General features: G+C 45.5%; 101 protein-coding genes, 2 tRNA genes, 1 rRNA gene and 4 riboswitches (1 of these 108 running past the window's edge). Of the genes, 85 read left to right on the top strand and 19 right to left on the bottom strand.

Annotated features, from left to right (window positions below):
- The 11 genes from ACFSUO_RS04880 to tsaD form a co-directional block, all read left to right on the top strand.
- A 23S ribosomal RNA gene (locus tag ACFSUO_RS04880) occupies positions 1-108 on the top strand; the annotation flags it as partial.
- A 176-nt stretch (positions 109-284) separates the two neighbouring features.
- Positions 285-361, top strand: a tRNA-Met gene (locus tag ACFSUO_RS04875).
- A gap of 144 nt (positions 362-505) precedes the next feature.
- A tRNA-Asp gene (locus tag ACFSUO_RS04870) sits at positions 506-582 on the top strand.
- Between the two features lie 903 nt (positions 583-1,485).
- A complete protein-coding gene (locus ACFSUO_RS04865; RefSeq protein WP_382391637.1) occupies positions 1,486-1,701 on the top strand; it encodes a hypothetical protein in 216 nt (71 codons plus the stop codon).
- 33 nt (positions 1,702-1,734) lie between these two features.
- Positions 1,735-1,950: a hypothetical protein gene (locus tag ACFSUO_RS04860; protein ID WP_382391635.1), complete on the top strand. Its 216-nt coding sequence runs from the start codon at positions 1,735-1,737 to the stop codon at positions 1,948-1,950.
- Between the two features lie 33 nt (positions 1,951-1,983).
- Positions 1,984-2,115 (top strand): hypothetical protein, encoded by a 132-nt coding sequence (locus tag ACFSUO_RS04855; protein WP_382391633.1) that lies wholly within the window; start codon positions 1,984-1,986, stop codon positions 2,113-2,115.
- Between the two features lie 381 nt (positions 2,116-2,496).
- Entirely contained in the window at positions 2,497-3,471 is a 975-nt protein-coding gene (gene thiL, locus ACFSUO_RS04850; protein ID WP_382391631.1) for a thiamine-phosphate kinase, read from the top strand.
- Between the two features lie 4 nt (positions 3,472-3,475).
- Positions 3,476-3,937 (top strand): tRNA (adenosine(37)-N6)-threonylcarbamoyltransferase complex ATPase subunit type 1 TsaE, encoded by a 462-nt coding sequence (tsaE, locus tag ACFSUO_RS04845; RefSeq protein WP_382391629.1) that lies wholly within the window; start codon positions 3,476-3,478, stop codon positions 3,935-3,937.
- A gap of 13 nt (positions 3,938-3,950) precedes the next feature.
- The gene (tsaB, locus tag ACFSUO_RS04840) at positions 3,951-4,661 is read left to right on the top strand and encodes a tRNA (adenosine(37)-N6)-threonylcarbamoyltransferase complex dimerization subunit type 1 TsaB (RefSeq protein ID WP_382391627.1); all 711 of its coding nucleotides are present in this window, start codon (positions 3,951-3,953) and stop codon (positions 4,659-4,661) included.
- The gene (gene rimI / locus ACFSUO_RS04835; protein WP_382391625.1) at positions 4,654-5,103 is read left to right on the top strand and encodes a ribosomal protein S18-alanine N-acetyltransferase; all 450 of its coding nucleotides are present in this window, start codon (positions 4,654-4,656) and stop codon (positions 5,101-5,103) included. The genes tsaB and rimI overlap by 8 nt, the downstream gene beginning before the upstream one ends.
- Positions 5,100-6,116 (top strand): tRNA (adenosine(37)-N6)-threonylcarbamoyltransferase complex transferase subunit TsaD, encoded by a 1,017-nt coding sequence (tsaD, locus tag ACFSUO_RS04830; RefSeq protein ID WP_382391623.1) that lies wholly within the window; start codon positions 5,100-5,102, stop codon positions 6,114-6,116. Before rimI ends, tsaD begins: the two co-directional genes overlap by 4 nt.
- A gap of 426 nt (positions 6,117-6,542) precedes the next feature.
- Here tsaD and ACFSUO_RS04825 read toward each other — a convergent pair whose 3' ends face one another.
- Positions 6,543-8,456 (bottom strand): ABC-F family ATP-binding cassette domain-containing protein, encoded by a 1,914-nt coding sequence (locus tag ACFSUO_RS04825; protein ID WP_382391621.1) that lies wholly within the window; start codon positions 8,454-8,456, stop codon positions 6,543-6,545.
- Positions 8,457-8,593: 137 nt separating this feature from the next.
- On the opposite strand from ACFSUO_RS04825, the gene moaC reads away from it, so the two are divergent.
- Genes moaC through ACFSUO_RS04810 form a run of 3 tightly spaced genes read left to right on the top strand, consistent with a single transcriptional unit; the run spans position 8,594 to position 11,158 of the window.
- The gene (gene moaC / locus ACFSUO_RS04820) at positions 8,594-9,088 is read left to right on the top strand and encodes a cyclic pyranopterin monophosphate synthase MoaC (RefSeq protein ID WP_382391619.1); all 495 of its coding nucleotides are present in this window, start codon (positions 8,594-8,596) and stop codon (positions 9,086-9,088) included.
- A 2-nt stretch (positions 9,089-9,090) separates the two neighbouring features.
- The gene (locus ACFSUO_RS04815; protein ID WP_382391617.1) at positions 9,091-9,723 is read left to right on the top strand and encodes a redox-sensing transcriptional repressor Rex; all 633 of its coding nucleotides are present in this window, start codon (positions 9,091-9,093) and stop codon (positions 9,721-9,723) included.
- A 22-nt stretch (positions 9,724-9,745) separates the two neighbouring features.
- Positions 9,746-11,158: an MDR family MFS transporter gene (locus ACFSUO_RS04810; RefSeq protein WP_382391615.1), complete on the top strand. Its 1,413-nt coding sequence runs from the start codon at positions 9,746-9,748 to the stop codon at positions 11,156-11,158.
- A 2-nt stretch (positions 11,159-11,160) separates the two neighbouring features.
- Here ACFSUO_RS04810 and ACFSUO_RS04805 read toward each other — a convergent pair whose 3' ends face one another.
- Both ACFSUO_RS04805 and ACFSUO_RS04800 read right to left on the bottom strand, forming a co-directional pair.
- Positions 11,161-11,367 (bottom strand): DUF4305 domain-containing protein, encoded by a 207-nt coding sequence (locus ACFSUO_RS04805; protein WP_382391613.1) that lies wholly within the window; start codon positions 11,365-11,367, stop codon positions 11,161-11,163.
- 79 nt (positions 11,368-11,446) lie between these two features.
- The gene (locus ACFSUO_RS04800) at positions 11,447-12,154 is read right to left on the bottom strand and encodes a CPBP family intramembrane glutamic endopeptidase (protein WP_382391611.1); all 708 of its coding nucleotides are present in this window, start codon (positions 12,152-12,154) and stop codon (positions 11,447-11,449) included.
- A gap of 279 nt (positions 12,155-12,433) precedes the next feature.
- Here ACFSUO_RS04800 and groES point away from each other — a divergent pair, with 279 nt between their 5' ends.
- The 12 genes from groES (at position 12,434) to ACFSUO_RS04740 (ending at position 25,929) form a co-directional block, all read left to right on the top strand.
- Positions 12,434-12,718, top strand: coding sequence for a co-chaperone GroES (gene groES, locus ACFSUO_RS04795; RefSeq protein ID WP_382391609.1), 285 nt, complete (start codon positions 12,434-12,436; stop codon positions 12,716-12,718).
- Positions 12,719-12,769: 51 nt separating this feature from the next.
- Positions 12,770-14,404, top strand: coding sequence for a chaperonin GroEL (gene groL / locus ACFSUO_RS04790; protein ID WP_382391607.1), 1,635 nt, complete (start codon positions 12,770-12,772; stop codon positions 14,402-14,404).
- Between the two features lie 561 nt (positions 14,405-14,965).
- The gene (locus tag ACFSUO_RS04785) at positions 14,966-15,856 is read left to right on the top strand and encodes a glycine betaine ABC transporter substrate-binding protein (protein WP_382391605.1); all 891 of its coding nucleotides are present in this window, start codon (positions 14,966-14,968) and stop codon (positions 15,854-15,856) included.
- Positions 15,857-16,297: 441 nt separating this feature from the next.
- Positions 16,298-16,873 (top strand): class I SAM-dependent methyltransferase, encoded by a 576-nt coding sequence (locus ACFSUO_RS04780; RefSeq protein WP_382391603.1) that lies wholly within the window; start codon positions 16,298-16,300, stop codon positions 16,871-16,873.
- Between the two features lie 2 nt (positions 16,874-16,875).
- Positions 16,876-17,259 carry a DUF302 domain-containing protein gene (locus tag ACFSUO_RS04775; protein ID WP_382391601.1) on the top strand — a complete coding sequence of 128 codons (384 nt, stop codon included), beginning with the start codon at positions 16,876-16,878 and terminating at the stop codon, positions 17,257-17,259.
- Between the two features lie 39 nt (positions 17,260-17,298).
- A complete protein-coding gene (locus tag ACFSUO_RS04770) occupies positions 17,299-17,949 on the top strand; it encodes a DsbA family oxidoreductase (protein WP_382391599.1) in 651 nt (216 codons plus the stop codon).
- 266 nt (positions 17,950-18,215) lie between these two features.
- Positions 18,216-19,634, top strand: coding sequence for a peptide MFS transporter (locus ACFSUO_RS04765; protein WP_382391597.1), 1,419 nt, complete (start codon positions 18,216-18,218; stop codon positions 19,632-19,634).
- A gap of 505 nt (positions 19,635-20,139) precedes the next feature.
- Positions 20,140-21,771, top strand: a complete 1,632-nt coding sequence (locus ACFSUO_RS04760) for an ABC transporter substrate-binding protein (protein ID WP_382391595.1) — start codon at positions 20,140-20,142, stop codon at positions 21,769-21,771.
- Between the two features lie 246 nt (positions 21,772-22,017).
- Positions 22,018-22,962: an ABC transporter permease gene (locus ACFSUO_RS04755; protein ID WP_382391593.1), complete on the top strand. Its 945-nt coding sequence runs from the start codon at positions 22,018-22,020 to the stop codon at positions 22,960-22,962.
- Between the two features lie 37 nt (positions 22,963-22,999).
- On the top strand, positions 23,000-23,857 hold the full coding sequence (locus ACFSUO_RS04750) for an ABC transporter permease (RefSeq protein ID WP_382391591.1): 858 nt from the start codon (positions 23,000-23,002) through the stop codon (positions 23,855-23,857).
- Between the two features lie 27 nt (positions 23,858-23,884).
- Entirely contained in the window at positions 23,885-24,904 is a 1,020-nt protein-coding gene (locus ACFSUO_RS04745) for an ABC transporter ATP-binding protein (RefSeq protein ID WP_382391589.1), read from the top strand.
- Positions 24,904-25,929 (top strand): ABC transporter ATP-binding protein, encoded by a 1,026-nt coding sequence (locus ACFSUO_RS04740; protein ID WP_382391587.1) that lies wholly within the window; start codon positions 24,904-24,906, stop codon positions 25,927-25,929. The genes ACFSUO_RS04745 and ACFSUO_RS04740 overlap by 1 nt, the downstream gene beginning before the upstream one ends.
- A 42-nt stretch (positions 25,930-25,971) precedes the next feature.
- Here ACFSUO_RS04740 and ACFSUO_RS04735 read toward each other — a convergent pair whose 3' ends face one another.
- Entirely contained in the window at positions 25,972-26,412 is a 441-nt protein-coding gene (locus ACFSUO_RS04735; RefSeq protein ID WP_382391585.1) for a hypothetical protein, read from the bottom strand.
- Positions 26,413-26,585: 173 nt separating this feature from the next.
- Positions 26,586-26,692: riboswitch (SAM riboswitch) on the top strand.
- Between the two features lie 209 nt (positions 26,693-26,901).
- Here ACFSUO_RS04735 and ACFSUO_RS04730 point away from each other — a divergent pair.
- The 5 genes from ACFSUO_RS04730 (at position 26,902) to ACFSUO_RS04710 (ending at position 32,839) form a co-directional block, all read left to right on the top strand.
- Positions 26,902-27,570 carry a carboxymuconolactone decarboxylase family protein gene (locus ACFSUO_RS04730; protein WP_382391655.1) on the top strand — a complete coding sequence of 223 codons (669 nt, stop codon included), beginning with the start codon at positions 26,902-26,904 and terminating at the stop codon, positions 27,568-27,570.
- A gap of 48 nt (positions 27,571-27,618) precedes the next feature.
- Positions 27,619-28,992, top strand: coding sequence for an LLM class flavin-dependent oxidoreductase (locus ACFSUO_RS04725; protein ID WP_382391583.1), 1,374 nt, complete (start codon positions 27,619-27,621; stop codon positions 28,990-28,992).
- A gap of 60 nt (positions 28,993-29,052) precedes the next feature.
- Positions 29,053-30,564: a sodium:solute symporter family protein gene (locus tag ACFSUO_RS04720; protein ID WP_382391581.1), complete on the top strand. Its 1,512-nt coding sequence runs from the start codon at positions 29,053-29,055 to the stop codon at positions 30,562-30,564.
- A 185-nt stretch (positions 30,565-30,749) separates the two neighbouring features.
- Positions 30,750-32,210 (top strand): CoA-acylating methylmalonate-semialdehyde dehydrogenase, encoded by a 1,461-nt coding sequence (locus ACFSUO_RS04715; RefSeq protein ID WP_382391579.1) that lies wholly within the window; start codon positions 30,750-30,752, stop codon positions 32,208-32,210.
- A gap of 62 nt (positions 32,211-32,272) precedes the next feature.
- On the top strand, positions 32,273-32,839 hold the full coding sequence (locus ACFSUO_RS04710) for an NADPH-dependent FMN reductase (protein ID WP_382391577.1): 567 nt from the start codon (positions 32,273-32,275) through the stop codon (positions 32,837-32,839).
- 489 nt (positions 32,840-33,328) lie between these two features.
- On the opposite strand, the gene tnpB is transcribed toward ACFSUO_RS04710, so the two are convergent.
- The gene (gene tnpB, locus ACFSUO_RS04705; protein WP_382391575.1) at positions 33,329-34,444 is read right to left on the bottom strand and encodes an IS200/IS605 family element RNA-guided endonuclease TnpB; all 1,116 of its coding nucleotides are present in this window, start codon (positions 34,442-34,444) and stop codon (positions 33,329-33,331) included.
- A 258-nt stretch (positions 34,445-34,702) separates the two neighbouring features.
- Here tnpB and ACFSUO_RS04700 point away from each other — a divergent pair, with 258 nt between their 5' ends.
- On the top strand, positions 34,703-35,851 hold the full coding sequence (locus tag ACFSUO_RS04700; RefSeq protein WP_382391573.1) for an Rpn family recombination-promoting nuclease/putative transposase: 1,149 nt from the start codon (positions 34,703-34,705) through the stop codon (positions 35,849-35,851).
- 190 nt (positions 35,852-36,041) lie between these two features.
- Here the strand turns inward: ACFSUO_RS04700 and ACFSUO_RS04695 are convergent, their stop codons facing one another.
- The 5 genes from ACFSUO_RS04695 to ACFSUO_RS04675 form a co-directional block, all read right to left on the bottom strand.
- Entirely contained in the window at positions 36,042-36,992 is a 951-nt protein-coding gene (locus ACFSUO_RS04695; protein ID WP_382391571.1) for a sensor histidine kinase, read from the bottom strand.
- A 130-nt stretch (positions 36,993-37,122) separates the two neighbouring features.
- Complete coding sequence (locus tag ACFSUO_RS04690) at positions 37,123-37,806, bottom strand: response regulator transcription factor (RefSeq protein ID WP_382391569.1); 684 nt, start codon at positions 37,804-37,806, stop codon at positions 37,123-37,125.
- A 41-nt stretch (positions 37,807-37,847) separates the two neighbouring features.
- On the bottom strand, positions 37,848-38,438 hold the full coding sequence (locus ACFSUO_RS04685; RefSeq protein ID WP_382391567.1) for a redoxin domain-containing protein: 591 nt from the start codon (positions 38,436-38,438) through the stop codon (positions 37,848-37,850).
- A 16-nt stretch (positions 38,439-38,454) separates the two neighbouring features.
- Positions 38,455-39,198 carry a cytochrome c biogenesis CcdA family protein gene (locus tag ACFSUO_RS04680; protein ID WP_382391565.1) on the bottom strand — a complete coding sequence of 248 codons (744 nt, stop codon included), beginning with the start codon at positions 39,196-39,198 and terminating at the stop codon, positions 38,455-38,457.
- Positions 39,198-39,836, bottom strand: a complete 639-nt coding sequence (locus tag ACFSUO_RS04675) for a hypothetical protein (protein ID WP_382391563.1) — start codon at positions 39,834-39,836, stop codon at positions 39,198-39,200. The genes ACFSUO_RS04680 and ACFSUO_RS04675 overlap by 1 nt, the downstream gene beginning before the upstream one ends.
- Before the next feature lie 282 nt (positions 39,837-40,118).
- Here ACFSUO_RS04675 and ACFSUO_RS04670 point away from each other — a divergent pair, with 282 nt between their 5' ends.
- From ACFSUO_RS04670 to ACFSUO_RS04615, 12 genes are all read left to right on the top strand, one after another.
- Entirely contained in the window at positions 40,119-40,796 is a 678-nt protein-coding gene (locus tag ACFSUO_RS04670) for a response regulator (protein WP_382391561.1), read from the top strand.
- The gene (locus ACFSUO_RS04665; protein ID WP_382391559.1) at positions 40,793-42,166 is read left to right on the top strand and encodes a sensor histidine kinase; all 1,374 of its coding nucleotides are present in this window, start codon (positions 40,793-40,795) and stop codon (positions 42,164-42,166) included. The genes ACFSUO_RS04670 and ACFSUO_RS04665 overlap by 4 nt, the downstream gene beginning before the upstream one ends.
- Positions 42,167-42,243: 77 nt before the next feature.
- The gene (locus tag ACFSUO_RS04660) at positions 42,244-44,391 is read left to right on the top strand and encodes an MMPL family transporter (RefSeq protein ID WP_382391557.1); all 2,148 of its coding nucleotides are present in this window, start codon (positions 42,244-42,246) and stop codon (positions 44,389-44,391) included.
- 270 nt (positions 44,392-44,661) lie between these two features.
- Positions 44,662-45,816 (top strand): betaine/proline/choline family ABC transporter ATP-binding protein, encoded by a 1,155-nt coding sequence (locus ACFSUO_RS04655; RefSeq protein WP_382391555.1) that lies wholly within the window; start codon positions 44,662-44,664, stop codon positions 45,814-45,816.
- Positions 45,817-45,829: 13 nt separating this feature from the next.
- Positions 45,830-46,474, top strand: coding sequence for an ABC transporter permease (locus ACFSUO_RS04650; protein ID WP_382391553.1), 645 nt, complete (start codon positions 45,830-45,832; stop codon positions 46,472-46,474).
- Between the two features lie 30 nt (positions 46,475-46,504).
- Positions 46,505-47,422 carry an osmoprotectant ABC transporter substrate-binding protein gene (locus tag ACFSUO_RS04645; protein ID WP_382391653.1) on the top strand — a complete coding sequence of 306 codons (918 nt, stop codon included), beginning with the start codon at positions 46,505-46,507 and terminating at the stop codon, positions 47,420-47,422.
- Between the two features lies 1 nt (position 47,423).
- Positions 47,424-48,068 (top strand): ABC transporter permease, encoded by a 645-nt coding sequence (locus tag ACFSUO_RS04640; protein ID WP_382391551.1) that lies wholly within the window; start codon positions 47,424-47,426, stop codon positions 48,066-48,068.
- An 82-nt stretch (positions 48,069-48,150) separates the two neighbouring features.
- Positions 48,151-49,824, top strand: a complete 1,674-nt coding sequence (locus ACFSUO_RS04635; protein WP_382391549.1) for a CocE/NonD family hydrolase — start codon at positions 48,151-48,153, stop codon at positions 49,822-49,824.
- A 159-nt stretch (positions 49,825-49,983) separates the two neighbouring features.
- Positions 49,984-50,541 (top strand): GbsR/MarR family transcriptional regulator, encoded by a 558-nt coding sequence (locus ACFSUO_RS04630; protein WP_382391651.1) that lies wholly within the window; start codon positions 49,984-49,986, stop codon positions 50,539-50,541.
- Positions 50,534-51,427, top strand: a complete 894-nt coding sequence (locus tag ACFSUO_RS04625) for a BKACE family enzyme (protein ID WP_382391547.1) — start codon at positions 50,534-50,536, stop codon at positions 51,425-51,427. The genes ACFSUO_RS04630 and ACFSUO_RS04625 overlap by 8 nt, the downstream gene beginning before the upstream one ends.
- Before the next feature lies 1 nt (position 51,428).
- Positions 51,429-52,397, top strand: coding sequence for a 3-hydroxyacyl-CoA dehydrogenase NAD-binding domain-containing protein (locus ACFSUO_RS04620; RefSeq protein ID WP_382391545.1), 969 nt, complete (start codon positions 51,429-51,431; stop codon positions 52,395-52,397).
- 35 nt (positions 52,398-52,432) lie between these two features.
- Complete coding sequence (locus ACFSUO_RS04615) at positions 52,433-52,909, top strand: thioesterase family protein (protein WP_382391543.1); 477 nt, start codon at positions 52,433-52,435, stop codon at positions 52,907-52,909.
- A 439-nt stretch (positions 52,910-53,348) separates the two neighbouring features.
- Here the strand turns inward: ACFSUO_RS04615 and ACFSUO_RS04610 are convergent, their stop codons facing one another.
- Together ACFSUO_RS04610 and ACFSUO_RS04605 are read right to left on the bottom strand one after the other, a co-directional pair.
- Positions 53,349-54,095, bottom strand: coding sequence for an ABC transporter permease (locus ACFSUO_RS04610; protein ID WP_382391541.1), 747 nt, complete (start codon positions 54,093-54,095; stop codon positions 53,349-53,351).
- Positions 54,092-54,820, bottom strand: coding sequence for an ABC transporter ATP-binding protein (locus ACFSUO_RS04605; RefSeq protein ID WP_382391539.1), 729 nt, complete (start codon positions 54,818-54,820; stop codon positions 54,092-54,094). The genes ACFSUO_RS04610 and ACFSUO_RS04605 overlap by 4 nt, the downstream gene beginning before the upstream one ends.
- A 209-nt stretch (positions 54,821-55,029) precedes the next feature.
- On the opposite strand from ACFSUO_RS04605, the gene ACFSUO_RS04600 reads away from it, so the two are divergent.
- Positions 55,030-56,214 (top strand): D-alanyl-D-alanine carboxypeptidase family protein, encoded by a 1,185-nt coding sequence (locus tag ACFSUO_RS04600; protein ID WP_382391537.1) that lies wholly within the window; start codon positions 55,030-55,032, stop codon positions 56,212-56,214.
- A 20-nt stretch (positions 56,215-56,234) separates the two neighbouring features.
- On the opposite strand, the gene ACFSUO_RS04595 is transcribed toward ACFSUO_RS04600, so the two are convergent.
- A complete protein-coding gene (locus ACFSUO_RS04595) occupies positions 56,235-56,726 on the bottom strand; it encodes a hypothetical protein (RefSeq protein ID WP_382391535.1) in 492 nt (163 codons plus the stop codon).
- An 8-nt stretch (positions 56,727-56,734) separates the two neighbouring features.
- Complete coding sequence (locus tag ACFSUO_RS04590; RefSeq protein WP_382391533.1) at positions 56,735-56,926, bottom strand: hypothetical protein; 192 nt, start codon at positions 56,924-56,926, stop codon at positions 56,735-56,737.
- Between the two features lie 123 nt (positions 56,927-57,049).
- On the opposite strand from ACFSUO_RS04590, the gene ACFSUO_RS04585 reads away from it, so the two are divergent.
- The 10 genes from ACFSUO_RS04585 (at position 57,050) to ACFSUO_RS04540 (ending at position 70,897) form a co-directional block, all read left to right on the top strand.
- Positions 57,050-58,603 carry a spore germination protein gene (locus ACFSUO_RS04585; protein WP_382391531.1) on the top strand — a complete coding sequence of 518 codons (1,554 nt, stop codon included), beginning with the start codon at positions 57,050-57,052 and terminating at the stop codon, positions 58,601-58,603.
- 3 nt (positions 58,604-58,606) lie between these two features.
- The gene (locus ACFSUO_RS04580) at positions 58,607-59,719 is read left to right on the top strand and encodes a GerAB/ArcD/ProY family transporter (RefSeq protein WP_382391529.1); all 1,113 of its coding nucleotides are present in this window, start codon (positions 58,607-58,609) and stop codon (positions 59,717-59,719) included.
- Entirely contained in the window at positions 59,706-60,872 is a 1,167-nt protein-coding gene (locus ACFSUO_RS04575; protein WP_382391527.1) for a Ger(x)C family spore germination protein, read from the top strand. The genes ACFSUO_RS04580 and ACFSUO_RS04575 overlap by 14 nt, the downstream gene beginning before the upstream one ends.
- A 12-nt stretch (positions 60,873-60,884) precedes the next feature.
- Complete coding sequence (locus ACFSUO_RS04570) at positions 60,885-61,034, top strand: hypothetical protein (protein WP_382391525.1); 150 nt, start codon at positions 60,885-60,887, stop codon at positions 61,032-61,034.
- A gap of 90 nt (positions 61,035-61,124) precedes the next feature.
- Positions 61,125-62,621 carry an amidase gene (locus tag ACFSUO_RS04565; RefSeq protein ID WP_382391523.1) on the top strand — a complete coding sequence of 499 codons (1,497 nt, stop codon included), beginning with the start codon at positions 61,125-61,127 and terminating at the stop codon, positions 62,619-62,621.
- 218 nt (positions 62,622-62,839) lie between these two features.
- Positions 62,840-63,802, top strand: a complete 963-nt coding sequence (locus ACFSUO_RS04560) for an AAA family ATPase (protein ID WP_382391521.1) — start codon at positions 62,840-62,842, stop codon at positions 63,800-63,802.
- The gene (locus tag ACFSUO_RS04555; RefSeq protein ID WP_382391519.1) at positions 63,799-65,067 is read left to right on the top strand and encodes a DUF58 domain-containing protein; all 1,269 of its coding nucleotides are present in this window, start codon (positions 63,799-63,801) and stop codon (positions 65,065-65,067) included. The genes ACFSUO_RS04560 and ACFSUO_RS04555 overlap by 4 nt, the downstream gene beginning before the upstream one ends.
- Entirely contained in the window at positions 65,064-67,262 is a 2,199-nt protein-coding gene (locus tag ACFSUO_RS04550) for a DUF4129 domain-containing transglutaminase family protein (RefSeq protein ID WP_382391517.1), read from the top strand. Before ACFSUO_RS04555 ends, ACFSUO_RS04550 begins: the two co-directional genes overlap by 4 nt.
- 42 nt (positions 67,263-67,304) lie before the next feature.
- Positions 67,305-67,406, top strand: a riboswitch (purine riboswitch).
- Positions 67,407-67,533: 127 nt separating this feature from the next.
- Positions 67,534-69,069 carry a glutamine-hydrolyzing GMP synthase gene (gene guaA, locus ACFSUO_RS04545; protein ID WP_382391515.1) on the top strand — a complete coding sequence of 512 codons (1,536 nt, stop codon included), beginning with the start codon at positions 67,534-67,536 and terminating at the stop codon, positions 69,067-69,069.
- Positions 69,070-69,306: 237 nt separating this feature from the next.
- Positions 69,307-69,408: riboswitch (purine riboswitch) on the top strand.
- A 154-nt stretch (positions 69,409-69,562) separates the two neighbouring features.
- On the top strand, positions 69,563-70,897 hold the full coding sequence (locus ACFSUO_RS04540; protein WP_382391513.1) for an NCS2 family permease: 1,335 nt from the start codon (positions 69,563-69,565) through the stop codon (positions 70,895-70,897).
- 81 nt (positions 70,898-70,978) lie between these two features.
- On the opposite strand, the gene ACFSUO_RS04535 is transcribed toward ACFSUO_RS04540, so the two are convergent.
- Complete coding sequence (locus ACFSUO_RS04535) at positions 70,979-72,142, bottom strand: MFS transporter (RefSeq protein WP_382391511.1); 1,164 nt, start codon at positions 72,140-72,142, stop codon at positions 70,979-70,981.
- Between the two features lie 82 nt (positions 72,143-72,224).
- Between ACFSUO_RS04535 and ACFSUO_RS04530 the strand changes: the two genes are divergently transcribed.
- A complete protein-coding gene (locus tag ACFSUO_RS04530; RefSeq protein WP_382391509.1) occupies positions 72,225-72,392 on the top strand; it encodes a hypothetical protein in 168 nt (55 codons plus the stop codon).
- Positions 72,393-72,617: 225 nt separating this feature from the next.
- On the opposite strand, the gene msrA is transcribed toward ACFSUO_RS04530, so the two are convergent.
- Both msrA and ACFSUO_RS04520 read right to left on the bottom strand, forming a co-directional pair.
- Positions 72,618-73,154 carry a peptide-methionine (S)-S-oxide reductase MsrA gene (gene msrA / locus ACFSUO_RS04525; protein WP_382391507.1) on the bottom strand — a complete coding sequence of 179 codons (537 nt, stop codon included), beginning with the start codon at positions 73,152-73,154 and terminating at the stop codon, positions 72,618-72,620.
- A gap of 317 nt (positions 73,155-73,471) precedes the next feature.
- Positions 73,472-73,906, bottom strand: a complete 435-nt coding sequence (locus ACFSUO_RS04520; RefSeq protein ID WP_382391504.1) for an Hsp20/alpha crystallin family protein — start codon at positions 73,904-73,906, stop codon at positions 73,472-73,474.
- 120 nt (positions 73,907-74,026) lie between these two features.
- Here ACFSUO_RS04520 and ACFSUO_RS04515 point away from each other — a divergent pair, with 120 nt between their 5' ends.
- The 13 genes from ACFSUO_RS04515 (at position 74,027) to purD (ending at position 88,033) form a co-directional block, all read left to right on the top strand.
- A complete protein-coding gene (locus tag ACFSUO_RS04515) occupies positions 74,027-74,653 on the top strand; it encodes a DUF2179 domain-containing protein (protein ID WP_382391502.1) in 627 nt (208 codons plus the stop codon).
- A 166-nt stretch (positions 74,654-74,819) separates the two neighbouring features.
- Positions 74,820-74,919, top strand: a riboswitch (purine riboswitch).
- Between the two features lie 118 nt (positions 74,920-75,037).
- Entirely contained in the window at positions 75,038-75,529 is a 492-nt protein-coding gene (gene purE, locus ACFSUO_RS04510; protein ID WP_382391500.1) for a 5-(carboxyamino)imidazole ribonucleotide mutase, read from the top strand.
- On the top strand, positions 75,516-76,646 hold the full coding sequence (gene purK / locus ACFSUO_RS04505; RefSeq protein WP_382391498.1) for a 5-(carboxyamino)imidazole ribonucleotide synthase: 1,131 nt from the start codon (positions 75,516-75,518) through the stop codon (positions 76,644-76,646). Before purE ends, purK begins: the two co-directional genes overlap by 14 nt.
- Positions 76,643-77,941: an adenylosuccinate lyase gene (gene purB, locus ACFSUO_RS04500; protein WP_382391496.1), complete on the top strand. Its 1,299-nt coding sequence runs from the start codon at positions 76,643-76,645 to the stop codon at positions 77,939-77,941. Before purK ends, purB begins: the two co-directional genes overlap by 4 nt.
- 3 nt (positions 77,942-77,944) lie before the next feature.
- Positions 77,945-78,658 carry a phosphoribosylaminoimidazolesuccinocarboxamide synthase gene (gene purC / locus ACFSUO_RS04495; protein WP_382391494.1) on the top strand — a complete coding sequence of 238 codons (714 nt, stop codon included), beginning with the start codon at positions 77,945-77,947 and terminating at the stop codon, positions 78,656-78,658.
- Entirely contained in the window at positions 78,655-78,906 is a 252-nt protein-coding gene (gene purS, locus ACFSUO_RS04490; protein WP_382391492.1) for a phosphoribosylformylglycinamidine synthase subunit PurS, read from the top strand. The genes purC and purS overlap by 4 nt, the downstream gene beginning before the upstream one ends.
- Positions 78,903-79,586 (top strand): phosphoribosylformylglycinamidine synthase subunit PurQ, encoded by a 684-nt coding sequence (gene purQ / locus ACFSUO_RS04485; protein WP_382391490.1) that lies wholly within the window; start codon positions 78,903-78,905, stop codon positions 79,584-79,586. The genes purS and purQ overlap by 4 nt, the downstream gene beginning before the upstream one ends.
- A complete protein-coding gene (purL, locus tag ACFSUO_RS04480) occupies positions 79,570-81,795 on the top strand; it encodes a phosphoribosylformylglycinamidine synthase subunit PurL (RefSeq protein WP_382391488.1) in 2,226 nt (741 codons plus the stop codon). The genes purQ and purL overlap by 17 nt, the downstream gene beginning before the upstream one ends.
- Positions 81,771-83,180 carry an amidophosphoribosyltransferase gene (gene purF / locus ACFSUO_RS04475; RefSeq protein WP_382391486.1) on the top strand — a complete coding sequence of 470 codons (1,410 nt, stop codon included), beginning with the start codon at positions 81,771-81,773 and terminating at the stop codon, positions 83,178-83,180. The genes purL and purF overlap by 25 nt, the downstream gene beginning before the upstream one ends.
- A gap of 15 nt (positions 83,181-83,195) precedes the next feature.
- The gene (gene purM / locus ACFSUO_RS04470) at positions 83,196-84,215 is read left to right on the top strand and encodes a phosphoribosylformylglycinamidine cyclo-ligase (protein WP_382391484.1); all 1,020 of its coding nucleotides are present in this window, start codon (positions 83,196-83,198) and stop codon (positions 84,213-84,215) included.
- Entirely contained in the window at positions 84,212-84,829 is a 618-nt protein-coding gene (gene purN, locus ACFSUO_RS04465; protein ID WP_382391482.1) for a phosphoribosylglycinamide formyltransferase, read from the top strand. Before purM ends, purN begins: the two co-directional genes overlap by 4 nt.
- A 112-nt stretch (positions 84,830-84,941) precedes the next feature.
- A complete protein-coding gene (gene purH / locus ACFSUO_RS04460; RefSeq protein ID WP_382391649.1) occupies positions 84,942-86,465 on the top strand; it encodes a bifunctional phosphoribosylaminoimidazolecarboxamide formyltransferase/IMP cyclohydrolase in 1,524 nt (507 codons plus the stop codon).
- Between the two features lie 296 nt (positions 86,466-86,761).
- The gene (gene purD / locus ACFSUO_RS04455; protein ID WP_382391647.1) at positions 86,762-88,033 is read left to right on the top strand and encodes a phosphoribosylamine--glycine ligase; all 1,272 of its coding nucleotides are present in this window, start codon (positions 86,762-86,764) and stop codon (positions 88,031-88,033) included.
- 73 nt (positions 88,034-88,106) lie between these two features.
- Here purD and ACFSUO_RS04450 read toward each other — a convergent pair whose 3' ends face one another.
- Entirely contained in the window at positions 88,107-89,156 is a 1,050-nt protein-coding gene (locus tag ACFSUO_RS04450) for an NAD(P)/FAD-dependent oxidoreductase (protein ID WP_382391480.1), read from the bottom strand.
- A gap of 312 nt (positions 89,157-89,468) precedes the next feature.
- Between ACFSUO_RS04450 and ACFSUO_RS04445 the strand changes: the two genes are divergently transcribed.
- From ACFSUO_RS04445 to putP, 10 genes are all read left to right on the top strand, one after another.
- Positions 89,469-91,214 carry an adenine deaminase C-terminal domain-containing protein gene (locus ACFSUO_RS04445; protein ID WP_382391478.1) on the top strand — a complete coding sequence of 582 codons (1,746 nt, stop codon included), beginning with the start codon at positions 89,469-89,471 and terminating at the stop codon, positions 91,212-91,214.
- Between the two features lie 147 nt (positions 91,215-91,361).
- Positions 91,362-92,423, top strand: a complete 1,062-nt coding sequence (locus ACFSUO_RS04440) for a DUF3048 domain-containing protein (protein WP_382391476.1) — start codon at positions 91,362-91,364, stop codon at positions 92,421-92,423.
- An 18-nt stretch (positions 92,424-92,441) separates the two neighbouring features.
- Positions 92,442-92,741, top strand: a complete 300-nt coding sequence (locus ACFSUO_RS04435; RefSeq protein ID WP_382391474.1) for a YerC/YecD family TrpR-related protein — start codon at positions 92,442-92,444, stop codon at positions 92,739-92,741.
- Positions 92,742-92,992: 251 nt separating this feature from the next.
- Entirely contained in the window at positions 92,993-93,688 is a 696-nt protein-coding gene (locus ACFSUO_RS04430; RefSeq protein WP_382391472.1) for a heptaprenylglyceryl phosphate synthase, read from the top strand.
- Between the two features lie 40 nt (positions 93,689-93,728).
- Complete coding sequence (gene pcrA / locus ACFSUO_RS04425; RefSeq protein ID WP_382391645.1) at positions 93,729-95,930, top strand: DNA helicase PcrA; 2,202 nt, start codon at positions 93,729-93,731, stop codon at positions 95,928-95,930.
- A 15-nt stretch (positions 95,931-95,945) separates the two neighbouring features.
- Entirely contained in the window at positions 95,946-97,949 is a 2,004-nt protein-coding gene (gene ligA / locus ACFSUO_RS04420; protein WP_382391470.1) for an NAD-dependent DNA ligase LigA, read from the top strand.
- Between the two features lie 13 nt (positions 97,950-97,962).
- Positions 97,963-99,204 carry a CamS family sex pheromone protein gene (locus ACFSUO_RS04415; RefSeq protein ID WP_382391468.1) on the top strand — a complete coding sequence of 414 codons (1,242 nt, stop codon included), beginning with the start codon at positions 97,963-97,965 and terminating at the stop codon, positions 99,202-99,204.
- Between the two features lie 217 nt (positions 99,205-99,421).
- A complete protein-coding gene (locus ACFSUO_RS04410; protein WP_382391466.1) occupies positions 99,422-100,690 on the top strand; it encodes a helix-turn-helix domain-containing protein in 1,269 nt (422 codons plus the stop codon).
- Positions 100,691-100,702: 12 nt separating this feature from the next.
- On the top strand, positions 100,703-100,843 hold the full coding sequence (locus ACFSUO_RS04405; protein WP_382391464.1) for a hypothetical protein: 141 nt from the start codon (positions 100,703-100,705) through the stop codon (positions 100,841-100,843).
- Between the two features lie 340 nt (positions 100,844-101,183).
- The gene (putP, locus tag ACFSUO_RS04400; protein ID WP_382391462.1) at positions 101,184-102,704 is read left to right on the top strand and encodes a sodium/proline symporter PutP; all 1,521 of its coding nucleotides are present in this window, start codon (positions 101,184-101,186) and stop codon (positions 102,702-102,704) included.
- 306 nt (positions 102,705-103,010) lie between these two features.
- On the opposite strand, the gene ACFSUO_RS04395 is transcribed toward putP, so the two are convergent.
- Positions 103,011-103,259 carry a hypothetical protein gene (locus tag ACFSUO_RS04395; RefSeq protein WP_382391460.1) on the bottom strand — a complete coding sequence of 83 codons (249 nt, stop codon included), beginning with the start codon at positions 103,257-103,259 and terminating at the stop codon, positions 103,011-103,013.
- Positions 103,260-103,579: 320 nt separating this feature from the next.
- Between ACFSUO_RS04395 and gatC the strand changes: the two genes are divergently transcribed.
- From gatC to ACFSUO_RS04365, 6 genes are all read left to right on the top strand, one after another.
- Positions 103,580-103,870: an Asp-tRNA(Asn)/Glu-tRNA(Gln) amidotransferase subunit GatC gene (gene gatC, locus ACFSUO_RS04390; protein ID WP_382391458.1), complete on the top strand. Its 291-nt coding sequence runs from the start codon at positions 103,580-103,582 to the stop codon at positions 103,868-103,870.
- 12 nt (positions 103,871-103,882) lie between these two features.
- Positions 103,883-105,352: an Asp-tRNA(Asn)/Glu-tRNA(Gln) amidotransferase subunit GatA gene (gene gatA / locus ACFSUO_RS04385; protein ID WP_382391456.1), complete on the top strand. Its 1,470-nt coding sequence runs from the start codon at positions 103,883-103,885 to the stop codon at positions 105,350-105,352.
- The gene (gene gatB, locus ACFSUO_RS04380; protein WP_382391454.1) at positions 105,349-106,779 is read left to right on the top strand and encodes an Asp-tRNA(Asn)/Glu-tRNA(Gln) amidotransferase subunit GatB; all 1,431 of its coding nucleotides are present in this window, start codon (positions 105,349-105,351) and stop codon (positions 106,777-106,779) included. Before gatA ends, gatB begins: the two co-directional genes overlap by 4 nt.
- A 138-nt stretch (positions 106,780-106,917) precedes the next feature.
- Positions 106,918-107,823, top strand: coding sequence for a diacylglycerol kinase (locus ACFSUO_RS04375; protein WP_382391452.1), 906 nt, complete (start codon positions 106,918-106,920; stop codon positions 107,821-107,823).
- 188 nt (positions 107,824-108,011) lie between these two features.
- Positions 108,012-109,403, top strand: a complete 1,392-nt coding sequence (rlmD, locus tag ACFSUO_RS04370) for a 23S rRNA (uracil(1939)-C(5))-methyltransferase RlmD (protein ID WP_382391450.1) — start codon at positions 108,012-108,014, stop codon at positions 109,401-109,403.
- Positions 109,364-110,323, top strand: the 5' portion of a protein-coding gene (locus ACFSUO_RS04365) for a flavin monoamine oxidase family protein (RefSeq protein ID WP_382391448.1). It continues 18 nt past the right edge of the window; only the first 960 of its 978 coding nucleotides appear in the window; it begins with the start codon at positions 109,364-109,366; its stop codon lies beyond the right edge, outside the window. Before rlmD ends, ACFSUO_RS04365 begins: the two co-directional genes overlap by 40 nt.

Raw genomic sequence — 110,323 nt, 5'->3', positions numbered from 1 at the left:
ACTTCGAGTGAGTAAGATCCCTCATAGACGATGAGGTTGATAGGTCCGGGGTGGAAGCGTGGTGACACGTGTAGCTGACGGATACTAATCGATCGAGGACTTAACTAATCATTATGTCGTTTGAACAACGCTCTTATTTAGTTTTTAGGGTGCAAATAAAAAATTTGCATTTTAGGATACAAAGGTGTATCATAGAATATGTGTCTTGTTTTGTACCTTCTATAAATAATCAGCAATAGATTGAAGTACAGTATAGGAAAAAGTTAGATTAATTTTCTTTATACCGCGGGGTGGAGCAGTCTGGTAGCTCGTCGGGCTCATAACCCGAAGGTCGCAAGTTCAAATCTTGCCCCCGCAACCAAAATCATTTAACTAACAGCGTTAGAAAACAGCTGTGTTAATTAAATATAAGTCACGTTTTGGAGCGCAACTAAAATAATTTAATGAACAATATTGAATAACATCCACACCGGCTGATGGCAGCTGGGAATTAAACCCAATATTGGGTCCGGTAGTTCAGTTGGTTAGAATGCCTGCCTGTCACGCAGGAGGTCGCGGGTTCGAGTCCCGTCCGGACCGCCATGCTAAATGCTAACATGCTTTCCAGGTTATGGGAAACATGTTTTTTTAATGTGAAAACGTATGTCAATGATGTTTAAACAGATTAAAAAGGCCATGTACTATATTATAAAAAGAATACATAATGCAGGAGACCGTTTCGAATGATAAAGAAACGGTTTTGTTATAATGTCACAAATTAAAAACGACCTTATAATTATGTGTTCTCATGTCTTGTCATACACCGCGATAAATGAAAACCAGCACTAAAGTCTATAGTTTTCGTACAAAAGTTTTTATCACGTATTAATGGGCTGTAAAACCCATCTCTAAATGTGGGAAGGCCAGAAATGTGAAGGTGGGGGGAACAGATAGCTTGGCCCGATAATAACGTGACGTCCTCGAAAAGGCTAAATCACTTTTTCTTCGTGTGATGCATTGCTACCGAGGCTATGCGTCCGCATGCTAGGTTTGCGGCGTCCTGTCGCAACGCCTGTATTAAAACGACCTGTGCACTGATTGAAGTTTGTCTATATGTGCGTGTTTAAAAAGGAGGATAAAAAGGACTGGCAGGCTAGCTCGTCACGTCTTGTGACAACGCCTGCACTAGCACGTCCTGTGCGTCGAAAGTTCGAGGCAGCGTAGCTTTGAGTAGCGGACTTCCACAGGATGTGGTGAGTTCTGCGTTGCCCACAGGATTGGCATCGGAATCAACCGATTTCGGGTAAGGATCGACCAAAAAGGTATGAGAATCAACCGTTGTGTACGAAGAATCGACCGTTTGGCATCGGAATCAACCGTTTTCAGGTAAGAATCGACCAAAAAGGTATAAGAATCAACCGTTGTGTACGAAGAATCGGCCGTTCGGCGTAGGAACCAACCGATTTCAGGTAAGAATCGACCGAAAAGGTATGAGAATCAACCGTTGTGTACGAAGAATCGGCCGTTCGGCGTAGGAATCAACCGATTTCGGGTAAGAATCGACCGAAAAGGTATGAGAATCAACCGTTGTGTACGAAGAATCGGCCGTTCGGCATCGGAATCAACCGTTTTCAGGTAAGAATCGACCGAAAAGGTATGAGAATCAACCGTTGTGAGCGAAGAATCGACCGTTCGGCATCGGAATCAACCGACTTCGGGTAAGAATCGACCGAAAAGGTATGAGAATCAACCGTTGTGAGCGAAGAATCGACCGTTCGGCATCGGAATCAACCGATTTCGGGTAAGAATCGACCAAAAAGGTATGAGAATCAACCGTTGTGTACGAAGAATCGACCGTTCGGCGTAGGAATCAACCGAATTCGGGTAAGAATCGACCGAAAAGGTATGAGAATCAACCGTTGTGAGCGAAGAATCGACCGTTCGGCATCGGAATCAACCGATTTCGGGTAAGAATCGACCAAAAAGGTATGAGAATCAACCGTTGTGAGCGAAGAATCAACCGTTCGCATCGGAATCAACCGTTTTCAGGTAAGAATCGACCGAAAAGGTATGAGAATCAACCGTTGTGAGCGAAGAATCGACCGTTCGGCATCGGAATCAACCGTTTTCAGGTAAGAATCGACCAAAAAGGTATGAGAATCAACCGTTGTGTACGAAGAATCGACCGTTCGGATCGGAATCCAAGAATCGGCCGAAAAAGGGCGGTTTTAGCAGAAGGTCCTTATTTCAATTAATACATGAGTAACGGAAAGATGTGTCATTTTTACAGGATTTTTTGAACAACCTCTATATGTCTTGTTTTTTCTTTTTGCTCTCTTTTTGCTATTATTAAATTAATCAGCTTTAAAAATATAGAAGAGTTACTTATGTATTGTATTCTCTTGTATCAGTGGTTTCGGCTATTTTATTAGTGATTCTGGCCAATTTATCGATGATTTCCTCACTTTTACCATCGATATGGATGAGCTGACAGTAATTAAAGTATGGTGATGAATTATGGATGAGTTTGCATTTATTAATCAGGTTAAACAATCGGTGTACAGGCAGCCATCGCTCGTGAAAGGTGTGGGAGATGATGCGGCTGTTTTTCGTCAGCCGTCACAGGATATCGTTACAGCTGCTGATACATTAGTGGAAGGTGTCCATTTCTCCAGAGCAATTATGGATCCGTTTCATATTGGTTACCGATCACTTGCAGCTAATGTAAGTGATATTGCTGCAATGGGGGCGGCGCCTGCCTTCTATTTAGTGTCAATTGTGATTCCTGATTCCTGTTCTGATGAGGAATTGAATGGGATTTACCAAGGCTTATCTTCCGCAGCATCTGTTCATCACATGGATTTGATTGGCGGTGACACGGTTTCCGGCAGTGAATTGTCTATTGCTGTTACAGCAATCGGATTTGTGCAAAAGGAAAAGGCGCGGTTCCGGAGTCTAGCCCAGCCCGGTGACATTTTGTTTGTGACAGGAACGTTGGGGGGTGCTGCGGCCGGTTTTCATATGCTGAACAGCGATAAGTATTATATAGACAGGACGTATTATGAAAATAAACACCGTATGCCGTATATTAGATCGGACTTCGCCTGTCAGTTAGAATCGCTTAACCGAGTTACTTTGAATGATATCAGTGACGGAATAGCTAATGAAGCGAATGAGATTGCCGACGCCTCACACGTCACGCTGACAATTGAGGAAGAACGGATTCCGGTCCGTGCTTCATTTGCTCAGTTTACAGCTGAAGAACAGCATGACTGGAAATTATATGGCGGCGAAGATTTTGAATTGCTTGGATCTGTTTCGGAGGATGAGTGGGATGAACTGAAAACGATTGCTGAAAGAACGGAAACGCCGCTGACGAAAATTGGCTATGTTGATTCGGCCGTGAAAAAAGGTCACCAAGTTATTTTAATCGATCACACGAATAAACCAGTACAATTATTGAAAAAGGGGTACACCCATCGGAATAGGTGATTAAATGAGTGATTTTCAATTAACAACATACACGGATGGGGAAACGCAGCACGTTGCCGAAAAATTGGCTCCGCTTATGCGTCCGGGTGATGTTATTACGCTGGAGGGGGACCTTGGAGCAGGGAAAACAACGTTCGCAAAGGGAATAGCACGGGGTCTTGGCGTGAAGCGTAACGTAAACAGTCCGACGTTTACCATTATTAAAGAATACGAAGGTGAGCTTCCTTTTTATCATATGGATGTTTACCGCCTTGAGGACACGGATGAGGATATTGGTTTTGACGAGTATTTTAATGGTGATGGTGTTTGTGTCGTTGAATGGGCGCATTTTATCGAGGAATTTCTCCCTGAGTCTTACTTGGCCATATCCATTTCTTACGCGGATGAACATTCACGTGTGCTGACATTTTCTCCCGGGAATGAACATTATAAATCGATTGCAGCCGAATTGACCGGTGAATGGTAAGGAGTTACTGCTAATGAACATACTAGCGATGGATACATCAAATCAGGCGATGGGTGTTGCGGTTTCGAAAGACGGACAGCCGCTGGGGGAACTATCGACAAATATAAAGAAAAATCATTCGGTGCGGCTGATGCTGGCCATTGACCATTTGATGCGTGAAGTAAATATGGCGCCCACCGATCTGGATAAAATTGTGGCCGCCAAAGGCCCGGGCTCCTATACAGGGGTGCGTATCGGCCTCATGACAGCAAAATCAATGGCATGGTCCCTTGATATTCCCATTACAGGGGTTTCCAGTCTGGAAGTGCTTGCCTGGCAGGGACGTTTTTATCATTCCTATATATGTCCTTTTTTCGATGCGCGACGCGGTCTTGTTTACACAGGGTTGTACCGGTGGACGCAAGGGAAACTCGAAGCGGCTGCCACAGAGCGGAATACGGTAATGGAAGACTGGTTGCGTGAATTGGCAGCCATGAATCAAAGTGTATTGTTTCTAAGTCCTGACATCCAATTGCATCAGGAGAATATTCGGCAGCAGATGGGGCACAAGGCCATCATACCGGCAGCGGGCACCTCGCACTTGGCCAGCCCTGTTCATTTGGCACTAGCAGGCCAGCAGAAACCAGCTGATGACACACATACGCTGTCCCCCAATTATTTGCGTCTGGCAGAAGCAGAAGCAAAATGGCTGCAAAAACAGAAGGACGACAGAGAAAATGGCTGAGCTGATGATACGCAAAGTAGACAGGACGGATATTGATGGTGTGATGGAAGTGGAGCGGTTGTCGTTTTCCGTTCCGTGGCCAAAGGATATAATGGTGCAAGAGCTGGCCGAAAACACGCATGCACATTACTTTGGCATGTTTGTGGACGGGAAGATGGTCGGATATGCTGGCATGTGGCATGTTATTGATGACGCGCAAATTACAACCATTGCTGTCATTCCGGACTTCCGCGGACAGAAATTAGGAGAGAAATTATTTTTGTATGTGATGCAAGAAGCGGTCCGGATGGGGGCGAAACGTCTGTCACTGGAAGTACGTGTCTCGAATGTTGCTGCTCAGCGCATGTACAGGAAATTTGGGCTTGTTCCGGGTGGCGTCCGCAAAAATTATTATACGGATAACCAGGAAGATGCCATTGTAATGTGGGTGAATTTATCATGAATGGAAAAAACGATACATATATACTTGGAATCGAAACTAGCTGTGATGAAACGGCGGCTGCAATCGTTAAAAATGGCCAGGAGATTGTTTCCAATGTCGTTGCATCCCAGATTGACAGCCATAAACGATTTGGTGGTGTTGTCCCTGAAATTGCATCACGGCACCATGTGGAACAAATGACGGTGGTTCTTGAACAAACGTTTGAACAAGCTGGCATGGACTGGGATGATGTGGATGCTGTCGCCGTCACCGAAGGCCCTGGTCTCGTTGGTGCATTACTGGTTGGTGTCAACGCCGCTAAAGCACTGGCATTCGCTAGGCAAAAGCCGCTTGTCGGTGTGCATCATATAGCCGGCCACATTTATGCCAATCGATTTCAGTCTGAATTTGAGTTCCCGCTTTTGGCATTGATTGTTTCCGGCGGCCACACTGAATTGGTGCTTATGCATGAACATGGCTCATATGAACTGATTGGGGAAACGCGTGATGACGCAGCGGGTGAGGCGTATGACAAGGTTGCACGTGTGCTGGAGCTTCCATACCCCGGCGGACCACAAATTGACAAGCTTGCTGCAGAGGGGGAGGAATCAATTGCATTTCCGCGAGCATGGCTGGGTGAAGATAGTTATGACTTTAGCTTCAGCGGGCTGAAATCATCTGTTATAAACACTATCCACAATGCTGCCCAGCGCGGAGAATCCTTCCGCAAAGAAGATATTGCCGCCAGTTTTCAGGCAAGTGTGGTCGATGTCCTGACAGCGAAAACGTGGAAGGCAGCGCAGGCGTATCAGGCAAGGCAGGTTATTGTTGCCGGCGGTGTTGCAGCGAACGGCGGTTTAAGAAGTGCGCTTACTGCCAAATTTGATGGTTCCGGCATTCCGCTCTTGATCCCGCCGTTAAAGCTATGTACCGATAATGCCGCGATGATTGCTGCGGCAGGGTTTGTCAATTATGAACACGGTAAACGGTCCGGGTGGGATTTAAATGCAAATCCCTCCCTGCCGTTAAAATAAATCCACAGGGTCCAATACGGACCTGTGGATATTTTTTGCGAAAGCAGGTGTCGCGCAATGTGCATACGCGGACAAAAAATGTGGATAACCCGGGGTTTATCTGTGGATATTGTTAATAACTTTTATAATAGCTGAAATTAAGGGTGTTCATATGTGAATAGAACTGTGGATAAAATAATCCCGCATGACTGTAGCATCACACGGGATTGTTTTTTCTTAAAAGATTAGAAAGTATAAAATTTGCCGGGATATATTTTTATTACAAAATAAGTCACATCCGGCTCCAGCGCCCAGCGACTAGCGTGACTTCCTTCACCTCCGTACGATAAGTCAACAGCGATTCGCTTTCGCTCATCGTGTTTCCTTTATCTCCTGCGGTTCAGTCCAGTCCGTACGTCGCTAAACGGGCGCTTGCACCTTAGTACTTCATTCCTGCAGTTCTGTCCATTCTTCCATCAGCGTGTCGATTTTCTGTTTTAGCTGGTTCGTTTCTTCGGTCAGCTGCATTGCTTTTTCATGATCCTCATAGATATCCGGATCGGTCATTTTTTGTTCGAGGGCCGCGAGTTCCGTTTCGTGCTGTTCGATCATTTCTTCGAGTTCTTGAATGCGGCGCTCTATTTTCCGTCTTTCCCGCTGTTCTTGTTTATTTTCGTGGAACTGGGTTTTTCTCTGCTCCTGTGCCGGTCCAGTTTCTTCGGACTGCGTGAGTTTTTGTATTTCGGCCTCTTCCTGTTTCTTTTCCATGTAGTAGTCGTAATTACCTAAATAGATTGTTGCATCGGTATGCTGCATTTCCACAATTTTGTCGGCCAGTTTATTAATGAAATACCGATCATGGGAAACGAATAGAATCGTTCCCGGAAAGTCCATCAACGCAGCTTCAAGTACCTCTTTACTGTCAATGTCCAAATGGTTGGTCGGTTCGTCAAGAATAAGGAAGTTGGCGTTTTGCATCATCAGCCTTGCCATTGACAGCCGTGCCTTTTCACCACCACTAAGGGAATGGACAGGCTTTTTGACATCGTCACCCGAAAACAAAAAGTTTCCCAAAACGGTGCGGATGTCTTTCTCATCTATATCGGGATATTCATCCCACAATTGGTCCAGCACTGTTTTGGATGGCGTCAGCTGCTTTTGTTCCTGATCGTAGTAACCGATTTGAACATTAGTGCCTATTTGGATATTGCCTGCTGACGGGACCAGTGCTCCAGTAATCGTTTTTAACAGGGTTGTTTTTCCGACGCCGTTCGGACCGGTTAAGGCAATTCGTTCGCCGCGGCTGGCATGTACAGTGATATTTTGAAAGATGGCTTCATCGCCATATTGAAATGCCAGTTCGTCAATTTTCAGGACGTCGTTTCCGCTTGCACGGTTAATCCGGAATGAAAAGGAAGCTGATTTCTCGTCACCTTTTGGCTTTTCTATACGTTCCATTTTGGCCAGCTGTTTCCGCCGGCTTTGTGCGCGTTTTGTGGTGGACGCACGAACGATATTTTTTTGGATGAAATCTTCCATCTTCTTTATTTCTGATTGTTGCTTTTCATATTCTTTCATTTCCTGCTCATAATCGATAGCCCGCTGTTTCAAGTAATGACTGTAATTCCCGTTGTATTTCTTTGACCTGTTCCGTGAAATTTCATATACAATCGATGAGGTCTTATCCAGAAAGTACCGGTCGTGTGAAACGATGGCGATTGCACCTGGGTAGCTAGCTAAAAACTGTTCGAGCCAAGTCATTGTGGCAATGTCCAAATGGTTGGTCGGTTCGTCCAATATTAATAGATCAGGCTTTTTTAACAGCAGTTTTCCGAGTGCAAGGCGTGACTTCTGGCCACCGCTCAGTTTATTGACAAGGGTGTCAAATGGGATGTTATGGAAATTTAGACCTGTCAGAACGGATTTGATGCTTGCTTCGTATTCATATCCGCCATTTTCGGCGAATAGCTGCTGTTTTTTGTCGTAATCGTTCAGCAGCTGTTCATACGTTGCATCAGTTAGCGAGGCTGCCTGTTTCATTTTTTGTTCAAGTTCTCTCAATTCCTGTTGTTGCATTAGCAAATCATCAAAAACGTCCAGCATTTCATCCCATATGGTTTTGTCTGATTCCAGGCTGCTGTGCTGAGTCAGGTAGCCGATGGACGCATTTTTTGGTTTGAACAGATCTCCTTCATCATACGAAAGTTCTCCGGCCATAATCTTTAAGAGTGTTGATTTCCCGGCGCCATTTCTGCCGACAATGGCGATTCGGTCATTTGTTTGTATCTCCAGTTTTATATTCGCCAAAATTTCATCAGCTCCAAATGACTTGGATACGTCATTCAGCTGCATCACTATCATGTTAGTTCACCTCATCCTTCTTAAGTGTATCGTATCATGAATGAATAGGAAAATGATATTGTGAAACGCATCACGACTTCTTTATGCTTTTCTGATAGAATAGGTACTGAACCATAAACAAAAATGGAGTGGAGTATATGTCTGATTTCACGCACTTTAATGAGCAGGGAAGGGCAAGGATGGTGGATATTAGTGATAAAAAGGAAACTGAACGCACTGCCACTGCCGTTTCCAGCATTCAATTGACAGAAGAAATATATGAAAAGATAAATGCCGGTACGATGAAAAAGGGAGATGTACTGGCGGTCGCCCAGGTTGCGGGTATTATGGCTGCAAAGAACACATCTGACTGGATACCAATGTGTCATCCATTGCAGTTGAAGGGAACCGATATTACGTTTGACTGGAACATTGCTGATGGCAGTTATGAACTAATGATTACTGCCTCGGTCAAAACGAAAGGTTCAACTGGGGTGGAAATGGAAGCATTAACAGCGGCCTCCGCAACAGCACTGACGGTATATGATATGTGTAAAGCCCTTGATAAAGGAATGGTTATAGGCCAGACATACCTGGTGACCAAAACCGGCGGCAAATCAGGGGAGTACCACCGCGATGTCAAGGAGGACTGAGAGTGGATCAAAATAAAATACCACAGGCGACTGCCAAACGGCTGCCGCTTTACTACCGGTTTTTGAACAGCCTGAATCATCAGGGGAAAAAGCGTGTATCGTCCAAAGAGCTGAGTGATGCCGTGAAAGTCGACTCGGCAACCATCCGGAGGGATTTTTCCTATTTTGGCGCACTGGGAAAAAAAGGGTATGGCTACAATGTGGAATATTTGCTCGGTTTTTTCCGGAAAACATTGGACCAGGATGAACTGACGGAAGTAGCCCTGATTGGTGTCGGGAATCTTGGTACAGCCTTTTTGCATTACAACTTTTTGAAAAACAACAATACAAAAATTGTCATGGCGTTTGACGCGGATCCGGAAAAGCCGGGGACCGATATTGACGGTATTCCGATTTACCACATTGATGACCTTGAGGAGAAAATGGGGGATGTCCGGGTAGCCATTTTAACCGTGCCATCCGGCGAAGCGCAAGGCATCACGAATCGGCTGGCAGATTATGGCATAGAGGGTATACTGAACTTCACACCCGCACGAATAACTGTACCTTCGGGGGTTCGCGTGCACCATATAGACTTGGCGATTGAACTGCAGGCGCTCGTTTATTTTTTGAAACATTATCCGTTAGATGGCTAATACGTCCTCAGGAGGAAAAATGATGCGTAAAATTGATCCGAAATGGCTTGTCGTCATGTCCGTTTTATTCGGTACGTTTACCGTTATATTAAACAACAGCATGCTGAATCCAACATTGCCGACATTCATGGATTTGTTTGAGGCTGATGCTGTGCAGGTGAGCTGGCTTTTGACCATTTTCATGGTGTCGATGGGGATGACGATGCCGCTGACAGGATACTTGGGTGACCGGTTTGGCAAGAAGCGCATATACATAATCGGCTTGGTTATTTTTACGGCTGGGTCAGTGATGGGGGCTTTGTCCGTTAGTTTGCCGATGATTATTATGTCACGGTTCGTCCAAGGAACTGCCGGCGGTTTGATGATGCCGATAGCGATGGCGCTTATTTTTAATGCTTTTCCAAAAGGGGAACGAGGAACGGCTGTCGGTATATACGGTATTGCAGCGATGGTTGCACCGGCTATCGGTCCAACAGTCGGCGGGGTTGTCATTGAATACTTCGAATGGCCGTTTTTGTTTTTGTTTAATTTGCCATTTGCAATTACTGGCATCTTCTTCTGCATCCGGTACTTAAAACCAACAGAGAAAAATCCGGACTTAAAATTTGATCTGCCGGGATTCCTGCTTATCACAGCAGGAGTGGGTTCCATTCTTTATGCACTTGGACGCGGCTCCACACTGGAATTGATGCTGTCGCCAATAAGCCTCGGATGCATCGCTACCGGGGTTATTCTGATTATTATCTTTGTCCGGTATGAGCTGAAGCAGGAACAGCCTCTGCTTAATTTGTCGATATTCAAAATTCCTACTTATTCGGTCTCGATTGCGATGACAGCGACAGCGTCTATTGGTTTGTTCTCCGGTATATTTTTGCTGCCATTGCTTATCCAGGAAGTGTATGGTTTGAGCGAAGTGCAGACCGGGCTCTTGTTTTTGCCATCCGCATTAATGAGCGGCGTCTTTATGACAATGGGCGGCCGGCTGCTCGATAAAAAAGGCCCTAAATATGTTGTACCTGTTGGGCTCTTACTGCTTGGCGGATTCACACTGGCCCTTGGCTTCAACACGATGTCAACGTCATTCTGGTTCATATTAATTATGCATTGTTTACGGGGGGCAGGTCTCGGGATGTGCAACATGCCGGCAACAACAGCTGGCATGAATGCAATTCCGGATCAACAGGTGGCGCAGGGATCAGCCATGAATAACGTGATTCGGCAAATCTTTTCATCGTTTGGGATTGTTTTCTTCTCCATATATTATGAAGTGCGGCGGGCTCAGCTGTTTGCAACTGCTATGGAAACGGACCAGGCAACATTGCAGACGCTGAACGAAGCGTTTATGATTGCCGGCGTGTTTATTCTTCTAATGATACCGGTGTCGTTTGTTATGAAAGGAACAGAGGAATTAAAAAGAAGCAGTGCATCCGCTTAGCACTACTTCTTTTTCTTTTGGTTTTTTATTTTGAAGTGGATGATCAGCATCCGGATACCGACACCAACGTCTAGTGTTGCTACAAGCGCCAGTATGATCGTCGGGAAATTCCAGACGGATCCTTCTGTAATTTGTACGGCAATGCTGATAAACATTGCCCCTACAAGGAAATAGATGATTGCCATCGTTTTTGGTGTCATTTTCATCATTGTTTTTACCCCTTGCAATAGTGTGGTAACGCCATGCCGTTAATGGCAGATTTATAATGATAGTAACTGCCAGACCGCATTAAAACGGTAAGAGAGCGGTCTGCATCTGTTCCAATTGCTCCTGTATTTTTTCCGGTCCCAGTAATAGCACGAGAGCGGAAATGGAATTCAATGCCATATGAACGAGGATTGGCACAATAATGCGTTTGGTCTTCACATATAGAAAGGCAAACACAAATCCCATCGAGGCATATACGAGTGTATGCTCCGGTTCCCCATGAATGATGCTGAAAATAAGGGCAGACAGTGCCGCGGCAATGAAAAAGTTCATCCGCTTGTACAGTTCCCCAAAGATAATCTTCCGGAAAATAATTTCTTCCAGAACCGGTGCTATGACTGAGGTGATGACAATGAAAATGGGTGCTGAACGAGTAATATCCATGATCTTCTGGGTGTTCTCAGAAGTTGGGTTTATACCTAAAAGACCTGTTTCAATAGACGATGCGATTAAATTAGATATATAAGCCATAACCAGGCCTGCTACTGCCCATAGAATAACCTGTCCGAGTGTGGCTTGATTATTGCCCCGAAATACATTTTGCTGCATATCCGGCCGCATCAGCCATAATACAACAACAAGTCCGGCTATGAAACTGAACACCGACCAGTAAACAGATGCATCATACAATCCTAGTGGTGTCAGCACATATAAAAGTGGTGCAAACACATAACCGGAAAATTGCATGATAATGTACGTTATAATCACATACCAATACCTTCGCGCCAAGATAGAACGACTCCTTCATACGTTTGTTTCTATAGTCTATGCAACAGAAGAAACGTTTCAGCATAAAAACTTCATAAATATTTTATCATACTTTGTTCATACCTTATAATGGAACGGTCAACGATGATAATCATTAGAAAGACTGCAAAACGACTGTTAAAATTTAAAGGGACAAAGCTTGCATTTTTTAAATGAATTATATATTATAATAATTGGAATTAGCACTCACCATACAAGAGTGCTAATAAAAATTGAAAAGGAATTAAGGAGGTTGTCGGCATGATTAAACCACTAGGGGATCGAGTAGTGATCGAGCTTGTTGAACAGGAAGAAACAACCAAGAGCGGTATTGTCCTTCCTGATTCTGCCCAGGAAAAACCGCAGGAAGGCAATGTAGTAGCGGTAGGTTCCGGCCGCCCGGCAGACAACGGTGAAAAAATGGCACTGGAAGTGAAAGAAGGGGATCGCATCATTTTCTCTAAATTTGCCGGAACAGAAGTGAACTACGACGGCAAAGAATACTTAATTCTACGTGAAAGCGACATTCTGGCTGTAGTTGGCTAACCACGGAGTGTCAGCAAATAACATATAACAAATTGAGGAGGTCGATTAATAATGGCAAAAGAACTTAAATTCAGTGAAGATGCTCGTCGTGCGATGCTGCGCGGTGTTGATACACTGGCAGATGCTGTGAAAGTAACATTGGGACCTAAAGGCCGCAATGTGGTACTGGATAAAAAATTCGGCTCACCATTGATCACAAATGATGGTGTTACGATTGCAAAAGAAATTGAACTGGAAGACCACTTTGAGAACATGGGTGCACAGCTCGTATCCGAAGTGGCATCCAAAACAAATGATATTGCCGGTGACGGTACGACAACGGCTACTGTCCTTGCACAGGCCATGATTCGTGAAGGGCTAAAAAACGTAGCATCTGGCGCGAACCCGGTAGGCATCCGCCGCGGAATTGAACAAGCGGTAGAAGTTGCTGTTAATGAATTGAAAGGCATTTCCAATCCAATTGAAGGCAAAGACTCCATTTCCCAAGTTGCCGCCATCTCTTCCGATGACGATGAAGTCGGCAACCTGATTGCTGAAGCGATGGAACGCGTTGGCAATGATGGGGTCATCACCATTGAAGAGTCCAAAGGCTTCAATACCGAGCTGGAAGTTGTGGAAGGTATGCAGTTTGACCGCGGCTATGCTTCCCCTTACATGGTATCGGACCAGGATAAAATGGAAGCAGAGCTTGAGAATCCATACGTTCTTATAACAGACAAGAAAATCGGCAATATCCAGGAAGTCCTGCCTGTTCTTGAACAGGTTGTACAGCAAGGCAAGCCTATCTTGATTATTGCTGAAGACGTGGAAGGTGAAGCACTTGCTACACTTGTTGTGAATAAACTGCGCGGCACATTTAACGCAGTAGCAGTCAAAGCACCAGGCTTCGGTGATCGCCGTAAAGCAATGCTAGAAGACATTGCAACATTAACTGGCGCTGAAGTAATCACGGAAGATCTTGGACTCGATCTGAAGAATGCTACAATCGATCAGCTCGGCCGTGCCAATAAAATTGTTGTCACTAAAGACAACACAACAATTGTTGAAGGTGCAGGTGACCCAGAAGCTATTTCCCAGCGTGTTGCCCAAGTTCGTGCACAAGCAGAAGAAACAACTTCCGACTTTGATAAAGAGAAACTGCAGGAGCGTCTTGCAAAAATGGCAGGTGGCGTAGCAGTTATCAAAGTTGGTGCAGCTACAGAGACAGAATTGAAAGAACGCAAACTGCGCATTGAAGACGCGTTAAACTCCACACGTGCAGCCGTGGAAGAAGGTATTGTATCCGGTGGTGGAACAGCATTTATCAATGCACTCAGCAAGATTGATGAATTGCCACTTACAGATGATGAGGCAACAGGTGCTAACATTGTCCTTCGCGCACTTGAAGAGCCAATTCGCCAAATCGCGCACAACGCCGGCCTTGAAGGATCCATCGTTGTTGAGCGCCTCAAAGGAGAAGAAGTTGGCATTGGATTCAACGCAGCTAATGGCGAATGGGTAAACATGGTTGACGCCGGTATCGTTGACCCTACGAAAGTTACCCGTTCCGCACTGCAAAACGCAGCATCCGTCGCTGCTATGTTCCTGACCACTGAGGCTGTTGTTGCCGACCATCCTGAAGAAAGTGATGGCGGCGGTGCCGGTGGCGGCATGCCAGACATGGGCGGCATGGGTGGAATGATGTGATAAGGGTATGAAAACCTTGTTATATCAACGTTCATAACCGTTCTACCTAATTTTAGTGTTCGAAAAAGTGACCGATATTAGTTGTTGAGATTTTGAGAGGTTTCCATTAAGTTACTAAACTTTTTGGAAACCTCTTTGTTGTATATTATTTTTTAGAGCGAAACTTGAAAAGGGCGTTTTCGTATAAGTTACTAACTTTTGCGGAAGCGTCCTTTTAACGTTGTTTGGTTACATGCGCTATTCAAAAAATACTTTAACTTAAGTAGCTGAACTTCAAAAGAAGGACCAAGAAGGATGACTTTCATAGCTAGACTGTCAGCCTTTTAGCGGTGGGACAAGTAATAGGCTGTACAAAACTTCAAGATATTCTAAGAAAAAAAGAACAATTGGAAGGACGAATCTACTGAATGTAATACTTGTCAAACTATCTTCATTCACTTGGTTTGTTTTAAATTATTGGTTATTTTATGATAATAATGTTGAAACAAAATACATGGAGGGTCTATTTAAAACATTATGTGGAAAAAGTTTAGCTTAATAAGCGTTATTTTTGCATTATTGATGACTGCATTGACAGCGTGCGGCGATAACGAAAACAGTTCGGCCAACGACGAAAATGCCAATAAAGACCAGCAAAAGCTTGGTAAGAAACAAGTGACATTGGCAACAGATACATATGTTTCCAATATCGGAGCAACATATGTGGTAAAACAATTGCTTGAAGAAGTCGGATATAGCGTGACGGTTAACGAAACAGATGTCGGCATTGAATATGCCGGGCTTGCAGACGGTTCTTCCGATGCCTCTGTTGGAGCATGGCTGCCGACCACACATAAAAGTTATTGGGAAGAATATAAGGATAAGCTTGACAAGATGAGTATGGTTACGGAAAAAGTGGAACTCGCTCTGACCGTACCATCTTATATGGAAGATATTAATTCGATAGAAGACTTAGTTAATAATAAAAACAATATTGGTGAAAAATTGGAATGGGATATTACTGGGATTAGTCCTGGCGCAGGTATGATGGAAATGACAAAGGAAAAAGTGATTCCGTCTTATGGTTTGGATAAAGATTGGCAGCTTCAATCCAGTTCAGGCCCTGCAATGGCAGCTGAACTAAAGGCAGCCATCGATAAGAAAGAACCTATCGTTGTCACACTCTGGACACCGCACTGGACATTCAATGAATTCGATTTAAAGATGCTGGAGGACCCAAAGAATCAATACGGTGATCCGGATAACGTTTATGCCGTTTCCCGAAAAGGATTTAAAGAAGATTCACCACTAGCCTATCAGATAATCGATCAATTTAGCTGGACGAAAAAACAAAACCAGGATGTCATGTTCAGTATTCAGTCTGGTATGTCGAACGAAGAAGCAGCGAAGAAATTCCTGGAAAACAATCCGGACTTCAAAGAACAAATGTTGGAAAGTGCGAAGAGTGAATAGCAAGCAGTATTAGTCAATAACCATGCAGATATGCTAATAAACTATAATAAAGAGAGCACGATGGACAATAGGTGTTTTTTAAATAGCTGTTCTGATTACGATATGCTCCCCTTTTAGTAGACAGATGGAACAATAAAAATCTGTTTGTTTGAGGGGGAGTGTTTTTCATGTTGACGGTCAGGGGGAAGATTAAAGGACGTTTCGAAGGCGTCGTAACCTTATTTGTCTGAATTAACTTTAGTTTGAGTTCGGGATAAGCTTCAATCAGCCAAACCAGGAGCGTAAACGCCTTTCCATCGGGAGGGCGTTTTTTTGAATTGGATAGTCAATTTTTGCCCATGCCATCAAACAATGATACAATACCTATATGGGTATATTTCGAGGGTAATTGACATATGTCAGGGGAATATATAAAGTAAAGAAACCAAAGAGGTGGTATGGATGGAAAATAAACGTTTTGATCCAAAAAACGCGGATAAACTTATGAGTCAGGAACGAAAGGATCAATTACAGCCGGACAAAGTCATTGAACATTTACATGTAAGCACGGATGATGTTGTTGCAGATTTAGGTGCGGGACCTGGATTGTTCACTATCCCTATAGCAAAACAAACAAAACATGATGTCTATGCCGTCGATATTGAGCCTGAGATGCTTGAAAGACTGCAGACTCATGCGGAAAAGGAAAATATAGAAAACATTGAACCTATTGTTAGTGACCTTGAGGATATTAAGCTTCCTGATGATTCGGTAACCCGAGTATTCAATTCATTCGTCATTCATGAAGTGTCAGATTTAAACAAATCGATTCAAGAAATAAAACGCATACTAAAACCAGAGGGACAACTGTTATTGATTGATTGGGAAGCAGTTGAATCCGAATCTGGACCACCATTGGAAATAAGAATTCCTTCACAGAAGATGGCTGATGTATTAAAAGAAAATGGTTTTGACACGGAATTATTTCATTTGAACCCCAACCATTATGCCATTAAAGCAAGCAAAGGAGAGCATTAATCATGTTTCATTATACAGTTGAAACAGACAAATCAATGAAAGAAGCAATGGAATCACTCGAGACTAATCTGAAGGACGATAAGTTTGGCGTTTTGTGGCAGTTTGATATTAAAGATACATTGCAGAAAAAAGGGTTTGAGTTTGACCAGCCATTTAACGTGTTGGAAGTATGCAATCCAAAAGAAGCTCAGCGGGTATTATCTCAGAATAAGCTCGTGGGCTATTTTCTGCCTTGTAAAATTGTGATTTATGAAGATGAAGGAACAACGAAGATCGGATTGCCAAGGCCAAGCTCTCTCATTCAAATGATTGAGGATGACTCTTTAAAAGAATTTGCTTTAGATATTGAAAACAGACTGATTGCTTGTATTGATAAAACCAAGTAGTGTTTTGGATAATTTAAGTGTTCTTAGGAGGATGTAGCAATGCCAGTTAAGATAAACGTTTATTCAGATTATGTCTGCCCTTTCTGTTTTATTGCGGAGGCTCCGCTGGAAGAGGCAATCAAAGGGAAGGATGTTGAGGTGGAGTGGATGCCTTTTGAATTACGTCCTTATCCAGCTGAAACGTTAAAGCCAGAGGGAGATTATCTTCAATCAACATGGGAAAATTCTGTGTACCCAATGGCTGAACATTTTGGTGTGAAAATTGTTTTACCGCGGGTTTCACCTCAGCCATATACGCATTTGGCATTTGAAGGCTATCAGTATGCGAAAGAACTAGGAAAAGGAAATGTGTATAACCAACGTGTGCTTACTGCTTTTTTTCAGGAAGAACAAGATATTGGGGATATAGATGTACTCACGAAATTAGCTGGAGAGCTGGGACTTGATCAGCAGGAATATCGCGAGGCGCTCGAAACAAGAAAATATAAAGACAGCCATCAAAAGGCATTAGAGCACGCTTATCAGGAAGCAAGTATTCAGGCTGTACCAACCTTTATCATCGGGGAAACGGAGGTAAAGGGGATGCGTTCGAAAGCAGACTTGGAAGAAATCATTGACAATGAACTGTCCAAACAGAAAAAAGAATTCAATTTTGAAGGTATGGTATGCGGACCTGATGGGTGTTCTTAAAGGGGGAAGACGCTTCCGTTAAGATTTTTGACCCCTGCGGCGGCGTCTTTTATGATTTATTATCCGTTACTGGCCGTTAGTGTTTTAGCGCTAGCGGTCTATTTAATTTTATATGGTGTTTTCTTCAAGCGATATCGAAATTAACAAATATAGCAATCATTTTAAAATATAAACATTTCACTTTAATACACACATTCAGTCAACCTTATATTATAATGGATACCGTGCCAAAAAACATCATATTTCGACATCTGGAGGGGAACATCTTGGAAACAACAATAGACAAAGTGCCAAAACGGAACAAAAGAAAACATCCACCTGGCTTATTTCTGTTGTTTATCACAGAAATGTGGGAACGTTACAGTTACTTTGGCATGAGAGGTATTCTTGTTCTTTATTTGACAGAACAATTAGTCAGTGGCGGTCTTGGCATGGACAAAGCCTCTGCATTACAATTATATGGTATGTATACTGGTCTTGTTTATTTGACTCCAATGATTGGCGGCTGGCTGACCGACCGGTTTATGGGCTTAAGAACTGCTATAACCATTGGTGGTATAACGATGGCATGTGGTGACTTTGCATTATTTGCTGTTCAGCAAAAGTGGGGCCTTTATTTAGGACTGCTCCTGCTAATCGTTGGTAACGGGTTCTTTAAGCCAAACATTTCAACATTGCTTGGCGAACTATACAGCAAGAATGATCCGCGAAAAGACTCTGCCTTTACTATATTCTATATGGGCGTTAATCTTGGCGCATTCTTTTCACCGCTGATAGCAGGACTGATTTATGGACAATGGTTCCATACGACGCAAAATGGTATTGAACATTTTGGTTATAATTATGCTTTCTTGGCATCTTCTATTGGGATGATTATTGGTCAAATATTGTTTATGACACTATCCAACAGGTATCTTGGTGACGTCGGCAAAAAGCCATCACGGAATAAAGCCACCCCATCGAATGCCGACAAAGCAAAGCCTTTAACAAAGCATGAGAAGCACAGAACATCCGTTATCTTTATTTTGGCTGCATTTGTTATTTTGTTCTGGGTTGGTTTTGAACAGGCGGGTGCGTCTTTCACACTTTACACAAGGGATTTCATTGATCGGACAATCTTTGGCTGGGAGGTACCGGTTTCCTGGTTTCAATCGTTAAATCCATTGTTTATTTTACTGTTGGCACCAGTGATATCAGCAATCTGGGTGAAACTGTCCAAAACGAAACGCGGCGACTTTTCCGTACCGACAAAAATGTCATTCGGGCTCATTTTGCTTGGACTTGGCTTTATGATTATGATTCCAGCAGTATTAATGACTGGAAGTGATGAAGGCAATATTACGGTTAAGGCCCATATGTTATTCATGATATTTACTTACTTAATGCATACACTTGGTGAATTATGTTTGTCCCCTATTGGAATGTCGATGGTAACAAAAATGTCACCGCTGAAATTTGCGTCCATGCTTATGGGTGTCTGGTTCCTGAGTAATGCGACAGCCAACTATTTAGCTGGTCACGTGGCCTCATTAACAACAGCTTTTGGGTATCTCGAGATCTTTGCTTATCTCGGTATTGCGGCCATTGTAATCGGTCTGATTTTATTAGCATTAACAAAACCTATTCAAAAACTCATGCACTTGGATGAGCTGGATGGCATTGACGATGCGAAAGGTGTCAATTAAATTAAATAAAAATGTTTACGCGATGGAGCCATAGTGTTCCATCCTTTTATTTATCCGGGCGCGAAACTGGTAGAATAGCTATACTGTCAAACCAAAAAATAACCACCCTGAAGCCTAGCAGCAATTAGGGGGATTATTTTAATGAAAACCCAATTTGTTAACTGCCCCTTTGATGGGCTGTTGTATATGGCCGTTAGTGTACCAGCACTAACGGCTAGTTTTATGTGGTAATTCTTATTTTTATTATACCTAGGTGAAATGAAAATAGGTAGCGTTATGTAATGAAAAGGGTATGTAAATCCCACGAACTCCAAATTATTAGCTTTATGCATGCCTTAATTATCTTTAAAGATGCCAGGCGTATATTAGTGCAATGTTTATGTTGGGCTAAATAATACCTTAAAACCTAGTTTGATTGTAGGAATACTTGACATTATCTTAATTTATCTATATTCTCCAAGTAGCATTGCGTGTTTTTTACAAAAAAATGGGGGGGACAGTTCCGATGAAACTTGGGCAACTGAGGAATAAAAAAGTCCAGAGAATTAAATTTTTGACGATAGTTAGTCTGTTTTTAGCAGCGTTTTTGGTAGGCTGCAGCAGCAATAGCTCAACAACAGATGGAACACAGGATAATGAAGAAACTGCTGGGGAGCCAGTCAAGGGAGGAACGCTTGATGTTGCGTTTGCAGCTGATCCACAGACAATCGACTGGATGTACACGGGAGCTACGGCCACGCGTGATATTGGATGGCATATATTTGAAACCTTGTTTGCCTTGGATAAGGATTATAAACCAAGGCCAATGATTGCCAAGGATTATGAGGTGAGCGATGATCGGAAGGTTTACACAATCCAGATTCGTGAAGGCCTGACATTTCATGATGGTTCAGACGTCACAGCTGAAGATGCAGTGGCTTCCATCGAGCGTTGGAGGAAAGTATCATCAGTGGGAACAATTGCAAGTGAGTACATCGAACATGTTAAAGCGAAAAATGACTATACCGTAGAAATTAAATTGAAAGAAGTTTATAACGCCCTTCTTAATGATATGGCTGCACCAAAGTCGGCTCTCATGATTATTCCAGCAGAAATTGCTGAATCAGCGGGTGAACAACCGCTTAAATCAGAACAGCTGATTGGGACGGGTCCCTACAAATTTGAAAAATGGGACAGAGGCAATAAAATCGTTTTATCAAAATTTGAGGAATATAATGCTCGCGAAGAGACAGACTGGGGCGGGCTAACAGGAAAAAAAACAGCATACTTTGATGACATTAACTTTAATATTGTCAAAGACCCGCAAGTGATGATTAATGGCATCAAGACAGACCTTTATGACTATGCACAGTCAATACCACCGGATTTGTATGAAGTCGTGGAAAACAGTCCGAATATTGACCCGGTGACATATATAAACGGTTATTCTACGATTACGCCTGATAAAACGGAAGCGCCATTTGATGATTTAAAAGTGCGTCAGGCATTAAATCACGCACTGGATAAGAAAACGATTGCAGAAGCAACGTATGGGAATGAACAGTTTTACAGTTTTGATGGTGCACTTTTTGCTCCTGAACAAGCAGAGCTATATTCTGATCAAGGAACGGATAACTATTTAGTTCACGATAAGGAAAAAGCAAAAGAGCTTCTGGCAGAGTCAGACTATAATGGTGAGCCCATAACGATTATGTATTCCAACAATCATGAAGACTACGAGAAAATTTCCGAAGTTACTAAACAGCAATTGGAGGAAGTCGGTTTTACTGTGGAACTTGATCCATATGAATGGGCAACCTATCTTGAAAGATGGTCCGATCCGGCAAACTGGGATTTGGTTGTTGTAGGCTGGTCAACCCGCTTTTCACCTAATGAACTGGGCATGCTTTCCATGAATACATCAAGCAGTGGATGGTACAAAAGTGAACAATGGGGAGAACTATTGGACCGCTGGAGTATTGCAGAAAGCAGTGAAGAAAAACAAGATATTTTGGGCGAGATGAACAAAACTGTCTGGCAAGAACTTCCATTTATTAAAGTTAGTAACGAATCGACGCTAGATATTAAGAGTACTAACATAAAAGACTATAACAGCTGGATTGGTCAGCGATTTTGGAATACATGGAAAAGTGACTAATAGAGCCGGGTTCATGGAGTCTCGTCAGGAACTTTCCTGAAGAGCTTCTATTTTCTCGAAGTATCATTTTTATCCTGCCTTAACAGGCAGTAAGCCCCCCACTTCAAGGTTTTAAGGAAAACGAAAAAAGATAAGTGGGGGATCAACTGCCTGTAAAGGTCCGATTCGTTCAACTAACATTCAGTGGGGGTAGAAGAGAAACCCCCACTGAATGATGTTTCACTTTATCAGCGAGGAGGGGAAAGGTTGCTGCAATATACGATACGCAGGCTGCTATCGGCTATACCTGTTATGTTCATTGTTAGTATTATCGTATTTATGATTGTCCATCTGACACCTGGAAACCCGGCTTTTCTCATTTTAGGTGAGGACAGTTCACAGGAAAGCATTGAGCAGCTAGAGAAACAGCTAGGTCTTGATAAGCCAATGGTTATACAGTTTTTTGACTGGATTGGAAATATATTGACCGGAGATCTTGGGCAATCGGTTTATTCATCTGAACCAGTTACACAGATCATCATGGGCCATTTTGGACCAACGTTTAGTTTAATGTTGCTATCATTAACCCTGATTTTACTTATCGCCATCCCAACAGCCATTTTTGTCGTCTGGAAGCGACATACAGCGTTAGATCCACTGTTTATTTCCGTTTCGCTTCTCGGGGTGTCCATTCCTGAGTTCTGGTTTGCTATGCTGCTTGTTTTAGGTTTTGGGGTAGCGATTCCTATTTTCCCGGTTGCAGGGTATATTCCAATCATGGAGGATGCGGCAGGTTGGTTTTATCATCTGCTTCTCCCCGCCTTTGTCCTGGCGGCCGTTGAAATTGGTCTAATTGCCCGCATGCTACGTGATGGGATGCTCGAAGCAGTCAATCAGGATTACATACGGACTGCCCGTTCCAAAGGTGTAAGGGAAAGTATTGTCCTTTTAAAGCACGTGTTTTCCAACGCCCTTATACCAACGACAACAGTCATCGGTACAACGGTAGCTGGTTTATTGGGGGGCACTGTCATCATTGAAACGATATTCACGATTCCCGGAATCGGACAACTGCTAATTGATTCGATTCATCGTCGGGATTATCCGGTTATCCAGGGCGTCGTGTTATTTATTGCTGGTATTTATGTTTTGGTGAATTTACTGGTCGATCTTCTATATGCATTTCTAGATCCACGAATTCGCTACGACTAGTCAGGATGCTTAATCAATTTAAAAAAGGAGCTTTCATATGCTAAGGAAAAAACGAAATCTGCTGGCATTGACAGTTCTGTTCCTGATAACAGCAGCAACGCTCACGGCTTCACTGTGGCTTCCGGTATCACCATCCGATATCGATACAGAAAAGCAGTTGCTCGGACCATCAGCGGAGCACTGGTTCGGTACGGATAATTTTGGAAGGGATATCTTCGCAAGGACGGTAGTAGCCGCACGAGTATCTTTGCTTGTCGGGGCAGTGACGGCTTTGCTGTCGACTGTATTGGGAACTGTAACAGGGTTGATTGCAGGTTATTATAAAAAAGCAGACTTTATTATTATGCGTATTATTGACGGTATGCTGGCATTTCCGGCACTGCTACTTGCGCTGGCACTCGTTGCTGCACTTGGAGGAAGTGTCGTGAATATTATCATTGCACTCACATTTGCATTCTGGCCTGTCATGACTAGGATTGTCCGTTCAGCTGTTTTACAGATCAATAATGTTCAGTATATTGAGGCAGCCAAAACAACAGGAGAAAGGGATCCGGTTATTTTATCTCGTTATATGCTGCCGAATGTGCTGTCACCCATTATTGTGCAGGGAACATTTATATTTGCAAAGGCCATCTTGGCAGAGGCAGCACTCAGCTTTTTAGGGGTAGGCGTTGATCCGTCAACACCTACATGGGGAAATATGCTTCAGGAGTCACAAGTATATATTACAATTGCACCCTGGTTTTCTATTTTCCCTGGTATCGCCATTGTCCTGACTGTATTGCCCTTGAACATTTTGGGTGATGGCTTGCGCGATGCATTCGACCCACACAGTAAAAGTCGGAAGAAAACAGGAAAAGCACTGTTCAGGGATAAAAAGCAGAAGCATGCGTGATTTATTAAGGTTAAGGGGGAAATACCAATGCTTGAGGTGAAAAATCTAAAAGTGAATCTAGATACTTCCGGCGGCATTGTTAAGGCAGTTGATGGTGTATCTTTTACAGTGGAGGCAGGGCAAACTGTAGGAATTGTAGGTGAGTCCGGGAGTGGCAAGAGTGTTCTTGCCCAATCTGTGATGCAGCTTAATCCGGAGCCACCTGTTTATTATCCGCAAGGTGACATTCAATTTGAAGGCAGGAGTTTGCTCAACATGAATAAGCGGGAAATCCGTAAGATTCGGGGAAAAGATATTGCGATGATTTTTCAGGATCCAATGTCAAGTTTAAATCCGGTATTTAAAATTGGTGCTCAGTTAATTGAGGCCATTCGGACGCATCAGGACTCCCTCCGAAAAGATGCTGAAAAAAAGGCAATTGAGCTGTTGTCAGACGTTGGGATTCCCGATCCAGAGCGCCGTATGCATGAGTACCCACATCAATTTTCAGGGGGGATGAGACAGCGTGTCCTGATTGCCATTGCGCTAGCCTGCAAACCGAAATTGCTTATTGCTGATGAGCCGACAACCGCTTTGGATGTCACGATTCAGGCACAAATATTGAGTTTAATGAAGCATATCCAAAACAAGTATGGAATGGCTATTATCATTATCACGCATGACTTAGGTGTTGTTGCCAATCTGGCGGATAAGTTGCTGGTTATGTACTCAGGTAGAATCGTCGAAGAAGGAAGTGTGAATGATATATTTTATCGGACGTCAATGCCGTATACATGGTCCCTTTTACGCTCCTTACCACGACTTGACTCACAAGCAAATGGACGTCTCTTAAGCATTCAGGGACAGCCACCAAATCTAATCAGTCCACCTGAAGGATGCAACTTCCATCCGCGCTGTCCGTTTGCTTCATCGAAATGCCTGGAAGCTGATCCTGTATTAACGGAACGTGGAGAGGAGCATTATGCGGCTTGTATCCTATCCAAAGCTGACATTGATGAAAAGAAGCAGCAGATTGATGTTGCCGAGCAGAAAGGAGTGACACCATAATGTCTGATGAATTACTAAATATACGTGATTTAAACGTTCATTTCCCTGTGAATAGAGGCCTGTTTAAAAAAAGTGACGATTACGTCAAGGCGGTTAATGGTGTCAGTTTATCCGTTAATAAAGGTGAAACCATTGGTATTGTCGGAGAATCTGGCTGCGGTAAAAGTACACTAGCCAGAACGATTGTCGGTCTTGAGAAGCCGACATCGGGCGATATCTTATTTGAAGGCGAAAGTATTACCAGTTATAACGCGAAACAAATGCATCAGCTCCGACGTGATATTCAAATGGTTTTCCAGGACCCATTCACAAGTCTTAACCCACGGATGAAAGTCGGCGATATTATTGCAGCACCATTAAGGGCTTATAATAAGACCAATCATTTAGAACGACGTGTGAAGGAATTGATGGAACTTGTTGGCCTTAATCCAGATGACCACTATAACCGGCTTCCGCATGAATTTTCCGGTGGTCAAAGACAGCGAATCGGAATTGCACGTGCCATTGCATTAGAGCCGAAATTGATTATTTGTGATGAGCCAGTGAGTGCACTGGACGTGTCCGTTCAGGCACAGGTTATTAATTTACTAGAGGATTTGCAGAAAGAGTTAAATATCACATATGTATTCATTGCACATGACTTGTCGTTAATAAAACATATCGCGGATAAGGTAGGGGTCATGTATTTAGGGGAAATGATGGAGATGTCTGATAGTGATTCGTTTTATAGAAACGCACGTCATCCTTACACCAATGCACTGTTGTCAGCAATTCCTTTGCCGGACCCTGACAGAGAAAAAAATCGTGAGCAAATTGTACTAAATGGAGAATTACCATCTCCTGCAAATCCGCCCTCGGGCTGCGTTTTTCATACCAGATGCCCGCTTGCACGGGATTATTGCAAAGAAAATACCCCTCTGATGGAAACGAAGGGGAGCAATGACCATTATGTATCTTGCTTTTTCCCTATTGAATCGGATACCCTGGATGAATTCGGCAAGAGCGTCGGAAAACAACCGGATTGAATGGCATTATTCCTCAAATTATAACGTTGAACATGCATACAATTAGATTAGTTCAACCTTAAGTTCCTTGCTTAGGTGATCGCTGTTTTCAGTGGATGTTTCATCAATCGACCAATTGCTGGACAGCATCTGCCTGAGCATGTTTAATTGTTCGTCGTTCATTGTCAGACCTGTCAGGCCTTTATCCGTAAGAGTATAATCTTTCTCTTGGATCATATTGAACTTAAGTTTTAATAGGTTCTGCAAGCCTTTAAAGGTAACAAATTTTATCTTATAGCCATCCATAATAATCGATTTAAATGCTTCTTCATCCTGCTCACTAAGTTTAATAAGCTCGCTGAAGTCAAATTGGGTGCTTAAATCCTTCCATGGGCTGATATCTTTTCTGTTAATTTGAGTGAGCAATTCGTCATCGGAAATACCATTGCTGCGCAGTGTTTCAATCATATACGCTTCCATCAGTGAAATCTTGTTTTGTTCCATAAAAAACCCTCCGTATTTTGATACTTTATTATAACAAATTGTATCGTATTCGGATAACATAGAGCATAATAGCCATATGATTTAACCATTTTCTGAAAAACAAACAATTTATGCTTGACAGTTAATTCAGTGTACGATATGATGCTAAGAAATCTTAAAATTTAATAAAATGATTCTTATCCAGAGTCGGGGGAGGAACTGGTCCTATAATCCCGCAGCAACCATTACTTGATAGTAATAAGGTGCTAATTCCAGCAAGCATTCGCTTGAAAGATGAGAAAGTGTGTAATGAAAAAAACCTCTTCCTCATCGGGAGAGGTTTTTTTCGTTCTAAATGAATTGGTAGGAACCGATTATTTGATAAAGATCGGCCAAAAACCAAGTAAATATATAGGGTAAATATGTTTAATCACGGGAGGTGAATAAAAGAGCAATGCCCTACTTTAATGACTGACCTACTAATTCATTACAAAAAAATTTATAGGAGAGATTACATTGACAAAAACGGACAGCTTATATAAAAAATCGTATTTTGGCCGGATTACTGAATTAAAGGAATATGCACCGGAGGCATTTCAATCCTTTTTTGCATTTAATGACAAGGCATTGACCGAGGGGGGTTTGTCGGTAAAAACGAAGGAATTGATTGCCGTTGCAGTGGCACACATTACTGGATGTCCGTACTGTATTGATTTACATGTGGGGAATGCGAAGAAAAATGATGCTGACAAAGAGGAAGTAGCGGAGGCTATTTTCGTGGCAACGGCATTGAAGGCAGGTTCGGCAGCCGCCCACGGTGTGAACGCCCTGAATGCATTTGATGGGGAAAGAGATGAGGAGCTATATAAAGCATCCTATTTCAAAAGGTTGAAGGAATTTGATCAACTCAATGGCGATACATTCAAGGCATTCGCTGCTTTTGATCAGAAGTCCATCACTGCAGGTAAGCTGACTGAAAAAGAAAAAGAATTAATTGCGGTGGCATCAGCACATACCACAGGCTGTGCTTATTGCATCGATTTGCATACGAAAAATGCCAAAAAATCGGGAGCAAGTTTAAAGGAAATATCTGAAGCTATTTTTGTGGCAGTGGCTTTAAAAGCGGGATCAGCCATTGCACATAGTGTGAATGCTTTAAATGCTTACGATGAGGCATAAGTCACCGGGAAGCACCAATTAAAAACAATAGAAAAGGAGTACTGATCAATGACAAAACAAATTCACTTAAATGGATTTATCCAAAATTCACCTTCCCCCCACTCAATGGGATTATGGAAACATGAAAAGGATCAGGGGGTAAATCATAACCACTTGTCATATTGGACAGAAACAGCAAAAATTTTGGAACGCGGGAAATTTGATGCAATGTTTATCGCTGATGTACTTGGAACGTACAGTGTATATGGAAATAGCCATGAAGCAGCTGCTCAGCATGCTGTCCAACTCCCAGCTCATGACCCGCTAAGTCCGATTTCTGCTATGGCTGCTGTAACGGAACATCTAGGCTTTGCGCCAACGATTTCTGCTACCTATGCACAGCCATATGCACTGGCACGACAATTATCAACGCTCGATCATTTAACGGAGGGAAGAGTCGCTTGGAATGTGGTGACATCTTACTTGGAAAGCGAAGCAGTCAATCTCGGACTTTCCGGCCGTCTTCCCAAGGAACTCCGCTATGATCGTGCAGATGAGTTTCTGGAAGTCGTCTATAAACTTTGGGAACATAGCTGGAAAGATGATGCTGTTGTTTATGATAGAGAAACTGATACATTTGCACACCCTGAAAAGGTTCGGCTGATTAAGCATGAAGGTGAATTCTTCAATGTACCGGGTCCGCATTTGGTCGAACCTTCGCCCCAGCGTACACCGGTTCTGTTCCAAGCAGGAGCTTCACCAAAAGGGCGAAATTTTGCAGCCAAACATGCTGAAGCTGTTTTTACCAAAAATCATTCACTGGATGCATTAAAGGCCTATGTTGCAGACATCCGAAAACGAACACAGGAACAGGGAAGATACCCGGAGGATGTTCTCATTTTTCCGATGATCCTGCCGATTATCGGGTCGACGGAAGAAGAAGCGTATACGAAATATGAAGATTTGACTAATCATGTCAGCTATGAAGGAACAGCTTCTCTGCTGTCCGGACATACGGGAATTGATTTTTCTCAATACGATCCAGATCAGTATATTGAAAATATCGAAACAGAAGCGGTTCAGGGAAATCTGGATATGTATACGAAAGATCCGAATAAGAAATGGACATTGCGGGAGGCCATCAAAAATCATGGGCTTGGGAATGGTACCGTGAAGTTTATTGGGACGCCTGAACAGATTGCAGATCGAATCGAGGAATGGGCTATTGAAAGCGATGTCGATGGTTTCAATATCGCACAGACCTACTCGCCGGAGACGTTTCGGGAGTTTGTGGATTTTGTTGTGCCTGAACTACAGAAACGCGGCATTTACCGGACGGAATATGAAGGAAAGACACTAAGGGAGAATATGTTTGGAAAAGGGCGAACCCATCTGCCTCGCAATCATCCAGCGAGAAATCTGGGCAGCTTGCAGTCGAATTAAAGAGGGGAGTGCCCCCTCTTTTACTGATAAATGAAATTGCACACGTGGAGGAGGTCAGAATTGAGTACAATTACGTTGTATACATGGATTGGGTTTGCCATATTTTTAGTTGTCATGTTCGTCCTTGGTTTTGTAAGTGCCAGAAAAACGAGAAGTGTCAGCGACTTTGCAACTGGTGGGGGAGGATTGGGACCGTACGTACTTGGTCTATCTTTTGCCGCAACTTATTTAAGTGCTGCTACTTTTCTTGGGTATCCAGGCTGGACCCATGATTGGGGATTGTCCACCCTTTGGCTGTTTCTGGCAATGATTGGCGGTGGGCCGATAGGGGTGATGATGGTCGCCAAAAAGGTGAGGAAACTGAATACGAAGCAAAAGTCACTCTCCCTTCCGGACTGGCTCGGTGATTTTTATAATAGTGATATTTTAAGAGTGGGAACAGGGCTGATTCTACTTTTCAACATTTTTTATATAGCCGGTCAGTTTGTGGCAGGTGCGCGGATTTTTGAACATCTTCTAGGAATGTCCTACACAAGTGGGTTGATATTCATTACAGCTATTGTTGTTCTTTATGTGTTTGTAGGTGGTGCCTTTGCCGATATCTACACAGATGCCGTCCAGGCAGTCATGATGGCGATTGCTGGTCTTGCTATATTTATTTCCGGTATTGTAATTTTCTGGGATGGGGGCATTACGGCAACATTTACCAGCATTGCGGGTAGTCTCAGTGCTCAGGATTGGAATTTAGTGAAGGTATTTAATCCTAGTTCGGCTCATTTTTATTCTGTAGGTGCGGTATCCGGTGCCATCATTATTCAGTGGGCCTTTGCCTCCGCGCCGCATTTGTTCAACAAAGTGCTTGGTCTGAAAAGTGAAAAGGATCTTGGAAAAATGATTGCTACCTATGTTATAACGGCTGCTTTCTGCTTACTTGTTCTTTTTGGGGGATTATATAGCAGAGTGGCACTTGGCGGTAATGTGGTGGAAGCTGACCTGGCATTAATGGAATATGCAGTTTGGGCTTTCCCCGCGATTATTGTAGCGGTTTTCGGCGTGGTGATTCTTGCTGCGGCTATGTCGACAACAGATGGAATATTCGTTTCCATTTCTACCGTATTTGCCAATGATATTTTCCTGAAATTCCTCGTCAAAAGGGGAATTATCAACATCAGTGATGAAAAGGCACAGAAAATTGCCCTGCAAATCAGCCGTCTGGCAGTTCCTTTGGTGGGCTTGGCTGCATTTTTAATTGTACTACAGCCCCCTGTTTATATGGGCGATGTCATGTGGATTGGGATTTCCGGTGTAGCTGCGGGAACGATGGGACCCATTTTATATGCTATCTATAGTAAGAAAAAAGCACCTGCTAGAGCGGCAGAACTGTCGATGATTGTCGGTTTGCTTTCCTATCTCATCATCTACTTTAGTGGCATTGTTCCAAGTACGATGTCGGCGGGAGCGCTGGCTACCTTTATTGGTATTGCAACGATAGTGATTCTGGCACGAGTACTGAAAAAAACTCATGTAACGGAAAGTAGAAAAGTAGAAAACATTCGTACACAGGCAAATTAGGGAAAGGATGATTTGGATGTTTGTTAATTCAATGCTTTCTATATGGCTGTATGGCGTTATCGTTAGTTTCATTATCACTGGTTTCTCACTTTGGAAATGGTATTTCGGAAAGTAGGGGGGCGAAGAAACGCGACGGACTGTACTAGGTACCATCAAAGAACGAAAGAGAATGGAGGGGGTTCACGATGACAAATACAAAACTTGAAACATTGAAGAATTATATAGGTGGGGAGTGGGTTGAAGTAAATTCGGAAAGCACAGAGGAAGTTGTCAACCCGGCAACCGGGGAATTACTTGCCCGTGTTCCGATCTCCTCGAAGGAAGATGTGGATCAGGCTGTGAGAGTAGCTACCGAAGCCTTTCACGAATGGAAAGAAGTTCCTGTTCCGAAACGGGCGCGTATTTTATTTAAGTATCAGCAATTGCTTGTTGACCACTGGGATGAGCTGGCGGAAATCGTAACAATTGAAAACGGAAAAAGTTTTAAAGAAGCAAAGGGAGAGGTACAGCGAGGAATTGAAAACGTTGAATTTGCCGCAGGAGCACCTTCCTTGATGATGGGAGAACAACTTCCGTCCATTGCAGAGGGGCTGGAATCAGGCGTTTATCGCTATCCAATTGGCGTCATTGGCGGAATTACCCCATTTAATTTTCCAATGATGGTCCCGGCTTGGATGTTTCCAATGGCCATTGTCACTGGTAATACATTTATCTTGAAACCATCGGAGCGCACGCCTTTATTGGCCAATCGATTAGCTGAATTTCTGGAGAAAGCAGGACTGCCAAAAGGGGTATTCAATATTGTACACGGGGCACATGATGTGGTAAATGGTTTATTGGATCATGAGAATGTTGCGGCTATCTCCTTTGTCGGTTCCCAGCCAGTTGCCGAATATGTTTATAAACGAGGAACAGACAATCTGAAGCGTGTGCAGGCACTTGCTGGGGCAAAAAATCACTCGATTGTACTGAAAGATGCGAATATGGAAAATGCAGTAACCCAAATTCTGAATGCTGCATTTGGTTCGGCAGGTGAACGTTGCATGGCCGCCTCGGTCGTTGCTGTGGAGGAAACGGTCGCGGATGAATTCATATTTTTGCTACATCAAAAAGCCGATGAAGTCAAAATCGGCAATGGTTTGGATGAAGGGGTCTTTCTCGGCCCCGTCATCCGTGAGAGCCATAAGGAGTGGACCCTTCAATATATTGAAACCGGGGAAAAAGAAGGCGCCAAGCTGGTACGCGATGGACGGAAAGATGAAAATGCCAAAGGGGAAGGCTATTTTGTCGGACCGACGATCTTTGATCATGTGAGCAGTAACATGAAAATTTGGCAGGATGAAATTTTTGCCCCTATTTTATCAATTGTTAGGGTGGAAGACCTGGATGGGGCGATTGCATTAACAAATAAATCTCCTTTCGCAAATGGTGCATGTATATTTACCAATGATGGCGGCAAAGTCCGGCAATTCCGTGAAACCATTGATGCCGGTATGCTTGGTGTGAATATTGGTGTACCGGCACCAATGGCTTTCTTTCCATTTTCCGGCTGGAAGGATTCCTTTTACGGTGATTTACATGCTAACGGGAAAGACGGCCTAAATTTCTATACACGTAAAAAAGTTATCACTACTCGATGGGTATAAGCAGTACAGAAGTTTTACCGGCTTTAGAGAAATATACAGCAAAAGATTAGGGGGAAGATAGCATGAAGATTGTTGGGTTATCCGGTTCAAGGGTTGGTTCGAAAACAAGAACAGCCATGGAGTATACTATTAAAGCAGCCGCTGAAAAATATCCCTATGCGCAAACGACATTAATTGATTTAGCGGACTATGATGTTCAGTTTAGTGATGGGCGTCACTACAAGGAATATCAGGGCGATACAAAATATGTAGCGCAAATAATTATGGAAGCGGATGCTTTAATTATTGGAACACCTATTTTTCAGGCGTCCATACCAGCTACATTGAAGAATATATTTGATTTACTTCCAGCAAACGCATTGCAAGGTAAAGTAGTCAGCATGCTTGTGACAGCAGGTTCATCAAAGCATTACTTAATTGTGGAACAGCAATTAAAACCAATCCTCAGTTACATGAAGGCACAAGTGGTTCAGACATATGTATTTATCGAAGGGAAGGATTTTGATCGAAAGGAAATAACAAATGAGGATGTGCTCTTCCGGATTGATCGCTTGGTTGAAGATACAATAGTTTTAATGGAAACATATACGAAAGTTTGTGAAAAGAAAGAAGCAGTCTATGACTTTTAGTATATAGTACAGATGAGTGGGTGTGCTATTCCACGGTTGTCTAAAAACAACAAAGTTCACGAAAACAGCTATGTTGGGAAAGGGGTCGATAAGGATTGCGTGTACAATAAAATTATGAATACGAATAGCTGACTGCACCTAGACAAACACAAATATGGTTTTCCTTTTCAACGTGACTATGGCGCGATGTGAATTTTAATGAAGGACTATAACAATAATGTTTACTTCAGAGAATGATTTAGAAATTTCCCGCGTAGATGGTGCCTTCGCGGGAAAGTATTTTGTATATAAGGACTGCAAACAAGCATTTCCAGCCATTGATTCTTTCTTTTTAAAAGTTTGTTCACTATTAGTCATTCTGCTATACTATCATTAGAAATGCCTCTTTGTAAGTCTTCACATACCTTGAACTACCCACCACTTATCAACCTTACGGTCTGATTGAAGTGGGGGATTCCTAAGAACACCAACCTATTGGTTAGTTATGGATTAGGCTATCCCCGCAGTTCCTGCGGTTAATCGTAAGACTTCATTACGAAGATTTTTACTTGCGTTAACATCTCGGTCATGATGGGTATGGCATTCGGGACAATCCCACTCACGCAGTGCGAGATTCTTAACGTCTTTGTTGCGATATCCACAGTTCGAACATAGCTGACTGCTGGGAAATGTTTTGGACACCGTGACCACTTTCTTGCCATACCATTTCGCTTTGTATTCAAGCATGGTCCGAAATTGTGACCAGCTTACCTCGCTAATGGATTTGGCTAGTTTAGCGTTTTTCAGCATGTTGGCCACTTGCAAGTCTTCTAGACCAATCACATCGTGGTTTTTGATGATGTTGGTTGAAATTTTATGCAAGTAGTCTTTGCGTGCGTTCGCGATTTTTTCATGTAATCGGGCAACCTTGATACGTTGCTTGTTCCAGTTGGAAGAACCCACTTTTCTTCTGGAAAGAATCTGTTGAGCTTTGGCCAATTTTTCTTCCAATGCACGAAAGAATTTGGGGTTCTTGTAGACTGTATGGTCGGAAAGGGTGGCAAAATCTTTTAATCCAACGTCAATTCCGACGGTTGATTCCGTTTTTGGCAATTCTTCTATTTCTGTTTCAGCGAGAATGGATACAAAATATTTGCCTGTTGGATGACGTCTGATGGTAGCGTTTAAGATGCGGCCTTCGACTTCACGGCTTTTTGCAAACGTGACGAGTCCAAGTTTGGGTAGCTTAATTTTATTTCCGGAAACAGTAATATTATCGTTTGTATATTTTGTTTTATAGGTTTGGATGTTATGATTTTTGCATTTAAATCGTGGTGCTTTGTTTTGTTTCTTGAAGAATCGGCTATAGGCGTCGGCAAGGTTCTTTAATGATGATTGGATGGCGATACTGTCCACTTCTTTTAACCAGACAAACGTTTCTTTTAGTTGAGGCAGTTGGGATGAGCAGGTTGTGTAGGTTAAACCTTTTCCCGTTTCGTTGTATGTATTGTTCCACTTGGAGAGGAAATGGTTGTATACAAAACGTGCGCACCCAATGGTTTTATTGATTAATATGGCTTGTTCTTTGGTTGGGTAGAGACGAAAGTTGAAGGATTTGTGGACCAATAGTTTATTCACCCCCTATAGTGTCTACTATTATATCATTTTATTCTAAGGTAGGCAAACATTTGTTCCTTATTTTGTAATAAGGTGAATGGGGTGTTTTGAAAGACACCTGTGATCCAATCGGTCGGACAATTGAGATGGCTAAAGCCATCCCTTGTCCGAAGGCGATTCATCCCCCACCTACTCACTGGGGTTCCCCCCTTCACATTTCTTGAGGTGGGGGTCTTCTCGCCTAAACAAGATAAAGGATGTGTTGAAATGCCACTAAATACAGTCGTTTGTGAACAATCCTCAAATTACTTTGCACGGAAGACCGTAATGGAAGACCCCACTGACTATCAGAAGGTACCTAAGAGAGAATCAGGAAAAATTTTAAAACGGGTATCACTTGAGCGATTAATGGATTTAAAGGTTGATTATGCTTTTAAGCAGCTTTTTGGAAATGAGAAGAACAAAAATATCACCATTGTATTTTTAAACGCTTTACTTCAGAAAACCGGCCGGAATCAAATTAAAGATATTTCATTCTTGAATATAGAATCGGGCGGTGAACATGCGGAGGATAAACAGTCGAGGCCAGATTTACTGGTCATTACGAATGCCGGCGAACGGATTAATGTGGAAATACAATTCACCAATCAATATGATATGGTAAAACGCTCGATATACTATTGGTCAGGGGCATACCGGGGGCCATTTAAAAAGAAGATGACGTATAGTGAGCTGAGACCGGTTATTGCGATTAATATCCTCAATTTTAATTTGTTTCACCAAACAGATCACTTTCATACAACCTATCATTTGTATGAAGATGAGGAAGAATTCATGTTGTCAGATGTGATGGAATTACACTTCGTCGAAATGCCCAAGTTAATAAAGGATTGGAAAGACGATAAATTGGATCCATGGAATGATGTGTTGGCCAGGTGGCTGATGCTGCTTGGTATGGTCGATCATAGAAAAGATGAGGTTTATGGTAAAATTTACCAAGAGCTGGAGGAGATAGCCATGAAGGATGAGTCATTGCGCAGTGCTTTCCAAAGCTGGGAAGAATTAAGTATGACGCAAGAACAATATTTGGCTTATGAATCTCGTTTAAAACGAATAATAGATGAGGAAGCTGCCCAGCGAGAGGCAGAACTTCGAATACAAGCAGCGGAAAAAGAAGGCCTGGAAAAAGGGAGAAAGGAAGGTAAAAAAGAAGGCAAAAAGGAAGGCAAAAAAGAAGGTATAAAGCAGGGTATAGAGCAAGGTATGGAGCAGGGGATAGAAAAGGGAGAGGAAAATGCCAAAGAAGCCATTGCCAGTAAGCTTATAGCAGCAGGCATGGAAGTGAGACTGATTGCAGAAACAACGGGATTTCCAGAAGAAAGAATCATTAAAATGCTTTGTGAAACGCAGGAGTAGTTTGTGTTCCATTCAGGCATCTTCTGAGCACTCATGAGTTTTTAGTTGGTGTCGGAAATATTCATTGCATTACACAGCAGCACCCAAAACATGAAATGGCAGGTTCGAAAAAGTGGTACATCACATCTTACTTATGTACCACTTTTTAACTCAATGTTCAGCTTACGAAGGTGATTATTAGTTGGACAGCCTAGGTTCGCCCAACAGGCAAGCTGAACCAGAAAACATTATCAAACGCATCAGTAGTCAGTCCAATTCTGCCGTTGTGCTGTTCGATAATTTCTTTGGCGATCGCCAGTCCAAGGCCGCCGCCTGTTTTATGGCTTCTTGCGGCATCGCCCCGATAAAAGCGTTCGAATATCCGGTCCTGGTCCTGGTCCTGTTCCGGAATTCGTTCGCCTGGTCCACTGACGGATACATGATAATAGCCATTTACCCACGTACCTTTTAAGCTGATGGTGCCTTCACCCTGGTAATAATAAATGGCATTTTCGATTAGGTTGCTAATGACTTGCCGAATGCCATCACGATGGATAGACATGTTGCAAGATTCCACCTCCACACGGATGTTCAGTTGTTCTTGTTCGAGTTTCCACTGAAACATCACTGCACACTGTTCGATTACTTCTGCCATATCAGCTTCATTGTATTCCGTGTACACCCGAGAGGACATATCGCCCCATTCCTTCAGCAGTTCAATTTGTTCGGTCATATCCGTCAGGTGTCTGGCTTCTTTGTGTAAGGCATCATACAATGCTTGGTTTCCTTCCATATCCCCGTCACGTAACGCTTTAAGATAACCGTTCAGGTTGGTCAGTGGCGTCCGCAGCTCGTGTGATAAATCGGCGATCATTTTTTGGCGGTTTTCATCACCGGCCTTCAGCTGCCGAACAAGTCCATTGAAGTGGGTGACAAGTTCACCAACTTCTCCCTGGGCTGTTTCTTCTGCAGGAGATGGATATTTTCCCTTTTTTAGCTGTTTCGTCGCATCAATCAGGTCCTTAATCGGTGTTATAAGTTTTTTCGTCAAATAATAATGAAGGAGGCTGCCCGATAAGAAGATAGTTATGGCAAAAATAAGCAGATACTGGAACAGCGTTGTATTAAAACGCTTCTGCTGCAGGCCCTCTAAACTCCCCATCGAATCAACCAAAAAGCACGCTGTTTGATAGATTGCCAGGCCGCTAAGCAGGATAGCTATAGCGATCATGATAATGTTAAGGGCAGACAGGCGCCACAGGAATCCTTTTGGGAGCAGAGACAGAAGACGTTTAAACACTTGCAAATTTATACCCCATTCCTCGGATGGTCAGAATGCGTTCCGGGCTGGAAGGTTTGGTCTCGATTTTTTCCCGGAGTTTTTTGATATGTGCATCAATCGTCCGGTCGAGCACCGTATCTTCAGCGTACGGATATAGTTGTTCGATTAGTTGCTCGCGGCTGTGCACAACATCTGGGTGCTGCATGAAGAAGTAGAGAAGGCTGAATTCATGTCTGGTCAGCCGGACCTGCTCGTTATAAAGCAGGACTTCCCCTTTTCTTGGTTTGATGCATAATCCATTGTGAACAATTTTTTGGCAGTATTGGCCTGTCCGCCGGAGGACCGCTTCAACATGGGCGATCAGTTCATCAGGCTCAAACGGTTTTGTAAGGTAATCGTCGGCCCCCATTTTGAGGCCGGCAATCTTATCATGAACCTGTGCTTTTGCTGACAGCATAATAATGGATGTTTCATTTGGTTCTTGTGTTTTTACCCATTCACAGAATTCCTCGCCACTCATTTTCGGCAGCATCAAGTCAAGAATGATTAAACACGGGTTATGCTGCATGTACATATTTTGAGCTTCTTCCCCGTCGGAAGCTTCCACGACTTCATAATCATGCTTTTCCAGATGCATCTGTATTAAAGAGCGGATCATCTCATCGTCTTCCACTACTAGAATGGTCTGTTTCATCATTTTGAACACCTCTGTCCCATTTTAAAGCAACGTGTTCATTATTTCATCTTTTCAAATTCCTGCACCATTCGTTCATAGTTCATGGCTCCCAGTGCCTTGTACTGAATGCGGCCCTCAGAGTCAATCATGTATGAACTAGGAATAGGCTGAATCTGATAGGTCGTTCCAGCATTATTATTTTCGTCCATCAGTATCGGAAATGTTAAATCAAACTCATCGACAAAATTCGGAACGTCACTTCGGCTGCTTTCTGAAGAGGTCAGATTCACAGCCAGAATCTCCACATCCTTATTTTCGTAAAACTTTTGCATGTCCGGCATTTCTGCACGGCAAGGGGGACACCATGTTGCCCAAAAGTTCAACATGACCCGCTGGCCACGATAGTCGGACAACGCAACTTGCTTTCCATCCAGCGTTTCCAATTCAAAGTCTGGTGCCTTTTTTCCGACTTGAAGTCCAAAGCTATTCGCGTTGCCGTTTTCTTCAGCGGAATTGCTGCCGCTTGTGTTTTCTTCAACAGTGAAATCAGTATCGTTAGCCATGTCTGTATCATCGGTACTGCTTACTAAATCGTAGACGGCCCACACGAACATACCAGTCAATACGACAATAATGATAGTTTTTTTCATTTTAGTACCCTCCAGTTCAGCCTAAATTTGCCAGCCAGGTATCCTGGACAAGCTTTAGCAGCAGATTGGAAATGCGTGTCATCTGTCCTGTGAACAGCAGAACCCCCATTAAAATCATAATGGCACCGCCTGCTTTCATGATTTTCTGGCTCTGCCGGACAATCCACCGTGTGGAACCAAGGAAAAATGTCAGGATGAGAAAAGGCAAGGCAAAACCAATCACATACATCACTGTATAAATAGCTCCTTGTCCAGGATTACTTGCTGCAATCACCAGAATTGAGGCAAAGATTGGACCAATGCACGGTGTCCAGCCGGCAGCAAATCCAATACCGATAAAGATCGTACCCAGGTAGCCAACAGGTTTTTTCGTAAATTGATAGCGTTTTTCTTTCATAAACGAGCCAATTTGGAGCCAGCCGGCAATGAACAGACCCATGATAATAATGAAGATGCCTGCCAGACGCTGTAGAAACAGGCCGGAACTTCCTGTAAGCAATCCCTGAATCCATTGCCCAAGAAACGATACACCGACACCGAGGCTGATGAAGACAAGTGAGACCCCGAATAGGAAGAATACCGAATGTAGAAGTAATTTGCTCCGGATCCTAACATCTTTGTTATTTTCCAATTCCTTTACACTCATGCCTGTGATATACGACAGATACGCCGGAAAAATCGGCAGTGTACACGGGGACAGAAATGAGAGGATTCCGGCCCCCAGCGCAAGCCAAATGGTTACATCTGAAGCTGCAGACATTATGTCACCTTCCTTCTGTTATAGATAAACACACTGATGCTGGTGATCAATAGTAAAGACAAAAACCACGCCGCCATCATATAGCCGAATAAGGATGTATAGGGCAGGATGAATGATAGAATCAATTGCCCCAGGCTCCATCCCGCAAACAGGATGCAGGTCATGGTGACAGGCGGCAGTTTTTCCTGAAACAATATGAATACAACCATTAAAAGAAGCAGCAGTCCCGCTTGTCCCAGCGCTATTGCATTATTACGCCAGACAAAGTCCAAGAATTCATAGGTGAATGCCGCCCCCAGAAAAATAGGCAGAAAGGCTGCCAAAAATTCTCTTATCTGTAAAGTTTGGCGCTTAATCCGGTGTGCGATAGTCACCACCGTTAGTAAAACTGCTGTATAAAAGGCTGGCGATGCACTCGGGTAAGCTAGAACAGCCAGCGGATCACTGATAAATAAGGGCAGATTCATCATGACTTTTCCCGCCCATACAAACAGAATAAAATTGATGAGCATGGATGTGACTGCTTCCAGTCCCTTCTTTTTAGCTTCTACAGAAGGGCCGGTTATGTAGTAGAATATAAAGCCTCCAGATAAACTGATCACGATAAAAAATACGTTTTCCAATACCCATGCATTCATTGTACTGCCTCCATCCATTCTATTATAAAACAGTAATGTGAAAGTTTGGTGAAAACAATTGATTTTTTTGTGACGTTAGAAAGTATAAATTATGGATGACCTTATAACAAGAACTTCGGCACTCGCTATAGGACGAGGCGAACGCCGAGTTTTTCTAATGTCACACCTGTATGGCAACTACTGTGATTGTTACATATTGTTAATCTTTTGTTTATCTTCAAGATGTAGCATAAGATTGTTATGAGAAATTACGATTGAATTCCGGAAGAAGGTGAAACAACGATGACAGCATTATTGGCCGTTGACGATGATGAGCGTGTATTGAATTTAATTGAAATTTATATGCAGCGCGAAGGCTTTACTGTCTACAAGGCAGCAGATGGCACGGAAGCACTGAGTATACTGGAGACGAAACCAGTAGACTTAGCGATTGTAGATGTGATGATGCCGGGAATGGATGGCATTGATGTCATGAAAGAGATGAAGGAGAACTACGAATTGCCGGTTATTTTGCTGACGGCGAAAGGAGAATTATCCGATAAGGAAGAAGGATTTCGGTCTGGTACTGATGATTATGTTGTGAAGCCTTTTGAGCCGAAAGAGCTTTTATTCCGTGTGCGGGCAATTTTAAGACGATATGATAAGCCAAGCGATACGGTGATCAGGATCGGGGATGTGATTATTGACCGGCGGAGCTATGAAGTCCAGATTGGCAGCCGCACCATGCTGCTTCCGCTAAAGGAATTTGAGCTGCTGGCGATGCTGGCGTCAAATCCGAACCAGGTATTCACACGTGATCAGCTGATTGAGTCGATTTGGGGATTGGATTTCGAAGGGGATGACCGGACTGTTAATGTTCATATTAAACGGATCCGGGAACGCGTGGCCCATCTTACGGACGCAATTGCGATTAAGACGGTCCGAGGAGTTGGCTACAGATTAGAGGTCTTGCAGGAATGAAAACATTATATTCCAAGTTTGTCCTTATTACGGTTGTCATTATGGTGTTTAGTACGGTAGTCGGATTCTTGTTTGCGAATACGTATTACCACCAGAAAGTGAAGGAAGAGAACGATTACAAAAATATGGAAATTGCCAAAGAGGTGGCTGCTTTTGCGGAAACGCAGGAGGACCCGGTTGCGTACATGGAGCAAACAGCCGACACCGGGTATCAGCTTTATGTCATTAGTGAGTCTGGTTCTGAACAGTTTTACGGCGGGGAATTTCGCGATAAAACGATCGCATCCAATGTGATTAAACAGGTTCTTGATGGCGATGTGTATCATGGCATGAGGGAATTTCCGCGGGAGACATTTGTGACTGGCTTTTTTGCAAATGAACTATCGAACACGGTTGGTGTTCCTTTTGAAAATGACGGCGAACAATATGCATTATTTATGCGCCCGAATATTAAGCTGTTGTTCAGTGAGGTGCACACGTTGCTTGGCTGGATGATAGCAGTCATGGTTGTCCTTAGCATTATTAGTGTTCTCATCGGCGCACGAATGCTCGTCAACCCTATTAAAGAATTGTCCGAAGCAACGGGAAAGGTAGGGGATGAACATTTTGATGTCACCCTGTCCATTAACCGGGAGGATGAGATAGGGAAGCTTGCCGACCGTTTTAATGAAATGACGCATCGGCTCGGTGAACTTGATATGATGCGAAAATCATTTATTTCGAATGTTTCCCACGACATTCAATCCCCGCTCTTGAATATTCAAGGGTATGCGCGGCTGCTGGAGAGCAATGAGCTGACAAATGAGGAAAAAGCCCATTATACCGGGATCATCCAGGATGAGACGCGTCGTCTGTCCTCATTGACCAATCAGCTGCTCGTGTTGAGTTCCCTTGACCGGGAAAATCATATATACAGGAAAGAGCCGGTTCATGTGGCAGAACAACTGAAAGAAATTGTTCAAAAATACCGCTGGCTATTGGATGATAAAGGGCTGACGGTCAGCTATTCGTTAGATGATGCAAAAGTTTATGGAAATGCATCGATGCTTTATACAGTTTGGGAGAACTTATTTACGAACGCGATAAAATATAACCGGACGGCTGGCACAATTGACTTAACGGTGCAGCATACGGGAGAGAAAGTAGCTGTTGCTGTTCATGATACCGGAATTGGCCTGACAGCAGAAGAGCGTGAACACATATTTGACCGATTTTACCGGGCGGATCAGGCACGGACACGCACAACAGAAGGGACGGGACTTGGTTTGTCAATTGTGCAGCAGGTGATTACGATGCATGATGGTAATATTGCCGTTGAAAGCCGGCCAGGCGAAGGAACCATATTCACCGTGACACTGCCGGCATTGTAAACTTATTGTTCATCCTCTGTTCACTTTTCAGGTTTAACTTGGGATTTGGTGAGTATATTTAAGCAGGAGGGTTCAACATGAGTCATATTTTTCGGTGGATTGCCAGTAAAAAAGGAATGACGATTACATTAACGGTCTGGTTGGCTATCGTACTGGTGCTAAGTTTCACTGCATCAAGTGCCAAAGACTTTGCTGCTAATTCCAGTGGTGCAGGTCTTCCGGACGATGCACCGTCAGTGATTGCCGATAAGGAACTTGAAGAACAATTTGAAAATAGTGATGTTATGCCTGCCATCCTTGTGTTTCATCAGGAGTCGGGCTTTGATGAAGAGTCCTTGTCGGCGGTAGGTTCGAGTGTCGAGTCTTTGCATGACTTGCCGGCGGAAGTGACAGATGGAATGAAGGCCGTGCTGCCGTTTAATCAAATGGATACGAAGGCGCAAAAGTCGTTTCTTTCCGATGATGAAACCACACTTGTATTTCCGGTTCATCTGAAAGAAGGACTGGAAATGGATACGGTTAATGATATGGTAGTTGATATGGAAGAGGCGATGCAGGAGAGTCTTCCGGAAACGATCGATGTCGCCGTGACAGGACCAGCAGGGATTGCTTCTGATGCCCTTGAATTGTTTTCCAACGGGGATATGGTTTTACTATTTTCAACAATTGGTCTGATTCTCGTATTGCTGGTTGTCATTTACCGTTCACCGCTGCTGGCACTGATTCCGCTTCTGGCTTCCGGTATTGTTTATGAAGTGGTCAACCGGACAATCGGGATCGCTGGGGAGAATAATTGGTTTTCCATTGATAGCCAATCATTGTCGATTATGATGATTCTTTTGTTTGCGGCAATTACGGACTATTCACTTTTTATATTTTCTCGATTCCGGGAAGAACTTTGGGAAGTGGAGAGTAAATATGAAGCAATGCAGCGGGCCATGAGCCAGGTGGGCAGACCCATCTTCTTCAGTGGGGGAACGGTGCTGGTGGCGGTACTGACGCTTGCAGCCGCGGTTTTTGAGCCATATCGGCATTTTGCACCAGTTTTCTCGGTAGCTATGGTCATTATTTTGCTGGCGGGTCTGACACTTGTCCCTGCCCTGTTTACATTATTCGGCAGAAGAGCGTTCTGGCCGTCCATCCCGCGCGCAGGAGAAGAAACGAAAGTAAAAACAAATACAATCTGGAACCGGATCAGTCAGGAAGTCACGAAAAAACCACTTGTTACGGGTGGAAGTGTGCTCGTGGTGCTGCTGGTTCTATCAGCTAATGCGGCCCAGATTGGTTACTCCTATAATCTGCTTCAGTCATTTCCGGAAGACATGACGTCACGGGAAGGCTTTGAGCTGATTGAGTCGAAATATAATCCAGGTGAAGTGGCACCAACAACCGTTCTGGTTACGTCAGAAAACACAATTGAGAAAGATAATGTGGATAAACTGGGATCTAAGCTGAAGGACGAGAAACTGGTCCATGCCGTTCGTGTTAATGAGCATAATTTCTTGTCCAGTGACGAGCAGGCAGCTCAATTGGAGCTGACCTTTTCCAAAAATCCGTATACGCATGAAGCATTTGACGCGATGCAGAATTTGCGGAAAGATAAAGAAACCCTACTGGAGGAAAGTGGGTTTGACACAGACAACAGTCAGCTATATTTTGCAGGAGAAACGGCTGTAAACCTTGATACGCGCGAGTGGAGCAACCGGGACACAGCGGTTGTCGTAACGCTGGTAGTCGTGCTTATTACCATTATGCTCGGTTTTCAGGCACGGTCGGTAATTGCACCAATCTATATGATGGTGACCATCCTGTTGTCCTATGGGGCGGCGCTAGGATTTTCTGATTTTATATTCCAGAATGTGTTCGGCTATGCTCAAATGAGCTATCGCATTCCACTCTATGCATTTGTCTTTCTAGTTGCACTTGGTGTTGATTACAATATTATGCTGGTGTCACGGATACAGGAAGCACATCGGACCCATCCTTTGAAGACGGCTGTCCAGCAGGGGATTGCAAAAACGGGTGGTGTTATCTCATCCGCGGGCTTGATTCTTGCCGCAACGTTTGCAGTACTGACGACACAGCCTATTATGGAACTGTTTATGTTCGGATTTGTTGTGGCAGTCGGTGTCCTGATTGATACATTCCTCGTCCGGACCGTTTTGACGCCGGCCATTATTATGAAACTCGGAAAATGGAGCTTCTGGCCAGCCCGGTTTAAATAGTCTTCTAAAAAGTTCCCGATTAAGCTGCGTAAAGCAAATCGGGAACTTTTTTTATTAAAACTTGATGAATCCGCTTTCATATGTCGGATAGGGTATGAATTTGTAGTATTTTGAAGGAATCTTGCGATATAAAGTTTATGAACTTTATACAATAAAAAATGTATGGATTTTTAAAAGTTTATGAACTGAAATGCTAGTTTTGTTTGTACGCCTATTTCTTTATACTTGAGAAAGCGATTGAGACGAAAGAACTTATGGAGGTGTCGGGCATTGTTAGAGTTTAATAATGTGACAAAACGGTATGCTGACGGAACACCCGCCGTCAAGAACCTTGATTTGAAAATAGAAAAGGGTGAATTTGTTTGTTTTATCGGTCCAAGTGGCTGCGGGAAAACAACAACAATGAAAATGGTGAACCGGCTGATTGATATAACGGACGGCGATATACGATTTGATGATAAAAGCATTAAAGATCAGAATCCGGTTGAACTTCGCCGTTCCATCGGTTATGTCATTCAGCAAATTGGGCTGATGCCGCATATGACAATTAAGGAAAATATCGTATTGGTTGGCACATTACTGAAATGGCCAAAAGAAAAGAAAGAACAGCGAGCTCGCGAATTGCTGAAATTGGTTGATATGCCAGAAGAATATCTTGATAAATATCCGCACGAGTTAAGTGGTGGCCAGCAGCAGCGGATTGGCGTGCTTCGTGCACTTGCATCAAATCCGCCTTTGATTCTGATGGATGAACCGTTTGGGGCGCTTGACCCAATTACAAGAGACTCCCTGCAGGAAGAGTTCAAAAAGCTGCAGAAGGAATTGGATAAAACAATTGTGTTCGTCACTCATGACATGGATGAAGCGCTGAAACTGGCTGACCGGGTTGTTATCATGCGCGATGGTGAAGTTGTTCAGGCAGATACGCCGGACGAAATACTGCGGAATCCGGCAAACGAATTCGTTGAGGAGTTTCTTGGTAAAGACCGGCTCATTCAAGGCCGTCCCGATGTAACAACGGTTGGACAGATCATGGGAGGCTGCCCAGTTACTGTGAAAACTGGCACAACGTTGAAAGAAGCGATATCTACGATGAAGGACAAGCACGTTGATTCCCTTCTGGTTGTTAATTCTGACCATACACTGAAAGGTTTTATAGATATCGAGTCTATTAATCTGAATTACAAAAAAGCGAATCATGTTGAGGAAGTAATGGAAGCAGATATTTTCTCTGTGGATGAGGGAAGTTTGCTGCGTGATACAGTTCATAAAATTCTTCGCCGTGGCATTAAATATGTCCCTGTCGTCAATGAAGCTCACCAGCTGACAGGAATTGTCACCCGTGCAACACTGGCAAACCTTGTTTATGACACAATCTGGGGCGATGGCATGGAGCTTGACGAAGTGGCAGCCACAGCAGAATAGGAGGTGACGGACGATGATGGAATTTTTATCTACACATGGAAATGAACTGATGGTTAAAACATGGGAACATCTTTATATTTCGGTTGCGGCTATGGTACTTGGGGTAATTGTTGCTGTACCTCTTGGCATCATGCTTTCAAGGGTTCCAAAATTTGCCGACCGCTTTATTTCGTTCATTGGTATTTTACAAACAATCCCAAGCTTGGCAATTCTTGCATTCTTCATCCCCATTATGGGAGTTGGGAAAGCGCCAGCAATTATTGCCTTGTTTGTTTATTCACTGCTGCCGATTTTGCGTAACACCTATATTGGCATACGTGATGTTGATAAAGGGGTGATTGAAGCAGGAAAAGGCATGGGAATGAGCAACTGGCAAACGATTATAAAAATGGAATTGCCACTGTCTATTCCCGTTATCATGGCCGGCATTCGGCTGTCAACCGTCTATTTGATTGGCTGGGCGGCACTGGCAGCATTTATCGGTGGCGGCGGTCTTGGTGATTTTATTTTTGATGGGCTGAATCTGTACAAGCCATCATTAATCTTGGCAGGAACCATCCCAGCGACTATTTTGGCTGTGATTGCGGACCGTTCGTTTGCGATACTGGAAAGAAGTCTTACGTCTGATGGAATGAAGGACTCGCAGGAGGCAGCATAATAATGGAGGTGACAACTCGTGAAAAAAATAATGAAAAAAGCAATCCTCATATTCGTCGTGATGATAATGCTTTCCGGTTGTTCCTTGCCCGGGCTGGCAAGTACAGGAAAGGAAACAATTAAAATTAGTGCACTTGCCACATCAGAATCTGAAATCTTGGCGGAAATGCTATCTATTATGATTGAGCGAGAGACAGATGCGGATACTGATCTCGTAACACATCTCGGATCATCCATTGTCCAGCATCAGGGTATGCAGCGTGGTGACATTGATATATCAAGTACACGCTATACCGGGACAGATATATCCGGCGCACTCGGCATGGATCCAATTACAGATCCAGAGAAAGCATTGAAAATCGTAAAACGAGAATTCCAAGAACGTTTTGATCAAACATGGGCGCCGACATATGGCTTTGAAAACAGTTATTCGGTGGCCGTTAGGCAAGAATTTGCGAAAAAAAATAATATTGAAACTATATCCGACTTGAAACCTTATGCTGATGAACTGCGTTTTGGCGTTGATAATGCCTGGATAAATCGCGAAGGAGACGGCTATGAAGGATTCAAAGAAGCCTATTTCAGTTTTGGGGAAGTTTTTCCGATGAACGTTGGCTTGGTATATCAAGCAGCTGCTAGCGGTCATATGGATGTTGTACTTGCTTACTCTTCTGATGGAAGAATTAAGGAGTTCGATTTAAAAGTGCTGGAAGATACAAAACAATTCTTCCCACCTTACGATGCTTCTCCTGTTATAGCGAATGATATTCTGAAAAAATACCCCGAAATAAAATCTATTACAGAACGGCTTGCGGGTCAGATATCCACAGAAAAAATGCAGGAGCTAAATTATAAGGCAGATGTTAAGCTAACGAACCCACGAAAAGTTGCCAAACAGTTCTTGGAAAAGAATGACTACTTTGAGGATGCAGGAAAGGGGGGACAATAACATGGAAGCAATGCAGGAATTCATTCACTATGTCAGTCAAAACGGCTTCTATATTTGGACACAGTTTTATAGGCATTTTCTGATGGCGGCATACGGAGTGCTGTTTGCGGCTATCATTTCCATCCCCCTTGGTATTTTAATTGCCAAATACAGTAAGTTGAGCAGTTGGATGTTGGCGTTTGGAAGCATTATTCAAACGATTCCGGCACTAGGAGCGATGGCGGCTATCATGATTGTTATGGGGCTCGGTACGAATACTGCTATTGTAACGCTTATGCTTTACTCAATACTGCCTATTATGCAAAATACCTATGTCGGTATGAAGGATGTGGATAACACTGTCATTGAAGCGGGCTATGCCTCGGGAATGACTAAATTCCAGTTATTGCGAATGGTCGAACTTCCGCTGGCAGTCAGTGTTATTATGGCTGGCTTAAGAACGGCATTAGTCATTGGAATCGGTATTGCCGCGATTGGTGCATTCGTTGGTGCAGGTGGTCTTGGTGCCATCATTTTAACGGGTACGAATGCAACGGATGGAACACCAATCATTCTGGCAGGTGCAATTCCAACAGCACTGATGGCTATCATTGCTGATTTGATTATGGGCTGGATTGAGCGCAGGTTACAGCCGGCTAAATCCTAGAAGTGGTATAACCCGGCAGCACCTTGACCTGGTTATGCCCCCAGGTCTATAGGGATGCTGGCCGGCAATGGGAGTGATGTAGATGCACGGAAACGGGATAATAAAAGAGAAGAATATTCCCTGCACACTTTCGGACGGAGTCGTTCTTCGTTCAGACGTATATCGTCCTGATGATGGACAAAGGTATCCAGTGTTGATGCTGCGTCTTCCGTATGACAAGGAAACCCCGCGCTATTACGACGAGTATTTGGACGTCCCGCGGATGGTAGAAGCGGGATACGTGGTGATACTGCAGGATGTACGGGGCCGATTTGCTTCTGACGGCGACTTTTACCCTTTTATACATGAGGGTAAGGATGGCTATGAAGCAGTTGAATGGGCAGCTGAACTACCATTTTCCGATGGGAATGTTGGGTTGTTCGGCATGTCCTATCACGGATATACGCAATTGGCTGCCGCGGCGGAAAAACCACCATCTCTGAAGGCCATTGCGCCTGTCATGACAATGGCCGATCCATGGGGAGATATTCTTGGTGGGGAAAACAGCCCACATGCAACAGGTGAATTTGAAACATGGGTGTTGGGTTCCATTGTTGAGGACCAGCTGAAGCGGAAGGGGAATTTGGATGAAACCGATAAATTTCATCGTTATTTAGAAGAGCTGAGTAAATGGCTATATCACGCCCCCGCTGATGAATGGTATCCAATGAAAGATCTTGATCCAGATTCGTTTTTCTTCGATGTAATGAAAGGGACATTGCCTGACTGGTGGATGGAAAAGACAAAATTACATCGGGCATTACACTCTATTTCGGTGCCGGCGCTGTTTATGGGCGGATGGTTTGATGCTCTACTGAAGCCAACACTGGAAGCCTTTCATGCATATAACGGTCCAAATATGCTCTGGATTGGCCCATGGACACATGAAGAGATGACCGGTCGTGCCGGGGAAGTGTTTTTTGATCATGCTAAAAAGAAAATAGGTGTTGATGAAATTGCGGATCCGACAGATTTACACATCCGTTGGTTCAATCATTGGCTGAAAGGAAAGCCACTTTCTATTGAAAAAAACGTTCATCTATATATGATGGGACAGGAAATGTGGAATGCCTTTAATGAATGGCCAGAACCGGCCGCAATGATGGATTTATTTCTACACAGCAGTGGAAATTCACAAACTATTCACGGTGATGGAAAACTGAGTACAGAGTTAACTCCAAATGAAACAAAAAGTGCGATGAAATTGGATCCAAAAAATCCTGTTCCTGCATATGGCGGGAATGTATTGATAGCCGGGAATGAATCAGGAATGTTTGATGTGAGTCATATACAGGACAGGTCAGATGTGCTCGTTTATACTAGTGAACCTATCAGTGAAGACTGTAAGCTGTTTGGTACTGTTAAAGCTGTTATATGGGGGAGTTCGTCATCTGAATTGCTCGATGTATCTATTCGTATATCGGATGTAGATGAATTTGGCCGGGCGTATAATATCGTGGATACATTCCATCGGGAAAAAGTGGATGCCGGTACACAAGTCTGTCTGGAATTGGATATTGGAACAACAGCATATCTCGTCCGAAAAGGTCATTGTATACGGTTGGATATAGCTGCAAGCAATGCCCCGCATTACGATATCAATCTGAACAATGGGACGACCACCAAAACACATAGTGAAGGAAAAACCGATGCTGAGTATGTTCATCAGGGCGGTGAAATGAACTCAAAAATTATACTTCCACTTGCAGAGCTCTGATTATACAACGTAAACTTTATCAACATTCGCATTTAATATACGCCTGTTTTCGCTAAATTATTTGATATATAAAGTGACAGGCAGTTTCATTCTGGAAAAATGGTGTGATACGGGTGCAGTCAAAATGGTTGGAAAAGGGTGTTGAAAAAGGTGGCTGAAATGGTTAACAATACTGAACGAATTGATGATGTCAGAACGCAATTCATTGAGAAAATAACAGATAATATGAGTGCCTTTGGGGCTGCGACAAGTGTCGGCCGTGTTCTCGGAATTATTTACATGAACCGGGAGGCGATGACGCTGGATGAATTGTCAGCCGAAACCGGAATGAGCAAAACACGGATGAGCCAGGTTGTCCGGGAAATGATTGATATGAATATCGCGGAACGTGTTTTCAAGAAAGGTGTCCGGAAAGATCTGTACCAGGTGGAAGAAGATTATTACCAGACTTTCATCTCACTTTTTACATCCACTTGGCAAAAGGCCATCAACCGGAGTCGTCACTTTGAACAGCGCCTGAAGAAGAAACTTGATGAGCTTCAGCAGCAGCCGGACATAACGGAGGAAAATGAACAGGCCATCAATGAACTGTTGGCCGAGCTTCATGAATGGACAGAATACTATGATTGGATACGCCGTGTAACGCACTTTTTTGAGAGCGGTGAAATATTTGAGCATGTACCAAAACAACGGACAGGAGGAGATTCAAATGAGTAAAAAGGTAATTCTTTCAGCAGCATTGACGGGAGCAGGAGATACGACGTCTAAAAACCCGGATGTTCCGGTAACACCGAAAGAGATAGCAGATTCGGCCATTAAAGCAGCTAAAGCAGGGGCTACGATTGCCCACATTCATGCGCGTGATCCGAAGACAGGTCAGCTGAGCCATGATGTAAACCTGTTTCGTGAGACAGTGGAGCGAATCCGTGAAGCTGACACAGATGTGATTATTAATATCACTTCAGGCGGCGGCGGTGACTGGGTTCCGAGTGATGAAGATCCAACTAGAGGCGGCGAAGGAACGGATATGCAGACACCGGAAGAGCGTCATGAGCCGGTTGGCGAGCTTCTCCCGGAAATGTGCACGCTGGACTGCGGTAGTACCAACTTTGGCAATATGCTGTATGTCAGCCCGACAGACTGGCTCCGGAGACAAGCAAAACTTGTTCAGGAAAGCGGCGTTAAGCCGGAACTGGAATGTTTTGACACGGGCCATGTGCGTTTTGCGAATCAGCTCGTGAAAGAAGGATTAATTGATGGCGATCCGCTGTTTCAATTCTGCCTGGGTATTCCTTGGGGCGCAGCAGCTGATGCAGAGACTTTGGCTTACTTGAAGAGCCGTATCCCAGAAAACGGTCGTTGGGCAGCGTTCGGAATCGGCCGGATGCAAATGCCAATTGTTGCCGAATCCATATTGCAAGGCGGTAATATCCGTGTCGGCCTTGAGGACAACCTGTACTTGAAGAAAGGTCAACTGGCAACAAACGAACAGCTCGTAGACAAGGCTGCTGGCATTGTTGAAACACTTGGATCGGACATCATGACACCGGCAGAAGCACGGGAAGAACTAAATTTACTAAACCCATACAGAAAGGAAGACTAACATGACAGCAGCATCATCGATTACCCAAGTGACCGTTGTAGGGACAGGCGTTATCGGCAACGGTTGGATTACACGATTTTTAGCAAACGGCTTCCGAGTAGTAGCGTCGGACCCTGATCCAGAAGCGGAGGCACGCACACGTGACGCGGTAGAACGTGCGTGGCCATCTATGGAAAAAATGGGATTAGCAGAAGGGGCTTCCCAGGATAATCTTTCGTTTGAACCTGACTTGGAAAAGGCATTGGCTGAAGCCGACTTCATTCAAGAAAATGTTCCTGAGCGCGAGCAATTAAAGCGTGGTGTGATTGCGTCAATTGATAAGCACGCACCGCAAGAAGCAGTCATTGCTTCCAGTACATCTGGTATTTTACCTAGCACACTGCAGGCAGATTGTGCGTATCATCCGGAACGTGTGATTGTTGCGCATCCGTTTAACCCTGTTTACCTTATGCCACTTGTTGAGCTCGTTGGCGGAGAAAAAACGGATGACCATTTTGTGGAAAAGGCAAGACAATTTTACGAACAAATGGAAATGAAACCACTCGTGGTTCGTCAGGAAATTGAAGGCCATATTGCCGACCGGCTGATGGAAGCAATCTGGCGCGAATCGCTGCACATCGTGAACGATGGAGCGGCAACAACCGAAGAAATCGATGCGTCTATCGTTTATGGACCGGGGCTGCGCTGGGCACTGATGGGACCGTTCATGACCTTGCATATGGGCGGTGGGAAACAGGGTATGCGCCATCTCCTGGAACAATTTGGCCCAGCCCTAAAACTGCCATGGACGAAACTAGAAGCACCGGAACTAACCGATGAACTATCGGAGAAAGTCGTGACCGGCTGTGAAGCGCAGACTGGTGATGTAGAGATGGAAAAACTGGAAGAGCGCCGGGACGCGTTTTTAATTGAACTCCAACAGCTATTGGAGAAATACTGGCCAGGCGCCAATCTGTCAGGAAAGCTGTAGGATTCCCCGGGTGGTGAGCGAAAGGAGGAACTGGAATGAGTAACGCTAAAGTAATTATCCAGCATGAGGTGCCAGAAGAATGGATTGATTATAATGGACATATGAATGATGCGGAATATGTTCGTGCTTTCAGCTGGGGTGTTGATCAGTTCATGAAAATGATCGGCATTACAGACGAATTCCGGAATGAGCATAAGTATACCATTTATACAATGGAAAGCCATGTATGCTATCTTGACGAAATGAAACTCGGTGAACCATTTGAGGTCCATATGCAGATTATTGATTATGACGCCAAACGCGCCCATGTTTTCTATGAGCTATTCGGCGAAAATGGCAAACGAGCTGCAACGAGTGAACAGATGCTCATGGGTGTTGATCAGGAAAGCGGTCGGGCTGCACCATTTCCGGACGATGTGTTTGGAAAGGTTGAAGAACTTGCGGAAAGCCATTCCCCGGCAGAAAAACCAAAAGAAGCCGGCCGTGTGATCGGAATTAGACGAAAAAAATAACCAGCTAAAAGTTTCCCGACCGGGTCGCCGGCTTTCGGGAAACTTTTTAGTGTGGCGGCTTATCAGCAGTTTTGGCCGAAACTCGCGCGAAAACGAGAAAAGTCGCGCGACCCAGATCGAAACTCGCGCGAAAACGAGAAAAGTCGCGCGACCCAGGCCGAAACTCGCGCGAAAACAAGAAAAGTCGTGCGACCCAGGCCGAAACTCGCGCGAAAACAAGAAAAGTCGCGCGGCCCGGGCCAAAACTCGCGCGAAAACAAGAAAAGTCGTGCGACCCGGGTCAAAACTCGCGCGAAAACGAGAAAAGTCGCGCGACCCGGGTCGAAACTCGCGCGAAAACGAGAAAAGTCGCGCGACCCGGGCCAAAACTCGCGCAAACCCATTTTATCAGCGGTTCCACATGCCAGCAGCGTTTACAGGCAGCAATCCCCTGTTCAGCTCATTTCAGCAGCTGCATGCGCTGATTAAATAAAGTTGGATACGACAGATAGCCGAGCATGATACTGGTGACAACAGCAGTCGTCAATAGCAGGAACAACACAAGCAATTGGAACAAAACGGCCTGGACTGGATCGGCACCCGCAATAATCTGTCCGCTCATCATCCCCGGCAGCTGCACCAGTCCAATCGTTTTCTGGCTTTCAATAGTTGGAATGGTGCTTGCCTGGATGGAGGCAATTAACTGTGAATGGATTGCTTGTTTTGGCGTGCCGCCGAGAGATAGGATGAGTTCGGTTTCGTCCTGGTGTGTCTCGATTTCCGATGTAAACCGGTTTAGAAACAGGATGGCCAGCACCATTGAATTTCCTACAACCATTCCACTGATTGGGATGATGTACTGGGCGGTTGGGGGGGTAATATTCAAGCCGAGTAAAATGCCCTGGGTTAGCACTTCCACAAAAACGAACGTGACGACAAGTTTCCAAATAATGCCTTGAATAACTGCCCCCTTTTTTTGTGCATTATGGGTTGCAGCAGCAATCATCAGAACAATCATCAGCAAAATATAAATCATATTTTCCGAGTCAAAGACAAATTGCAGCACGTACCCAACGGCAAGCAGCTGAATAATGGACCGTACTGCCGCAATCAACGTGTCTTTTTCCAGCCCAAGGTTTAACGTTTTGGACAAGACAAGCGGGATGATGACGAATAACAGTGAAATGGATAATGTCAGGTAACTCATTTAACTTCACCCTCCACAAATTGCTTCACACGCTCACTTTGCGGCTCTATCAGAAAATTGCTCTCACCGGTTTCCACTACTTCCCCATCCATCATCACCCACGTGTAATCGCCAATTGTAAGTGCTTGCTGCAGATCATGTGTAATCCAGGCAATTGTCGTGCCATAATCCTGGTTAATCGCTGTGATCAGTTTCTCAACATCCTGCCGGGATACACTGTCCAAAGAGGATGTGATTTCGTCGAGCAATAAGATATCCGGCTCATTGACGAGCGTCCTTGCGATTGATAATTTTTGCCGTTGCCCGCCGGATAAGTCTTTTACATCCCGATCAAGGAATGATGCATCCAGGCCGGCAATATCCAGCAGTTCACCCGCCCGCTCATCAGACAGTGTTTTTCCCTGCAGCTGGAGCGGCAGGGCGAGATTTTTTTCCACTGTTCCGCTGATCATGGTTGCCTTTTGTAATGCAATGCCGACATTCCTGCGCAATTCAACGGGGTTATAGCTGCTGATGCTGGAATCATGGATGAAAATATCGCCGTCATTGGGTGAGTCCAGTCCATTGCACAGCTTAAACAAGGTCGTTTTTCCAGCACCGGATGGGCCGACAACGGTTGTAATCTGGCCCTTTGGAAATACGCCGGTAACATTACGCAAAATGTGCGTACCTTCCTTGGAAAAATGCACGCTTTTAAAGCATACGGCTGGATTGGCTGTCGTCATCTGCAAACACGTCCTTTAATAATTATGCGTTTATTCTTTCCTGTCCAACGGCAATCAAATTCGCCTTGGATATAACATAATTTTCCCATTCAAGTTCGGCTGCCCCATGTGGAATATTAAAATTCCATTACAATTAAGTCAATCCTGCTGTATAAAGACAAAAATCATTTTAAAATAGACAAGGATCTTTATAGAAACAAGGTGTAATCATGAAAAAACTGTTTTTACTATTACTAATCAGTATAATCGCAAGTCCGCTCTTCACGTCAACGGTACAAGCAGCATCGGATACCGGGCCCCCGTCTTTAACAAGTAAAGCGGCTGTCATGATGGACGCAGACACTGGTGATATTCTTTTTGCCAAACATGCTAATGATGCAATGTACCCTGCCAGTTTAACTAAAATCGCAACAGCCATTTACGCCATTGAGAATGGGGATCTGGATAGCATTGCGATGGTCAGTGAAAAGGCTAGAAATATCGATGGAACTAGAGTGTATCTTGAAAAAGGAGAAAAAGTGACACTGAAGAAACTGATCCAGGGGCTTTTGATTAATTCCGGCAATGATGCAGGTGTTGCCATAGCCGAACATCTAAGCGGCAGCGTAGATAAATTCGCCTCAGATTTAAATGCATATTTAAAGAAAAAAGTCGGCGTTCAGGATACACATTTTGAAAATCCGCATGGCCTATTTGACCCGGACCATGTTACCACCGCAAGTGATTTGGCTAAGATTACGCAGTATGCCATCAGGAATGATGTGTTTCGAAACATTTTTGGGACAGTGGAACTTGAATGGAATGGAGCATCCTGGGATACGACATTGCTGACCCATCATAAAATGATGCGCCAGATGCCTTATGAAGGGGTAACAGGCGGGAAAACCGGTTTTGTGGATCAGTCCGGATTCACGCTGGCGACAACAGCTGAACGGGATGATCTTAGCCTGATCGCCATCACACTGGACTCCAATTTTCAGTCAAAGGCATACGACGATACGAAAAAGCTTTTGGACTACGGATTTTCTACCTTTACCCATTCGGCCATAGCCAAAGGGACCTCATTCAAAATAGATAACCGGACATACCAGGCTTCGGAAAAGCTCACATTTACGCATGAACGGAATGAGCAGCTTACGAAAAGGGCAGAGGCAGATGGAAAATTGAAGGTTACAGATAGTCATGGTGAAACGATTGCCTCCTTTCAGCTAAAGGAGGCAAAGAAAAAGAACAGCAAAGCTATGAGCCCCGGTACAAAAGAAAATGCCATTTTGGGTGCTAACTTTTCCGGCTTTCTCATCCCTGCTGCAGGACTCGTTGTGATGATCATCGTGCTCCATTCTTATCGTAGAAAAAAACGCAAGGACAGTGCTAAAAAATGGATTCTTATGTAAGCCGTGCATGAGAATCCTTTTTACATTCCATTTCGGCTGTCCATCCGCTTAAGCAATAGCCATCTGATCAGCCCGCCGACAATCAGCCCGATTGGGAGTCCGATAATGGGAAGCCACACGGGCCCAATAAGTATTCCAAAAATTGTAAAGTGAGGGGAAAAAATTAACCCCACTGTGACGAAATAGGCAGCAAATACAAATGGCACAAAAGCATATGGTCTGCTCACGCCCTCCGCATCCCGGTATGCATCCCACATTGCAAAAAAATAAAGACACGGGTAGAACATCAGCCACTGATAATCAGTATGCTGGACAGCTTCTTGAATATTACCGTGAAAGCTTAAAATAATCACTTCATTAAAATTCCCCAACACATTTATAATGATCTCTAAAAAAACAAACATGATGCCTTTGACATATTTTCCGTTTAATAATTGGCCAAATCCTGGCAGGGCAATGCTCCATAGTAACATTTCCAGTTTATCTCTATTTTTTCCGGACCCTTTTTTCATACGCTTCCCTAGTGGAATGGCTGTCCTTTGCAATAATTGAGTGTTAACGAATGACACGCTTGTTCACTTTTCCTGATTGCCCTGAATAGAACGCCAATAAACATATCCGCAGTAGTCGTCTTTATTCTCAGCCCACACTGATGCAGCAAAGACAGACCGGGAAGCCTCATTGCCGGAAGAATGTCCGATTTTCCTGTCATTAGCTCTTCCTCCTCCAAAAGTTCGTAACGCTAGTTTTGGCTTGTACGTAAAGTCTTATACCGTATAAATCTTTTGTTTCAGGGAAAGCAAAGGGAAACGGCCAAAAAATGGGAGGGACGAACATGGGGTTGGGTTCCTTTTTTAAACGCAGGCAAAAGCAGCAATCAAACAAAAGACCTTCGATCGAATTTCCGGATCATTTGAATAAAAACCTGGATAAGAATCTCGAAACGATTGAAACGATGCTGGAAAAGCCCAATGATCTTGTCATTCGCAAATTTTCCCTTGGACAGGAAAACCACCGTTGTGCCGTTGTCTTCATTGATGGTTTGGCGGACAAACAGCAAATTAACAGCAATGTGCTGAAAAATCTGCAGCTGTTGTCGGAGAAAAAGGAATTAAACCATAACAGAAACGAATTACTAAATGAAATAGAAAAGGAACTTGTATCAACTGGCGATGTCGAGCGTGGGAAGACACTGGATGAAGTGTCTTTTGCGCTTTTATACGGCAGTGCTATTCTTTATTTAGACGGTATTAGTCAGGTGCTGATTCTTGATGTGAAAGGATGGGAAACTCGTTCGATCGAGGAACCTATAACGGAAACACTAATACGGGGGCCGCGTGAAGGATTCATTGAAGATCTGCGCACGAACATGATGCTAATCCGCCGCAACATCCGCGACCCGAATTTACGGTTTCAGACTCACCAGGTAGGGCGCCGCTCGAAAAAAAATCTGGTGGTGTCTTATGTGGAGGGGATTGTTCACCCGGATATCTTGAAGGAAGTCAATCGGCGGCTGGAGACCATCGACCTTGATGATGCACCTGAATCCGGGTTTATTGAGCAGTGGATTGAGGACAGCTTTTTATCCCCCTTTCCGCAGCTTTCGAATACCGAACGCCCTGACAAGGTTGCAACCGCTCTTTTGCAAGGGAAAATTGCAATCATTCTGGATGGTACCCCGTTTGTTCTGATTGCGCCTGTCACGTTGGGCAACACACTCCAGTCACCGGAAGATTACTATGAACGCTGGCTAATTGGCACCTTTCTTCGCGTATTAAGGTATGGGGCGGCCTTTCTCGCTATGTTTCTGCCCTCTTTATATATTGCACTCGTTTCCTATCATCAGGGGATGGTTCCATCAAAGCTCGCCTTCTCCATAGCTGCCACCCGGGAAGGTGTCCCATTTCCGGCAGCCATTGAGGCAATCATTATGGGACTTACCATGGAACTCCTGCGGGAAGCTGGTGCCCGTCTGCCGAAAACAATCGGGCAGACGATCGGGATTGTCGGGGGGCTGGTTATTGGTGATGCCGCTGTACAGGCGGGTGTGGTCAGCCCAATTATGGTTATAGTCGTCGCAGTAACAGCCATTGCCTCCTTCTCCATCCCGGCATACAGTGTAGCCATTTCATTCCGGCTAGTCCGGTTCGGCTTTATGCTTGCGGCTGCTTTTCTCGGCTTGTACGGGATCATACTCGTGTACATCATGATCAATATTCATATTGTTAATTTAAAAAGCATTGGTGTGCCGTACTCCAGCCCGTTTGCCCCAAGTTTCTTTCAGGATTGGAAAGACCTAGTATTGCGTGCGCCGATTACCATGCGGACAAAACGTCCATCCTATGTACAGCCTGATGATGACAAATCCGCAGATAAAGGAGAAAACTAGCTGATGAAAAAATTTGAGTATGCGGATAATCAAATCAGTGACAAAGAGATTCTCATTGCCATTCCCTCCATTGTCGTCGGCGTCGGGGTGCTTTCCATGCCAAGGACACTTGCGGACCAGACGAATGGAGCGGATGGGCTTATTCCGCTGGCAATCGGAGGGGCTATTGTTGTTTTTTTGACGTGGCTGGTGGCCAAGCTTGCGGCAAAATTTCCGCAAGAAAGCTTTATTTCTTATGCATCATTTATCACGTCAAAGCCTGTTGGGACAGTGTTAACATTGCTATTGTCCATACAGGGGTTGTTGATTGCTGCCTATGAGACTCGCGTCATTGCGGCTGTTGCCGAACAGTATTTGTTCAGCCGAACGCCTTTTGGTGTTGTCGGCCTTACCTTTTTATTAATCGTTATCTATGCCGTTGCCGGGTCAAGAGCAGGGCTGTTTCGGCTGAATATGATGTTTTTTCCATTTATTGTATTTATTTCCTTGCTCCTGGTACTGTTTACCACCGGCCTGTTTGAACCAGGCAATATGCTCCCGGTATTGACGACAGGCTACAGCGGTCAATGGGATGCATTTAAGCAGAGCGCCTTTTCGTTTATGGGGTTTGGATTCCTATTATTCTACACTTCCCTGGTGAAAAGCCCTGCTAACGTTCCAAAGAAAGCTGCTGCCGGCATGGTGACTGCAGTTTTGTTGTATATCATGATTTATATTATGTGCATTGGTGTGTTCGGCAACCTAGCCGCTGGGAACCTGCAATATCCTACTGTCGAGCTGGCAAAAGATGTAGAGATACCTGGCGGGTTTTTTGAGCGATTTGAATCATTGTTTTTTGTCATTTGGATCATGGCTATTTTTAATACGTGCATCATGGCGTTGGATAGTGCTGTGTTTGCGCTGAACTCCATGTTTAAAAAGAACCGCAAAATGCAGCTGATTTTCACACTGTCTCCACTGGTTTATATTGTCGGTATGCTCCCGCAAAACGTAAATGAAATCGCCGTATTCGGTACAATTGTGAGCGTATACGGGTATGCCATTACTATTTCTGTTACAGTTCTGCTTTTTATAGTTTTAAAGGTGAGGGGTGGGAAAAGAAATGATCCATCTTAAACGACTTTGTCTGCTTCCGGCTGTGCTGGTGGTCATACCCCTGGCCGGATGCTGGGACCGGGTGGAAATAGAAGATCGCGGCTTTGTCGTCGGTGCTGCGCTAGATTTGCCGGATGAGGGTACAGAGGAAAACAAGATTAAGCTGACCAATCAATTTGTCGTACCCTCCGGTTTGGGCGCGCCAAGCCAAGCGTCGGGGCAAAAACCGGCTTTTGCCAATGTAGCAGCGTCCGGTAAAAGCCTAATTGCAATTGAACGGGAGATGGCAGCAATGACGAGCCGCTCACCTTATTTGCCGCATATGAAACTGATTGCCGTTTCGAGTGAATTGGCAAAAACCAAGCTGTTTGAAAGCGTGATGGATCTGTTTATCCGTGATCATGAAATGCGCCGGGGGGTCAGTGTAGTCATTGCTGAGGAAAATGCATCCGGGATATTGAACATCACCCCGGAAAATGAAAAACTGCCTGTCATGCATATTCAATCGGTAATGGACAACAGTTTTAAGTATGCGGGTAACATTCAACCTCTCCGGATTGGGGAATTGCATGAAAATCTGTTAGGTAAAAAAAGCTATATAGTCCCAAAAATCGCCAAAAAAGGCAATTCAATTAAGTACCAGGGGGCGGTTGTTTTCCATGGCCATAAAAACCGGATGGCTGGAACAATGAACGCAAAAGAAACAAAGGGCTACAATTTCATAACTGGTGAAACAAACAGCGGAACGGTTAAGGTGGAGCTAGATGACCAGACTATAACATTGGAACTCATGCAGGTGAATAGTTCGATGGATATCCGCGCTAAAGCGAAATCGGCTATTAATGTTTCCATCAGCACCGAAGTCGAGGCGAAAGTCTCCGAGACATTTGCCACTAGGAGTGTACGGACGAATGGGAGAATCCGTGCGATCGAAAAGAAAGCGGAAAAGAAAATGGAACAGATGATGAACACAACCATCCAAAAAGCCCAGAACGAATGGAAAGCAGATTTTATCGGGATTGGTCGGAATCTGCATAAACATCACTATGGTTTATGGCAGAAAGTCAGGAAGGATTGGGATCGCGGCGACAATTTTTTTGCCAAAGCGAGCATCGATGCTGCAGCGAATGTAACCATCCATTCCACGGGTGCTGCCGACCAGACAAAGCAGTAAGGGGGAAAAGGCATGTGGAGTATGCTGCTAGACAGGATTCCGGATGTGTGGGTGTTTCTCAATGCACTTTTCGTTTTCATCATCCCGTACACCATCTATAAAGTGAACCAAAAGCTTCATCAGCACGGGGATCCGCCCTGGAAGAAAGAGAATAAGGGGTAATAGGGGATGCCAAATTCATACGTTACTCAGTCGGAAATCATGCAACCCCATGGTACAATGGAGGATATTAGTTGAACAGGGGGAATTTGGATGAAGTTTGAAACGTATGCACGGCTGCAGGCAACAGATATGGCTGAATTGCTGCAGATGAATGAGATACACCCGCGTAAACTGCTGGAAATGGCCTTTCAGCGTCTGGAGGAAGTCAATCCATCCTTAAATGCTGTTGTCCATGAGAGAAAAAGTCGGGTGCTGGCTGAAGCGGAAAATGTTAAGAGTGGACAGCCCTTTGCCGGTGTGCCATTTTTGCTGAAAAATTTGTCTCAGTCACTGGCAGGAGAACCGATCACGTCGTCGTCCGGATTGCTGGCGAATACAATCAGTGAAAATGATTCCAATTATGTGAATAAACTGCGGGAAGCAGGGTTTCTCATGATGGGGCATACAAACACCCCGGAATTCGGGCTGAAAAATATAACAGAGCCTGCCCTGTATGGACCATCAAGGAATCCATGGAACACTAATCACTCACCAGGTGGTTCCAGTGGTGGCACGGCCGCTGCGATTGCTTCAGGCGTTGTCCCGGCAGCAGGAGCAAGTGATGGAGGCGGTTCAATTCGCATCCCGGCTTCGTTCACTGGATTGTTCGGACTAAAACCGACACGCGGACGCACCCCCGTCGGACCTGGTGCGGGCCGGCAATGGCAAGGAGCGTCGATTGACTTTGTTTTGAGCCGGAGTGTGCGTGACAGTGCGGCACTGCTTGATGTTCTGCAAGTGGTTCAGCCTGAAGCAGCATTCCACACACCACTTCTGGAACGAAGCAGCCTGGAGCAATCGAGCGAGCGATTGGGGCGTCCGCTTCGTATTGCTTTCACAACGCAATCCCCGGTTGGAACACCCGTTTCAGATGATGCAAACGAAGCAGTCCGGAAAACAGTCCGGTGGCTGGAAAAGGCCGGTCATGTTGTGGAAGAAACCGGACACGCGGTAGATGGCATGAAGCTGATGCAGCATTATTATGTGATGAACAGCGGTGAAATAGCTTCTGTTACCCAACAGCTGGAGCAGGCGCTGGGAAGAGAACTAACGCCTGAAGATGTGGAGATAGAGACGTGGATGATGCATGAGGCTGGGAAATCAGTGTCGGCGGCGAGATTTTCATCAAGTCTGGCTGCTTGGGATACAGCTGCAGCAAAGATGGAGACGCTCCACCAGACGTATGACTTTTTCATTACACCAACCACAGCGTATACGGCCCCAGAGGTAGGGGAACTGTCCCACTCACCTGAGGAACAGGCATACTGGCGGAAAAAGATGACCGATACAAAAAAAGAGGAACAGCAGCAAATTATTTGGGACATTTTTCTGCCGAGTCTTACATATACGCCGTTCACCCAATTGGCGAATCTGACTGGTCAGCCTGCCATGTCAGTTCCGGTCCATGTATCGGATAAAGGGCTGCCGCTTGGAGTACAGGTGGTTGCATCTAAAGGCCGGGAAGACAAATTGCTGCAATTGGCCTATCAGCTGGAGCAATCGGATATTTGGGCCGGTATGAAGAGGAATCCAATGCTGCCTGAGTGAAAAAGGACCCTGAATCCCGCCTGTGCCGCTAAGAACGTGACGGAGGCAATTAAGTATTTTTTACCGTCATCCGCGGTGCAGGTGTTTTTTTAATACTTGGTCTGTAAATACTGTTAATCTAGCACTTAACATGGAAGTAATTGATAAAAAGTCTGCTTTTACTTCCTGGGCTATTTTTAGTATAGTTATAGTGTATAAGGGAAGGAGTTTTATAGATTATGCAGGATGTTGCTGTGTACAATGAGAAACTGAAACAGTTATTGTCAAATATAAAGAATGTCATGATAGGAAAAGAGGAAGAAACAACGTTAAGCCTTGTTGCACTATTGGCACAGGGGCATGTTTTGCTGGAAGATGTACCGGGTGTCGGGAAGACAATGCTAGTTCGGGCACTTGCCAAATCACTGGATTGTGATTTCAGGCGGATCCAGTTCACCCCCGATCTGCTGCCGGCCGATGTCACGGGTGTTTCCATTTATAATCCGAAAGAAATGGAATTTGAATTCCGCGCAGGGCCCATTCTGGGGAACGTTGTCCTTGCTGATGAGATAAACCGCACCTCGCCAAAAACACAGTCCGCCCTTCTTGAATCCATGGAAGAAAAAAATGTCACAGTTGATGGTAATACCATTCCGCTGAAACAGCCATTCTTTGTCATGGCAACACAGAACCCGATTGAATACGAAGGAACATATCCGCTCCCTGAAGCTCAGCTGGACCGGTTCATTTTAAAAATGCGGCTGGGTTACCCGTCGGCAGAGGAAGAAATGCAAATGCTCGAGCGAACGTCAAAGGAACATCCGATCGAAACGATTTCAGCTGTCATGAACCAGGAGGAATTACTGGCCATCCAGGACGAAGTAAAAGAAGTATACATTGATCGGAATGTGCAATTCTACATTATTAAACTAGTAACCAGCACAAGAGATGATGACTCGATTTACCTTGGTGTCAGCCCACGTGGATCGATCGCCCTCATGCAGGCGGCAAAAGCGTACGCCTATATCCATGGGCGTAATTATGTACTGCCGGATGATGTGAAATATCTGGCGCCATTTGTGCTGGCCCATCGGATCATTCTGAACGCGGAGGCAAAATATGAAGGGCTGACAAGTGAGCAAGTTATTGAAAATGTCGTCAGGAACACACAGATTCCGATTCGGAAGGAATTTCATTCATGAAGAGCACGCTTTCAATTGCAGGCAAATTAAGTTTTCTTGTTTTCTTGTTCCTGCTGCTTTTCGTATTTGCCATGTTCCAGGGAGGCTTTTTAAGCGGCTTTCTCTTTTTCGGATTTCTCCCTGTCTTTTTATACCATCTCGGGCTGTTGGTTTATCCGATTGGAAAATGGGAGGTAACCCGGGAGCTTTCCAATCATGTTGTCCGCACGGGAGACCGGGTGGCAGTGACAGTTCGCATTAAACGATCCGTCCCATTTCCGCTCTATTATTGTGTATGTGAGGAAGTTTTTCCGGATACGTTGCAGCAAGTGGGTGACCGGACAGAGCGTCACCGGCACATGGATCGTCCGGATAAGCTGCATGTAAACCGCACCATCAAAAAAATTGTTTTCCCCGGATTCCGCCGTACCATTGAACTTCCATATGTCATTGAACAGATTCCACGCGGTGAGCACAGGCTTTATGCAGTGCGGGTCCGAACTGGAGATGTGTTCGGCATGGTGACAAAGGAGCATACATTCCACATTGAAAATCAGATCGCAGCGTTTCCGAATGAGCTGCCTGTCCGACTGCTGGATCGGGTCAGCAGTTTTGAACAGGGATCGGCCCCATCGAAAGCGATACATGCAACGAACACAAATGTTGCATCAGGTATTCGTGCGTATATGCCGGGGGATAAGTTTTCCTGGATTGACTGGAAACAGACTGCAAAGAAAAACACATTTGTGACGAAAGAATTTGAACAGGAAAAAAGCACCGATACGGTTGTCGTCCTGGATGCGTGTCATTACCTGCAAACTAATCCATTGGCTTTTGAGGCGGCGGTTGAACTGACAATGTCGCTTTTAGGGTCGCTTAACAGACAGACTGCGCAGACAGGTTTTTTGTCTGTCGGAGAAAAAAGTGCTTATTTTCCACTGACCCATGACCCGCTTAAAAAGGACTGGATTAACTGGCATTTAACAAGTATTCAGCCTGGCGGGGAAGTACCATTTCCGGTGAAACTTCGTGAAGAAATGATGCAGCTTGCATCCGGCGCCACTGTTGTTCTGGTGACAACCCATATGGATGAAGAATATGAGCAGATTCTGCGGCGGATCGGGAGGCGCACAAAACAGCTGGCTGTCGTATTGGTACAGGCGTCGTCATTGATTTCACAGGAGGAGCAAATAATTGTCCACCAGCTTCGTTCAGAAGGGATTGTGATGAACGTGCTCACGGAAAAAGAACTCGCCAGCAGTATGATCGAGGTGACACTGTCGTGAAAAAACAAGTACCTTTCCTTTACACCTCATTATTATATATATGTGCATTTATTCTGTTTCTGGAATGGATTTACCCGGTGAATCAGATTGGGGAAGTAACCAATCTGACTGTGTTTATTTTATATACTTTGTTTTGCTTCTTTATTTCCATGCTTCATGTGAAATGGTGGATTTCCGTTCCACTGAAGGGCTTTGGCATGCTCTTCATTATTGATGCACTGTACTTGCCTGGTGTTTTTCTAGGCAGTGAATGGCTCGACTATTTGGTCATGGAAATCAGTTACAATATAAATGCACTTTTCTCACAGCATTGGTACGAACTGACACCAACGTTCCGGAGTGCACTGTTTCTTCTCCTGATTTGGATGCTCAGCTATCTTTTATATTATTGGTTTATTGTTATGAAGCGCATTTTCGTCTTTGTCCTGTTGACGTTTATATACTTGAGTGTGCTGGACACATTTACGGCATATGACGCGGATGCTGCGATTGTCCGCACATTTATCGTATCGCTCGTGGCACTGGGCATGTCGAATTTCTATAAGCTGATTGACAGGGAATCGATTCGTTTTTCCTGGCTGAAGAAAGCACCGGTATGGATGGTTCCACTCATTTCCGTTACCTTATTCGCAACATTGTTCGGGTATGCCACACCGAAATTTGATCCACAGTGGCCTGATCCAGTACCATTCATCCAGAGTGCAGCCGAAAACGCGGGTGGACCCGGAGCTGGTTCGGCCATTCAGAAAGTGGGCTATGGAACAGATGACAGTAGGTTGGGCGGCGGCTTCGTGCAGGATTATTCGACTGTTTTCCAGGCTGTGGCAAAGAACGACCATTATTGGCGGGTTGAAACAAAGGATACCTATACCGGGAAAGGCTGGAAAAAGTCAAGTGAACCAAGCTTCCAGCCACAGCAGAACGGGAATATTTCGCTGGAAACGTTTCAGGATTCCGTCGAGACGGAGCAATGGACAGATACAGTGAGTTTTCAAGGAGACAAATCGTTGAAAAAACTGGTTTATCCATATGGTATTAAAAAAGCGGACATGCCAAAAGATCTAAACCTGCTGCTGGATAGCAAGTTTGGTGAAATAAGGCCGGAACGTAACGGGGGAGCAGCCAATCCAGCTAAATACAGCGTGACGTATGAGAAGCCGTCATTCGCGATTGATAAGCTTCGTGAAGTGAGTGGCAAGGACGGTGACTTCCCCGAAGAAGTGCGGGAGCGGTATACACAGCTGCCGACATCACTACCGGACAGAGTCGGAGAACTTGCCAAAGAGATAACGGCACAGGATGATAACCGCTATGACAGGGCACGGGCAATTGAGTCATATTTTGGCCGCAGTGGGTTCAGTTATCAGATCAAAAATGTTCCGGTTCCGGAAGAAAATCAGGACTATGTTGATCAGTTCTTGTTTGATTCGAAAGCCGGGTACTGTGATAATTATTCCACATCCATGACTGTCATGCTCCGTTCGCTCGATATCCCAGCCCGCTGGGTAAAAGGTTTTACGAGCGGGGAAGTGATTCGAACCGGGGACTCCACAGATGATTATGATGTATATGAAGTCACAAATGCAAATGCGCATTCCTGGGTCGAAGTCTATTTTCCGGGGTCAGGATGGGTGCCGTTTGAACCGACGCAAGGTTTTTCCAATTTGGCGGACTTCCATATGAATATGGACGAGCCTGAACAGGATGATACATTGGAAACACCAGAAACAGAGGAACCTGAACAGGAACCGGAGCGAATGCCAGAAGAAGAAGCAGCATCTGATAGCGCGTCACAGGATGACGACAGTGGTGCAGACGGGTTTCAGCTGAACTGGTGGTATGTGCTTGCTGGCTCGGCCTTACTGGCAGTATCAGGATTCATGGTCTACCGGCTGCGGTTCCGCTGGAAAACAATCTTCCTATTTCGGAAGCTGCAGCGGAATAAGGATGCCAAAACATTTCAGGATGCCTATCACTACCTGCTGAAGGCATTGGCGCATGATGGAATGCCAAAGCACTCAGACCAGACCCTGAGGGAATTTTCCGATCGGGTTGATGCACAATACAATACAGGGGCGATGAAGCAATTGACATTGCATTATGAGCGGATGCTGTACAAAAATGAGCAGTATCCGGAACAGACAGACGAATTGCCTCAAGTGTGGAAACAGCTGATGCGGCAAATAACATCTTGACGCAAATATGATTGCTTAGTAAAATAGTAGCGTTACGTTATACAACTTAAAACTGACGCCATTCATATATCCTCGATAATATGGTTCGAAAGTTTCTACCGGGACACCGCAAATGTCCTGACTATGAAGGCGGAATATCTATAGGCTGCGTATGCGCTGGACCTGGATTTCTGCCTTCTTGCGGTTATTTCCGCATGGGGTAGTGATTCAGGTTTTTTTAATAGGTGTGGACAGGCTACGAGAAGAGCGTAATAGATGGGAGCGACCAGAAATGAAGCACAATGAAATGATTGTTGTACTGGACTTCGGAAGTCAGTACAATCAGCTGATTACACGACGGATCAGGGAACATGGTGTTTATAGTGAATTGCATTCGCATCGGTTAAGTGCGGAAGCCATCAGGGACATGAATCCAAGCGGAATTATTTTATCAGGTGGTCCGCATAGTGTATATGATGAAAACAGTTTTCGCTGCGATCCGGGGATTTTTGAGCTGGGGATCCCGGTACTGGGCATTTGTTATGGGATGCAGCTGATGACAACACATTTTGGGGGCGAGGTCTCCAAAGCATCCAATCGCGAGTACGGCAAAGCAGTGATTGATCTGCAGCATGAGCCGGCCCTGTTTAAGGATACACCGGCGAGCCAGACCGTTTGGATGAGCCATGGTGATAAAGTGATGAAAGCACCGGATTCATTCCAGATTGATGCTACCAGTCCGTCAACACCGATTGCGGCAATGAGTAATGATGACCGCAGGATGTACGGCGTGCAGTTTCATCCAGAGGTCCGCCATACCGAACACGGGAACGAACTTTTGCGACAATTCGTGTTTGACGCTTGTGGCTGCAGCGGTGATTGGACAATCGAGAATTTTATCGACATGAAGGTTGCAGATATCCGGCAGCAAGTCGGTGACCGGAATGTGCTGTGCGCCTTAAGCGGCGGGGTGGATTCATCGGTTGTTGCAGCGCTTATTCATAAAGCGATTGGTAAGCAATTGACATGTATTTTTGTTGACCATGGCCTGCTGAGAAAAAATGAGGCCGAGGAAGTTACAGCAACGTTTCAAGATGACTTTGATATGAACTTTATTAAAATAGATGCAGCTGACCGTTTTCTGTCCAAGCTGGAAAACGTTACGGACCCAGAGCAGAAACGGAAAATCATCGGCAATGAATTTATTTATGTGTTTGATGATGAGGCAGATAAGCTGTCCGACATGGACTTTCTGGCTCAAGGCACCCTATATACGGACGTAATTGAAAGCGGCACGGATACCGCGCAGACAATCAAGTCTCATCATAATGTCGGCGGTCTGCCGGAAAACATGCAATTTGAATTGATTGAACCGCTGAACACGCTCTTCAAAGATGAAGTCCGCGAACTTGGCCTGCAGCTGGGACTGCCGGAATCGATTGTTTGGCGGCAGCCATTCCCTGGTCCGGGGCTTGGCATACGAGTGCTTGGTGAAGTAACCAAGGAGAAATTAGAAATCGTTCGTGAATCAGATGCTATTCTCCGGGAAGAAATCGCCGCAGCTGGTTTGGAACGAGATATATGGCAATATTTCACGGTTCTTCCGGATATCCGCAGTGTCGGTGTGATGGGGGATGCCCGGACGTATGATTACACGATTGGGATACGTGCAGTGACATCGATTGACGGTATGACATCCGACTGGGCGCGTATTCCATGGGATGTATTAGAGAAAATTTCAACACGGATTGTAAATGATGTTGAGCATATTAATCGAGTCGTGTATGACGTTACCAGTAAACCGCCAGCAACGATCGAATGGGAATGAAAACGAACATTACTATAAAATTGGAATGAAAAGTTCGTATTTTGTGTTGACGGTTTTGATTTTTTGTCGTAAACTGATTATGTAAAATGCGTGTTTAAAAAGGAGGATAGAAAGGACCGAGAAGTTCGAGGCGGCGTAGCTTTGAGTAGCGAAGTGTATGCAATTTAATACATGAGCAACGGAAAAGCAAGCCAACGAAGAAATTCGAAGTGTCCTTTTTACCGGACTTTTTAAACAACCTCTGTAAATGAATAATTGCGTATAATTTCGGGGATATGGCCCAAGAGTTTCTACCGGACTACCGTAAATGGTCCGACTACGCAGGCATGCAGCAACACGATAGAGCAATCATCACTCGATTGCTCCATCCCGCATTGCCTTGCAGTACACTCTTGCCCCTGGCAGGAGTTTTTTTATTTTATTGGGCTGCCGCATATTAACCGCATAAGGCAAGAGCCATGTACAATTGGCAGAAAGGTTGGGAGGAGAACCATTGAAAAAATATTTTCGTTTTGAAGAATATGGCACGAATTATAGACAGGAGTTTATGGCTGGGATGACGACGTTTCTGGCGATGGCCTACATTTTATTCGTTAATCCGTCAACACTGGCACTGGTCGGTGTCGAGGAATTGCCGGAAGGGGTTACGCGGATTGATCAGGGGGCCGTCTTCACTGCTACAGCTATTGCGGCCGCTCTTGGAACACTGATTATGGGGGCTTTGGCTAAATACCCGATTGCTCTTGCACCAGGAATGGGGCTGAACGCATTTTTCGCCTATACAGTCGTACTTGGCTATGGAATACCTTGGGAGACCGCGCTGGCCGGGGTACTGGCATCCGGACTTATTTTTATCGTATTAACACTGACCGGCCTTAGGGAAAAAGTGATCAACGCCATTCCGCCCAACTTAAAAATGGCTGTCGGTGCCGGGATCGGTCTTTATATTGCATTTATTGGTTTTCAAAATGCCGGTATCATTGTCGGTAACGATGATACGTTGGTGGGACTAGGTGATTTGACTTCGCCGACAGTGCTGCTCGCGATCTTTGGAATTGTTATTTCGGTTATTTTATTAAGTTTAAATAGTAAAGGCGGCATTTTTTATGGAATGATTCTGACGGCGGTGGTTGGTATTTTGACCGGCCTGATTGATCCACCATCAGGACTTGGCGGGATTGTCGGAGAGGTCCCGAGTGTGGCACCGACATTTGGTCAGGCACTTACCCATTTTGGAGATATTTTTACAATAGAAATGCTTGTCGTTATTTTAACATTTCTGTTTGTTGATTTCTTTGATACAGCAGGAACGCTTGTGGCGGTTGCCAATCAGGCAGGCTTGATGAAAGATAATAAGCTGCCGCGTGCTGGAAAGGCATTGTTTGCTGACTCGGCGGCCACTGTTGCCGGTTCCGTTATAGGAACGTCGACAACAACATCGTATATTGAATCAACAGCAGGTGTTGGTGCAGGGGGGCGAACAGGTTTTGCATCCATTGTAACAGCGGGATTCTTTTTGATGGCATTGTTCTTCTCACCGTTATTGAGCGTTGTAACAGCGGAAGTGACAGCACCGGCTTTGATAATCGTCGGGGTATTGATGTCTTCTTCGCTCAAAGATATTGACTGGGATCAGTTTGAGATTGCTGTCCCATCGTTTCTCACCATTGTTTGCATGCCCCTGGCGTACAGTATCGCGACAGGAATTGCCATTGGGTTCATTTTTTACCCGATTACGATGATCTTGAAAGGGCGCCGCAGCGAAATTAATCCGGTCATGTATGTATTGTTTGTTATCTTCATTCTTTATTTTATATTTCTAAGCTAAATACGAATGCAAAAAAAGCGGAACTGTCCCCCGGGCGGTTCCGCTTTTTTGGTGAAAAGTTTTTCTGGTGTTTAGTGTCTTCTAAACCGCGCGCTGTTTTTTCCGGAGTGACATGACGTGGTAAACAGTCAGAAATAATGTTCCTGCTGCGGAAAAGGTGCCCAGTACCGCATATAATGCCCCACCCCCGAGGGAATCGATCAACGCCCCTCCGACAAGTGAACCGATAATACCGGATACACCAAAGAACACGGAATAAAACATCAAATGGCCGGTTGATTGCAGAAGCTTCGGAATCAGCCTTGTGACATAATCCAATGCTGCCAGGTAAAATACCCCAAATGTGATGCCATGCAGGAATTGAAGCATGATAATAAAAAACGGGTCATTGGCTGCGGCGTAAAGGAACCAGCGGACCGTGTACATAACCCCAGCAAAAATAACGAAAATGAGTGTGTGGTATTTTCGGAACCAGCGGCTGGCCAAAGCAAACACAGCCGCTTCACTGATAACCCCGACAAACCATGCTATTCCAACCAGACTCTCGTTCCCACCCAGCTGTTCGAGATACAAACCGATAAAACTGTCACTGGCACGGTGTGAAATGGTGATAAACATGATGAAAAACAAAAACAGGATGAAAGGTTTGTTTTTAATAAGCGCGCTGATATCCTTGAGATGAACCGGATCGGATTCAACACGGACATCAGTTAGTCTCCATGCGACAATTAGTGCCGCCGTTCCGAAAAACAAGTACGGCCAAATCATATACTGAACGTCAGTTGCTGATAAGATCTGCCCCACGACAAGTGACGAGGTTGCGAACCCGACTGACCCCCATGTACGGATGGTACCAAACGAGACACGCAGTTCATCTGCCCGTCGCTGGGCGAGACTGTCACCAAGGCCGCCGATCGGGGAGGTGAAAAAGTAAAACACAAACCCTGCCAGCAGTATGGCCAACAGCCCTTCCATTTGAAAAAACACGATACTGCTGATGAGCAATCCGATAATGCAAATCAGCAAAACCCCTTTTATCGTCTTGTACTTGTCGCTCAAGTATCCCCAAACCGGCTGGGAGGCAATTGCAGCCAAGGGTCCGACAGCCAGCACCCAGCCAACTTCTGTGCCGTTCAGTCCTTTGTCCTTCAGGTACAATGGCAAAAAGCTAAGAATGATTGTGTTTGTTGCATGAAAACTGAACAATAACATTTTTAGCGGTGTCAATGATTGTTTTTCTGTCATTTTATATGTATCCCTTTGCCTTTCTGGATGGTGATGAAAATTACTGAAACTCAAGTATATGGGATATCACCATGATTAACAAGTGGATAGGTGGGGGGAGTGGAGAAATATCGGGATAAGAGGGGGACGGATTTTTGAAGGGAATCAGCGGGGAGAATCGACCGATAATGGACAAGAATCAACCGTTCGGCGTGAGAATCGACCGATAATGGGCAAGAATCAACCGTCCGGCGTGAGAATCGACCGATAATGGGCAAGAATCAACCGTTCGGCGTGAGAATCGACCGATAATGGGTAAGAATCAACCGTTCAGCGTGAGAATCGACCGATAATGGGCAAAAATCAACCGTTCAGGGCGGGATATCAACCGGTCAGCTTCAACTATCAACTTGAGGGGCAGGATACATCATCCCGAACGAGCAGATTCGGTGCCCAGCACTCCAGACCAGTTCCCTAATAGAAAAAGGGAGCAATTTCAAACCTGCTCCCCCCATGCTTTCTCAATAAACTCATCCCGGCCGGATTTGGCGCGGTCTTGTTTGTAATATACTTCATTTTTTTTGTAAAAATCCTGATGTTCTTCCTCAGCAGGATAGAAAGGTGATGCGGGCAATATTTCTGTTACGATTGGATCTTTAAATTTCCCGCTTTCGGCCAGTTCATTTCTGGATTGCAGTGCCAGTTCTTTTTGTTCATCGTCATGATAAAAAATGGCCGTCCGGTATGAATCGCCACGGTCATGAAATTGCCCGCCGTCATCGGTTGGATCAATCTGCTGCCAATAAATGGTGAGGATTTCTTCATAGGCTATCACGCTAGGGTCATAGGTTATTTCTACAGCCTCATAATGACCGGTTGTTCCGCTTTTGACTTCTTCGTAGGATGGGTTCTCTGTATGACCACCGGTATAGCCGGATACGACACCGTGAATTCCGTCCCATTGATCAAAGGGCTTCACCATGCACCAGAAACAGCCCCCGGCAAACGTCGCTTTTTTCAGTTGCTTGCTCATTTTCGCTTCCCCCATATACAGTTGAATTGTTTTTAACTATAACACAATACAGGACAGGGAAGAAAACAATCGATTTCTAAAATGAAAGGATTTGCATTTTCATTTTTCCTTCAATAACGCTACAATGTAAAAAAGGAGTGTAAGCAGGGTTGGGTCAAGCGTAGTTGGTTGGTATTTTTAAGACAGACGCAGGAGGTCAATTGTGCACCGGGGTCCCGGATTTGCCGGTGATGAAGGCGAGAGCAGGTAACAGCCGTTGGTCAAACGTTTGAACAAGAACGAAGCCCGGTCTGGTATTCGTGCTGCTGGATGTTCGGCTAGTCGTCATCATCCAATTGTATGTTCACTCTACTGCGGCTACTTTCATCTGAAATGAGTCTGTGGAGATGGATGATCAGCAGGCCATTCCGGTAGGACGCATGTACCTTGTCTTTTCGTACTGGAAAAGGGAGGGTAACTTCCCGATCAAAAACACCCTGAAGAATTTCGTCCTGGACGACTGTCCCGCCGGAATAGGTTATGTCGATAACACCTTTGAGTTCAAGGGTTGCATAGTCCACATAGATATCAACTTTATTCAGGTCGATTAAGCCTGGAATGCTGGCCACGCATATCAGCTCGTGATCATATTGATATATATTGATCTGTGGTATGGTTGGCTTCACGATATGATCAAATTCATTCCAAAACTGTTCGCCGAAGAAATGATCCATATTCTTACGCCAGTCAGCCATTTGTTTAAATGGATCCATGATTACACCCCATTTGGCAAGTGCTTTTACAATGTATGCATCGGTGGGTGGCCTGGTGAATAGAATGGTTTTGTCAATAATTCGGAAATCCGGCAGTAACCGGTTTTAGGAGGGGTTAAGTTGTTCGATAATGCGATTATCATGGTTGCTATCATTCTGGTCATTAATATTGTCTATGTTTCTCTGTCCACGATGCGCATGATTTTGACGCTGAAAGGGCGCCGTTATATGGCTGCTTTTGTCAGCATGTTTGAAATTGTGGTGTATGTTCTTGGCCTTGGTCTTGTCCTGGACAATTTAAATGAAATACAGAATCTTATCGCATACTCGGTTGGTTTCGGTACAGGTGTTATTGTTGGCACCAAAATTGAAGAAAAGCTGGCACTTGGCTACATAACCGTCAACGTCATTTCCTCAGATCCTGACATTGATTTCACAAGAAGACTCCGGGAGAAAGGATATGGTGTAACGAGTTGGTTTGCTTATGGGATGGAAGGCGACCGTCTTGCTATGCAAATTTTGACACCGCGAAAATATGAGCTGCAGTTGTATGAAACGATTAAAACGATTGATTCGAAGGCATTCATTATTTCATATGAGCCAAAACAAATCAACGGCGGCTTCTGGGTGAAGCAAGTGCGGAAAGGCCGGCTGTTTAATCAAAAGAAAAACAATACTGCCACTGGAACGGGAACAATGGAGAATCTGCCCCGTTCAAAGCCCGGCAATGATCAGGCGAATCAGTAGAGTTTCGCTGAAAGTGGGCTCGCTTAACGAAAAGCTGTGTAGAACTGCATTCGGCGCTCATCCAAGGTATGAATACCCCTCCGCACAAAAGACGAACGTTAAAAAAATATTAAACAAAAATGTTCGAATTATATTGACGGAACACCGGTAAAACTGTTATGATTAAAGCATCAAAAATACGGCACCTCATATATTTTCGGGGATATGGCCTGAAAGTCTCTACCCGGCACCGTAAATGCTGGACTATGAGGGAAGGTGAATCATTGCGTTCCTAGCAGTGGTCTGTACATCTATGTTCGAAAGTCTATTCATCTTCTCTCATTGGCCTGAGGGAAGAGAATAGACTTTTTTATTTTTTAGGGAATATACGAAAAGAGGGATACTATGGCTCAAGTCGGGGTTGTTATGGGGAGCATATCAGACTGGGAAACAATGAAGCATGCCTGCACGATGCTGGAAGAACTGCAAATTTCATATGAGAAAGATGTTATTTCCGCGCATCGCACACCAGCAGACACGGCGACATACGCAGCAACAGCACGTGAGCGCGGTTTGCGGGTAATCATAGCCGGAGCCGGCGGGGCTGCTCATTTGCCGGGCATGGTTGCAGCACAGACAACGCTTCCTGTTATCGGCGTTCCGGTACAGTCAAAAGCATTAAATGGGCTGGATTCGCTTTTATCCATTGTGCAGATGCCCGGCGGTGTACCGACAGCGACCGTATCCATCGGCGAGTCCGGTGCGAAAAATGCCGGCCTGCTTGCCGCACAAATGGTCGGCTCGTTTGATGATCTGGTGGCGGAACGGCTGCAGAAATACCGGGAAAGCATGAAAGAATCAGTGACCGAAATGAGGGATGAACTTGCCAAACAATAAAGTGATTTTTCCGCCGGAAACAATTGGAATTATCGGCGGTGGCCAGCTGGGACGGATGATGGCGATTGCGGCAAAGTATATGGGATATCGGGTTGCGGTCCTGGATCCCATAGCGGATTGTCCAGCAGCTCAAGTTGCAGACCGCCATGTAAAGGCTGCCTATGATGATGAGGCGGGCATCCGGAAGCTGACCGAAATGAGTGCCATCATTACATATGAATTTGAAAATGTCGATGTAGACACGGCTGCCATTGCCCGGCAGCAAGGCAAACTTCCACAGGGGACTGCCGCATTGGAAGTCACCCAGAACAGGCAAAGGGAAAAGACGGTCTTATACGAATCCGGTTTGCCGGTACCAGCCTTCTCCATCGTTACAAATGCAGAGGAATGTGCAGCTGCACTGGAACAGATGCAGCTGCCGGCCGTGCTGAAAACACTTAGCGGCGGGTATGACGGTAAAGGACAGCAAAAAGTAACGACGAAAGATGATGTACCGGCTGCTCGTACATTTGCTGACGAACATGACGCCTGCATCGCTGAAGAATGGATTGCATTTGACAAAGAAATATCGGTCGTATTCACACGGGCGCAATCGGGCGAAATCACTTTTTTCCCGATTGGGGAGAATGAGCACAGGGAGCAGATTTTATATAAGACTGAGGTTCCGGCGTCTATCGGCGAAACAGTGAACCAAAAGGCACAGGAGGCAGCGAAAATAATTGCTGAAAAACTGAATGTGGTTGGCACATTTGCCGTTGAAATGTTCGTGAAGGATGATGCCATTTATTTGAATGAAATGGCACCACGGCCGCACAATTCCGGTCATTACACGATTGAGGCGTGTAATGTATCACAGTTTCAGCAGCATATCCGGGCCATTTGCGGTCTTCCGCTTATCCCCGTCCGGCTGCTTCAACCGGCCGTGATGCTCAATCTCCTTGGGGAAGAAGCGCAACATGCACTGGCCATAGCTTCTGTCTGGGAGAACGGATTTGTACATTTTTATGGAAAAGAAACGGTAAAGCCGAAGCGAAAAATGGGGCATATCACGTTTGCTGGTGAAACGCCGGAAGCAGTCCATAACAGTATTGCTCTATACAAGGAGGAAATGAAATGATTGATCGTTATACACGAGAGGAAATGGGAGTTATTTGGACGGAGGAAAACAAATATAGGGCATGGCTGGAAGTAGAGATTCTTGCCTGTGAGGCCTGGAGCGAACTTGGTGTCATCCCCCCGGCTGATGCTGCGAAAATTCGTCAGAACGCTTCTTTCGACGTGGAACGGATTCATGACATTGAACAGGAAACAAGGCATGATGTCATTGCCTTCACACGTACTGTTTCGGAGTCGCTTGGAGAGGAGCGTAAATGGGTGCATTACGGCCTGACGTCAACGGATGTTGTGGATACAGCACAATCCTATCTGCTAAAGCAAGCCAATACTATTTTGCGAAATGACTTGCACCAGTTTCTGGACGTCCTTAAGGAAAAGGCCATCGAGCATAAATATACGGTCATGATGGGCCGGACGCACGGCGTTCATGCAGAGCCGACAACATTTGGCCTGAAACTTGCGCTTTGGTATGAAGAAATGAAGCGTCATCTCGAGCGTTTCGAGCAAGCAGCAAAGGATATCGAGTTTGGAAAGCTGTCCGGTGCTGTCGGAACCTATGCCAACATCGATCCTTATGTAGAAGAATACGTGTGCAAGCAAATCGGGCTGACGCCGGCACCGGTATCAACACAGACATTACAGCGCGACCGCCATGCTGCATATGTGTCGGCACTGTCACTTATCGCCACTTCCATTGAGAAATTTGCAACCGAAATCCGCGGTTTGCAAAAAACGGAAACACGTGAAGTGGAAGAACTTTTTGCGAAAGGACAGAAGGGGTCATCTGCCATGCCTCATAAGCGGAATCCGATTGGCTCCGAAAATATGACGGGGATGGCCCGGGTGCTGCGCGGGCATATGGTGACCGCTGCAGAAAATGTAGCCCTCTGGCATGAACGTGATATTTCTCATTCATCGGCAGAACGAATTATTTTACCGGATGCCACGACGGCGCTCGATTATATGCTTAACCGTTTTTCCGGCATTGTCCGCAAGCTGACTGTGTACCCGGACAACATGCGGGCGAATATCGACAAAACATATGGCGTTATTTTTTCACAGCGCGTGCTGCTAGCTCTTGTGGAGCATGGCATGACCCGTGAAGATGCGTATGATCTCATCCAGCCGAAAGCAATGGAAGCATGGGAAACAGGTACCCATTTCCGCCAGTTGCTGGAGGCAGATGAACAGGTCACCGCCAAACTGACGCAGACCGATCTGGACCACTGCTTTGATCCCACACACCATTTGAAAAACGTGGACCACATATTCCGCCGAATTGGACTGGAGGGCTAAAGGATGAAGGGAGAATTGTTGTACGAGGGGAAGGCCAAACGGGTATATCAGGCTGAAGATAAACCGGGCCAGCTCGTTCTGGCATACAAAGATGATGTTACTGCTTTTAACGGGGAGAAAAAAGATACCCTCCCCGGCAAGGCCCGCCTGAATAACGCCATTTCGTCCCATGTTTTCCAGGAGCTTCATGAGCGCGGCATCCGCACGCATTTCATTAAAAAATTGTCAGCAACCGAACAGCTTGTCCATCAATCCGACATCATTCCACTGGAAGTTGTTGTCCGGAACACGGCTGCAGGAAGCATGGTTAGACGGCTGGGAATCGAACCGAAGACAGCACTCACTCCGCCAGTTATTGAATTATTTTATAAAAACGATGTGCTGGGGGATCCGCTAATCAATGATGATCATGCCCTGCTGCTCAGTGACGTGATGTATGAGGATTTGAATGCAATAAAGGCACAGGCGCTGGAAGTAAACAGACAGCTGATTGATCTGTTTACTGCATCCGGAATTGAGCTGGTGGACTTTAAACTGGAATTTGGGCGTGTTGCAAGTGGCAACATCGTGCTGGCTGATGAAATTTCTCCTGATACATGCCGGCTTTGGGACATTGAGACTAGGGAAAATCTCGACAAAGATGTGTATCGCCAGGGAACCGGAGACTTGCTGGAAGTCTATGAAAAATTAATGACACGACTGGAGGCTGCGTTATGAAAAAAGTGATTGTCCATGTAACGCTGAAAGAGGGAGTACTTGACCCACAAGGCCAAACAATTGAAACATCCCTTCATTCGTTGGGATTTACGGAAGTGGAAGAAGTGCGGACAGGAAAGACGATTGAATTGCTGCTTGATAATCATGACAATGTGGAAGCACGTGTGCAAGATATGTGTACGAAACTTCTGGCCAATCCGGTTATCGAGGATTACCGAGTGAATGTGGAGGAGGCTGTCCAGTCATGAAATTTGCCGTTGTTGTGTTTCCTGGTTCGAATTGTGACCGTGATATGTACCATGTGGTGCGGGATATCTTGCAGGAAGAAGCAGATCTCGTCTGGCATGAATCTGGCAATCTGCAAGACTATGATGCTATTTTGCTGCCCGGCGGTTTTTCGTATGGCGATTATCTCCGGTCGGGAGCTGTTGCTGCCGTATCCGGTATGATGGATCGGGTGAAAGAACAAGCCGCACAGGGCAAGCCAGTATTAGGTGTCTGCAATGGTTTTCAAGTGTTGCTGGAATCCGGACTGCTGCCTGGCGCGATGCTTCCGAATGAAAAGTTGGCCTTTATGTGCCATCAGGAGCAGCTGGAAGTTGTCAGCAATCAGACCCTATTTACATCAGAGTACGACCAGGGGGAAACCGTTCAGTTCCCAATTGCGCATGGGGAGGGGAATTACTACTGCGACGCCAAGACAATGGCTGAACTGAAAGCAAACGGTCAAGTCGTTTTCACTTATAAGAACAACCCGAATGGGTCGGCTGGCGCGATTGCCGGAATCGTTAATAAACATGGGAATGTACTTGGCATGATGCCCCATCCAGAACGGGCGTCCGAAGCAATCATCGGCAGTGCGGATGGCATCAGACTGTTTCAGTCACTAGTTAAAAATTGGAGGGATGCACATGCTGTCAACGTCTGAAATGACACCGGAGACAATTGAGCAGGAAAAATTGTATCTTGACTTAGGGCTGAGTGAAGCGGAATATGTGCGGGTGAAACAAATCTTGCAGCGGCGTCCGAACTTCACCGAAACTGGCATCTTTTCTGTAATGTGGTCAGAACATTGCAGCTATAAAACTTCGAAACCATTGCTAAAGAAGTTTCCGTCAACGGCACCGCACGTCCTTCAGGGACCAGGAGAAGGTGCTGGGGTCGTTGACATTGGGGATGGCATGGCGGTGGTGTTTAAGATTGAAAGCCATAATCATCCGTCAGCCGTAGAGCCATACCAGGGTGCGGCAACCGGTGTCGGCGGCATTATCCGTGACGTTTTTTCGATAGGGGCGCGGCCAGTTGCGTTAATGAATTCGCTAAGGTTTGGAAATCCAGGGACAGGGAACGTGAATCATTTGTTTCAGGAAGTGGTCCGCGGGATTGCCGGCTATGGAAACTGTGTCGGCATTCCAACGGTTGGCGGTGAGGTGCAGTTTGACAACAGCTATGAGGACAACCCGCTTGTCAACGCGATGTGTGTTGGACTTATCCGCCACGAAGACATGCAGAAAGGAATTGCCTCAGGTGTCGGCAATACGGTCATGTATGCCGGGGCACCGACAGGACGGGATGGAATTCACGGTGCAACGTTTGCATCAGGTGATCTGACGGATGACTCCGATAAAGATCGGCCGTCCGTGCAGGTTGGTGACCCATTCATGGAGAAATTGCTCATTGAAGCATGCCTGGAAGCCATTCAGTCTGATGCACTCGTCGGAATGCAGGATATGGGGGCAGCCGGGCTGACATCATCAGCAAGCGAAATGGCCAGTAAAGCAGGAACCGGGATGATTATGAATTTGGATCTGGTACCAAAGCGTGAAGCGAATATGAGTGCCTATGAGTTAATGCTGTCCGAATCCCAAGAGCGCATGCTGCTTGTCGTGGAGAAAGGACGCGAACAGGAAATAATGGACATTTTTGCGAAATACGGTCTGGAAGCCGCGGCTGTCGGAGAAGTGACCGAAAATACATCATTCCGCCTGCTCCAGCATGGTACGACCGTGGCCGATATCCCGGTCGATGCCCTAGCGGAAGAAGCGCCCGTGTACCATATGCCATCAAAGGAAGCTGCTTATGTGAAAGCATTTCAGCAGATGGATGAAAGAATCCCGGAAGTAAATGACCACGCCGACATGCTGAAGCAGCTTTTACAGCAGCCGACCATCGCCAGCAAGGAATACGTCTATGACCAATATGATTCGATGGTGCAGACGAATACGGTCGTTACACCCGGGTCTGATGCAGCAGTTATTCGGATTAAAGGAACGGATAAAGCACTCGCCATCACCACTGACTGCAATTCCCGCTATTTGCATTTGGATCCGGAAACCGGCGGAAAGACTGTCGTCGCCGAAGCTGCCCGCAATATCGTTTGCTCCGGAGCTCAGCCGCTCGGTCTGACCGATGGATTGAATTATGGCAACCCAACGAATCCAGAAGTTTTTTGGCAGATGGAAAAAAGTGTAGAAGGTATGAGTGCGGCTGCCAAAATGCTTGAGACACCTGTCATTAGTGGAAACGTGTCCTTATATAACCAATCCAATGGCAAATCGATTTACCCAACGCCGGTGGTAGGCATGGTTGGCTTGGCATCGCTTGAAGATATAACACCGAGCTTCTTTCAGGAGACGGATGATCTGGTTTATGTCATTGGCGAGGCAAAACCTGAATTTGGGGGCAGTGAACTGCAGAAAGTTGTTTCCGGCAAATATGAAGGAAAGGCACCGGGGATTGATTTACAGGTGGAAGCGGATCGTCAGCAGCAATTGCTGCGGGGTATTCAAGCAGGTCTCATTCAGTCCGCACATGACCTTAGTGAAGGGGGATTGGCAATAGCACTGGCCGAATCAGTATTCACCGGCAAAGGGCTTGGCGTGGAGGTAGACTTAGCTGGGGATGCAACTGTCGCCCTTTTCAGTGAAACGCAGTCACGGTTTCTAGTAACCGTAAGGCCGGAGCATAAAGAAGACTTTGAAACAACAGTCGACAATGCAGTGCATATTGGCCTTGTAACAAACAACGATACACTACTTGTACGTGTCAACGGGACAACAAAAATAGAGGAAGACGTCAGCACACTTCACCAACTGTGGAAAGGGGCCATTCCATGCATGCTGAACAGAAAGGCATAAATGAAGAATGCGGAATATTCGGTGTTTGGGACCATCCACGGGCGGCGGAACTGACATATTATGGTTTACATTCGATGCAGCATCGTGGACAAGATGGCGCGGGACTCGTTGTCAATAGCGGAAGGCGGCTGAGGGCTCATAAAGGACTTGGCCTGGTCAATGATGTGTTTCAGGATGCCAGCTTCCAGGAACTTACGGGGAGTGCTGCCATCGGCCATGTACGGAATGCCACAGAAGGAAGTCATACGTATGAGAATGTGCAGCCGCTTTTGTTTCAGTCACAGACAGAGAGCATGGCGCTCGCACATAACGGCAATCTCATAAATGCAGACAGCCTTCGTACGGAATTGGAGCATGAGGGAAGCATCCTGCAAACGTCATCCGATATGGAAGTACTTGCTCATCTTATGAAAAAGAGCAGTATGGAAACAAACGAAACATCAATTGCAGATGCACTCAATCAGACAACTGGTGCATATGGCATTTTGATGATGACCGACGATACACTGTATGCTGCGCTGGATCCGAATGGTATTAGGCCACTGTCCATTGGCCGGCTTGGCGATGCGTATGTAGTAGCATCGGAGTCGTGTGCATTTGACCAGATTGGTGCGGTTTTTGAACGTGATGTGTTGCCCGGGGAACTGGTAGCCATTAATGATGACGGCGTGCAATCATCCCGATTCGCTATAAGAGGCCAGCGGAAAATGTGTTCCATGGAATATGTGTACTTATCAAGGCCTGACAGTGATGTGAATACAGTCAACGTCCACGCATCGCGAAAACAGATGGGAAAAGAACTCGCGAAAGAATCGCCGGCGAATGCAGATATCGTCGTCGGTGTGCCGGATTCCAGTATTTCCGCTGCTATCGGTTTTGCCGAAGCGAGCGGGCTGCCATATGAAATGGGAATTATTAAGAACCGCTATGTCGGCAGGACATTTATCCAGCCGACCCAGGACCTGCGGGAACAAGGTGTCAAAATGAAGCTTGCGCCTGTTAGGGGAATGGTGGCCGGAAAACGGGTCGTCATGGTAGATGATTCCATTGTACGGGGAACGACGAGTAAGCGGATTGTCGACATGCTGAAACACGCAGGCGCAAGTGAAGTGCACGTGCGGATTGCATCACCCCCAATTCAGCATCCGTGCTGGTATGGGATTGATATGTCGACATATAGAGAGCTGATTGCAGCCAATTACACACTTGAGGCGATAGGCGAGCTGATTGGAGCCAACAGCCTTGGCTTTCTGAGTGAACCAGGACTTGAAAAAGCAATCGTCAAAGACAAATCGCTTCACCAGGGAATTTGTACGGCATGCATGACAGGTGATTACCCGGTAGCGAAAGGTGCTGAAAGAGTATTGACCCACAAAAGGTCTTAAGAAGGGATGGCAACGATGGGAAACACATATAAGGAAGCTGGTGTAGATGTTGAACAAGGATACGAAGCCCTCAGACGAATGAAAACGCACATTAATCAGGCATCCCGGCCGGAAATGCTGGGTGGAATTGGAGCATTCGCCGGCATGTTCGATTTGAGCTCGTTTCAATATCAGGAGCCGGTGCTCGTTTCTGGTACAGATGGTGTCGGAACGAAACTCAAACTGGCAGTACAGATGAATAAGCATGACACAATTGGTATCGATCTGGTGGCCATGTGTGTCAACGACATCGCAGCCCAGGGTGCAGAGCCGTTATTCTTCCTTGACTATATCGCATGTGGGCAGACAAATCCGGATGTAACGGAACAAATTATCTCCGGTGTTTCAGCGGGCTGTATCGAGGCAGGTGCTGCATTGATTGGCGGTGAAACAGCGGAGATGCCGGGAATGTATGCACCAGATGCATATGATTTGGCTGGGTTTGCTGTTGGCATTGCTGAAAAGTCAAACCTTCTAACAGGAGAGTTGATTACTGCGGGGGATGCTGTCATCGGCTTAGCTTCCAGTGGAATTCATTCAAACGGCTTTTCCCTGGTTCGAAAGCTAGTAGAGGACTTTGACCTGAAAAAAATATATGCCGGAATGGATACCCCACTCGGCGAAGTGCTTTTAACACCGACAAAAATTTATGACAAAGCTGCCCAGGCGGTCATGCGGGAAGCAAATGTCAAAGGTATGGCACATATAACGGGCGGTGGTTTTTACGAGAATTTCCCCCGTTTGCTCCCGGACGGTCTGGGTGTGAAACTGAATGCCTCCAGTTGGCAGGAACCCCCTGTTTTCCGGTTTTTGCAGGACATTGGCGGTATCGCGGATGACGAAATGTACCGGGTCTTTAATATGGGAATTGGTATGGCGATCATTGTCCCACAAGAGGATGTGGACAGTGTCATGCACATTCTCAATGCTCATGGTGAAGCGGCATGGGTAATTGGTGAAACGGTGCCGGACGAAGGAGTGCATATACTACGATGAAAAGAATACGAGCCGCCATTTTTGCATCCGGTACCGGGAGCAACTTTCAGGCGATTATGGAAGAAGCAAATCTTCCGGTTGAAGTCGTACTCCTTGTCTGTGACCATCCCGGTGCGGCAGTTATTGAAAGGGCGGAGCAACACGGAATTGAAACATTGGTTTTTCAGCCCGGGGCATTTGCTAACAAAGAGGCGTACGAACAAACGCTTCTGGATAAACTGCAGGACGCTGGCGTCACGTGGCTGTTCCTGGCCGGTTATATGCGTATCGTCGGAACGGTGCTGTTGACCAATTATAAGGAAAGAATTGTTAATATTCACCCATCACTGCTGCCGGACTTTCCCGGAAAAGATGCTATTGGGAAAGTATTCCGGGCGGGGGTGGAAACAACTGGTGTCACAGTCCATTTTGTTGATGAAGGAATCGATACGGGCCCGATTATTGCACAGCAGGAAGTCCCTGTCCTACCTGAGGACACATTGGAAACGTTGACAGAACGGGTTCAACATGCAGAACGCCGTCTGTACCCAGCTGTAATCCGCCAGTTGCTGGAACAGGATGAAAGAAAACTGGACAATCACAAGACTGCTGATCACTATAGCAGACAATTTTAGAGAAATGCCAGATACTGAGGCAAAAACACTAGAATTGGAATCCGTGGAAAGGATCAGGCCAGCAACCAACACTACCGGCAATGCAAACTACGACAAAAGTGAGGAATGTACAATGAAACGACGGGTACTGATAAGTGTTTATGATAAACGTCATATTGAAGAATTCGCATCTGCTCTTGCCGGGATGGGTTATGAGATTATTTCCACCGGCGGGACGTTAAAGAAATTGCGTGAGGCTCAAATCGAAGCCACCGCAGTTGAAGACCTGACAGGTTTTTCAGAAATGCTGGACGGCCGTGTGAAAACATTACATCCAGCTATACACGGGGGGATTCTCGCCAATCGCGGGGAGAACGTACATCTGCAGCAGCTGGATGACAACGGGATCACCCCCATTGATATGGTGGTCGTGAACCTTTATCCATTTAAACAAACGATTGATCAACCAGGTGTGACCGAACAGACCATCGTGGAAAATATTGATATCGGCGGACCTGCTATGCTGCGGTCGGCAGCGAAAAATATGGACGATGTAACAGCTGTCGTTGATCCTGCTGATTATGAGCGTGTCCTGGAATCAATCCGCAATGGTGCGCTGGACCGGACAGAACGCAGGAAATTGGCTGCAAAAGTATTCCGCCACACAGCCCAGTATGATGCACTCATTGCAAATTATTTTACGGATGAAGCATTCCCGGAAAATTATACAGTTACGTATGAGAAGGCGCAATCACTGAGATATGGAGAGAACCCGCATCAGCAGGCCGCATTTTATAAAGATCCGCAACAGACAGAAATGAGCCTTGCATCGGCCAATCAGCTGCATGGCAAGCAGTTATCCTATAACAATATTCAGGATGCCAATGCAGCCCTGGCTATCATTGCTGAATACGATCATCCAGCGGCTGTTGCCGTGAAGCATATGAATCCAAGCGGCATTGGGGTAGCGAAAGATTTACAAGGAGCTTTTGCCAAGGCGTTTGCCGCAGACCCGGTTTCTATTTTTGGTGGGATTGTTGCCTGTAACCGACCAGTTGATGCGGATACTGCCAGCAAAATGCGGGAAATCTTTCTGGAAATTGTAATGGCACCCCGGTTCACGGAGGATGCGCTGGCTATTCTGACGGAGAAGAAAAATATCCGACTGCTGGAAGTGGATATGGAGAAGAGGGAATCGGCATCTCATCGGCTGACGGCTGTGAACGGCGGGGTGCTGATTCAGTCCGGTGATGACGGAGCTATTTCGGAAGATGAGCTAACTTATCCAACTGAAAGGCGGCCGACGGAAGCGGAGATGGCAGATCTGTCGTTTGCCTGGAAAGCAGTGAAACAAGTTAAATCAAACGCGATTGTGCTGGCAAAAGATGCGCAGACAATCGGTGTCGGTGCAGGACAAATGAACCGGATCGGTGCGGCGGAAATTTCCTTGAAACAAGCTGGATCGAAGGTAGAAGGGGCGGCGCTCGCTTCCGATGCATTTTTCCCGATGCCAGACACAGTAGAGGCAGCAGCAAAAGCTGGCATCACCGCCATCATACAGCCCGGCGGATCAAAACGCGATCAGGACTCCATTGATATGTGTAACCAGTACGGCATTGCCATGGTCTTCACAGGCATGCGGCATTTTAAACATTAACAAGTGCATTTTGTTTCCTAAATATAGGATTGATGAGTATAACTTAGGAAAATATGCCTGACAGCAAGTGGAAATATACGAGACTCCTGCGGGAAAAGCAAGCAATGCGAGACCCCGCAGGCGAGGTACGAGCTGAGGAGGCTTGCGGCTTGCCAAGCGGCAAAGAAGACACTGCGAAAGCGAACAGAGTGAGCTTAAGCAGATGTCGCGCTTGTGCCCTGTGGGTGAAAGCGAGTATATTTCCACTGCGTCATAAAGAGCATCTTGGAAAAATCCTAACGATGGAAGGTGTTTTTGTGAAAGTATTACTTGTCGGACGCGGCGGACGGGAACATAGCATTGCCATGAAGCTGTATGAAAGTGGCCAGGTCAATCAGATTTATGCAGCACCGGGCAACGGTGGCATCAGCGACATCGCCGTTTGTGCGGACATCGATGAGATGAATATTGACGGGTTGGCAGCCTTTGCTGTGGAGAAAGCCATCGATTTAACGATTGTCGGTCCCGAGAATCCGCTGGTAGCAGGGATAACTAACAAGTTTCATGAAGCAGGCCTGAAAATTTTTGCTCCGACAAAACAAGCAGCCATGCTGGAAGGAAGCAAACGGTATGCGAAGGACTTCATGCAAAAATACGATATTCCAACAGCCGCTTATGCCAGTTTTACACGGGCAGTGGATGCGAAAGCCTATATAAATAAGATAGGTGCACCGGTTGTGGTAAAGGCAGACGGGCTTGCTGGCGGTAAGGGTGTCGTTGTTGCTCATACCATCGTTGAAGCATGCCTCGCAGTGGACCGCTTCCTTACAGACAGCGGAAGCCCGCAAACACAACCGAGCATTGTCATTGAAGAATGTCTTGAGGGGCGGGAATTGTCACTGATGGCATTTGTTCATGAAAATAACGTATTTCCGATGCTTCCAGCGCGTGACTATAAACGGGCATTTGATCATGACCAGGGGCCGAACACCGGTGGAATGGGGGCATATGCGCCTGTAGAGGATGTATCATCTGAATCACTTGACGAAATAATCGAAACTGTTCTGCAGAAGGCTGCGGACGGCATTATGCGGGAAGGCTGCCCATTTACAGGCATTCTGTATGCAGGGCTGATGATGACAGAGGAAGGTCCGAAAGTCATCGAATTTAATGCACGATTCGGTGATCCAGAAACAGAGGTTGTGCTGCCACTCTTGAAAAATGACTTGCTGCAAGTGCTGCTGGACGTATTGGACGGAAAGGATCCACAGCTTTCGTGGGAACCAAAACATTGTGCAGGTGTGGTACTGGCTTCGGCGGGCTATCCGGAGGCGTATGAAAAAGGAATTCTATTGCCGGATCTCACGCCGGAGGACCGCGCCATCGTCGTACATGCTGGCACGCGCAAAACAGCTGACGGCATAGTCTCAGACGGTGGCAGGGTTCTGCTGGCCGGTTCCAAGGGCGATACGCTAACTCAAGCAATCAGCGGGGCTTACGGATGGCTAAAGCGTCACATACAAACCGATCGTTTCTTTTACCGGGGAGATATCGGTTCGACAGCGGCAAAAGCGGATTCTCCGGTATGAATAACGACACGAAAAGTGCGAAAAGCCCACATTTCATATGAGAAAATGCGGGCTTTATTGACGGCAATATGGCTTACTGTATCATTTGCTTGATTATTTCTTTGTTCCGTTCTTTAAATGCATCATTATGCGATGAGACCATAGGTGCTGTGGCAGCATCCGGCTCGATGAATTGTTTCGCTTGATTGACTGCATTAGCCGCATCCTGGAAAGCACCGGCTATCAAATTCAGCTTTCCTTCATGCATCAGGATATCACCGGCAGCATACAGCCCATCAAGCGAGGACTCACTGTTAACCGTACCTGAAATGAAGTAATCGTCTGCAATAGCAATATCAACCTCACTATTTTCAAGCAGTGCCGTATCCCGTTCATAGCCATGATTGACAATTACCGCATCAACCGGCAGATGATTAACGGCGCCTGTTTGATGATTGGTCAGCTCAACCTGTCCAATTGCTTCGTCCTGATCATCAGCAACCAGTCCAGTGATGGAAGTATGGAAGAAACACACAACGGAACTGTTCCGCAATTGTGTTGCTTGTGATTCATGGCAGTCAAAATTATTTCTCCGGCACGTGATGAAAACGTGCTTAGCAACAGTTTTTAACTCATTGGCCCAGTCTGTCGCAGAGCTCCCACCGCCGGAAATGATGACGGTTTTATCTTTAAATTGCTGTAGCGACTCGACGGAGTAATGCAAATTGGTACCCTCGAATTTTTCAGCACCGTTAACAGCCAATTTCTTAGGGTTCAAGATGCCACTGCCGACTGCAACAATAACGGTTCGTGAATAATGCACATGACCTGAGGCGGTGTGCAATTCATATATGCCCTGTTTGTTGCGTGCGATGGATTCGATTTTTTCATTAAGGACGACTTCGGGGTCAAACGTCAATCCCTGTTCTACTGTTTGGTCAATGAATTTTGCCCCGGTAAGCGGTGGCAGTCCGCCGACATCCCAGATCATTTTTTCCGGGTAAACATGTACTTTACCGCCTAAGTTCGGCTGATACTCAATGACTTTTGTTTTCAGCTCTCTCAGTCCGCTGTAAAAGGCGGAAAACAATCCGGCTGGCCCGCCGCCGATAATGGTTACATCGAACAATTCGTCTTTTGCCACTGCCGTTCACTCCTCAGATATATGTAACTGATTATCATTCTCACTAAAGTATACACGATTTCCGTGCAAAAGAAAAGGTTGTGTTTTTCATCGTGCAGGAAGATGTTCATATTTTTGAAAATGAGGTGCCTCACACCATGAATGAGAGCCCGGACGCGGTCACACCACAGGGAAAATGGCTTGCATCCAGCGTTCATCCAGCAAACTCCGAAGCTGTCACAAAAGATTCAATTTCATTCATGAAAACGTTGCAGTATAAAAGCAATATCTATGTTACTATGGAAAAAAGCACATATTGGAGCGTTGAATAGTATGTCAGAGAATAGATATCAGTGGAGAAACCGTGAGTTGAGGGAGCATGTAGCAGTTATTGATGGGAAAGCATGCCCGACGATTATTTTAAAGAACGGAACATATTTAAATACCTATACGAAACAATGGCAGCAGGCGAACATTTGGATTCTCCGCGACCGTATTGTGTATGTCGGGGATGAGATGCCTGAGCTGAGTGACCATGCTGAAGTGGTCGACTGTACCGGGAAATACCTTGTTCCCGGGTATATTGAGCCGCACGCACATCCTTTTCAGCTGTATAATCCTGAGGCGCTCGCCATGTACGGTGCGAGCTATGGAACAACCACTTACGTTAATGACAACCTGATGTGGAATTTTTTGTTGGAAAGAAAGAAAGCGTTTTCTTTGCTGGGGGCGTTTGATCAATTGCCAGTTTCCATGTACTGGTGGGCGCGGCTGGATTCGCAGACGGCCTTGCAGCAAGAAGAGGAAGAATTATTCAGTACACCGAAAGTTTTATCGTGGCTGGAGCAGCAGTCCGTCATTCAGGGTGGGGAGCTGACAGCCTGGCCCAGCCTGCTTGATGGTGATGACAGACTGCTGTATTGGATCCAAGAGGCAAAACGTCTTGGTAAGCCGGTGGAAGGCCATTTGCCTGGTGCGTCCGAGCGCACATTAACGAAAATGAAACTGCTAGGTGTTTCGGCAGAACATGAAGCGATGACCGGGAAAGAGGCGATGCAGCGACTGCAGCTTGGGTATCAGGTTGGATTGCGCCATTCATCGATTCGCCCTGACTTGCCTGGTTTGATTGAAGAATTGCTGGCGGAAGGACTTCGGTCATTTGATCATGTCATGATGACAACCGATGGATCGACGCCAGGATTCTATGAAAATGGAATCATGAATGTTTGTGTTGCTATCGCCATTGAAAAGGGGATCCCTTTGGAAGACGCGTACCGGATGGCATCCCACAATGCTGCTAATTATTACGGGCTGATTGAAGAACTGGGATGTATAGCACCAGGCCGGGTAGCAAATATTAATATTTTGCAGGCCAAAGATGACCCGAATCCAGTCAGCGTTCTTGGCAACGGAGAATGGATCCGGAAAAATAACGAAAACAAGCATATAGCTCCAAAAATTGACTGGGCGAGCCATGATATCCAGTCGCTTTCATTCAGCTGGGATCTAACGATGGATGATATGCAATTTTCTGTTCCGCTTGGCTTGCATCTTGTGAATGACGTTATTATTAAAGCGTACGCCATTAATACCGATGTGACGCTCGACGTGATACCCGATAATAATGATGATGCCTTTCTGATGCTGATGGACCGGAAAGGACAGTGGCGCGTCAACACGGCCATCAAAGGGTTTACCAATCGTTTGGGCGGCTTGGCCAGTTCGTATTCGGCAACCGGTGACATTGTCTTTATCGGCAAAAGCAAGCCAGATATGCTGCTGGCATGGAAGCGGATGAAAGAACTTGGCGGCGGCATTGTGGCAGTGCACGATGGTGAAATTCTGTTTGAACTGCCGCTGACACTGTCTGGAAGCATGTATGCAGGAGAAATGGCTGAGCTGATAGAGAAAGAAAAAGAGCTGCGTGCACTTCTGCAGGAATTCGGCTATCCATTTTATGACCCGGTTTATACGATTTTATTTTTGTCATCCACCCACTTACCGTATATCCGCATCACACAGCAGGGTATCATTGATGTAAAGAAACGGGAAGTTCTCTTTCCAGCAACGTTAAGATAACGTATAATAGATTTACTGAAGGTTGTTCAGAAAGTCCGGGGAAATTGATTACCGCCGGTTTCTTTTAACCCCCTGCATCCGATTTTAATCGATTCAGGCGTGTGCAGCGGGTGGCTGAATCTTGCTGCCAACCAAAGGAGTGGAATCTTGAAAAAAATTCTTGTTTTTTTCGTACTGGCTATACTGCTGCTGTTTGCTGCATGTTCCGATAGTGAGGAGCAAACAGCGGATGACAGTGAAGCAAAAGCAAATGCGACCGATGAGAAAGAACAAACCCCCGAAACATCTGGAAATGTGCATACCTATCCGCTGACAGGGGTGAAGACCGATCAGCCTGCCGATGACCGGATTGTCGGGGTGATGGTCAATAATCACCGCAAGGCCAGGCCACAGACTGGACTTTCGAAAGCAGATATTGTTTTTGAGGTTTTGGCTGAAGGACGGATTACGCGTCTGCTTGCATTGTTCCAGAGTGAAAAGCCAGACGCGGTCGGACCGGTACGCAGCGCAAGGGAATACTATTTTGAGCTGGCCAGCGGGTACGGAGCACTCTATACTTATCATGGTGCCGCTAATTTTGTAAATGACATGATTCGGAACCGGGGAATCGAGTATTTGGATGGTGCGATGCACGATGATGACGAATACCTGTTTAAACGGGAGTCATTCCGGGAACCGCCGCATAACTCATACTTGCAGTTTGGATCCGTGTACGATGCTGCAGAGAACAAAGGTTACGATGTGAGCAGATCTTATGAGCCGCTTCCGTTTGCCTCAGAAGAAGAAGCTGCATCGATTTCCGGGGATGCAGCAACACATATCAAAATTGTGTATTCTGATAAGCTGACAAATATTGTAGAATACCAGTATGATGCCGACAGTGAAACCTATACACGATACAGTGACGGGACAAAGATGACAGAAATGGAATCAGGAGAAGCGATTACGACCGACAATATATTTATTGTGGAAACTCCCCATCAAGTGATTGATGACGCGGGTCGCCGGGAGGTTGATATAACTTCGGGCGGTGATGCATATCTGGTTCAAAAAGGGAAGGTTCGCCAAGTGAAATGGGAAAATCGCGACGGCCGGATTATTCCAGTTAAAGATGGCGAGCCAGTGCCATTTGTCCCCGGCAAAACGTGGATAAATATTGTTCCGTCCAGTCCGGGAATGGATCAGTCTGTTACGATTTCAGATGAATAGAAAGTAGGTGGTGCCAGAATGCAGATAGATAATTTGCGCGGCGAACAGCTGGACCAATTGTTTGATGCCATTCTCTCGCTGCAGGATCGTGAGGAATGTTATAAGTTTTTTGATGATATTGCGACCATGTCGGAAATTCATGCCATTGCACAGCGTCTGCAAGTGGCCAAGATGCTGCGGGAAGGCCATACGTACAGTGTAATAGAAGAAGAAACAAACGCTTCCACTGCAACCATTTCACGCGTGAGGCGCTGTATTAACTACGGAAGTGACGGCTACAGGATTGTGCTCGACCGCCTGACGGACAAGGACGAATAAAGGAGCTGCTATCTCTTCAGGAGGTAGCGCTCTACTATTACAACCAAAGTATTTTCCGTATGTGCCGCCCTCTCCAACTCTCCCCATAGCCAAAACATCTATTCCTTCAAAAAATATTACCCATAATCCTAAATTCATAGCATCATTTTTGGTATACTTTATAAGTGAATGAAAAGAAGTGTTCCACGTTTCTTTTGTACTGTATCATAAGGAAACATGAAAATAGCGTTAATACTGATGGAGGATGAACGTTGAATTATTCATTACACGAATGGAATCATATATTTAAACTTGATCCTGCTAAAGAAATTTCCGATGAGGATCTTGATGCCATCTGTGAATCAGGGACAGATGCGGTCATTGTAGGCGGGACAGACGGGGTGACACTGGATGGTGTGCTTGATTTGCTATCTCGCATTCGCCGCCACACAGTGCCATGTGCACTGGAAATTGCCAATATGGAGTCGATTACACCCGGCTTTGATTATTACTTAATCCCGATGGTGATGAACAGCACGGAAAAGAAGTGGATGATGGACCTGCAGCACCAAGCGATCAAGGAATATAGGGAACTGTTGGACTGGGATGAAATGTTTGTTGAAGGCTATTGCATCCTTAACGAAGATTCCAAAGCATTTCAGAAAACAAAATGTGACATGCCGGATGCGGAAGACGTGGAAGCGTACGCTCATATGGCAGAGCATGTTTTTCACTTGCCGATTTTTTATATGGAATACAGTGGAACATACGGTGCCCCAGAGCTTGTCAAAAGAGTGAAGAGCCAGCTCCAGCATACAAAGCTGTTTTATGGCGGCGGGATTGAAAACAATTTCCAAGTGAGGGAAATGAAAGAGTATGCTGATGCGGTTATTGTCGGCAATCTTATTTATGATAATATTAAACAGGCATTGAAGACGGTCAAAGCAGTACACAGCAATAAAGAATAAACGTTATATTTTGCAAGGGGTGTCAGGTTTGAGTCATACAATGGATGATCTACTTAACGGATTAAACAGGGAGCAGAAGCAGGCCGTCCAGCATACGGATGGACCGCTATTGATTATGGCCGGGGCAGGAAGCGGAAAGACGCGTGTATTGACACATCGAATCGCCTATTTACTTGGGGAAAAAGATGTGTCTCCTAGAAGCATCCTGGCTATTACATTTACGAATAAGGCGGCACGTGAGATGAAGGAGCGTGTCAACCGGCTTATTGGCGCAGGAGGGGCACAGGTATGGGTTTCCACCTTCCACTCAATGTGTGTGCGCATTCTCAGGCGGGATATTGACAGGATTGGCTACAGTACCAATTTTACGATTTTGGACAGCAGTGACCAGCTGTCTGTCATCAAGCAAATTTTGAAAGACTTGAACATCGATACGAAGAAATTTGACGCGCGAGGTATGCTGGGACAGATTAGCGGAGCCAAAAATGAGCTGATCACACCGGAAGAATACAGCAAGAATGTCGCGGATTTTTTCCATCGTCAGGTCGCACAAATCTATGAACGCTATCAAAAAACATTGCAGAAAAATCAGGCACTTGACTTTGATGATCTGATTATGCAGACGATTCATTTGTTCAAACGGGTGCCGGAAGTGCTGGAATATTACCAGCGCCGTTTCCAGTATATTCATGTTGATGAGTACCAGGATACGAACCATGCCCAGTACTATTTGGTTAAGCAGCTGGCAAGCAGGTACCAGAATTTATGTGTTGTCGGTGATTCGGATCAGTCGATTTATCGCTGGCGCGGTGCGGATATCTCTAATATTTTGTCTTTTGAAGAGGATTATCCATCATCACGCACGATTTACCTGGAACAGAATTACCGGTCGACGAAATCGATTCTTGATGCGGCTAATCATGTTATTGAACACAATGCAGGCCGGAAGCCAAAGAACCTGTGGACGGAAAATGATGACGGGAAAAAGATCCATTATTTTCAGGGTGCAACGGAACAGGAAGAGGCGCTCTATGTCACAGATAAGCTTCAGGAACTGACGGAGGATGAGCGCTTTTCCTTAAATGATATTGCCGTTCTGTACCGGACGAATGCCCAGTCACGTGCAGTTGAGGATACACTGATGAAATCAAATATCGCGTATCAGATGGTAGGCGGCACGAAGTTCTATGAACGGAAAGAAATTAAAGACTTGATTTCGTACTTGCGTCTGATTACCAATCCGGATGATGATATCAGTTTTGAACGAGTCGTCAATGTGCCGAAACGAGGCATTGGCAAAACGTCTGTAGACAAGCTGCGAGCATATGCAGCTGAACATGGCATATCGTTTTTTCAGGCGATAAAGGAAGTTGATTTTACCGGTGTGTCGAAAAAAGCAGCCCAAGCGCTCTCGAAGTTTGAAAGCTTCATTCAAAGTCTGGTCCAGCAGCAAGAGTTTTTAACGGCAACGGACATGGTTGAGGCGGTTTTGGAACGGACAGGCTATGAAGAAATGCTGAAGAATGAACGAAGCCTTGAATCCCAGAGCAGGCTGGAGAACCTGGAAGAATTCAAGACAGTTACACAGGAATTCGAAGAGGGAGCTGAAGACAAGACGCTGGTTGCCTTTCTGACGGACCTTGCGCTGATTGCGGACATCGACCGGGTAGATGAGGAAGAAGCGGAAAATGAGCCAAAGGTGACCATGATGACGCTCCATGCTGCGAAAGGCCTGGAATTTCCGGTCGTATTTTTAGTCGGGCTGGAGGAAAATGTATTCCCGCACAGCCGGTCCATGATGGATGAGGAGGAAATGCAAGAAGAGCGGCGCCTTGCCTATGTCGGGATTACGAGGGCCGAGCAGGAGCTTTTTCTGACCCACGCGAAAATGCGTACCTTATATGGACGGACGAATATGAACCCGATTAGCCGGTTTATTAACGAAATTCCGGAAGACCTCGTCGACGGAATTGAACAGGCGCGTGCCACGATGTATGGGTCTATTGAGAAACCTAAAGATCAGCCAGCACCGAAGCGTCAAGCCGGTAAGATGCAGCAGACGAGCGGAGCGGAATCAGAAACTTGGAGTCCCGGTGATAAAGCCGAACACAAAAAATGGGGTGTCGGCACGGTGGTCAAGGTGCAGGGAGAAGGCGAATCCATGGAGCTCGACATTGCATTTCCGGCGCCAACCGGCATTAAACGTCTTCTGGCTAAATTCGCACCAATCACTAGACAATAGGAGGTGCCTCCTGAAGTGGATAAAGAACAAGCACACCAGCAAATTGAAAAACTGCGGGAACGGCTGAACCGCTACAATTATGAATACTATGTGCTCGATAATCCCAGCGTTCCCGATGCGGAGTATGACAAGAAAATGCAGGAACTCATTAGCCTGGAAACGGATTTTCCTGAACTGGTGACTGCAGATTCTCCTTCACAGCGGGTCGGCGGGGAGCCCCTGGATGCATTCCAAAAAGTGCAGCACCGCATTCCGATGCTCAGTCTTGGGAATGCCTTCAATGAAAGTGAGCTGCGCGATTTTGCCCGGCGTGCCAACCAGGGCCTTGATGAGCCGATTTCATTTGTTTGTGAATTGAAAATTGACGGGCTGGCTGTCTCACTTATTTACGAGGACGGGAAGCTGGTCCGTGGCGCAACGCGCGGAGACGGAACGACTGGCGAAGATATTACGACCAATCTGCGAACCATCCGCAGTATTCCTTTGTCCATCCCGGAAAAAAATACAATCGAGGTTAGAGGAGAAGCCTTCATGCCGCACCGGTCGTTCCTGAAACTAAACGAGGAACGCAAGGCAAATGGGGACGAGCCATTTGCCAACCCGCGAAATGCTGCGGCAGGATCACTCCGGCAGCTTGATCCGAAAATAGCGACCAAACGCAGCCTCGACATTTTTCTGTACAGTGTGGGTGAATGGGAAGCCGGTTCACTGGAATCACATAGCGAGCGCCTCACCTACATGGAAGAGCTCGGATTTAAAACCAATCCTGAATGGCGAAAGTGTGAAACGATTGATGAAGTGATGGACTATGTACATTACTGGGAGGAAAAACGGCCTGAGCTCGACTATGAAATTGATGGTATCGTCATTAAGATTGATAATCTCCGTCAACGGGAAGAACTTGGGTTTACAGCGAAAAGCCCGCGCTGGGCAATTGCATATAAATTTCCGGCTGAAGAAGCAGTTACAGTGCTGCGCGATATTGAGTTAAGTGTCGGGCGTACCGGGGTCATTACACCAACAGCTATCCTTGATCCCGTACAGGTTGCCGGAACAACGGTGAAGCGGGCATCCTTGCATAATGAGGACCTGATCCGAGAGAAGGATATCCGTCTCGGCGACACCGTTGTTATTAAAAAGGCCGGTGATATCATTCCGGAGGTTGTTCGGGCCGTCACAGATGAGCGGGTCGGTTCTGAGCGTGAATTTTTCATGCCGGATGAATGCCCAGCATGTGGCAGTGAGCTCGTCCGCCTTGAGGAAGAAGTTGCACTGAGGTGTATTAATCCAAATTGTCCACAGCAATTGAAAGAAGGGCTGATCCATTTTGTTTCCCGGGAAGCCATGAACATTGACGGGCTCGGCGAAAAGGTTATTAACCAGCTGTTCCGCAACGATCTTGTTCATACAATTGCCGACCTTTACCGTCTTAAGCGGGAAGAGTTGCTGGAGCTGGACCGAATGGGCGAAAAGTCTGCTGACAATTTGCTACGGGCGATTGAAACATCCAAAACAAACTCGCTGGAGCGGCTCCTGTTTGGCCTCGGAATTCGGTTTGTCGGGTCAAAAGCAGCCCGGACACTCGCAGCCCATTTTAAGACAATGGACAATCTGCAGCAGGCAACGTTTGCCGACGTTGTGGCCATTAATGAAATTGGTGAAAAAATGGCGGATTCGATTACACGATACTTTGCCGAAGAACAGGTGCAAGATCTGCTCAGTGAACTTAAAAGTTTGGGACTGAATATGACGTACGATGGTCCAGAGCAGCAAGAAATAAAAGAGGACACACCATTATCCGGCAAAACAGTGGTGCTGACGGGAAAAATGGAAACATTCACCCGGTCGGAAGCAAAAGAACTGGTTCAGCAGCACGGCGGAAGTGTGACAGGAAGCGTCAGCAAGAATACGGATATTGTTATCGCCGGGGAGGATGCCGGCTCGAAATTAGAAAAGGCGGAGAAACTCGGTGTTGCGGTATGGAACGAACAGCAGCTCAGCGAAGCTTTAGACCAATAAGGAGTGGAGAATTTTGAAGAAAGCAGTAATCTGGCTGTCCATCACGCTCCTCACTCTGGCAGGCTGTGCACCATCATTGAACAACAATGAAGATGAAGTGGTGCCCAAAAAAGATGAAGCGAAACAGCAGGAGAAGTCAATTGTTCCCAGTTACCAGCTGTCGGAAGAAAATTACCGGACCATCCTGCCGTATCGTACCAGTGCCTCACGTGGCGTCATTACGAACCAGATGATGAACCGGATGGATATCGGCGAAATGGAGACAGGTTTGCGGCGTCTTTCCAAAGAATATTATGACCCGGAAAAATACTTCTTTGAAGAAGGACAATACTTAACTTCGGATATGCTGTATAAGTGGCTGGACCGGAATCTGACGAAGGACCAGCTTGAAAAAACGCTTAAAAAACGTGTGGAACAGCTTGAGGAAAATGGCCAGAAAGTGGACGAAGAAGATAAAGAAGCCATCCGGAAAGAGCTCCAGCTTGGATTAAATCCGGCCATTGCAAATGACAAATCGAAAGATCAGCAGGAAAACAACCCGAAATATTTAACACACATACTTGAACACAACTTCCTAAAGAAGAATAAGGATGATACCGTTGAACTGGTCGGGGCTTCTATTGGTATTGCCATGAAATCTGACTACGCTTTTCAGACAGAAGTTGGCGGAACGACTTATCATAAGAAAATTGATAAAGAAACAATGCTGAAAAAAGGCAAGGAAATTGCGCAGACCGTACTGGAGCGTGTGAGAAAAATTGAGGAACTGAGCGATATCCCTATCATGTTTGCTCTTTACCGGGAAGAGGACCAGGGATCCCCAGTCCCAGGCAGTTATGTTGCTAAGACCGGTGTTTCCGGCGGTGATATGAAAATTGGTGACTGGGAAACCGTCCAGGAAGAAAATATTCTTTTCCCATCGGATGAGGGGGAAGAAAAGTATTACGATCAACAGCAGCTGGTTAAGGATTTTGGTGACAAAATACAGGAATACTTTCCTAACTATGTCGGTGTGATTGGAGATGGCTTTTACATCAATGAAGAGCTGCAAAAACTGACATTGACCATCCCACTCGAGTTTTATGGAAAAGGGGAAGTGGTTGGTTTTACCCAGTACACGTACGGCCTTGTAAAAGAAATGTTCCAGGATTACTACGAGCTGGAAGTTAAAATTAAGTCGAATGAGAAAATGGAAAGCGTCATCTATCGCGACGCCGGAGAGAAAGAACCAACTGTGCATATTTTTGACAAGTAAATCAGGTAAGAAGGAATCCCTTTTTCATATAAACATGTGGAAAAGGACTTCTATACGCAAAACTTTCCTCATTTCAGGAAAGTCAGCAAGTATACAAGGGGGTTATTGCTATTTTCACCCTTCCACTTTCCCAATATGAATTTTTGGAATTTATGTTATTATATAAATATAGCAAATTTGCTTGCTGCAGTTCATATTCAGCCAGGGGTGGATAATCATGGAAATAGGGCCCTATATCAGACTTCACCGGATCCAGCAGGAAATGACCCAGGCGGAACTGGCGGAGGGAATCGTTTCCTATGCATATCTGTCTAAAATTGAGAACCAGAAAGCTGAAGCCAGCCCGAATGTGATCAGTCTGCTATGTACGCGACTTGGCATCCAGCCGAACAACGAGTCGGATGAAACCATTCGGGAAAAGTGCGAACAATGGTTCAGGATGCTCTTTTCCGAGAATGACAAAAATGAAATGATCCGTATCTATCATGAACTGAATCAGTTATTGTATGACAGTCATTCATCTGAAAACCTGATCATGTTCGAAATCCACAAAATAAGGTATTTCCTAATTACCGGTGAAGTGGATGAGGCGCTGAAACAAATCAACAAGCTAGCTGAAATGGCGGATACCTTTGACAGTCTGCATCAATTTTACTGGTACAAGTTCCGGGGTAATTACAGCTCTGTGAATGGGGAATTCAATCAGGCTATGCGTATGTACCGGCAGGCGGACAACAAGCTGAACCAGCTGGATCTGCCGGAAAATGAGACAGCCGACCTGCAATATGTGATGGCTGTGACGCACAGTAAACTCCGGAATACGCTGGAAGCTATTGAGTATGCGGAAAAGGCGATTGCTATTTTTCGGAAGAACTATCATTTTACCAGATGTGCACAGTGCCATATCGTATTGGGTATCTCTTACCGCCGGATCCGAATGCATGAAAAGGCCATTAAAAATTACAACCTTGCCAAGCATTTGGGCAAGCTGAACCAGAACAAGCAAATTATCCAGCTGACCAATCAAAACCTGGGTTATTTATATTCCACCATTGGCAAGCGGGAGGACGCGATTTTTCATTATGAAGAAATAGTGGGAGATTCGGAAGTCCTGTTGTTTGAGCGAATACTTGCTGCAACGTCGTTAATAAGAGCCTATTACAGTAATTTTAACGTTGAAAAAACGAAGGAAATGATTGAAAAAAGCTTGGAACTTCTTGACAAGGCTGACGACAAAGAAACATATCAGCTGTTTTATTTTATTACCTACACGTATGATTACGCGATTAACCGCAATAAAGGTAAATTTGAACGGCTGGTAATTGATGAATTTATTCCTTACTTGAAGAAGCATAAAGATTACGCAAACTTGGTTATTTACTCCAATATGCTGGCCGAACATTTTGAGCGAAATAACAGATATAAAGAATCTGTTAAATATTACAAACTGGCGAACGAGACATATGATGAGCTCGTTAGCCTGTAAGGAGGGGAGCATATGAAGAAACTGATGGCGACTTTTGCACTAGGTACTTTGCTTGTTGCAGGATTCACAGCCGTACAGGATAAGCCGGTTGATTCCGCAATGGAATGGGAGCCGACCGTTCTTTCTGTCGGTAAGGATGTCAGCCTTTACTAAAGCAGCAAGTGCTCCATGAAGTATCAGACCAGCAACCTTTTACCCTATTACTATATGTGCCTGGAATAGTGTGGAAAGCTATTTCAGGCTTTTTTGTCGTGAAATATGAACCCGGATGCTATTCCAGTGTCTGAACCTTTTTAAATTTTGATTTGTTGCAAGCAGCTAAACATTTTATAATAGTGATAATGCTATAGGCATAAATTAAACAAAAGAATGGGGAGGGAGCGCGATGGATTATGCCATTTCGGGTGCAACGTGGATGTGGCTGTTCATACCAATGCCTGTTTTAATTTTACTGTCCATTATCACCATGATAACGGAAGGGAGGGGAAAGTAAATGGGATTGGAGACATTAATCACGTTTATTGTTTATCTGATAGGGATGCTGGTGATTGGAGTCATCATGTACCGGATGACCAACGACTTATCCGATTATGTTCTAGGCGGTCGCAAACTGTCACCTGGAGTGGCGGCGTTGAGTGCTGGTGCTTCGGATATGAGTGGCTGGCTCTTGCTTGGGCTTCCTGGAGCTATTTATGCATCAGGGCTTGCGGAAGCATGGATGGCAATCGGGCTGTCAATTGGAGCGTATTTAAACTGGCAGTTTGTCGCCAAGCGGCTGCGGGTCTATACAGAGGTTGCCAATAATTCTATTACTGTTCCGGATTTCCTGGAAAACCGGTTTAAAGACCATTCCCATGTGCTTCGGGTCATTTCTGCACTGGTGATTCTATTATTCTTTACTTTTTACACATCTTCGGGAATGGTAGCAGGTGCGAAACTATTTGAAGCATCATTCGGGCTTCCGTACCAGCCTGCTTTGTGGATTGGCACGCTTATCGTTGTGTCCTACACACTGCTCGGCGGTTTTCTGGCTGTTGCCTGGACGGATTTCCTGCAAGGGTCATTGATGTTTGTCGCCTTAATCGCTGTCCCAATCATCGCCATTAACAAAATTGGTGGCTGGGATGCAACGGTTCAGGCAGTCGGTGACATCAGCCCGGATCATTTGAACATGATTGAGGGTGTTGGAATCATTGCTATTATATCATCGATCGCCTGGGGGCTTGGCTATTTTGGCCAGCCGCATATCATTGTCCGGTTTATGGCGCTGCGTTCGCCAAAAGACGTACCGAAAGCTAAGTTTATCGGGACAACCTGGATGATTCTTGGGCTTTACGGGGCAATTTTTACTGGTTTGGCAGGTCTGGCGTTCATCAATACACAGGATGTAGCAAGTTTAAGCGAGTTTGGCATATCGGTTATAACGGAAAATGGTGTACAGATGCTGGATGATCCAGAAAAAATCTTTATTGCATTCTCGCAGCTTCTGTTTCACCCAGTGATTGCAGGCATTCTGCTGGCAGCTATTCTTTCGGCAATTATGAGTACAATTGACTCCCAGTTGCTTGTTTCCTCGTCCGCGGTGGCGGAGGACTTTTACAAGGCTATTTTCCGGCGTGAAGCTACAGATAAGGAGCTCGTTTGGGTTGGACGGCTGGCAACACTCGTAATCGCGCTGATTGCGGCAATAATTGCCATTAACCCGGAAAGCTCGGTACTTGATCTGGTAAGCTATGCTTGGGCCGGGTTTGGCGCTGCATTTGGGCCAACAATTCTGCTGGCACTATTCTGGCGGGGCATTACACGTAACGGGGCACTGGCCGGAATTGTAGTTGGTGCAGTCACCGTCATCATCTGGGGGGATTTCCTGTCCGGTGGTATCTTTGATTTGTATGAAATCGCACCGGGATTTCTCCTCAATCTGATTGTGGCTGTTGTTATCAGTCTGGCCGGTAAGCCGTCTGACGGTGTGGAGACAGAGTACGATCAAGCAGTAGTTGAATTGAAGAAATAACGATTGATGATGGGATGGAACGTCCACACTAGAATTCCAACATCAGAAAATATAAATGATGGATGACCTTATTATAAAAACTTCGGCACTCGCTATAAGTCGAGGCTAGGCCTGAGTTTTTATAATAAAGAAACAGATGCCCTTTTGCCAGATGATCTTAAACAGAAATGGTATGGCAAAAAAACAACGATGGATTGCTCAAGACAATCCATCGTTATTTCATTCTTGCGCTTGTTACTTGAACAAGCTGATTCAATCCCAACCTAAGAAAATTAAACTTAAAAAAGAGTGCGTATTTTAGCACCCCTAGTTACTATTCTTGTTTTTTAAAATATAAAGTTCTTTCTCCATTTTATTTACCTTATCAACAATAAAATCCATTTCATTAATTCCTGATTCATTAGTTAACTCAAACTGCCCGCCAACACCTTCTAGTTTTGTTTCAATAGTATCAAATCGATTATGCATTTCTGATTTCAAAGAGTGAATATCCGATTGCATACTTTTCATTCCTTTATTTATTTCTGTTAGCAAATCAAGAATTTGCTTATCCACTTTATCATCCCTGTGTTTATTATAATAGATGATTATTAAATAAGCACTATTTTTTTAACTACTTACTAGTTCGTCAAGCGCGTCCGTTTTGGTAAGACGGTTAGTTACGGTTGATGTTAGTCCTTTCCTTCTTCAAGGAAGGGCGTACAAAAAGCAAAGGATAGCAGAATAACCAAGTAGGCTAAATGCGTGGGCTAGTATGTTTATTTCTTCTGATTTATTTGCTTATAGGTCACGAACTTTGCTATTATCAATAGTGTCTTTAACAATTGGTAACGATAACTTTGCTACATAAAATAACTATTTTGGGGGTGTCTGTTTTGACGGATATTTCAAAGGATCAGGTGAAGCATGTCGCGAATCTGGCCAGGCTCGCTGTCACCGAAGAAGAAGCTGATAAATTTGCAAAGCAGCTTAGTTCCATCATCGACTATGCGGAACAGCTGAATGAGCTGGATACGGAAAATGTGGAGCCGACGACCCATGTACTTGATTTGAAAAATGTGATGCGCAATGACGAACCGAAAGAATGGATCTCGAAAGAAGACGCACTGCAGAATGCGCCGGTTAAGCAGAATGGCTATTTCCGTGTACCGTCAATTTTGGAGTAAGGAGGGAAAGGTATGGCTTTATTTGACCATAGCATCAAACAATTGGAACAAATGATAGACAGAAAAGAAATCTCAGCCGAAGATTTAGTCGATGCCTCGTACGATCGCATAAATGAAGTCGACGATCAAATTGGAGCTTTTCTGACACTGGACGAAGAAAGTGCCCGCAGCCAGGCGAAACAGCTGGATGCTGAATCAGATAAGGAAGCGCGTTTGTTTGGCATTCCTGCTGGTATCAAGGACAATATCGTCACGAAGGATCTTCGGACGACGTGCGGAAGCCAGTTTTTAAGGAACTTTGACAATCCGCTTTATAATGCGACGGTCGTGGACAAGCTGCAAGCGGAAAAAAATATCACCATCGGAAAGTTGAATATGGATGAATTTGCGATGGGTTCATCCACGGAAAACTCCAGCTTCGCGCTGACCCGCAACCCGTGGAACACCGACTATGTTCCGGGCGGCTCCAGTGGTGGCTCTGCGGCAGCCGTCGCGGCCGGAGAAGTACTGTTTTCACTTGGGTCAGACACCGGCGGATCCATTCGTCAACCGGCATCCTTTTGCGGTGTCGTTGGCATGAAACCTACATATGGACGCGTCTCCCGCTTTGGTCTTGTCGCATTTGCATCATCACTTGACCAGATTGGGCCTGTCACCCGCAGCGTGGAGGATAATGCTCGGGTGCTTGAGGTTATTTCCGGTGTGGATAAAATGGATGCGACAAGTGCCAATGTGGACGTGCCTTCGTACACGGATGCTCTAACGAATGATGTAAAAGGGCTGAAAATTGCCGTGCCGAAAGAGTACCTGTCTGAAGGCGTTGCACCGGAAGTGAAAGAAGCAGTCATGAATGCGCTGAAAGTTTATGAACTGCTCGGTGCTGAATGGGAAGAAGTGTCCCTGCCGCATTCCAGCTATGCAGTGGCAGCCTATTACCTATTGGCCTCTTCAGAAGCATCGGCTAACTTGGCACGTTTTGACGGGGTCCGGTATGGCGTGCGCTCTGATAAAGCGGACAACATGATGGATATGTTCAAATATTCCCGCAGCGAAGGGTTCGGCGAAGAAGTGAAGCGTCGGATCATGCTTGGGACGTTTGCCCTGAGCTCGGGCTATTATGATGCATATTATAAAAAAGCTCAGCAAGTGCGTACGCTCATCCGCAAAGACTTTGAGCAGATTTTTGAAAACTATGATGTCGTTATCGGGCCGACTGCACCGACACCGGCGTTCAAAATCGGCGAAAACATCGATGACCCACTGACCATGTATGCCAATGATATTTTGACGATTCCGGTAAACCTGGCCGGCGTTCCGGGAATATCCGTTCCGTGTGGCTTTTCCGACGAAGGACTGCCAATCGGTCTGCAAATTATCGGCAAAGCCTTTGACGAACAAATGGTCTATCGCACGGCTCACGCGTATGAGCAGGCGACCGAACATCATTTAAAACGACCGAAGCTGGGAGGTGCTACATCATGAACTTCGAAACGATTATCGGCCTTGAAGTGCACGTCGAGCTGAAGACAGATTCTAAGATTTTCAGTCCAAGCCCGAATGCGTTCGGGGATGATCCCAATAGCAACGTTAATCCGATTGACCTCGGCTATCCGGGCGTTTTGCCGGTACTGAACGAAGAGGCAGTTAATTTTGCGATGAAAGCTGCGATGGCATTGAACTGTGACATTGCAACTGATACGAAGTTTGACCGGAAGAACTACTTCTACCCGGACAACCCAAAAGCTTACCAAATTTCGCAGTTCGACAAGCCGATTGGTGAAAATGGCTGGATTGAAATTGACGTCAATGGTACGAAAAAACGCATCGGTATAACACGGCTGCATATGGAGGAAGACGCTGGCAAGCTCACACACCAGGATGATGGCTACTCGCTCGTGGATTTCAACCGTCAGGGCACACCGCTTGTTGAGATTGTTTCCGAACCTGACATACGTTCACCGGAAGAGGCGTATGCGTATTTGGAAAAACTGAAAAACATTATTCAGTACACAGGTGTTTCCGACTGTAAAATGGAAGAAGGCTCCCTGAGGTGTGACGCCAATCTGTCTATCCGTCCAATCGGCCAGCAGGAGTTTGGCACGAAAACCGAACTGAAAAACTTAAACTCGTTCTCCTTTGTCCAGAAAGGGCTGGAGCATGAAGAGAAACGGCAGGAAAAGGAACTGCTGAACGGCGGCGAAATTCTGCAGGAAACGCGCCGCTATGATGAGAAAACGAAAGAAACTATTCTTATGCGCATTAAGGAAGGTTCGGATGACTACCGCTATTTCCCTGAGCCTGATCTCGTGCCGCTCTATATCGATGAAGACTGGAAAGAGCGGATCCGCCAGCAGATTCCGGAACTGCCCGACGCCCGGCTGAAGCGGTATATTAACGAACTGGGACTGCCGGAATATGATGCAGCTGTCCTGACAAATTCCAAGGAAATGTCTGATTTCTTTGAGGAAGCAGTACAACACGGAGCTGATATTAAACAGGCTTCCAACTGGCTGATGGGTGATGTGTCCGGTTATATGAACAAGCATTACAAGGAACTGAACGAGCTCGCTCTGACACCGGAAGCACTGGCGAAAATGATCAAGCTGATTGAGGACGGCACCATTTCGTCTAAAATCGCCAAAAAAGTATTCGCTGAACTCGTCGAAAATGGTGGCGATCCGGATAAAATCGTCAAAGACAAAGGTCTCGCCCAAATTTCGGATGAAGGCCAGTTGACCGAAATCATCACGAAGATTCTTGATGAAAATGAGCAGTCGATCATTGACTATAAAAATGGCAAGGACCGTGCAATTAAATACCTTGTCGGCCAGGTGATGAAAGCAACAAAAGGGCAGGCTAATCCGCCAATGGTTAACAAGATTTTGAAAGCGGAAATTGATAAACGATAACTTCACAGTAAATGTTACGACTGCTGCCCACTTTCGGCAGCAGTCTTGTCATGTAGACGGAAGGCTTTTCAAAATGGCCAAAAAAGGCTATGATAAGTAGTGGTACTAGTTAACGATGAAGCAGTGGGGAGGGGCATTATGAAAAGAGCCCGTATCATTTACAATCCAACATCCGGAAGAGAAGCATTTAAACGGGAACTGCCAACTGTTTTGGAACGGTGTGAAATCGCCGGGTATGAAACATCTGCTCATGCGACAACGTGTGAAGGAGATGCCACCAAAGCGGCGAGAGCGGCTGCTGAACGCCATTTCGACCTGGTGATTGCCGTTGGTGGTGACGGAACGATCAATGAAGTGATCAACGGACTGGCGGAGCAGGAATACCGGCCAAAACTCGGCATAATCCCAACCGGTACGACCAATGACTTTGCCCGGGCACTGTGGATTCCCCGTGACATCGGAAAAGCAGTTGATGTCATTCTGGCAGGGCGGTCCATGTTTCTGGATATCGGTCGTGTCAATCACCATTACTTTATGAATATTGCCGGTGGGGGTAAACTGACGGAGCTGACGTATGAAGTCCCGAGCAAGCTGAAGACCATGCTCGGCCAGCTGGCTTATTACATGAAGGGGATTGAAATGCTTCCATCCCTTAAACCCACCCATGCCAGAATTGAATATGACGGTGAAGTTATTGATGAAGATATTATGCTCTTTCTCGTCTCCAACACGAACTCAGTAGCCGGATTTGAAAAGCTGGCACCTGATGCAAAAATGGACGATGGGTATTTCGACTTGATGATTCTGAAAAAGATGAACCTTGCCGAATTTGTCCGTATCGCCACTCTGGCACAACGAGGCGCCCACCTGGAAGATAAGCGCATTATCTATGCCCAGGCCAAACATATAACCGTCGAAACGGACGATAAAATGCAGTTGAACATCGATGGTGAATTCGGCGGCATGCTCCCGGGAGAATTCCTGAACCTGCCGCGGCACATCGAAGTATTTGCTCCGGAGAATTTTTTGGAGAAAGATAATTAAAATTATTGGCTGACCCCAATCTTGGCTGGAAAACAATCATCGTCGCCAGTCTGGTCATGCTATCAAGCCCTTTTCCGTCATACTGGCGGGGAGGGGCTTTTTGCTGTCCGGGGCGGGATTATATAAAAGCAGTCCCAGGATATGATAAGATGGGAAGTACATACAAGCGTGAAAAGGAAGATTGCACAATGGCCAAACAATCAGCACCAGTCAAAAAGAACCAGACCGTCACCCTTACATTTGAAGACTTGACGCATGAAGGTAGTGGCGTCGGCAAAATCAACGGCTACCCATTGTTCGTCCCGTACGCATTGCCCGGGGAAGAAGGCGAAGTGAAGGTAGTTAAGGTGAAGAAAAACTTCGGATTCGGAAAACTGCTTAATCTACATAAGTCCAGTCCGGAACGGGTCGAGCCACCATGTGATGTATTTTATAAATGCGGCGGGTGCCAGCTGCAGCATATGGGTTATGACTCGCAGCTTGCCATGAAACAGGACCAGGTAAAAAATACACTGAAAAAGATTGCCCATCTTGAGCATGTGCCGGTCCATCCGACGATTGGCATGAAAGACCCGTGGCGCTACCGCAACAAAGTACAGATGCCGGTTGGGGCCAAAGCAGATGGCGAACTCATTACCGGTTTTTATCAAAAACGTAGCCACCGTATTATTGAAGGCATGGAAACGTGCAATATTCAGGATGAAGAAAACGATCGTATGGTGGAAGCGGTGCGCCGGATTGCAGACAGGCTTGGTATTGCTGCATACGATGAAGAAAACGACCGCGGTGTCCTGCGCCATATCATGGTCCGCACAGGTGAGCAAACCAACGATGCGATGATTGTTCTAGTGACACGGACGCAAGAACTGCCTTACAAGGATGAACTGGTGAGGGAACTGACCGAAACCTACCCGCATATCAAATCAATTGTCCATAATGTCAATGATCAGCAGACGAATGTCATCCTTGGCAAGAAAACAGAGATTATCTGGGGAGACGAATACATTTATGACAAAATAGGTGACATCACATTTGCTATTTCCCCGCAATCATTTTACCAGGTTAATCCGAAGCAGACGAAAGTGTTGTATGAAAAAGCGATGGAATACGCACAAATCAGCAGTACAGACACGGTTGTCGATGCCTACTGCGGGATAGGCACGATTTCACTGTTCCTCGCCCAGCAGGCTAAACAAGTCTACGGTGTGGAAGTCGTCCCGGAAGCGGTCAATGACGCCAAGCAAAATGCTAAGCTGAACGGCATCACCAATGCGGCATTTTATGTAGGAGAAGCAGAAAAAATCATGCCATGGTGGACAGCCCAAGGCATGCGCCCGGATGTCATAGTTGTCGATCCGCCAAGAAAAGGATGTGACGAACAGCTGCTGACAGCAATGGCTAACATGAAGCCAGAACGGATTGTGTATGTGTCCTGCAATCCGTCCACACTCGCTCGGGATTTGCGAATACTCGAAGACAGCGGCTATGAAGTCAAGGAAGTACAGCCAGTGGACATGTTTCCGCAGACGATGCACGTGGAATGTGTGTCGCAACTTATTTTAAAAAAGGCAACTTATTAAAACTAAAATGGTTCTGGCCGCAACATGAGCCCGTTATCACTAGTCTTGTCGAAGAACTTGGTTTAGGGACATTTGTACAGCACACTGATGGAGCAATACTTTTAGAGCAATCTCAAAGTGACCCCATACAGCGGCGTGTGCTACCAGAAGGAGCTGTTGAGAGATCGGTCCGACTTAAGGGGGGTGTCCAGTCCCTCATTGACGCCGTAGCGGCCACTCTTCCTCACGGTACGGTCGAATTAGACACGTGTGTAACGGAAATCCGTATGGATGAGGAAGGGACGATCACTCTTGAAGCAGACCTCGCTGATGGAGAGAAGAAACGTATACGCACAGGAACTGTTATCTTAGCGTTACCCCCTCGAATCGTGGCACATCACATAGCATTCACGCCATCTCTTTCTGACAAGCTTATGACAAGCTTGATGGACAAGCCCACTTGGATGGCGGGGCAGGCCAAGGCGGTTGCGATTTATAATCGTCCTTTTTGGCGAGAAGATGGACTTTCCGGCCAGGTGATGAGCTGGAGCGGTCCCCTGCAGGAGATCCACGATGCAACACCCGATACAGGTTACGGTGCACTCTTTGGTTTCTTCGGAATACCTGCAAAAAGTCGCCAAAAGCTGGGTGAGGAAAGAGTTCTCAAGCTTGTTGCTGACCAGTTGATCCGTCTCTTTGGGCCTTCCGCCGAAAAACCAATTTCCCTCTTATACAAAGACTGGTCTAGCGATCCTGAAACTGCGGTTGACGATGACACCACACCACTTAGAACTTTTCCAGACTATGGTCGACCAACAAGTACTAGTGTGTGGGATAAGAAAGTCATTTTTGCAGGTACAGAAACCTCTTCTGAGCATGGGGGACATCTTGAAGGAGCACTTCGGTCAGCTGAGCGTGCGGCTTTTGAAGTTCTTGATTTA

This window comes from Lentibacillus juripiscarius, assembly GCF_042685205.1.
GTDB lineage: Bacteria > Bacillota > Bacilli > Bacillales > Amphibacillaceae > Lentibacillus > Lentibacillus juripiscarius.
This window is presented reverse-complemented; position numbering and strand designations above follow the sequence as displayed.

Coding starts and splice junctions, on each gene's coding strand:
- ACFSUO_RS04610 (WP_382391541.1), bottom strand. CDS start 54,095: ATGAGTTACCTGACATTATCCATTTCACTGTTATTCGTCATCATCCCG.
- ACFSUO_RS04645 (WP_382391653.1), top strand. CDS start 46,505: ATGAAAAAAGCAATCCTCATATTCGTCGTGATGATAATGCTTTCCGGT.
- ACFSUO_RS04725 (WP_382391583.1), top strand. CDS start 27,619: ATGACAAAACAAATTCACTTAAATGGATTTATCCAAAATTCACCTTCC.
- purM (WP_382391484.1), top strand. CDS start 83,196: ATGGGAAACACATATAAGGAAGCTGGTGTAGATGTTGAACAAGGATAC.
- ACFSUO_RS04700 (WP_382391573.1), top strand. CDS start 34,703: ATGCCACTAAATACAGTCGTTTGTGAACAATCCTCAAATTACTTTGCA.
- guaA (WP_382391515.1), top strand. CDS start 67,534: ATGAAGCACAATGAAATGATTGTTGTACTGGACTTCGGAAGTCAGTAC.
- purB (WP_382391496.1), top strand. CDS start 76,643: ATGATTGATCGTTATACACGAGAGGAAATGGGAGTTATTTGGACGGAG.
- ACFSUO_RS04660 (WP_382391557.1), top strand. CDS start 42,244: ATGAGTCATATTTTTCGGTGGATTGCCAGTAAAAAAGGAATGACGATT.
- rlmD (WP_382391450.1), top strand. CDS start 108,012: ATGGCCAAACAATCAGCACCAGTCAAAAAGAACCAGACCGTCACCCTT.
- gatA (WP_382391456.1), top strand. CDS start 103,883: ATGGCTTTATTTGACCATAGCATCAAACAATTGGAACAAATGATAGAC.
- ACFSUO_RS04780 (WP_382391603.1), top strand. CDS start 16,298: ATGGAAAATAAACGTTTTGATCCAAAAAACGCGGATAAACTTATGAGT.
- ACFSUO_RS04375 (WP_382391452.1), top strand. CDS start 106,918: ATGAAAAGAGCCCGTATCATTTACAATCCAACATCCGGAAGAGAAGCA.
- ACFSUO_RS04735 (WP_382391585.1), bottom strand. CDS start 26,412: ATGGAACAAAACAAGATTTCACTGATGGAAGCGTATATGATTGAAACA.
- moaC (WP_382391619.1), top strand. CDS start 8,594: ATGTCTGATTTCACGCACTTTAATGAGCAGGGAAGGGCAAGGATGGTG.
- ACFSUO_RS04595 (WP_382391535.1), bottom strand. CDS start 56,726: ATGAAAAAAGGGTCCGGAAAAAATAGAGATAAACTGGAAATGTTACTA.
- groES (WP_382391609.1), top strand. CDS start 12,434: ATGATTAAACCACTAGGGGATCGAGTAGTGATCGAGCTTGTTGAACAG.
- ACFSUO_RS04715 (WP_382391579.1), top strand. CDS start 30,750: ATGACAAATACAAAACTTGAAACATTGAAGAATTATATAGGTGGGGAG.
- ACFSUO_RS04665 (WP_382391559.1), top strand. CDS start 40,793: ATGAAAACATTATATTCCAAGTTTGTCCTTATTACGGTTGTCATTATG.
- ACFSUO_RS04625 (WP_382391547.1), top strand. CDS start 50,534: ATGAGTAAAAAGGTAATTCTTTCAGCAGCATTGACGGGAGCAGGAGAT.
- pcrA (WP_382391645.1), top strand. CDS start 93,729: ATGGATGATCTACTTAACGGATTAAACAGGGAGCAGAAGCAGGCCGTC.
- groL (WP_382391607.1), top strand. CDS start 12,770: ATGGCAAAAGAACTTAAATTCAGTGAAGATGCTCGTCGTGCGATGCTG.
- gatB (WP_382391454.1), top strand. CDS start 105,349: ATGAACTTCGAAACGATTATCGGCCTTGAAGTGCACGTCGAGCTGAAG.
- ACFSUO_RS04410 (WP_382391466.1), top strand. CDS start 99,422: ATGGAAATAGGGCCCTATATCAGACTTCACCGGATCCAGCAGGAAATG.
- ACFSUO_RS04565 (WP_382391523.1), top strand. CDS start 61,125: ATGAAGTTTGAAACGTATGCACGGCTGCAGGCAACAGATATGGCTGAA.
- tsaB (WP_382391627.1), top strand. CDS start 3,951: ATGAACATACTAGCGATGGATACATCAAATCAGGCGATGGGTGTTGCG.
- tsaD (WP_382391623.1), top strand. CDS start 5,100: ATGAATGGAAAAAACGATACATATATACTTGGAATCGAAACTAGCTGT.
- ACFSUO_RS04650 (WP_382391553.1), top strand. CDS start 45,830: ATGATGGAATTTTTATCTACACATGGAAATGAACTGATGGTTAAAACA.
- ACFSUO_RS04580 (WP_382391529.1), top strand. CDS start 58,607: ATGAAAAAATTTGAGTATGCGGATAATCAAATCAGTGACAAAGAGATT.
- ACFSUO_RS04575 (WP_382391527.1), top strand. CDS start 59,706: ATGATCCATCTTAAACGACTTTGTCTGCTTCCGGCTGTGCTGGTGGTC.
- ACFSUO_RS04630 (WP_382391651.1), top strand. CDS start 49,984: ATGGTTAACAATACTGAACGAATTGATGATGTCAGAACGCAATTCATT.
- ACFSUO_RS04600 (WP_382391537.1), top strand. CDS start 55,030: ATGAAAAAACTGTTTTTACTATTACTAATCAGTATAATCGCAAGTCCG.
- ACFSUO_RS04585 (WP_382391531.1), top strand. CDS start 57,050: ATGGGGTTGGGTTCCTTTTTTAAACGCAGGCAAAAGCAGCAATCAAAC.
- purL (WP_382391488.1), top strand. CDS start 79,570: ATGCTGTCAACGTCTGAAATGACACCGGAGACAATTGAGCAGGAAAAA.
- purS (WP_382391492.1), top strand. CDS start 78,655: ATGAAAAAAGTGATTGTCCATGTAACGCTGAAAGAGGGAGTACTTGAC.
- ACFSUO_RS04605 (WP_382391539.1), bottom strand. CDS start 54,820: ATGACGACAGCCAATCCAGCCGTATGCTTTAAAAGCGTGCATTTTTCC.
- purC (WP_382391494.1), top strand. CDS start 77,945: ATGAAGGGAGAATTGTTGTACGAGGGGAAGGCCAAACGGGTATATCAG.
- ACFSUO_RS04670 (WP_382391561.1), top strand. CDS start 40,119: ATGACAGCATTATTGGCCGTTGACGATGATGAGCGTGTATTGAATTTA.
- ACFSUO_RS04620 (WP_382391545.1), top strand. CDS start 51,429: ATGACAGCAGCATCATCGATTACCCAAGTGACCGTTGTAGGGACAGGC.
- ACFSUO_RS04740 (WP_382391587.1), top strand. CDS start 24,904: ATGTCTGATGAATTACTAAATATACGTGATTTAAACGTTCATTTCCCT.
- ACFSUO_RS04675 (WP_382391563.1), bottom strand. CDS start 39,836: ATGAATGCATGGGTATTGGAAAACGTATTTTTTATCGTGATCAGTTTA.
- ACFSUO_RS04695 (WP_382391571.1), bottom strand. CDS start 36,992: ATGGGGAGTTTAGAGGGCCTGCAGCAGAAGCGTTTTAATACAACGCTG.
- ACFSUO_RS04570 (WP_382391525.1), top strand. CDS start 60,885: ATGTGGAGTATGCTGCTAGACAGGATTCCGGATGTGTGGGTGTTTCTC.
- ACFSUO_RS04770 (WP_382391599.1), top strand. CDS start 17,299: ATGCCAGTTAAGATAAACGTTTATTCAGATTATGTCTGCCCTTTCTGT.
- ACFSUO_RS04435 (WP_382391474.1), top strand. CDS start 92,442: ATGCAGATAGATAATTTGCGCGGCGAACAGCTGGACCAATTGTTTGAT.
- ACFSUO_RS04750 (WP_382391591.1), top strand. CDS start 23,000: ATGCTAAGGAAAAAACGAAATCTGCTGGCATTGACAGTTCTGTTCCTG.
- purF (WP_382391486.1), top strand. CDS start 81,771: ATGCATGCTGAACAGAAAGGCATAAATGAAGAATGCGGAATATTCGGT.
- purE (WP_382391500.1), top strand. CDS start 75,038: ATGGCTCAAGTCGGGGTTGTTATGGGGAGCATATCAGACTGGGAAACA.
- purQ (WP_382391490.1), top strand. CDS start 78,903: ATGAAATTTGCCGTTGTTGTGTTTCCTGGTTCGAATTGTGACCGTGAT.
- rimI (WP_382391625.1), top strand. CDS start 4,654: ATGGCTGAGCTGATGATACGCAAAGTAGACAGGACGGATATTGATGGT.
- purH (WP_382391649.1), top strand. CDS start 84,942: ATGAAACGACGGGTACTGATAAGTGTTTATGATAAACGTCATATTGAA.
- ACFSUO_RS04535 (WP_382391511.1), bottom strand. CDS start 72,142: ATGACAGAAAAACAATCATTGACACCGCTAAAAATGTTATTGTTCAGT.
- ACFSUO_RS04685 (WP_382391567.1), bottom strand. CDS start 38,438: ATGAAAAAAACTATCATTATTGTCGTATTGACTGGTATGTTCGTGTGG.
- thiL (WP_382391631.1), top strand. CDS start 2,497: ATGGATGAGTTTGCATTTATTAATCAGGTTAAACAATCGGTGTACAGG.
- ACFSUO_RS04690 (WP_382391569.1), bottom strand. CDS start 37,806: ATGAAACAGACCATTCTAGTAGTGGAAGACGATGAGATGATCCGCTCT.
- ACFSUO_RS04785 (WP_382391605.1), top strand. CDS start 14,966: ATGACTGCATTGACAGCGTGCGGCGATAACGAAAACAGTTCGGCCAAC.
- ACFSUO_RS04680 (WP_382391565.1), bottom strand. CDS start 39,198: ATGTCTGCAGCTTCAGATGTAACCATTTGGCTTGCGCTGGGGGCCGGA.
- putP (WP_382391462.1), top strand. CDS start 101,184: ATGGGATTGGAGACATTAATCACGTTTATTGTTTATCTGATAGGGATG.
- tsaE (WP_382391629.1), top strand. CDS start 3,476: ATGAGTGATTTTCAATTAACAACATACACGGATGGGGAAACGCAGCAC.
- msrA (WP_382391507.1), bottom strand. CDS start 73,154: ATGAGCAAGCAACTGAAAAAAGCGACGTTTGCCGGGGGCTGTTTCTGG.
- ACFSUO_RS04710 (WP_382391577.1), top strand. CDS start 32,273: ATGAAGATTGTTGGGTTATCCGGTTCAAGGGTTGGTTCGAAAACAAGA.
- ACFSUO_RS04775 (WP_382391601.1), top strand. CDS start 16,876: ATGTTTCATTATACAGTTGAAACAGACAAATCAATGAAAGAAGCAATG.
- ACFSUO_RS04615 (WP_382391543.1), top strand. CDS start 52,433: ATGAGTAACGCTAAAGTAATTATCCAGCATGAGGTGCCAGAAGAATGG.
- ACFSUO_RS04760 (WP_382391595.1), top strand. CDS start 20,140: ATGAAACTTGGGCAACTGAGGAATAAAAAAGTCCAGAGAATTAAATTT.
- ACFSUO_RS04445 (WP_382391478.1), top strand. CDS start 89,469: ATGTCAGAGAATAGATATCAGTGGAGAAACCGTGAGTTGAGGGAGCAT.
- ACFSUO_RS04590 (WP_382391533.1), bottom strand. CDS start 56,926: ATGACAGGAAAATCGGACATTCTTCCGGCAATGAGGCTTCCCGGTCTG.
- ACFSUO_RS04805 (WP_382391613.1), bottom strand. CDS start 11,367: ATGATGAAAATGACACCAAAAACGATGGCAATCATCTATTTCCTTGTA.
- ACFSUO_RS04640 (WP_382391551.1), top strand. CDS start 47,424: ATGGAAGCAATGCAGGAATTCATTCACTATGTCAGTCAAAACGGCTTC.
- ACFSUO_RS04635 (WP_382391549.1), top strand. CDS start 48,151: ATGCACGGAAACGGGATAATAAAAGAGAAGAATATTCCCTGCACACTT.
- purN (WP_382391482.1), top strand. CDS start 84,212: ATGAAAAGAATACGAGCCGCCATTTTTGCATCCGGTACCGGGAGCAAC.
- ACFSUO_RS04555 (WP_382391519.1), top strand. CDS start 63,799: ATGAAGAGCACGCTTTCAATTGCAGGCAAATTAAGTTTTCTTGTTTTC.
- ACFSUO_RS04405 (WP_382391464.1), top strand. CDS start 100,703: ATGAAGAAACTGATGGCGACTTTTGCACTAGGTACTTTGCTTGTTGCA.
- ACFSUO_RS04560 (WP_382391521.1), top strand. CDS start 62,840: ATGCAGGATGTTGCTGTGTACAATGAGAAACTGAAACAGTTATTGTCA.
- ACFSUO_RS04520 (WP_382391504.1), bottom strand. CDS start 73,906: ATGGATCCATTTAAACAAATGGCTGACTGGCGTAAGAATATGGATCAT.
- ACFSUO_RS04745 (WP_382391589.1), top strand. CDS start 23,885: ATGCTTGAGGTGAAAAATCTAAAAGTGAATCTAGATACTTCCGGCGGC.
- ACFSUO_RS04825 (WP_382391621.1), bottom strand. CDS start 8,456: ATGATAGTGATGCAGCTGAATGACGTATCCAAGTCATTTGGAGCTGAT.
- ACFSUO_RS04810 (WP_382391615.1), top strand. CDS start 9,746: ATGCGTAAAATTGATCCGAAATGGCTTGTCGTCATGTCCGTTTTATTC.